Source organism: Pseudomonas campi (assembly GCF_013200955.2).
Taxonomy (GTDB): domain Bacteria; phylum Pseudomonadota; class Gammaproteobacteria; order Pseudomonadales; family Pseudomonadaceae; genus Aquipseudomonas; species Aquipseudomonas campi.
The window spans coordinates 1,532,624-1,645,285 of record NZ_CP053697.2 but is presented as its reverse complement, the minus strand read 5'-3'; the positions used below and the strand labels follow the sequence as shown (position 1 = coordinate 1,645,285).

The following is a 112,662-nucleotide window of genomic DNA, read 5'->3' as shown; positions in this document are numbered from 1 at the left end:
GTCGAACCGCTGTCAGGCAAATCGACAGGTCGCTGAAACTTTTAGTCGGAATTTCTGCAAAGCCAGGAAACCAACTCGGCGGTAAGTTAAGCAGCTGACTTTTCCAGGGGGTAACAGCATGGATTCGCTCACCCAGGCGGTGCTCGGCGCCAGTATTCAGGGCGCGTTGCTCGGCCGCTGGCAGGGCCGCCGCGCGCTGCTGTACGGCGCCATACTCGGCACCCTGCCGGATCTCGATGTGCTGATCGACTACGGCGACGCCGTGGCCGACATGACCTATCACCGCGGCTTCAGTCATTCGCTGCTGGTGCTCAGCGCCCTGGCCCTGCTGATTACCCTGGTCGCCCGGCGCCTGCAGCCCAACCCCGGTTACTCGGCGCGACGGCTGTTCCTGACCATCTGGCTGGCGCTGATCACCCATCCCTTGCTGGATGCCTTTACCAGCTACGGTACCCAGCTGCTCTGGCCTATCGCCCTGCCGCCGGTGGCCTGGTCCTCGGTGTTCATCATCGATCCGCTGTACACCCTGCCCTTGCTGGTGGCGGTGATTGCCGGCCTGCTGCGTGGCCTGCGCGAGCGGCCGCAGTGGCTGGCCATCTGCGCCCTGGGTGTGTCCAGCCTGTACCTGGCCTTTACCGTGGCGGGCAAGTGGATGGCCGAGCAGAAGGTCGAACAGGTCCTGGCCCAGCGCGGCATCCAGGCCGAGCAGCTGTTCAGCACGCCGACGCCCTTCAACAGCCTGCTCTGGCGGGTCATCGTGATCGACGGTGAGCACTACCACGAGGCCCTGGTCGGCTGGCTCGACGATAAACCGCCACAACTGGAACGTATCCCGCGTGGCACGGCGCTGGCCAAGCCTCTGCAGCATTCGCCCCAGCACGCACGCCTGGCCTGGTTCACCCACGATGTGCTGCGCTACGACCAGATCGGCGATCAACTGATCGTCACCGACCTGCGTCTGGGCATGACCGGCTATCACCCGTTCCGCTTCATCTTCGCCGAGCGCCGCGATGGGCGCTGGCAGCCGCTAGCCAACGTCGAGCGCCTGCCCTTTTCGCGTGGCCAGCCCGAACACCTGCTGGTGCTCTGGCAGCGCATCTGGAACGACCGCGAGCCCGTACAACTACTGAGTTGGGCCAACGCCCTGCAAGGAAAACCCTGAGCTCCGGCGCTCTTTATCTCAGCTAGGCTTGACGAAAAGCCGACACTGGAGAGGCCAGCATGAACATCCGCCAGAAAATGATCGCCTGTGGCGCCATCAGCGTGATTGCCGCCGCCCTGCTCGGCGGCATCGGCTTCTGGGGGCAGACTCAGCTGGCGGCAGCGCTGGCCGAGAACGAGTTGAGCGTCAGCGCCCTGCGCAACCACCTGGAAGGCGACATGATGCACGACGCCCTGCGCGCCGACGTGCTCGCCGCCTTCTACATCGAGCCCGGTGACAGCGCGGCAGCCGAGCAGGTGCGCACGGATCTGCGCGAACACAGCCAGTGGTTCCAGCGCACCCTGGCAGACAACGCCAAGCTGCCGCTGAGCGAGAACATCCGCCAGGCCATCGCCGAATCGCAGCCGGCACTCACCGAATACATCACCCAGGCCGAGCGCATCGTCGCCCTGGCCCTGACCGACCCGCAGGCCGCGCGCAGCGAAATGGTCGGCTTCGACCAGAGTTTCGAAGTGCTGGAAGAAAAGAATGAGGCCCTCAGCGGGCTGATCGAAGACCACGCCGCGCAGACCCGCAGCGACAGCGAAGGCGCCGTGCGCCAGGCGGCCTGGCTGTTGATCGGCGGCATATTGGTGGTCTGCTGCCTGCTCTGCCTGCTCACCACCCAGCTGATGAAGGCCGTACTGCGGCCCCTGGAAAAGACCATCGCGGTGGCCAGGGCTATCGCCCAGGGCAATCTGCGCAGCGTGATCCATATCGACAGCAACGACGAAGCCGGCCAGTTGCAACAGGCCCTGGCCGACATGCAGGGCAACCTGCGGCAGATGATCGACAGCATCCGCCACGAGGGCGAAGCCCTGCAGCACACCGCGCAGAACCTCAACGGCGCGTCGCAAAGCATCGTCAAGAGCGCCAGCGAAGAATCGGACAGCGCCACCAGCATGGCCGCGGCCATGGAAGAGATGATCCACAACATCGACCAGATTGCCGGCCACGCCCGCAGTGCCCAAGCCATTTCCTCGCAATCGGAACAGCTGGCCAGTAGCGGCGGCCAGGTGATCATGGGCGTAGTGGAAGGCATGAGTCGGATCGCCGAAGCGGTCAACGAATCCTCCAGCACCATCACCGCCCTGGGCCAGTCATCCGAGGAAATCCACTCGATCATCCAGGTGATCAAGAGCATCGCCGAGCAGACCAACCTGCTCGCCCTCAACGCCGCCATCGAGGCCGCACGGGCTGGCGAGGCCGGTCGAGGCTTTGCCGTGGTCGCCGACGAGGTGCGCAACCTGGCGGCGCGCACCGCCCAATCGACCCAGGAAATCACCGGCATGATCGAACGCATCCGCAGCAGCACCGAGCAGGCGGTGAGCAGCATGCAGACCGGCGTAGACCGGGTGAACGATGGCGTGGCCCTGGCCCGCCAGGCCGGCGAATCGATCAACGAGATCCGTGGCGGCGCCCAGCGGGCTGCGGAGATGGTGGAAGAGATTTCCCACACCATCAGCGAGCAGAGCAAGGCCAGCAGCGAAGTGGCCCAGCGCGTCGAACATATCGCGCAGATGTCACAGAGCAACACCCGCACCGTGCACGAACTGGCCGATGCGGCGCAGAGCCTGGACCGCGTGGCGCGCAGCATGCAGAGCTCGGTGCTGCAGTTCCAGACTTAGCTCCGTTCTGTTGCGTAGGAGCGAGCTCTGCTCGCGAAGCTCTATCGGATACCCAGTTCGCGAGCAGAGCTCGCTCCTACAGTCGTAGCCCGGATGCAATCCGGGAACAGGCAGCCCCGCTCCCGGATTGCATCCGGGCTACAACTGCTAGTTCCTTTGCCCCCCAGAAAAAAGCCCGGCCTGAGCCGGGCTTTTTCATGCCTGCAGGTGTCAGCGGTTGCTGACCTCGGCACTCGGGCTACCCGCCGCCAGCTTGATGCGGTAGCAGACCCAGATTAACAGCACCCACACCGGCATCGCATACACCGACACCTGAATCCCCGGAATCAGCAGCATCACACCCAAGATGAACAGCACGAAAGCCAGGCAGATGAAGTTGCTCAGCGGGAACCAGAAGGCCTTGAAGCTTGGCTCCACGCCCCTGGCCTGCATGGCCCGGCGGAACTTGATATGGGTCAGGCTAATCATCGCCCAGTTGATCACCAGGGACGCCACCACCAGCGACATCAGCAACTCCAGCGCACCCTCCGGCGCCAGGTAGTTGACCAGCACGCAGAGCAGGGTCACCGCCGCCGACAGGGCAATGGCCAGCACCGGCACGCCACGGCTGTTGACCTTCATCAGCGCCTTAGGTGCATCGCCCTGCTCGGCCAGGCCGTAGAGCATGCGGCTGTTGCAGTACACACCGCTGTTGTAGACCGACAGCGCGGCAGTGAGCACGACGAAGTTGAGGATATGCGCGGCAGTGTCGCTGCCGATCAGCGAGAAGATCTGCACGAAGGGGCTGCTGCCGTAGGCATCACCGCCGGCGGTGAGGGTCTGCACCAGGCTGTCCCAGGGGTACAGCGAGAGCAGCACGGTCAGCGCGCCGATGTAGAAGATCAGGATACGGTAGACCACCTGGTTGATCGCCTTGGGGATCACCGTTTTCGGCTGGTCCGCTTCGGCGGCGGTGATGCCGACCAGTTCCAGGCCGCCGAAGCTGAACATGATGATCGCCATCATCATCACCAGGCCCGAGATGCCATTGGGGAAGAAGCCGCCATGGCTCCACAGGTTGCTGATGCTCGCCTGCTCGCCGCCGGCGCCGCTGAACAGCAGGTAGCAACCGAGCAGGATCATGCCGATGATCGCCACCACCTTGATGATGGCAAACCAGAACTCGGTTTCACCGAAGGCTTTGACGTTGACCAGGTTGATCGCGTTGATCAGCACGAAGAACGCCGCCGCCGTGGCCCAGGTAGGAATCCCCGGGTACCAGTACTGCACGTACTTGCCCACCGCGGTGAGCTCGGCCATGCCGACCAGCACGTAGAGCACCCAGTAGTTCCAGCCGGACAGGAAGCCGGCGAACGGCCCCCAGTAGCTGTGGGCGAAGTGGCTGAAGGAACCGGCCACCGGCTCCTCGACGATCATCTCGCCGAGCTGGCGCATGATCAGGAAGGCGATGAAGCCGCCGATCGCATAACCGAGGATCATCGACGGCCCGGCGCTCTGCAGCACCCCGGCCGAGCCGAGGAACAGGCCAGTGCCGATGGCGCCACCGAGGGCAATCAACTGGATATGGCGATTCTTCAGGCCGCGCTTGAGCGGGCCGGCGTGCAGATGTTCGGACATCAGCGAAGGCTCCGCAGCGAACGGAGGGCAAGGCAAGTGCAAGGCATGGGGTCACCTGACTGTCGAAGTGAGCCGTCGGACTCGTGATCCATTACGGCAATCTGGGCCATAGGCCGCGCCCCACATGGCCTGCAGGCACCTGTGGAGCGGGTCGCAGTATACACCCCGAGGTCAGGTCGGCGAGTTGTCCAGGCCCCAACAGAAAGCGCACCCGTCGTAGCCCGGATGCAATCCGGGAACAGGCAGCTCCGCTCCCGGATTGCATCCGGGCTACCACGCCGGCAACGCGGACAATCCCCTCTCCCACTTGTGGGAGAGGGGAGCCAAGCACTTAGGTGAACCGAATTACCAGCGGAGCTGGGTTCACCCAGCACAGGGTATCAGCGCAGCGCCAACTCATGGCGCACGCGCGGCACCAGCAATTCACCAAGCAGGGCCAGGACGCCAATCGCGCCGGCGATCCAGTACCACTGGGCGATCGGGTCGAAACCCAGCCAGCCGAGGGCATGCAGGAACACCATGAGGATCAGCACCGGGCTGACGTAGCGCACCATGAACAGCCACAGGGCATAGCCGGCCGGCGCCAGGCCCAGTTCGTCACGCATGATCTCGCTGCGCAGGCAGTAGCCGGCGAGGATCACCATGCAGATCCCGCCCAGCGGCATCATCCAGCGCGAGGTCAGGTAGTCCAGGCCATCGAACAGGGTAAAGCCGAACAGCTTCCACTCGGCGCCGACGTTGAACGAGAGCATCGCCAGCAGGCTGATCACCAGCAGCAGCGCCCCGGAACCGGCGGCCGCCTTGATCCGGCTGATGCCGTGCTTCTCGTTGAGGTAGGCGACCAGCGCCTCGATCATCGAAATGGCCGAAGTCAGCGCGGCGACCGAGACCATGGCGAAGAACAGCACGCCAAACACCGTGCCGAACGGCATCTGCTGGAAGGCCAGCGGCAGGCTCATGAAGATCAGGCCCGGGCCGGCGCTGGGGTCCATGCCATTGGCGAAGATCACCGGGAAGATCGCCAGACCGGCCAGCAGCGCCACGCAGGTATCGGCGATGGCGACGATAAAGGTGGTGCGGGCGATGGACTGGCCGTCCGGGATATAGGAGCCGTACGTGAGGATGGCGCCGGAAGCCAGGCTGAGAGTGAAGAAGGCATGGCCGAGGGCCGCCAGCAGCGCTTCGCCGGTGATCTTCGAGGCATCGAAGGTGAACAGGAAGGCAAAGCCCTGGGTAAAGCTGCCGCTGGTCCAGGCATAGCCGACCAGTACGATCAGCATCAGCGCCAGCCCCGGCATCATCCAGCGGAAGGCCTTCTCCACCCCGGCCTGCACGCCCTTGCCGACGATCCACAGGGTCAGCAGCGCCACCAGCACGCTCCAGCCGCCCAGTTGCCAGGGGCTGGCATTGTGCGTTTCAAACACCTTGGCCAGGGCGTCCACGCTGGGCGCGGCCAGGGCCCCCGAGGCCATCTTCCACGTGTAGGCGAAGGCCCAGCCGGCCACCACCACGTAGAAACACAGGATCATGAAGCCGGCGAGCATGGCCATCAGGCCGACGCTCTTCCACAGCGGGTTACTGTTGTTCTCGCGCACCACGCGGGCGATGGCGTCGATCGGGCTGCCGCGGCCACGCCGGCCGAGGGCGATCTCGGTCATCATCACCGGAATACCGATGGCCAGGATGCAGGCCAGGTACATCAGGACGAAGGCACCACCGCCGTATTCGCCGGTGATGTAGGGGAATTTCCAGATATTGCCCAGGCCCACAGCGGAGCCGGTTGCAGCGAGGATAAAGCCCCAGCGCGAGAGCCAGAGGTTCTTCGGTTTTTCACGGGTCATGCGTCACCTGTTGTTTTTATCGTGACGGGGATCGAACCCGCCGCGCTTGTGGCACGGCGGAGCTAGGCAAGACATTGGTCTTCCCCTCTCCCGATCGGGGAGAAGGTCAGGCAGAGGGCCAACCCTACTGTGCGTCGGGCTGCACCTCCGGAGCGGCGTTCTTGAACGCATCGAGCGCTTCGCAGCGCGCCGCGATAGCGAGGATGCGCGGATAGCCGCTGAGGTCACACTCGAAGCGCCGCGCGTTGTACAGCTGCGGGATCAGGCAGGCCTCCAGGTAGCCGGGGCGTTCGCCCAGTGACAGGCGCCCATCAAATACGGCCAGGCCCTGCTCCACCGCCGCCAGGCCGTTGTCGACCCAGTGGCGGTACCAGGTGTTCTTCGCCTCGTCGGAGGCGCCCAGCTCAGTGGACAGGTACTGCAGCACGCGCAGGTTGTTCAGCGGATGGATGTCGCAGGCGATATGCAGGGCCAGGGCGCGCACCTGGGCGCGTTGGGCCGGGTCGGCCGGCAGCAGCGCCGGTACCGGGAACACCTCGTCGAGGTATTCAAGGATGGCCAGCGACTGGGCGATGCGCACCCCGCCATTGCCGGCATCCACCAGCAGCGGCAGCAGGCCCTGCGGATTCAGCGCCAGGTAGTCGGCAGAGTGCTGCTGGCCACCGTCCTTGACCAGGTGCACCGGCACCTGCTGGTAGGCCAGGCCCTTGAGACCCAAGGCGATGCGCACCCGGTAGGCGGCGCTGGAGCGCCAGTAGGAATAGAGCGTCAGCATGGTTCCCTCCCCGTAGCCCGGATGCAATCCGGGAATGCCTGCTCGGTCTCCCGGATTGCATCCGGGCTACGCATATTTTTCCACCGCCTGGTCGATGGCGCCGAAGATGCTGTGGCCGGCGGCGTCGAACATCTCGATGCGCACGCGGTCGCCGAACTTGAGGAACGGCGTCTTCGCCTCGCCGCTCTCGACGATCTCCAGCATGCGTTTCTCCGCCAGGCAGGACGAGCCGGCACTGCGATCGTAATTCGAGACAGTTCCGGAGCCGATAATGCTGCCGCTGCCCAGCGGGCGGGTCTTGGCGGCATGGGCGACCAGGGTCGGGAAGTTGAAGGTCATGTCCACGCCGGCATCCGGCTGGCCGAACAGCGCGCCGTTGATGTGCGAGACCAGCGGGCGATGCACCTTGCCGTCTTTCCAGGCGTCGCCCAGTTCGTCAGGGGTCACCGCTACCGGCGAGAAACTCGACGACGGTTTGCTCTGGTAGAAGCCGAAACCCTTGGCCAGCTCGCCGGGGATCAGGTTGCGCAGCGATACGTCGTTGACCAGCATCAGCAACTGGATATGCCCGGCCGCCTCGGCCGCGCTGGCGCCCATCGGCACGTCGTCGGTGATCACTGCCAGCTCGGCTTCCAGGTCGATGCCCCAGGCCTCGTCGGCCATCAGGATCGGGCTGTGCGGCGGGATGAAGCTGTCGGCGCCGCCTTGGTACATCAGCGGGTCATGCCAGAAGGACTCCGGCATCTCGGCGCCGCGGGCCTTGCGTACCAGCTCGACGTGGTTGACGTAGGCACTGCCGTCGGCCCAGTGAAAAGCACGCGGCAGCGGGCTGTGGCAGTCGGCCTGGTCGAAGTAGAAGGCATCCGGTTCCAGACCATCGTTGAGGCGCTGGTAGGTCGCCTCCAGGTGCGGGCGCTTGATCGCCCAGTCGTCCAGGGCGGCCTGCAAGGTGGCGGCAATCTGCGGCACCTTGACCGCGCGGGTCAGGTCGCGGGATACGACGACTAGCGAGCCGTCGCGGCCTTGATTCAGTGATGCGAGTTTCATAAGCAGTTTCCGTCAATATGTAGGAACCAACTTGCTGGCGATCAGCAGGTCAACAGCATCGCCAGCAAGCTGGCTCCTACCGGTTTGTTCAGACTGATTTCCCCGGCGCACGCCAGGAGTTCACGTATTCGGGCACGTCCACGCCGGCGGCGGCTTCGGCCACCTCCAGGGCGCGGCGGGTGTCGATCATCACCGCCACTTCCTCGGCAAAGGTCGCCGGGTCTTCCGTGGCCTTCTTCAGCGCCTTGGGATGCGGGCCGTGGGGGAAGCCGCAGGGGTGGAAGGTGACCATCCCGGCCTCGATGTTGTCGCGGCTGAAGAAGTTGCCGCGGTGGTAGAACAGCACCTCGTCGTAGTCGTCGTTGTTGTGGAAGAACGGCACTTTCAGCGCGCCCGGATCGGACTCGATCGGCCGCGGGGTGAAGGTGCAGACGACGAAGCCATTGGCGACGAAGGTGGTGTGCGCCGAGGGCGGCAGGTGGTAGCGGTGGCTCATCAGCGGGCGGATGTCGCGCCAGTTGAGGCGCACCACTGTGTTGTCGCCGTGCCAGCCGACCACATCCAGCGGGTTGTACGGATAGGTCACCGTGCTGATCTGCTCGCGCCGCTTGATCCTGATCTGCCAGGGGTTTTCGTCCTGCTGGGCCTTGAAGGCGGCGTCGATGCGCGGATGGTCGAGCACCGCCGGGTCGAAGATCGCCTGCGCGCCGAGCAGGCCTTTGTCCGGTAGCTGGTAGGCGCCGTCGGTGTTCTCGATCAGCAGGAAGTGGCTCGGTGCCGTCGGCTCGATACGCCAGGCGGTGCCGCGCGGGATCACCAGGTAGTCGCCGTCGCGGTATTCCAGGTGGCCGAAGTCGCAGTAGAAGTGCCCAGCGCCGTCATGCACGAACAGCAGCTCGTCGCCGTCGCTGTTGCGCACCAGGTGGCGCATGGCGCCGTGAGTCTTCCACACGCGCAGTTTGACGTCGGCGTTGTGCAGGGTCAGCGGCGCCTCCAGCGGGCAGTCGCGCTCGCTGGCGATCTGGTTGAAGTTGAAGGCGTGCGGGCGCAGCGGCCCCTCCCAGTCGACCCAGCCGGTCGGCGGGTGCTTGTGATGCAGGTGGGTCACCGGGCCGAAGAAGCCCTCGCGGCCCATCTCGCGCTCGTAGGTGCCCTGCGGGAAGTCGCAGTGCGCCTGGCGCGAGCACTCGCCTTCACGCAGGGGAAAGCTGATCCAGTTACGACTCATGGCGTAGCTCCAGACATGTAGGGTGGAAAACCGCGAAGCGTTTTCCACCAAATACTCGTGCTCCCTGGTGGATGTGAAAAGCGACATCCACCCTACGGTTCACTCCGCGGAAATCACACCGCGCTTGATCTGGTCTTCTTCGATGGACTCGAACAGCGCCTTGAAGTTGCCTTCGCCGAAGCCCTGGTTGCCCTTGCGCTGGATGATCTCGAAGAAGATCGGCCCGATCACCGTGTGGGTGAAAATCTGCAGCAGGATGCCGTCATCACTGGGCGCGCCGTCGATCAGGATGTTCAGCTCGCGCAGTACCTCGGTCGGCTCGCCATGCCCGGCGACGCGGGTGTCGACCTTGGCGTAGTAGGTGTCCGGGGTGCTGAGGAATTCCACGCCGTTGGCGCGCAGCTGGCGCACGGTGGCGTAGATATCCTCGGTGCTCAGGGCGATGTGCTGGATGCCTTCGCCGTGGTACTCGCGGATGAATTCCTCGATCTGCGACTTGTCGTCGGCCGACTCGTTGATCGGGATGCGGATCTTGCCGCACGGCGCGGTCATGGCCCGCGACAGCAGGCCGGTGAGCTTGCCTTCGATGTCGAAGTAGCGGATCTCGCGGAAGTTGGCGATGCGCTCGTAGAAGCCCGACCAGACGTCCATCTGCCCGCGCTTGACGTTGTGGGTCAGGTGGTCGAGGGCCTGCAGGCCAACCGCGTTGTCGTTCGGCGTGCGGCCTTCGATGTACTCGAAGTCGACGTCGTAGATGGTCTTGTCGCCGTAGCGATCGACCAGGTACAGCAGCGAGCCACCGATGCCTTCGACGCAGGGGATGTTCAGCTCGCCGAAGTTGGCATGACTGCCGACCAGCGTGGCGCCCTGGGCCTCGACATAGGCGGCGGCCTGGGCCGCGTTCTTCACCCGGAAGGCCATGGCGCAGGCGCTGGGGCCGTGTTTCAGGCCGAACTCACGGACATGGCCGGTGGGGCTGCCGTTGAGGACGAAATTGATGTCGTTCTGCTGGAACAGCCAGACTTGCTTGGAGCGGTGCTTGGCGGTTTCGGTGAAGCCCATGGCGGTGAACAGCTGGCGCAGCTGCTCGATGCCTTCCGGCGTCGGGGCGGTGTATTCGACGAATTCGAAACCGTCGGTACCAATGGGGTTGTGCTGCTCGATCATGGCCACGGCGTTCATCCGGCCTCCGCGTTGTTGTTGTAGGCATGGTTGTTGTAGGCATGCGCCCTGCCCTGACGGCAGCGCGCTGTGGATAGCCTCATAACAACCCGCGAACCGCAGACGAACAAGCCGACCTGCGACAGCCTGACCCTCACCCTGTCCGGCTGATCGGCAGGTTTTCCTTACACCCCTGAAATCGCCGGAAAGCGCCACCGCAACGGCTTGCCATGCGTAACGATTTCTTGCCAATGCGGTTCAGGAAGCTGCCAGCAGACGGCGCAGCGCGTTTCAGGTGGACTGATTGGCGGTCGCCAGCCACTCACCTTGCGGCGCCTCTGCCAGGCTGGACAAGGCAAAAGGCTGCGGCCGGGCGATCACGTAGCCCTGGGCGTAGTCGACGCCGATCTCGCGCAAGGCCTGGAGGATCTCCTCGGACTCGACGAACTCGGCGATGGTCAGCTTGCCCATGACATGACCGATATGGTTGATCACCTCGACCATGGCCCGGTCGATGGGGTCTTCCAGCATGTCGCGGACGAAGCTGCCGTCGATCTTCAGGTAATCCACCGGCAGGTGCTTGAGGTACATGAAGGACGACATGCCGGCGCAGAAATCGTCCAGCGAGAAGCGACAGCCCAGGCCTTGCAGCTCGCCGATGAAACGGGTGGCCTCGGCCAGGTTGGTGATCGCCGTGGTTTCGGTGATCTCGAAGCAGATCATCTGCGGCGGCACCGGCTGGCTGGCGAACTGCTCGCGGATGAAATCGAGGAAGGCGCTATCGCCGATGCTCGCCCCTGACAGGTTGACGGCGCAGGTAGCGCTGTCCTGCAGGGCACCGCTGGCCAGCTGCTCGGCCAGGGCCTGCAGGGTGTTGCGCAGCACCCAGCGGTCGATCAGGTGCATCAGGCCGTAACGTTCGGCCGCCGGAATGAAACTGCCGGGGCCGATGATCTGGCCATTCTCGTCCTGCAGGCGCAGGAGGATTTCCACATGCACGCTCTCGACCTCGTCGCGCAGGGCGATGATCTTCTGCGCATAGAGGCAGAAGCGGTCCTCCTGCAGGGCCGTGTGGATGCGCTGCACCCAGCTCATCTCACCGACCCGCAGGGACAACTCGGAGTCGTCCGGCTGATAGGCGTGCACGCGGTTGCGGCCCTTCTCCTTGGCCGAATAGCAGGCCATGTCGGCAGTGCGCAGCAGTGACTCCAGGCTGCTGGGGCCTTCGCTGATCTGCACCAGGCCAATGCTGACGCTGATGGCAAAGGGGCGACCGTTCCAGATAAAGCGCAAATCCTGCACGGCCTTGCGCAAGGCCTCGGCAATCCGCTCGCTGGCCTCCGCCGGGCAGTTTTCCAGGAGGATGCCGAACTCGTCACCGCCCAGACGCGCCAGCGTGTCGCCCTCGCGCAGGTGCTGTTGCAGCTCACTGCAGACCTGGCGCAGCAACTCGTCGCCGGCAGCATGGCCGCTGGTATCGTTGACCAGCTTGAACTGGTCGAGATCGAGAAACATCAGGGCATGCCGCCGGTGCTCGTGCTGCAGGCGTTCCAGCAGCTGGGCCAGGCGGTATTCGAACTCGCGCCGATTGACCAGACCGGTCAGTGCATCGTGGCTGGCCTGCCAGGACAGGCTGGCGACGAACTGGCGCTCGCGGGTCATGTCGTGCAAGACCATCACCGCCCCGCTGACCTGGCCGTCGGTAAGGATCGGCGTACCGACCAGATTGACCGCCACCGAGCTGCCGTCCGGACGCAGGATCAGTTTGGTGTGGTCGCATACGCTCTGGCTGCTGCCCGCCAGGATCGCCTGCACGAAGGGCTCGTCGCCCTCGCCTGGCTGTTCGTCGACAATCGAGAACAGCGCATCGAAGGGCTGGCCCTGAGCCTCCCCGATCCGGCAACCAATCAGCTGCTCCGCCGTCGGGTTCATGTAGGCGATATGACCACGCGGGTCGAGGCTGATCACCGCATCGCCAATCGCCGCCAGGGTCACCTGGGCGCGCTGCTTCTCGCGCTCCAGGGCGTAATCGGCATACTCGCGCTCGATCAGCAGCTTGCGCGTGCGCAACACTGCCAGGCCGATCAGCAGCGCGGCGGTAAGCAGGTTGAGCAGCGTCAGCAGGCGCAGCACCACCCGCGAGGCTTCGCCGAGGATGCTGGAAAATGCCTCGGCGGCCGGCGTGGCACCGTTGTTGATCTGCTCGACACGTGCCTGCCAGTCGGCCCTCTGCCCAGCGCTGACCTGACTGCGAGTGATGCTGGCGTGCATCTCGTCCGCCAACGCAGTCAGCTCGAAGATGTAGCGATCTGCCAGCGTCCATTGCGCGATGGCCCGTTGCAGGTAGCTGAAGTCGCGAAAATTGCGAAACAGCCAGATCATTGCCTCGACATCGTCGGGGTGATTCTTGCCCTGCAGAATGCCCGCGTTCGCCGCCACCAGATCAGGCTCGTCCCGGCTCAACTCGACCCGGAAGACGTGATCGCCCAGAGGCACGGCAATCGCCTGGCGGTATTGCTGGAAATGCTTGGGGTCCTGGCTCTGCGCATAGAGATCGAGATGATGGATGGCATCCTTGAGGCCTTTCGACCACAGGCTCTCGCCGCCCACATAGGCGCGCACGGCCGACATCACATAGAGGCTGCCGCCGGCCAGCAGCGCCTGCAGCAGAATCACCAGGGCAAACGGCCAGACCAGCCGCAACAACTGGGCAGTGGTACGCGCTCGCCTGGCACCGATCTCCGTACTCATCAATTCCTTTCTCCTGACCGTACCGCGCGCAGTCATGGCCCAACTACGCCAGTAAAAGCGCCAATCCCTTGCGCCAAACTCGGGGTGAGAACAACAAGGCAGCCCTGCCCCTGCCTCAAGGGGCATATGGATGAGGTATAGATGGCTTTTTTGCTGAACGACAGGTCAGGAGTAGCGAGCAATCGCGAAAGTTTCCAATTCAGCAGGTTGGATCATGATTGCAGTGGTTCGATGGTGCTTGCGTAGGGTGCGCAGGCTCTCAGCGCCGGCGAAACAACGGTCGCGGCTCGATCACCGAGCGACCGTACTGCACGCTCATGCCGGCCAGGCCCTTGAGCGCATCCTCTGCCGACTTGTCGGCACGCACGGCGAAGCTGTCGAAGCCGCACTGGCGCATATGGCTGAGCTGGTCGCGCAGCACATCGCCGACTGCGCGCAACTCGCCACGCCAGCCCAGGCGCGTACGCAGCAGGTAGGCCTGGCTGTAGCCACGGCCATCACGGAAGGTCGGGAAGTCCACGGCAATCAGCGGTAGCGCCGGCAGGCAGATGACCAGGCTTTCCACCTCGTCGTCCGGCGCCAGCCACAGGCCATCGCGGCTGGATTGGCGCCCAGCCAGCACCGCGTCGCTCTGCCGTTCGCGCCACTGCGCCAGGGGCAGAATCAGTGGCGCCTGCTCGGGCGTTGCTTCACCCTGGCGAACCAACTGCCAGGGATCATCGTCAACCAGCCGCGCCGCGCCCTCCACCAGCCTGATCAGGTTGTTCATGCCGGCACCTCCTGCGGGCGATAGACCCGCTGCTTGAACGGCTCCAGGCCGATGCGCGCCACGCAGTCGACGAAGTGCTCGCCCAGTGCGCGCTGCTGCAGGTAGACCTGGATCAGGCTCTCGATTACCTGCGGCACTTCGTCGGCGCCGAATGCCGGGCCGATCACCTTGCCCAGCGCGGCCCCGTGGCCTTGGGCGCCGCCGAGGGTGATCTGGTACCACTCGCTGCCGTTCTTATCCACGCCGAGAATGCCGATGTTGCCGATATGGTGGTGGCCGCAGGCGTTCATGCAGCCGGAGATATTCAGGCTCAATTCGCCGATATCGTGCAGGTAGTCGAGGTCCGCGAAACGCTGCTGAATGGCCTGAGCGATGGGAATCGACTTGGCATTGGCCAGGGAACAGTAGTCGCCACCCGGGCAGGCGATGATGTCGCTGAGCAGGCCTATATTCGGCGTGGCCAAACCAGCCGCCGTGGCCAGCTGCCAGAGGTGATACAGGTCGCTCTGGCGCACATCCGGCAGCACCAGGTTCTGCTCGTGGGCCACGCGGACTTCGCCGAAGCCGAAGGCCTCGGCCCAGTCGGCCACCGCGTCCATCTGCGCGGCGGTGATATCGCCCGGCGGCAAGGCCGCGCCCGGCTTGCTCGACAACACCACGCTGGCATAGCCCCGCACCTTGTGCGGGTGCACGTTGCGCGCCAGCCAGCGGGCAAACTGTGGGTCATGCAACTGCTCGCCCGGCTGCACGCCGCCATCGGCCAGCACGGCGTAGGCCGGCGGCTGAAAGTGCGTGGCCACACGCCGATACTCCTCATCGGTAAGCTCGGCCGGGCCATCCTTGATCGTCGCCCACTCCGCCTCCACCTCCTGGGCAAAGGCCTCGATACCCAGGGCTTTGACCAGGATCTTGATCCGCGCCTTGTACTTGTTGTCGCGCCGGCCGTGGCGGTTGTACACGCGCAGGATGGCCTCGACGTAGCTCAGGGTATGGCGCCACGCCAGGCCCTCGCGGATCGGCACACCGATATCGCGTACCCCAGGCCACCGCCGACCAGCACGCGCAGCAGCTCGCCGGTAGCATCGCGGTACAGCTGCAGGCCGATATCGTGCACCTGCACCGCCGCGCGATCCTCGGCGGCAGCACACAGGGCGATCTTGAACTTGCGCGGCAGGAACAGAAATTCCGGGTTGACCGTCGACCACTGGCGGAGAATTTCTGCCAGTGGTCGCGGGTCGAGAATCTCGTCAGCCGCCACCCCGGCGAAGGCCTCGGTGGTGACATTGCGCACGCAGTTGCCGGACGTCTGGATGGCGTGCATCTCTACCGCCGCCAGCTGTTTGAGGATGTCCGGCACCTGCTCAAGCTCGATCCAGTTGAACTGGATATTCTGCCGGGTGGTCAGGTGGCCGTAGCCGCGATCATGCTCGCGGGCGATGTGCGCCAGGGTGCGCAACTGGGTCGACGACAGGGTGCCGTAGGGAATCGCCACCCGCAGCATGTAGGCGTGCTTCTGCAGGTACAGGCCATTCTGCAGGCGCAGCGGCAGGAACTCCTCCTCACTCAGCTCGCCACTCAGGTGGCGTTGCACCTGGTCGCGGAACTGCGCCACCCGCTCGCGCACCAGCGCGTGGTCGTAATCGTCGTACTGGTACATCCCGCCCCCTCATCCACCACCCGCACAGCGGGTTCAAGTGAGGGTGACTATGGCGGGGCGGAGCGCGAGCAGAACAGACTCAGATTGGTCGGGAAAGTACGGAGCAGATGTCGAGAGAGCGCGCTACGACCAATAGAGCGGGGCTGCAGATTGGCTAAAACCCACCAAGAGTGCTCGTTTAGGGAGAGGAAAATAAATCTGTCCCTTTTTCCCCTGGCAGCCCAGCCAGACCGCCATCCACTACCACGGCGGCCTGCTCGAACTGCTGGCCACCACCCACCGGCGGAGGACTGTGGTATGACCCCATTACCCCTTGATGTGATCGCACTTAGCAACAAATTCAGCAGTTCCACGGGGCGTAGCATGACCAACTTCTACCCCACCCACCCGCTGCCCAGCCCCAACTTCGGCGGTCTGGTGATCAAGAACTTCGCCTGCAGAGGTACCTGCGCTTCAGTTACCTACCTCACAACAGCTGTTCACTGTCCCAAAGAATTGAGACCTTCACTCCGCCTCCCAACCTCACCTTCGGCATCTCTTGTTAAGAGATATCGATCACCCAGTAATTCCAACCGAATGGGGTTTGAAAAGCTCCTCACTCGCCACATAACCCTCCAGAGAGCTTCTTGCAGCTCTAAGCCCATTAAGCAAGTTGCTCACGTCCTGAGTGTTGCTGATGTCATCCGGATGTATTCGGTCAGAGAAACGTGCAATCGCCACCTTGACGTCTTGAATATGTTTCAGCAGAAGCCGATCACCGGTTGCCAAAAGCAGGGTAGAAAACTGTTGCTGTATATCCTGAAGAAGCGAATAAAGCAGGAGACGAGTTGCACCATACGAATAACCGTTGCGGCCGTTACGAAGCTCTCCTACGAATCTCTCAGCCGTATTGATTACCTTAATCAATTGGATGTACTGCCCAATCTCGACTGCGCGCCTGTCATCTTGCCTGCTGCGCTGCTCTGCAGCCCTCAGGCGCCAAGGCACAACTATGGCCACCGCAATCGCGGCCATCGCACCGATAGCCTGAGCCCAGCCAGCAGAATCGGCGGGCAGCCAGCCATGCTTTACCCAATATGCAACGGAGCCAACGAGCAACCAAACAGCCGCACTGCCAATCATCAGCCACCACAGAGCCCAAAGTGTGGCCTCGACCATCCTTGCCTTGAGATCACTTTTCATTTACCAGTCCAACTTCTATTCATAGTGTTTGCCGTATTCGGCCATAAATTCGTCGGCTGCCTCCTGCCAACCCCGAACCTTCTCTTTTGCATAGTCCTGAAGACGTCTGGTTATGCCCTGTTCCGCTCGCAATATTGCCTGCAATTCACACAGGACATCTTCGGCATTGCTGACGAGCATCAGTGTTCCAATTTCTGGCTCGAGTGCTATCCGGCCCACGCGATCAATCGCAGCCTGAACTCGCGCCTCGAAGTACCTAAAGTCCTTCCAATCATCACGCGGCCTCCCAGTCTCATCCCTAGGAAAATCAGCAAAGATAATCTCGCTGAGAACTCGGTACATTTCTTGGCAAACGACATATCGCACATTGTTTACTCGGTCCTTCAGGTGCCATCGCTGCCACTTACGCTCGGCTTGCGCGATACCTATCGCGACAATCAAGGCAATGATTGCACCTATGGCCTGAACCCAGCCTGGCGCGGTGTCCTTATTCCATACGAAAGCATCCAGCCAAGCACCATCCGCACTAAACAGCCAAAGCAGCAAAATAACTATGACTGGAGAAATCAACAGCCCGGCAAGGATTACCAACGGCCGGATTTCAATTTTGTAGTCGCGCCATCGCTTCAGAATCATCCCTCAATCTCCACCATCCCTAACCGATGCAGAGTGCCCGCGGCCGACTCACTAGTCCACGGGGATCTGCGCTTCGCAGAATCTCCAGTGCCGGCAGCAGCCTGACAAGAGGGAGACCTATGTTTCTCACTGAGGCAGAACTTCAAACCCTCTCCGGCAAGGTGAAGCCCAGCGCCCAAGCGCGCTGACTCAAGGCCGAGAAGATCGCCTACATCATCGGCGGCGACGGCAAGCCCAAGGTGCTCCGCGACCTAGTGGTTGCACGCCTCGGCGGCGCCGCCCAAACTCCCTGAAGCCTTCAAATAGACAAATCACGCTAAGTTATTGAATGACAGACCTTTCTCAACACACACCGATGATGCAGCATCATCGGTGTGTGTTGTGGCTTGCACTGAATTTGCCCAGCGATCTGCCTGCCGCGTCATCAGCACGGCTAAGCCACAGCATCTGATCCGCTTTTTATCGATCAACCTGAATCTGTTATGTAAGTGCTGACGCGCCGACCATTGCCTCATCTTGGAAAAGCTTGATGAGGCAGCTGTCATGAGCGAACGCATCCCCGCGCGGATCGTGGAATCCATCGACGTCACCCAGCCTGTGCGGCTGACGCCATCCCTGGCTGGCGGGCCGATCCATACCCGAAGTTTCAGCGGGCGTTTCCGCAACCTGCGCCTGTATGGCGCCGGTCTGTTGTTCCTGATTTTCTTCGGTACCGCCTGGCTCGACTGGGACGGGCGCCAGGCGGTGCTGTGGAACCTGGCCGAGCACCGCTACTACATCTTCGGCGCGACCTTCTGGCCGCAGGACTTCATTCTGCTCTCGGCGCTGCTGATCATCGCCGCCTTCGGCCTGTTCACCGCCACGGTGGTGGCCGGGCGCATCTGGTGTGGCTACACCTGCCCGCAGAGCGTGTGGACCTGGGTGTTCATGTGGGCGGAAAAAATCACCGAGGGCGAACGCCACCAACGGATCAAGCTGGACGCCGCGTCCTGGTCGCTGAACAAGCTGGCCCGGCGTAGCGCCAAGCACGCCATCTGGCTGGCCGTGAGCCTGCTCACCGCGCTGACCTTTATCGGCTACTTCACCCCGATCCGCGAGCTGAGCGCAGAGCTGTTCAGTCTGCAACTCGATGGCGCCACGCTGTTCTGGGTGCTGTTCTTCAGCGCCGCCACCTACCTCAACGCCGGCTGGCTGCGCGAAAAAGTCTGCGTGCACATGTGCCCCTACTCGCGCTTCCAGAGCGCCCTGTTCGACCAGGACACATTGCTGGTGGCCTATGACGCGAGCCGCGGCGAAGGCCGTGGCCCGCGGCGCAAAGACAGCGACCATAAGGCCGAGGGCCTGGGCGACTGCATCGACTGCCAGATGTGCGTGCAGGTCTGCCCGACCGGTATCGACATCCGCGACGGCCTGCAGATCGACTGCATCGGCTGCGCCGCCTGCATCGACGCCTGCGACTCGATCATGGACAAGATGGGCTATGCCAAGGGTCTGGTCGGCTACCGCTCCGAGCGTGAACTGCAGGGCGGCAAGACCCACTGGCTGCGCCCGCGCCTGCTTGGCTATGGCGTGGCCCTGACACTGATGATCGGCGCCTTCATCTGGGCCCTGGAAGCGCGCTCGCTGGTGTCCATCGACGCCGCCAAGGACCGCAGCATGTACCGAGAAAACGCCGCCGGGCAGATCGAGAACACCTACCGCCTCAAGGTGATCAACAAGACCCAGCAGGCCCAGCGTTATAGCCTGCAACTGCTGGACAGCCCCAGCCTGCGCCTCGACGCGCCCCGGCAATTGCTGCTGGCCCCGGGGGAAATCCTCGACGTGCCGGTGACCCTGGTGCAGCTCGCCGAGCAGGCCAGCGCGACGGCTATGCCGATCCGTTTCGAGGTCAGTAACCTGGCCGACGCCAGTGAGCGCGCGCAGACCCAGAGCATGTTTATCGCCCCGGCCAGGCGCTGACGAGCATGCGCCGGCAACTCGCCGTAGACTGTGGCTCACCATGGGCCGCAGTCACGGACACGATGAAGCGCTACGAGAAATTCGCCGACCAGATAGCCGAGCTGATCCGTTCCGGAATGCTCACGCCCGGCGAGAAAGTACCTTCGGTGCGCCACGCCAGCCGCACCTATGGGGTCAGCCCGTCCACCGTATTTCAGGCCTATTACCTGCTGGAAGACCGCGGGCTGATCCAGGCGCGGGCGCGCTCCGGCTATTTCGTCCGCGAACTGGCGCGGCACTCCCTGGCCGAGCCGGAGACCAGCGCGCAGGCGGCGCAGACCACCGAGGTGGATGTCAGCGAGCTGGTGTTCTCCGTGCTCGGCTCACTGAAAGACCCGCACACGGTGCCCTTCGGCTCGGCCTTCCCCAGCCCGCAGCTGTTTCCCCTGCCGCGCCTGGCGCGTTCCATGGCCCACGCCCTGCGCGACATGCCGGCGCATGCGGTGATCACCGACATGACCAGCGGCAACCCCGACCTGCGCCGGCAGATCGCCCTGCGCTACATGGTCGCCGGCGTGCGCCTGCCGCTCGACGAGCTGGTGATCACCAACGGCGCCCTGGAAGCGCTGAACCTGTGCCTGCAGACGGTGACCAGCCCCGGCGATCTGGTGGCCATCGAGGCGCCGGCCTTCTACGCCACCCTGCAGGTGCTGGAACGACTCAAGCTGAAGGCGGTGGAAATTCCGGTCAACCCGCGTGAAGGCATCGACCTGGAGGTGCTGGCCGAACGCCTGGCCAACCTGCCGATCAAGGCCTGCTGGTTCATGAGCAGCCTGCAGAACCCGCTGGGCGCGAGCATGAGCGACAGCAAGAAGCAGGCGCTCTATGAACTGCTACAGCAGCGTCAGGTGCCGCTGATCGAGGACGACGTCTACGCCGAGCTGTACTACGGCGCGCAGCCGCCCAAACCGGTGAAGAGCTTCGACCGCGACGGCCTGGTGATGCACTGCGGCTCGTTCTCCAAGAGCCTGGCGCCGGGCTACCGGGTCGGCTGGGTGGCCGGCGGCCGTTATGCCGAGCAGATCAGCCGGCTCAAGCTGATGACCACCATCTCGCCCTCGGTGCCGGCCCAGGCGGCCATCGCCGACTACCTGCAGCACGGCGGTTACGATCGCCACTTGCGCAAGCTGCGCCATGCCCTGGAAACCCAGCAGGGCGCGATGCTCGCCTCCGCCGCCCGGCACTTCCCGGCGGGCACACGGGTGACGCGGCCCAGCGGCGGCTACTTCCTCTGGTTCGAGTTCCCCGAGCAGGTCGATTCGCTGCAGCTGTTCCAGCTCGCCCTGGCCCAGGGCATCAGCCTGGCGCCGGGGCCAATCTTTTCCGCCACCCGGCGTTTTCGCAACTGCGCGCGCCTCAACCACGGCCATCCCTGGGATGCGCAGAGCGAGCAGGCCATGGAACTCATCGGGCGGATTCTGGCCTCATTTTGAGCGTGCGCACTGATCAGCGCGGCAACTGTGCCGATACGTGGTAAAGCCGACGTCGAAATAGTGGCACACTGATACTTATCCAGCCGACACCACGACAAGAACCACAATAGAGTGAAGCGCCATGAGCACTGACAGCGATACCAGCACCAACGAAATGCTCAGCGACCTGCAGCGCATCGAGCTGCTGGAGAAAACCGGCAAACTCAACCGCCTGCTGATTTACGGCCTGAGCGGCGGACTGGTACTGGCGCTACTGGCCATCCTGCTGGTCGGTCTGCTCGGCGGCGGTGGTGAAGAGGAAGAAGCGGAAAAGGGCCCGAGCCTGGCCAGCGTCAAGGCGCTGGAAGCGCGGCTGGCCAGCCTGGAACAGCAGGTCGAACCGCTCAAGCAGCAGGTGCAGAACCAGCAAGCGCTGTTCAATCTGCTCAAGGGCGGGCTGCCGGCACCCGCTGCCACGCCAGCGCCAGCTGCGACTGGGGCTGCGACTGCCAGCACTGAGCCCGACAAGTCCGCCAGCGAGACCAAGCTGATGGTGGCCAGGACCCTGATCGGCCAGGAGCAGAGTTACCAGAAGACCATCACCGCCCTGAAAAGCGGCATGCGCGACCTGGCCGGGATGATCGCCGGCTCGCGCAGCTGGCTGGAAGACTATGAGTCAGACCTGAACAAGCCGCTGGCCGAAAGTCAGGCGCGGGCCAAGGCCCTGCAGCAGTGGGCCAACGGCAAGCCGGCCTCCGCAACGCAATAAGAGCCTGTCATGACGCTTACCGCCGCCCTGCTCGCCTATGTACTGGCCGCCAGCCTGCTGACCGTCACCCCGGGCGTAGACACCGCGCTGATCCTGCGTACCGCTGCGCTGGAAGGGCCGAAGCGTGCGGCCATGGCCGCGCTCGGCATCAACGCCGGCTGCCTGCTCTGGGGCGCCGCCGTGGCACTCGGCCTGGGCGCGTTGCTGGCCGCCTCGGAGCTGGCCTTCAACATCCTCAAGTGGAGCGGCGCCGCCTACCTGTTGTGGCTGGGCCTGCAGATGCTGCTCAAACCCCGCAGCGAATTCAGCCTGACCAGCACCGCCGAGGAGGAACGCCATGGTCAGCTCGGCTGGTTCATCAAGGGCCTGCTGGGCAACCTGCTGAACCCCAAGGTCGGGGTGTTCTACGTATCCTTCCTGCCGCAGTTCGTGCCGGCCGGTTACCCGGTGGGCAGTTTCAGCTTTGCGCTGGCCTGCATCCACGTGCTGCTTGGCCTCTTCTGGGCCGCCGCACTGATCCTCGCCACCCGGCCGCTGGCTACCTTTCTGCGCCGTGGCGGACTGGTCCAATGGCTGGACCGCGCCACCGGCTCGGTGCTGCTGGTATTCGCTGCGGGCCTGGCGCTCGCCAAGCGCTAATTCTGCATTGGCGTTGCCTGCGCCTGAATCAGACACTGCCCGGCAGCACCTGCCTCGCCATACACGGCCGGTGCACCCGCCTGCCCCTACGGCCCGGATTGGGAATACCTTGATCCCGGTAGGCCGCGTGACCCGTTGACCGCTGCCGCCATCACCACCCTCGCCCGAGAGCCCGGGCGGCGCGCCCGCACCGCCCTACATTTGCCCAAGTAAGCCTGACAGCCGAACGCTTACGACTCCCAGGGCTTGCCGCGGGTATCCGGGTGGATCGGCAGTTTCTGTTGCAGCGCGGCCTTGGCCAGCATGTGCGCGCTGATCGGTGCGGTGATGAAGAGGAACAGGGTGATCAGCAGTTCATGCAGGCTGAGGCCATCGCCGCGACTGCCGAAAAACAGCAGCGAGGCGATCACCAGGCTGCCGACCCCAAGGGTGGTGGCCTTGGTCGGGCCATGCAGGCGGGTGAAGAAATCCGGCAGGCGGTACAGGCCCACGGCGCCGACCAGGGTGAAGACACTGCCGCTCAACAGGAAAAACGCCACCAGGGCTTCGATCCACAGGTTCATCGCGGTGCTCCTATTCGATGATGTCGCCGCGCAACAGGTATTTGGTGATGGCCACGGTGCCGATGAAGCCCATCACTGCAATCAGCAGCGCCGCTTCGAAATACAGGTCCGAGCCTTCCCAGATACCGAGCAGCACGATCAGGGCGATGGCGTTGATGTACAGGGTGTCGAGGGCGAGGATGCGGTCCGGCAGGCTCGGCCCCTTGACCAGGCGCGCCAGGGTCAGCAGCAGGGCCAGCCCGAGCAACGCCAGACACAGCGGAATCACGTAGCCGAGCATGTGAACACCTCGCGCAGTGGCGCTTCGTAGCGCTGTTTGATTTGCGCCACCAGGGCTTCCTCGTCCGGCACATTCAGACAATGCAGCAACAGTGTGCGGCGGTCGTCGCTGAGATCGGCCGATACCGTGCCCGGGGTCAGCGAAATGATGCTGGCGAGCATGGTCAGCGCCAGTTCATCTTCCAGCAGCATGGGCACCTCGACGAAGGCCGGACGCAGCTGGCTGCGCGGATTGAGGATCAGGCGCGCCACCTGCAGGTTGGCGACCACAATATCGCCGAGCACCAGCAGCAGGAATTTGCACAGCAACCCGGGGTGCTCGACCCGCGGTGGATTGATCCAGAACACCCGGGTGATCAAGGGAATCAGCCAGCCGAGCACACTGCCGAGCAGCAGGTGACCGACACTGAACTGGTTCACCAGCAGCAGCCAGAGCCCCAGCAGGCACAGGCTGAGCAGTGGATGGGGCAACCAGCGCCAGGTTTTCATAGGCCACCTCCGGCTTGCAGGGTCTGCCGGTAGGCAGCCAGGTCATGCAGCTGGCTGACGGTCGCCGCCAGGTACTCCAGCACCGGCGCGGCCAGCAGCACCAGCAGCGGGCTGAGCAGCAGCAGGCCGAGGCAGGCGCACAGGCGACCATAATCCAGCTCGGCGCTGTCCAGCTGATCGCGCCCGACCCGCCAGAACAGCGTACTGCCGGCACGACTGAGCGCCACCAGGGTGCCCAGCCCGCCAATCAGCAGCAGCGGCCACAGCCACAGCGCCTGCTGGCCCTCGACCGCCTGCAACAGCAACAGCTTGCCGAGGAAGCCGGACAGCGGCGGCAGGCCGGCCACGGCAATCGCCGCGAAGAAAAACAGGCCGCCGAGCAGATGCGGATTCTGCAGCGCCGGGCCCTGCACTAGATCACCGCCCTTGACCCCGCGCTGACGCGCCACCAGGTCAGCCAACAGGAACAGCGCCGCCGAAATCCAGGTGCTGTGCAGCCAGTAGTACAGCGCGGCCTGCAGCGCCTCGGCCGTACCCAGCGACAGGCCGGCCAGCAGCGTGCCGACGGAAATCACCACCAGGTAGGCGACCAGGCGCTGCAGGCTGCAGGCCGACAACGCGCCGAGCACGCCGATGGCGATGGTCAGCAGGGCCAGTGGCCACAGCCAGTCCTGGGCCAGGTTGGCCAGGCTGCCGGCCTCGCTGCCGAAGATCAGGGTGTAGACGCGCAGGATCGAATACAGGCCGACCTTGGTCATGATCGCGAACAGTGCCGCGACTGGCGCGGTCGCCGAGGCATAGGCGCGCGGCAGCCAGAAATACAGCGGCAGGAACGCCGCCTTGAGGCCGAACACCACCAACAGCAACAACCCGGCGGCGGCCAGAATCGGCGCCTGGTCGGCATCGGCGGCGGCCACCTTGACCGCCAGATCGGCCATGTTCAGCGTGCCGCTGACGCCATACAGCGCGCCCACGGCGATCAGGAAGAACGCCGAGCCGAGCAGGTTGAGCACCACGTAATGCAGGCCCGCGCGCACCCGCTCGCGTCCGCCGCCATGCAGCAGCAGCGCGTAGGAAGCAATCAGCAGGATCTCGAAGAACACGAACAGGTTGAACAGGTCGCCGGTGAGGAAGGCGCCGTTGATGCCGAGCAACTGGAACTGAAACAGGCCATGGAAACTGCGCCCGCGCTCGTCGTCGCCGCGCAGCGCATACAGCAGGGCGAACAACGCCAGCAGCGCAGTGAGCAGCAGCATCAGCGCGCTGAGGCGATCGAGCAGCAAGACGATGCCAAACGGCGCCGGCCAGTTGCCCAGGGCATAGGTCTGCACGCTGCCCAGGTCGGCCTGGGCCAGCAGCCAAAGGCTGCACGGCAACAGGGCCAGGGTCGCCAGCAGCGACAGCGCACGTTGCACACGCAGGCTGGCGCCGCTGGCGAGCAACAGCAGGCAGCCGACAAACAGCGGAATCAGGATCGGCAGGATCAGGCCATGGTTCATCATGGCGACTCCTCGCCATCGACATGGTCATTGCCCTGCTCGCCCAGGCTGCGCAGGGCCAGCACCACGACAAACGCGGTCATCGCGAAGCCGATGACGATGGCCGTCAGCACCAGCGCCTGCGGCAGCGGGTCGGTGTACTGGCCGCCCTCGCGAATCACCGCCGGCATGCCGCTCTGCAGGCGGCCCATGGCGAACAGGAACAGGTTGACCGCGTAGGAGATCAGGGTCAGGCCCATGACCACCGGGAAGGTGCGCGCGCGCAGCAGCAGGTACACCCCGCTGGCAATCAGCACGCCCAGAACCAGCGCATACAGCGCTTCCATATCAGAGTGCCTCCTGTGTGCTGTCGCTGCGGGTCAGTTTGCCCAGCTTGGCAAGGATCATCAGGGTGGCGCCGACCACGGTGAGGTAGACGCCCAGATCGAAGAGCATGGCGGTAGCCAACTCGAATTCGCCCACCAGCGGCCAATGGAAATGACCAAAGGCGGTGGTCAGGTAGGGGTAGCCAAACGCCCAGCTGCCCAGACCGGTGAGGCTGGCGATCAGCACGCCGAGGCCGGCCAGGTAGTGATAGTTCAGCGGCAGGCGACTCTGCGTCCAGCTCACCCCGCTGGCGACGTATTGCAGAATCAACGCCACGGCGGTGACCAGCCCGGCGATGAAACCGCCGCCCGGCAGGTTGTGGCCGCGCAGGAAGATGAACACCGAAATCAGCAGCGCCATCGGCAGCAGCACCCGCGACAGGGTGGCCAGCAGCAGCGGATGGCGGTCCCGCGCCCACAGGTGGCCGGCGGCATCAGTGCCGGGCTGGGTCAGGCGCAAGCCATCGAGCAAGGCGTAGATGCCCACGCCGGCAATCGCCAGCACGCTGATTTCACCGAGGGTATCGAAACCGCGGAAGTCCACCAGAATCACGTTGACCACGTTGGTGCCGCCACCGCCCGCCACGCTGTTGTCGAGGAAGAACCCGGAAATGCTCTGCAGCGGACGGGTCATCACCGCATAGGTCAGCAAGGCCACTGCCCCGCCACAGCCCAGCGCCACACAGAAGTCACGCAGGCCGCGCAGGCTGCTGCTTTCCGCCGGGGTCTGGGCCGGCAGGAAATACAGCGCCAGCATCAGCAGGATGATGGTCACCACCTCCACCGACAGCTGGGTCAGGGCCAGGTCCGGCGCCGAGTAGCGCACGAACACCAGGGCCACCATCAGGCCGACCACGCTGAGCATCAGCAGGGCCACCAGGCGCTGGCGATGGAAGATCACCGTGAGCAGCGCGCCGCCGCAGAGAATCAGGCTGCCCAGCAAGGCCGCGCCATCGATCGGGCTCAGGCCCAGCGAGCCGGTCAGGCGCTCCAGCGGCGCCAGCCCAGATACCAGTACCACCAGCGCCGCCAACAGCATCAAGGCCAGGTAGCGCTGCAACGAACCACTTTCCAGGCGCCCGGTAATCGCGGCGCTGAGGCTGACCAACAGGCGCACGCCGCCCTCGAACACTTCCTTGGCATCCACGTCCGGCAAGCCGGCGTACCAGCTGAACAGCGGCTTGCGGCAGACATACACGAGCACCCCGCCGAGGGTGGCCACGGCGCTCATCAGCAACGGCAGGTTGAAACCGTGCCAGATCGCCAGGCTGTATTCGGGCAGTTCGCCGCCCAGGCTGGCCGAGGCCGCCACCGCCAGCAGCGGCGCCACGGTGTAGGCCGGCAGCATGCCGACCAGCAGGCAGAGGAACACCAGGATCTCTACCGGCACCTTCATGTAGCGCGGTGGCTCGTGGGGTGGGTACTTCGGCAGGTTGATCGGCTCGCCATTGAAGAACACGTCGTGGATGAAGCGCAGCGAATAGGCCACCGAGAACACCCCGGCCAGGGTCGCCGCCGCCGGAATCACCCAGCTGAAGCTGCCCAGCAGATGCTGGCCGAGGGTCTCGCTGAAGAACATCTCCTTGCTCAGGAAGCCATTGAGCAGCGGCACCCCGGCCATCGCCAGGGACGCCACCATGGCCAGCACGGCAGTGTGCGGCATGTACTTCCACATGCCGTTGATGCGGCGCATGTCGCGGCTGCCGGTCTCGTGATCGATGATTCCTGCGGCCATGAACAGCGAGGCCTTGAAGGTCGCGTGGTTGATGATGTGGAAGATCGCCGCCACCGTCGCCAGCTGGGTACCCAGGCCGAACAGCAGGGTGATCAGGCCCAGGTGGCTGATGGTCGAGTAGGCCAGCAGGCCCTTGAGGTCATGCTGGAACAGGGCCATGCCAGCGCCTACCAGCAGGGTCGCCAGGCCGGTCAGGCTGACCAGGTAGAACCACAGCTCGGAGTCGGCCAGCGCCGGGTACAGACGTGCCAGCAGAAATACCCCGGCCTTGACCATGGTCGCCGAGTGCAGATAGGCGGAAACCGGAGTGGGCGCTGCCATCGCATGGGGCAGCCAGAAGTGGAATGGGAACTGCGCCGACTTGGTGAACACGCCCAGCAGCACCAGCACCAGGGCCACCGGATAGAGGGCGTGGGCACGGATCTGCTCGCCAGCCGCCAGCACCACGCTAAGTTCGAAGCTGCCGACGATATGGCCGATCAGCAGGACTCCGGCGAGCAATGCCAGGCCTCCCCCGCCGGTCACCGTCAGGGCCATGCGGGCGCCTTTGCGGGCATCGCCACGGTGGCCCCAGAAGCCGATCAGCAGGAACGACGACAGGCTGGTCAGCTCCCAGAACACCATCATCAACAGCAGGTTTTCCGACAGCACCACGCCAAGCATGGCGCCCATGAACAGCAGCAGGTAGCTGAAGAAACGGCCGATGGCCTCATTCTCGGCCAGGTAGTAGCGGGCGTAGAGGATCACCAGCAACCCGATCCCGAGGATCAGCAGGGCAAACAGGAAGCCCAGGCCATCCAGGCGCAGCGCCAGGTTCAGCCCCAGCTGCGGCAGCCAGGGCTGGGCTACCAGCAGCAACTCGCCGGAGAACACCTGCGGCGCCTGCAACAGCAACAGGCTCAGCGCCAGCACAGGCGCCAGGGCCGCCGCCAGGACACAGGGCAGTCGGCCAAACCGCTCACACAAGACCGGCAGCAAGGCGCCGAGAAATGGCAAACCGACGATGAGCAAGAGCTCCATGAATCCCCCTGTACTGGTTCGCCGTGAAGGCGCCATATGGATGGCGACAGAAAAGGCGAAGGATCTTCCAAGATGCTTCCGTGCCCAGGCTAAGCCTTTGTCTGCACAGAACTATTCGCCGATTATCGCGATCAATGAAGGCCGCGTCATTGATGAATTATTTCCAAAGCTGTGCGCAGAACACAGAAATACCCCACGCCAATGAAAAGGCCCGGCAATTGCCGGGCCTTGAGCCTGCTGAGAATGACTCAGTGAGCGACGCGGCTGGTGCCGTCGACGGTCATGATGCGGACACGCTCACCCACGCGGAACACCTCGTTTTCCTGCACCTGCTGCACGTAGGCACGCAGGGTGCCGTCGTCTTCGCGCACGGTGATTTCCACACCCTGGGTGCGGGTCAGGCCTTCCTCGGTCATGGAGCCGAGGAAACCACCGGCCAGAGCACCAATCACCGCCGCCACCGCAGCACCGCGACCGTCGCCGATACCGCTTGCAGCCACGCCACCGATGACTGCTCCGGCCCCTGTGCCGATAGGCGTCTTGGTGCCTTCGATCTTCACTGGACGCAGCATTTCGATAGTACCCAGGCGAACCGTCTGCACCTTGCGCGCCTCGTCACGGCTGTAGCTATCGCCGCTGAGGTTGGAAACGCAACCACCCAAGGTCAGCGCCAGGGCAGCAAAAGCTGCAGTCAACAGCATGGATTTACGCATTTGGTTCTCTCCGTGTAAGACAGTAAACATTAGACCGCGCCCATTGCGCTGTGTCACCGCCTCCCTGCTCTGAATATAGAGGATGGTCGCGACAATAGGTCCGATTCCCGGCGCCGTATTCTTTGATTAGGGTAAAGCCAGCAATAGCGACAGGATCAGCCATGGATTACTTCATCGTCGTCATTACCACGGCCGCCGGCTTGTATTTTCACTGGTGGCTGTATGTGCGCATCAAGCGCTGGATGGACCGTGACCTGGCGCTCTCGCTGGCCGACGGCGATCCGGCCAAGCGTGCCTATATGCTCGAGCGCCTGGCCGAAGCCAAGACCGCTGGCATCCGCCGCCGTGATCTACCCGCCTGGCTGCAGCAAGCCGCCGCGGCCTACCGCGCCGCCTGAGCCAGACGCCACAGTCGAGCCAGGTCGACACTGCGCGCTTGCAGCTCGACAGCAGCGCTGGCGCAGGCCTGCTCCAGGCTGACTGGCCCAGGCGTGAGGCTGAATGCCGCGGCAATACCGGCGCCATACAGCGCTTGGTAGTCCACCCCCAGGCTACCGGCCAGGGCGATCACCGGAACGCCGGCAGCCTGGGCGATGCGGGCGACGCCAACCGGGGTTTTGCCGTGCAGGCTCTGTGCGTCCAGGCGCCCCTCTCCGGTAATCAGCAGATCGGCCCCTTGCAGCGCTTGCGCCAGGCCGGACAGCTCGGCCACCAGCTCGATACCGGGACGAAAGCTCGCGTGCAGGAACGCCTTGCAGGCAAACCCCACCCCGCCAGCCGCGCCGACACCGGGAAAGTCGCGATGATCCTCACCCAGGATGGCGGCGACACACTGCGCGTAGTGCGCCAGTGCGCTATCCAGTTGCTCGACCTGCGTCGGGTTGGCGCCCTTTTGCGGGCCGAATACTCGGGAGGCACCGCGCGGCCCGCACAACGGGTTGTCGACATCGGCCGCGACCTCGACCCGCACCTGCTGCAAGCGTGGGTCCAGACCACTGATATCCAGGCGCTCCAGCTCGGCCAGCGCCGCCCCGCCGGGTGCCAGTTCGGCGCCTTGACGATCGAGCAAGCGCACGCCCAACGCCTGCAGCAGACCGGCACCACCATCGTTAGTGGCACTGCCGCCCAGCCCAAGAATGATCCGCGTGGCGCCCGCATCCAGAGCCTCGCGGATCAGTTCACCGGTTCCGTACGTACCGGCGCGGGTGGCATCCCGCTGGGCCGGCGCGACCCAGTGCAGGCCACTGGCGGCGGCCATTTCGATTATCGCCGTGGCGTTGTCCAGCCAGCCCCAGTGCGCCTGCACCGGGGTGCCGAGCGGGCCACGCACCTGGCACTCGCGGCGTTCACCACCGACTGCGGCGAGCAGCGCATCGACTGTGCCCTCGCCGCCATCGGCCATGGGCAGCAGAACGATCTCGGCCAGCGGAAACACCTGCCGCCAACCGCGAGCAATGGCTTCAGCCACCGCGGCGGCGCCGAGACTCTCCTTGAAGGAGTCGGGGGCGATAACGATCTTCATGGCAGCCGCGCCAGGCGCTGGACGCGGTTCAGGGAGCCAGGCGCTCGCGCTGCCAGGCGTCGTTCAGCAGGCGATAGTTGAGGCGGTCGTGCAGGCGACTGGCCCGGCCCTGCCAGAACTCGATGCGCTCGGGCAACAGGCGATAGCCGCCCCAGTGCGGCGGGCAATGCGGGGCGCTGTCGAGGAAGCGCCGTTCGGTTTCCGCGAGCAGGCCTTCCAGCTCGGCGCGATCGGCGATCACCCGGCTCTGCGGCGAAGCCCAGGCCCCCAGGCGACTACCCAGCGGGCGCACCTGGAAGTAGGCATCGGATTCCTCGGCACTGACCTTTTCCACCCGCCCCTCGATGCGCACCTGGCGCTCCAGGCTGGGCCAGAAGAAGGTCATGGCGGCAAACGGACGAGCCGCCAGCTGCTCGCCCTTGGCACTGTCGTAATTGCTGAAGAAGGTGAAACCGTGCTCGTCCAGGCCCTTGAGCAGTAGCACCCGGCAATGCGGGCGGCCATCGCCATCGACCGTGGCCAGGGTCATGGCATTCGGTTCAACCGGCAACTGCTCAGTCTTCACCGCATCGGCGAACCATTGGCGAAACAGGCTGAACGGCTCGACCGGGGCCTGCGTTTCACTGAGGCCATCGCGCGTGTAGTCGCGGCGCATATCGGCAAGGGACTGGGCCATGGGACGCTCCTTGGAATGATGGCCCAGTTTATTCCGCCGCGACCTTGGTAGTTTGATCTGCGACAGTCTTGCTCGGAACTGCCGGCTGGTTGTACTTGGCCAGCAGCGCCACCAGGGTTTTCTGCGGAGTCAGGACGATTTCCACACGACGGTTCAGGGCACGGCCTTCGTTGCTGTCGTTGGCGGCGCGCGGCATGTTCGAGCCCACGCCCTTGAGCAGCAGACGATCACGCTGCAGGCCGCTGAGACGGAAGATCGAGGCGACGGCCTTGGCGCGGTCCTCACTGAGCTTGCGGTTGTCTTCGACCTGGCCCTTGCTGTCGGCGTGACCGAGGATCAGCACTGCCGTGCGCGGATCTTTCTCGAGAATCTTGGCCACCCGGGTGAAGGGACCGAGCACCGCCGGCATCAGCATGCTCGGGCGATCCGGGTTGAACGAACTGTCCACCGGGGCCGTGACCACCAGCACGTTCTGCTGGCGCTCCAGCTGCATCTTGCTGCCTTTCAGCGCCTCACGCAGGCGCGGCTCGTACTCGTCCAACCAGGCATCGGTGAGCTGGTGGTCGATCTTCGGCGCCACCGTTTTGGCCTTGGTCGTGCTCTTTTCTGCCGAACTGAAGGGCCACCAGCTGTTGCCGGTGGAAGCGGAATCGCCCGCCTTGTCGGCAGAGCCGGCACAGGCAGCGAGACTGAAGCAGAACAGCAGGGCCAGAGAATTTTTACGCATTTCGACCTTCCAAAAAACAGGGTTCAAAGACATTGATCCAGCACACGCGCCAGTTTCTGCGCACGCGGGTCCATCAATACATAGGGGCCAAGGCTATTGGTGACAAAACCGAACGCAATCTCACGCTGCGGGTCGGCAAAGCCCACCGAACCACCCGCGCCCGGATGGCCGAATGCCTTGCGCCCCAGGCCATAGGTGGCATTGGCCACGTCTGGCTGATCGAGCATGCAGCCCAGGCCAAAACGGGTGCGGGTGAGCAAGGTCTTGTCCTCGCCACAGGCATGCTCGCGGGTCATTTCATTGAGCTGCTCGGCCTCGAGCAGGCGCCCATCGAGCAGGCCCGCATAGAAGCCGGCCAGCGCCCGCGCATTGCCGTGGCCATTGGCCGCCGGCTGCTGCATGCGCCGCCATTCCGGTTTGTTGGTACTGGTGAGGATAGACGGCGGGTTGGCGAACGCGCGCGTACTCATGGCCGCCGGTTCGCTCATCATGCAACGCAACAGACGCTGCGCCGCGGCATCGCCCATATCGCCCTTCTTGCGGGCGATATGCGCTACGCGCTCGAATTCGCTGTCGGCCAGGCCGACATGAAAGTCCAGGCCCAGCGGCTTGGCAATACGTGCCACGATCGATTCGCCCGGGCCACGCCCGTCGATCCGCCGCAGCAACTCGCCGACCAGCCAGCCGAAGGTGATGGCGGCATAGCCATGGCCCGTGCCGGGCGTCCACCAGGGCTGCTCGCTGGCCAGGGCCGTGGTCATCTGCTGCCAGTCATACAGCGCCTCGGCCGGCAGCATCTCGCGCAGGGCCGGCAAACCAGCGGTGTGCGCCAGCAACTGGCGCGGCGTGATGCGTTCCTTGCCCGCGGCGGCAAACTCGGGCCAGTACTGCGCCACCGGCGCATCCAGATCGAGCTTGCCCTCGCCGACCAGTTGCAGGGCTGCTACGGCGGCGAAGGGTTTGGTGCAGGAAAACAGGTTGAGGATGGTGTCGCTGTGCCAGGCCTGCTCGCCGTCCTTGTCGGCCACACCGGCCCACAGGTCGACCACAGTTTCCCCACCAATCTGCACGCAGAGCGCGGCACCGCGTTCCTGGGCATCACTGAATAGCTCGCCGAACGCCTCTTTCAGCGTTTCGAAACGCAGGTCGAAATAGCCCTGGACTTGCAACCTGATACTCCTCGGTCAGCTTGGCCGGCATTGTTCCAGTACCAGGCGCTCCTGTGAATCCTGGCCACTTGCCCAAGACCGACTGTTAGACCAACGGTGCCCCCAGAACCTGTATGGACTCTAAGGTTGCGTTGCCGCCGGCTGCTGGGTCGACTTCAGCACTTTGCCCGGCACCTGCAGGTTGACCTTGCGCACCGCCTCGACAAAGCCCTGCCAGGGCCGATCGGTGATGCCGAGCAGGCCAAGGTGGCCGTTCTCGCCATCGAGCAGGCGGCCGCTGGCCGGCTGATCGAGGTACTGGAACCAGTGCACACCGACAATGCTCGGCTCTTGCAGAGCCTTGTCGAGGAAGTGGGCGTAAGCCGGGCCACGTTCCTCTTCCTTGTACACCTCGCTCACCCCACCCCAGAACGGCCCGCGATCACGCGAACCGAAATGGAATTCGCTGATCAGCAACGGCTTGTCCAGCGCGCGCAGCACGGCGAAGTCGTAGCCATGCTGCGGTTCACGGGTGTAGAAGTTGAAGCTGACCACATCGCAATACTGCGCACAGGCGGCAATCGCTTCGGGCGTGGTGATGGCAAAACGGCCGCCGAGCAGCAGGTGATTGGGTGCATGCCACTTCAGCGAGTCGGCGATGGTCTTGAAGTAGGTATCGGCCAGCAAGCGCTGGAAGCTCTGCAGGTCGACCTCGATCTGCGGATGCTCGGCACTCGGCAGCGGCGCCTCGAACCCCGGGTCTTCCATCAGCTCCCAGGCACCCAGCTGGATACCCCAGGCCTTGGACAGGCCGTTGTGGTTGCGGTACTTGTCCCGCAGCTGCTTGAGGAACGCGCGCTTGGCCGGCACATCGGTGGTCAGGCGCAGGGTGCTGTAGGCCAGCGCATAGCGCGCCTTGGGCTCAGCGCCCGGGGCGGCCCAGGCCAGTTCGTTGTCGGCGAAGAAGCCGAGCAGCCAGGGGTCATCGCGGCGATCTCGACTGGCAATGGCAATGGCCCGTTCGGCGGCCATGGCGAAGCGCGGATCGAAGGGGTCGGGCATGCCACCCCACCAGTCCAGGCCGGTGCTGATGGTGGCGTAATCACCGGAAATCGACAGCGGCACGGTATAGGGCATGCGCTTGGCGGCGCCAAGGGTGTCGTCGCTCCAGTTGCCCAGGGTGTTGAAGCCCCAGGCCTGCAGGCGATCGAGGCTATGGGCGGTCCAGCGGGCGGCATCCAGGCCGGGTGGCGGGCACGGCGTGACATCCTGCTCGACCGGCGCGGGCGAGGCCGCCAGCGGCGGGACGACTGCCGGGCAAGGCTGCGCATAGCTGCGCTGCAGGTTGGCCCGGTAGAAGTCGAACCAGCGCCCCTGGTCAAACACGCGACCGCGATTCGCCCCGGTGGCGCTACGGCTGTTGCTCTTGCCGTAATAGATGGCCAGCTCTTCGCCCTCTTTGGGCAGAGCACTGAACATGCCTTCGCGCCCCTCGACATAGGTACGGCTCTGCCAGGCGCTGACCGCATTGACCCCGAGGGAGTAGAACGGATGGCCTTCCGGGCTGACCAGATACCAGCGCTCGCCCTGCTTCTCGGTGCGGAAGAAGCCCTTGGCTTCGAAGCGCGGGCCGTTCAGCCAGCCGCCGTAGCTATCCTGTTCGGTTTTCGGCTGCAGCCAGGTCTTCAGCTGTGCCTGCTCGCGCACGGCCGCCTCACGCAATTGCTGGTCACTGCTGACCTTTTCCGGCCACTGGCCGCGGTTGTACTGGCCCCAGGCATCGATGATGCCGCTGTAGGCAGCCTGCTGCACGGCCGCCAGCGGTTGCACACCAAAACGGCCGAGCAGGATGCTCTGCGGCGAATCCGGGTTAGCCAGTGACAGGCTGACCGAACTGACCTGTGCCGCACTCAGTTCACCGGCCACGGTTTCCGCCAGCAAAACCCGCTGGCCGGCGACGGTGATCGGCATCGGCGGGCCGGCACGCATGCCCTGGGCCAGCGGCGAGGTCGCAGCCAGCGGCACCAGCAGGGTTTGCGCCGGGCCGGCGGGCAAGGCAATACGGCTGGTGAGCGACTTGCCGTCGCGGCTGGTGATGCTGACATCGAGGGTGATCGCCCAGTCCATCGCATTCTGAATGCGCAGGCTCATGGCCTCGGTCTGCGACCAGTCCCAATCGCCACTCTGCGGCGTCAGCGTGAGAGTCGGCCGTTCGGCGGCGTTGAACACCACGCGGCGTAACACCTCACCGTCAGCCGTAGGCTCGGCCGTCAGCTGCGGCAGGTTGGCCTGCTCGGTAGCGACCTGCACGGCATCCAGCGGACGAACGAAGTTGAACAGGGTCTGTGGCTGCGCAGGCGCAGCAAACAGCGGGGTAGTCAGCAACAGGGCAAAAGCGACAGGCAACGAGCGGCGAATCATGTGACGGGCACTCCGGGACGACGTGCCAGTAGACAACAGGTCGGGCCGCTGATGCCAGCCCGAGTTTATTCCGACTAGCGCTCTACCCGGCCCGTTTCACCGCTGCTGGGTAGCGTCAGCAGGCAATCGGCCCAGGCATCCAGGCGCTGCTGGGCATGCCCCCGACCCGCACCTGGCGCTTCGCCGGCACTGGCCGCCGCCAGACGCCGGCTGGCCGCGGCCAGTTGCTCGGCGAAATGCGCTACATCCCCGCGCCAGACCAGTACCTCATGACGCAGCCCGAGTTCGGCGGCACGCCGGGCATTGCTCAGTTGCTCCGGCTGATCGCTGACCAGCAGCAGGATCGGCCGCCGATAGACCTGCGCCACCGACAGCGCGGCCATGCCCGGCGCCGAGATGATCAGCGCACTGTGCGCCGCCGCATCGATCCAGCGCGGATCGTGGGCCAGCCAGCCGGCACGCCCGGCATAGCCCTCACCCACCCGCAGACTGGCCAGGCCCGCCTGCGCCAGCCCCTGCTCCAGGCCAGCGGCCAGGGCTGGATCGCGAAAGTGCGGGTTGAGGTAGAGCGCCACGCAGGACTCCGGCAAGCCTGCCGGGCATTCGGCCAGGGCGACCGGCGTCGGCAGATTGAAGCTGCCAGGCGCAGTTTCACTGGCGTCGAGATAGGCGAAGTCATGCTGCAGACGGGCCCGCGCACGCCCCAGCTCGAAGGCGATGGCCGCGGCAAAGGCGCGCGCCAGCCAGGCCGGCAGGCGCCCGTGGAAGTTGCTCTGCAGCGCCTGGCGCAGGCTGGCGCCATATACATGGACGATCTTGCGCCGCCAGCCTGGCAGGCAACCCATCACCAGCAGCGCCGGATGGAAGGAGTCGTTGACCAGCAGGTCGACCCTGGCCAGGTAGCGGCGCAGCTTGCCGATATCGCGCAGCATGTGGCGCGGGTCGAACAGGTAGCGGGCCACGGTACGGTCGGTCGCCCCACGCTGCATGTTCTGCTGTTCGTCGAACTGCACGGCGTAGTGCCGCGACAGCACCTCGGCCGCGATACCGAACTCGGCAAGGAACGCCACACCCTCGTCGGACGTGGTCAGCACCGTCACGTCGGCACCCTTCGCGCGCAAGGCATGGGTGAGCAGTTGCGCACGCATCAGGTGGCCACGGGCATCGGCGGTGGCCAGGTAGAGAATCCGCGCAGCCATCAGTTGCTCCGTCGCCACCCGCCAGCCCGCAAGCGCAGGGCGACTCCAGCCAGGTACATGCCCACCGCACCGCTGACGCCCCAGGCGCGGTCCACCGCACGGGCCTCGGCCAGCAGCTGTTGCAGGCGCGGCTGTTCATGCTCGGCCACGCTCAGGCCGAGGGTACGCATGCACAGGCGCACATGCTTGCGCTCATCGCTGAGCACCCGGCCGAGCAGGCCCTGCAGCGGATGCTCGGCGGGCAGTACGGCGCAATGGCGACTCAGCACCCGCTCGGCCATCTGTTCGGCACACAGGCCGATGGCATAGGCCGGCACCAGCAGGCCCTGCTGGAAATGCGGTGCATGGCGACGGGCAATGCGCTGCCAGCGGCGGATCTTGGCCTGACTCAGGCGATCGGGGCGCAACTCGCTGGGCGGCTGCATGCCGCGCTCACGCATGGCCGCGGCGAACAGCGCACTGTGTTCCTGTTCTTCGCGCAGGTGCTGCTGCACCTGGCGTTCCAGCCAGGCGGGCGGATTCGCCAGCATTTCCTGCTGCAGGGTCTGCTCGGTCGCCTCTTCACCGATCAGGTAGATACGCAGCAACAGCAGCTCGCCGGCACGACTGGCATGCAGTTGGCGCAAGGCGGCGCGCTTGATGCGATCGACCAGAAAGGCCTGCAGGCGTGGCCAGCCGCGCAGCGGCGGCGCGGCAAACAGCGCCAGTTGCACAGCACTCATGGGGCGGTAACCGGCGCCGCAGTATGCTGCTGACCACTGAGCACCAGGCCGATGAAGCTGTCCTGGAGGAACGCCTGGGCGGCCACACCGGCCTGCGGGTAATCGATCTGCTGGCCGCGATAGCTCAGGTAACCTTTGCCATCCCTCGCTCCGAGCAAGAGTTTTTCGTGCTTGGCGAAGCCCTCGGTCTGCAGTGGCTGCAGCAGTTCGACCTGCTCCATACCGAAGAGGAACAGGTCGCGCTGGATCACCGACAGCGGCAGGCGGCTGCGCAGGGCCTGCAGTTCCAGACTCCAGCTACCGCTGTGCAGGGTCTTGGCCAGGTCAGCATGCCCGCCCGGCACATGCAGGCTGGCACGCAACGCTGGCAGTGAGGCCTTGCCCAGGCCCAGGGCAATGGTGATGTCGGCATACTCGGCCTTGGCCGCCTCGACCCGGTTGTCACGCACCTGGACGAACTGTTTGGCCAGCCGCGCCGCTGTCGACGGCGAGGTGAGCACCTGCAGGGCATGATCCGGCTGCAGCAGGGATTGACGCTTGCCCGCCACGTCAGCCTGCACCTGATAGAGATCGACCTGCACCTCGCTCAGATCCCCGGTTACCGGTGCATGGGCGTGCAGGCTGGTGCTCCACTCCTGGCCATCCTTACTGATCAGCAGATGCAGGCTGACCGGCACCTGCTGGCCATTCTCCGCCCGCGCCCGGCCATGCAACAGGACATCGCCGATGACCGTCTCATCGGCGTACTCCTGGTTGTTGTGCAACACCAGGGTCTTGCTGGCGGTGTCCAGCTGCACACGGCTATGGGCATCGTCGAGGGCGATACGGTTGCACTCGCTCAGCGGGGTATCCGCCGTGGCCAGGGGACAACGACTGGCGCTGGCGAACTGGAACACGCCACGACCCTTGAATTCCTCGGCCAGCGTGATGCCACTGCCCAGACTCAGGGCCAGCAGCATGGCCAGGCGAGGGAAAGCCAGACGATGGTTAAACGATCTATTCACGGTAATCCCTTCCGTTAGCCAGGGGCGCTCAGGCCCGGTGATAAGACAGCGCTTGGGCATCGACTGCCGTGCGCCCCAAGGTGTTGATGCCGACGCCGCGGGCCAATGCGCCCGCCATGTCGACCAGCGAGAACACCAGGATCAGGCTCCGCGCGGCCAACCCACGCACGCCACGCAACGGCGGCAGGTCCTGGTGATTGAGCGCACGCTGGCTGAAGTACAGACGCGCCAGAAGGATGCCCAGCGGCGCCAGCGGGCCGCTGCGGGCCAGCCACTGCAGGCGTTGCGGCAGATAGGCACGCAACAGATAGGGGGTCAGGCCGACCGAATCCTGGCCACGCATCCAGCGCAGTTTGAGCGCTTCGCCCCGGGTATCCGGCAGGCGGTGTTCGGTATGCGCCGCCGCGGCATAGTGCAGAGCAACACCGGCGGCCTGCAGGTTGAGACCCAGCACCTGGCAATGGGCGCGATACACGCCATCCAAGGCCTGGTAGGCATGCTCGGCAAATACCTCGCGGCGAAACACCACGTTGTTGGCGTAGAAGTTACGCGTGGCACCGGCGGCCAACGGGCTGGGGAAATACATGAAGTCGATGGTGGTCAGCGCCGTGCCGGCCAGGCTGCTGCTGTAGCTGGTGCGCCCGGCCACCACGGCTGGCGGCTGCTCGGCGCACAAGGGCTGGAGCAGTTGCGCCAGCCAATCAGCTGCCGGAATGCAGTCGGCGTCGGCGAACACCACGTGATCGCAGCGCTCGGCCTGCACGGCGGCAAAACCGAGGTTCTTCGCCGCGTAGTAGCCGGTCTGCGCGTCGATCAGGACAAACTGCAGCGCCAACCCGGCCGCCTGAGCCAGGTCCTTGCACACAGCCTCGGGCAAACCGTCATGGGTCACTATCACTTGGGCCAGTTGCGTCAGCGGCAGGCTCTGCCCTTTCAGGTGTTCGAACAGGCGAGCGAGACTGCCGGCCACCCGCTGCAGGTCGGCGCCGCCGCGCAGATTGTTGGTTTCCAGTACCAGGGCCGTGCGTGCGGCCAGATCGTGCAGGTTCATCCGTGCTCCCGGGCTGCCAGCGCAGCCAATAGATCAGTTTCGTCGCGGCCAGCGTAGCAGCACCCGGCAAGCGCCGGCTTGCAGCAGATCACGCCCGGCTCATGTCGCGTATTAGACAGTCGAGCGCTTCATGCGATCGAGCCAGCGATCTGGCAACAGGCGGTTGAGCACGCGGAACAGCTTGGCCGGCACCGTAACCGGGTAGCGGGTACGCGGCACACGGCGGTGCAAGGCGTGCAGTACCACCTCGGCCACCGCTTCGGCCGGCAGGGTGTATTTGACCGCCGCGCCCTCCTTGGCCAGCCGTTCCTCCATCTGCGCATAGACCGCCGCATGGGCGCCGCGGCTGGTGTCGACATGCTTGCGCAGGGCCAGCAGGCTGTTGGCACGGAAGCGCGCAATGATCGGGCCCGGCTCGATCAGCACCGCCTCGATGCCGCTACCGCTCAGTTCCAGGCGCAGGGTATCGACCAGACCCTCGATGGCAAACTTGGAAGCGTTGTAGGCGCCACGCAGCGGCAGCGCGGCATAGCCGAGCACCGAGCTGTTGAACAGAATCCGCCCGTGGCCCTGGCGGCGCATCAGCGGCAACACGGCTGCGGTCAGCTCGGCGGGGCCGAACACATTGGTCTCGAACTGTTCGCGCCAGGCCGCGCGCGGCAGATCTTCGATGGCGCCCGGCTGGCCATAGCCGCCGTTGTTGAACAGCGCATCGAGGGTACCGCCGGTTTGTTCCAGCACCTGGGCCAGGGCACGCTGAATACTGGCCGGCTCGTTGAGGTCGAGCTGCAGGGCGTGGAAACCTTCACGCTGCAACTGCGCCACGTCCTCGGCCTGGCGCGCGGAGGCAAACACCTGCCAGCCCGCCGCCCGGCAGGCCACGGCCGTGGCGTAGCCAATGCCGGTCGAACAACCGGTGATCAGGATGGAACGGGAAGTCTGGGGCATACGGCCATCTCCTTGGCGGTGGGTGAGTTGCCTTAGAGCCTGCTCACGATCTTTTGGACTAGAGCCAGGCAAGGCGAAATAGGGCGAGGACGCGGAGTTTACGAAATGTAAATGAGCAGTCCGAGCCCAATTTCAACGCAGCATGGCCGACGGACAAGAGATCATGGACAGGCTCTCAGCTGATTTCGCGACGAAACGGCGGCAGTGCATTGAGAATCGCCTTGCCGTAACGCTGGGTCACCACGCGCCGATCGAGCAAAGTGATGGTGCCGCGATCCTCTTCGGTGCGCAGCAGACGGCCGCAGGCCTGTACCAGCTTCAGCGAGGCATCCGGCACGGCGATTTCCATAAACGGGTTGCCGCCGCGCGCCTCGATCCATTCGGCCAGCGCCGCTTCCACCGGATCGTCCGGCACGGCAAAGGGAATCTTGGCGATCACCACATGCTCGCAGTAGGCACCGGGCAGGTCGACGCCCTCGGCGAAGCTGGCCAGGCCGAACAGCACGCTCTCCTCGCCACTGTCGACCCGTGCCTTGTGCTTGTTCAGGGTCTCCTGCTTGGACAAGTTGCCCTGGATGAACACGCGCTTGCGCCATTCACGATCGACCCCGTCGAACACGTCCTGCATCTGTTTGCGCGAGGAAAACAGCACCAGGGTGCCGCGCGAACCTTCCACCAGGCTGGCCAGATCGCGAATGATCGCCGCGGTGTGCGCCGCCGCATCGCGCGGGTCGGCCTTGAGGTCAGGCACCTTGAGTACGCCGGCATCGGCATGCAGGAAGGGGCTGGGCACCACGGCGGTGACCGCCGCCTTGGGCAGGCCGGCACGCATGCGGAAGCGGTCGAAACTATTCAGTGCGGTCAGCGTAGCCGAGGTCACCAGGGCGCCATAGGCGACGTTCCACAGATTGCGGCGCAGAGTCTCGGCGGCGAGGATCGGGCTGGCATTGACCTCGATATCGAACAGCGCGCCGCTCTCGGCCAGGGTCAACCAGCGCGCCATCGGCGGGCTGTCTTGCGGGTCTTCAGTGGTGAAGGCGGTCCACAGCTCCCAGTTGCCCTGGGCGCGAGCCAGCAGGCTGCCAAACAGCGGGTACCACTCCTCGGCCTGGTGGCTGGCGATGCCAACGGCGCCCTCGCCGTCCATGGCTTCCTTGAGCAGTTCGGTGAGGCGGGTAAACACGTCGGTCAGCTGCGAGAAGCCTTTCTTCAGCTCGATGCCCAGCTCGCGCAAATGTTCGGGCACCAGGCCGCCAACAAAGCGGTGACGCGGGCGTTCGCGGCCCTCCATGTCCTCGCCGGCCTTGAAGTCGGCCAGCTGCTCGCAGGCGCTGAACATGAATTGCTGCTGGGTGCGCAGCTCGCGGGCCAGCTCCGGTACTTTCTCGATCAGCCGACCGAGATCACCGGGCAGCGGATTCTGCGCCAGCAGCTTGGTCAGGTTCTTCTCCACCTGGCCGAGCCAGTCGGCGGTGCTGCGCAGGCGGGTGAAGTGGGCGAAGTGGCCGATGGCCTTGTCCGGCAGGTGGTGACCTTCGTCGAACACGTAGAGGGTTTCCCGCGGGTCGGGCAGCACCGCACCGCCGCCCAGGGCCAGGTCGGCCAGGACCATGTCGTGGTTGGTGACGATCACGTCGACCTTGGTCATGCCCTCGCGCGCCTTGTAGAAGGCGCACTGGCCGAAGTTTGGGCAATGGCGGTTGGTGCACTGGCTGTGGTCGGTGGTCAGGCGGCTCCACACCGCATCGTCGAGCTCCTCACTCCAGCTGTCGCGGTCGCCGTCCCAGCGATTGCCGGCGAGTTTCTCGATCATCCCGGTAAACAGCTTCTGGCTGCTCTCGTCGACATCCAGGCGGAAACCTTCTTCGGCGAACATCTGCGCGGTGGCGCCCTGGGCCTCGCCGTCCTGCAGCAGCATGTCGAGCTTGGACAGGCACAGGTAGCGACCACGGCCCTTGGCCAGGGCAAAGCTGAAGTTGAGGCCGCTGTTGCGCAGCAGGTCCGGCAGGTCCTTATGGACGATCTGCTCCTGCAGCGCCACGGTCGCGGTGGCGATCACCAGGCGCTTGCCGGCGGCCTTGGCGATGGGAATCGAGGCCAGGGCATAGGCCACGGTCTTGCCGGTACCGGTGCCCGCTTCCACTGCCACCACGGCGGCCTCGCCATCACGCTGACCTTCGTCGTTGTGCTGGATAGCGCCCAGCACCTTGGCGATCTCGGCGATCATCAGGCGCTGGCCATAGCGCGGCTTGAGGCTCTTGGCTTCGAGGAAACGGCTGTAGGCGCCCTGGATCTGGGACTTGAGTTCGGGACTGAGCATGGGCGCGCAATAGAGACTGGATAAATTCTCAGTAGTTTACCGGCAGGTTATGATGCCGCGCCATGCTTAACCGCCGCCTTTACGGAGAACCCGATGACTGCCTTTGCCGCCGTTTACGCCCTGCACCTGCTGGCCGCCCTGATCTGGGTCGGCGGCATGTTCTTCGCCTGGATGATCCTCCGCCCTGCCGCCGTCAGCGTGCTGGAGGCGCCGGTACGGCTGACCCTGTGGGCCGAGGTGTTCCGCCGTTTCTTCCAGTGGGTGTGGCTCGCCGTGCTGGTGTTGCCGGTATCCGGCGTGGGCATGCTGCACCTGCGCTTCGCCGGCTTCGAGACCGCGCCGCGTTACGTGCACATCATGATCGGCCTGTATATCGTCATGCTCGCGCTGTTCCTGCGCATCCAGTTCCTCCAGTTGCCGGAACTGCGCCGTGCCATCGCGGCACAGAACTGGCCAGCCGGTGGTGAGGCTCTGGGACGCATCCGCAAGCTGGTGGGCATCAATCTGCTGATTGGCATGACGCTGATGGCGATTGCCGCAGCCCGACCGCTGTTCTGATGAGCTGTCCGACTGGAGAGAGGTTTTGCGCGGGGAAGCCCCTGCGCTACCGGCATGCCGATAGCGCAGGAACAGACTGCAGCACAAACCGTTAGAACCTTTCTACGATCGGCTACACGCTGCCATACGAGTCAAACCGACCCTGCGTGTGCGGTCGTAGCCAGGCTCTTAGGGCTGTGCCTCGACCGCCGCTTCTACCCGACGGTTGACGGCCCGACCTTCGTCGGTTTCGTTGTCGGCGACAGGTTGCGCTTCGCCATGGCCAACCGACGATACCCGGCCTGCTTCCACACCGTACTGGTTGACCAGCACGTCGCGTACGGCATTGGCACGGCGTTCGGACAAGCCCTGGTTGTAGGCATCGGAGCCGACGGAGTCGGTATGCCCCTCAACCACGGTGGAGGTCTGCGGATACTGCTTCATGAAGTCGGCAAGGCTCTGGATATCGGCCATGCTGTCCTCCTTGACCACAGACTTGTCGAAGTCGAACTTCACATCCAACTCGACGCGCACCGCCTCGCTCACCTCGACAACCGGCGCAGCGGGTTCCTCGCCGCTCGGATAGACCGGCAGCGGGCAGCCATTGTGATGAACTGGAGTATCGGGCGGGGTATCCGGGCAACGGTCACGACGGTCGAATACACCATCGCCGTCTTGGTCACCATCTTGGGCATAGCAAATCAAGGTTCCAATGACCGCACCGGCCACCGCACCTCCTGCTGCCCAGGCAGAACTTTCGATTGCGCCAAGACCGCCTCCGGCCAAGCCACCAATCGCTGTACAAATCGGCCAGTTCCCTTGGTTTAGCGGCGCATCTCCCGTACTGGAAGTAGTGACGCAACCAGAAAGAACACTGCTGACCAAGAGAAGGGGTACTGCAGCCCTTGAGAGTCTTGTTCTCATGGCGGTGATCTCCTGTGTCACCGGTTGATTACCGGTAACACAGGAGTAAAGACCCGTCCCCCTAAGTGTACAAGCCTGCAGTCGCCGAGAAATCAGCTGCTGCAGGCAGGGGACGCCGCATTACGGGCGGGCTTCGACCTCAGCCTCAACACGACGGTTGATGGCGCGACCGTCGCTGGTAGCGTTGTCGGCAACCGGGCGGCTCTCGCCATAACCGGCAGCGTTGACGCGATCCGGCGACAGGCCGTACTGGTTGACCAGTACGTCACGCACGGCATTGGCACGACGCTCGGACAGACCCTGGTTGTAGGCATCGGTGCCCACGGAGTCGGTGTGCCCTTCAACCACGGTAGTGGTTTGCGGGTACTGACTCATGAAGTCAGCCAGTGCTTTGATGTCGCCTTGGCTTTCGTCCTTGACCGCGGTCTTGTCGAAGTCGAACTTGACGTCCAGCTCAACACGAACCGGCTCGGCAGGTTCTGCAACCACTTCCTCGACAACCTCCTCGACAACGGCGACTTGCTCTTCAGCACCGTGGACCCAGCAGTAAGCTGCGGCCATACCAGCACCTACAACAGCACCACCACCCGCCCAGCTCGAGCTTTCGATCGCGCCCAGAGCAGCGCCACCTACACCACCGACTGCAGCACAGGTGGGCCAATCGGTTTTCTGCAGGCCGGAGCAGCCAGTCAGCAGGCCGCTTACCAGCAACAGGGGTACAGCTTTCCTTGTAATGCTCATCGTTTTTGCTCTCCTGTAAAAATCGGCACCAAACCGACACTCAAGTAGTAAAGACAGGTGTTTTATAATCCGCCAGCTATTAGGAACTTCACTGACCCATGTCATTACTAGGCCAAATCCTTCCAGCGAGTTAGTCTTTACCTACAAGTTTGGAATTTAGCAATGACTGGCAAACATTCTTCGCGCACCCCGCAACAGGCTCTTGCAGCCCTGCTCGACCACCATGCGCCACGACGCCTGCTGCTGGTAGGCGCCAGTGACTTACCGGCCGTGCAGGCTTTCCAGGCTGCACACCCCGAGATAGAGGTGCATAAAGCCGCGGCAGGAGAACTCCCGGCGGAACTGGCGATACAGCGTTTCGATCTCGCCCTGGTGGTCGACTGCCTGGAGCACCTGCCTAAACGCACAGCCCTGCAGCTACTCGGCGGCATCCGCAACCTGAATGCCAGCCGTATTGCCGTACTGGTCGATATGCAGGCCTGTGACTGGCAGGAAACCGACTTCTTTGCCCTGGCCTTGCAAGCCAGCGAGAGTTTTCAGCGCGATCAGCAAATCCTCAACCTGTTCACGTACGACCTGCGCGACTACAAGCAGGTTCCGGACTGGCTCAATGCCAAGTTCTGGGCCAACCCGGAAAACTACGGCAAGTACTGGTGGTAATGCCATGAGTCACGCCTGCCCCTGCGGTAGTGGCAACCTGCTGGAACAATGCTGCGGTCACTATCATGCCGGCACCCCGGCGCCGAGTGCCGAACTGCTCATGCGCTCGCGCTACAGCGCCTATGTTCTGGGCCTGGTCGACTACCTGCTGACGACCACCCTACCCGCCCAGCAGGCAGACCTCGATCATGCCGCCATCAGTGCCTGGAGCCTTGGCAGCACCTGGCTCGGCCTGGAGGTGGAAAGCGCCGAGCTGCTCGGTGGCCAGCCGGAGCATGCCTTCGTCACCTTTACCGCACGCTGGCACGATCACGACGGCGAGCACAGCCATCGTGAACGCTCGGCCTTCGTCCAGCGCCTTGAGCACTGGTACTTCATCGACCCGACCGTGCCACTCAAAGCCGGGCGCAATGACCCCTGCCCTTGCGGTGGTGGGCAAAAATTCAAGAAGTGCTGCGCACCCTATCTGCCCTGAACAGAAAAACTCGCCGCACAGGAAAACTCTGCTTCATTTGTTAGCGCAGAGCCCCACAGCAAAGGGCTCCCGCCAACAAGGAGAAGTACATGCACAAGCACAGTGGTTTAACCCTCGCCCTGGCGACGCTGCTATTCGCGAGTGCGGCCCAGGCCGCCGATGTCCAGGTCAGCCTGGGCAGTGTGGAACGCGTCACCCGCCTGTTCGCCTACCCCAACAACTGCAGTGTGATCTGCTATCGCGACTGGACGCTGGAGCAGACCGTCGCGCACTACCTCGGCCAGAGCCTGCAGCGCGACGGCTACGGCAGCGCCCAGGTCAACGTCAGCAGCGACAGCAATGGCCTCTATGCCAACTTCAGTGGTGTACCTGCCGATTACGGCCAGCCACTGACCGAGCTGCTGGCCGCTGGAGACCTGGCCTACAGCGGCGCCAGCAAGCTGAATCAGGACGGCAAGTGGCAATTCAGCTGGTACCTGTTCCTGCCCCTGGGCATGGCCCTGGATAACCGGCAAAGCGTCGAACTGCTGCACTTCCCACCGGATTACTCGCTGACCCAGGCGCAGGACTATCTGCAATCCAAGACCACCGACCGCTGGGCCATGCTGCTCACAGAAAACGGCGTGGCTGCAGAGCAGACCCCGGCCTTCCAGACCATCATCGACATTGCCCCCATCGCCGCACCGGCCAGCGCAGGCAGCGACCTGGAGGGGGTTTACGACTATTTCACCGACTACCAGAAGCAGATGGTCGCCCAACTCACCCGCGGCAAAACGGATAGCGCATTGCCCATGGTCGCCTTTGGCGGGCCGGTGCGCGCCTGGGTGAAGGCACAGTACGGGGTCACTCTCGGTGTGCTGGACCTGGGCCAGATCAGCCCAGCGCCAGGGCAGACAGTCCCGGTATTGGGCTCCAACCATCCCAGCTATATCTGGTACGCCGCCGACCCGGAAAACTACAACGGCGACGAGCAGAAAGCCGATGCGGAGGGCCTTGAGGTGATGGGCCAGGACATCAGCGCAGCCTGCTGGCAGGCCGACATGGGTCTCAAGCCGGACAGCGACCCAAGCCAGACCCTCAGCGCCTGCACGCAGAAGTGGCAGGTCACGCAGAAGGTGCAAACCTGCGAACTGTTCTACACCTCGATACGCAACCTCACGCCCGAGCAGGCGCAAGCCAAGTGCACGACCAGCGACAGCTGAATGAAAGGCCACTGCCCCTCTCTGAAGGGGCTCGGGTCTGTTGCCGTTTCGTTTAGGGCCGCGACGGCAACAGACCCTAGCGGCTATTACTCCTGCAGTTTCAGATGGGACGTGTCCGGTGCTGGCGTAGCCGGAGAAGTCTTGGCCTGCCCCATATCACTACCCACCGGTGCCAGGCTGAACTGCGACAGATCAACGGCCGGCGCCTGCGCATCCGGCTTGTGCTCCTGCAGATCGCTACCCACCGGGGCGATGCCGAAATCTGGTGCCTCGACATCCGCGAAAGCCGCCATGTATTCGTCACGCGGAATCACCCGGGCACCTGGGCGACTGCTGGTCGCCGCAGGTGCAGCGGGTGCAGCGGGTGCAACGACAGCCTGCTGTACAGGCGGTGGAGCCAGCTCAACTTCCTCGATCTGCGCATCGAGGGCCTGGACGATGGCGACAGCCCCCGCCCGCTCGAGGGTCGCACGATATTTTTCGGCGCCGGCTGCATCCAGATTGCTCTTGATCACGATGCGTCGACCGGAAAACAGCAAAGCTATGCGCTGGGCATCGGCCTGAAACAGCCGCGCCAGATTCTCCTTGACCTGCTCCGCCTGGGCGCCCGGCATAATCTGCCCGGCAAAGGCGATCTCATAGAGGCTCATGGTCACACTCCTGTCTATTTATAGGGTCAGTATGACGCAGGTTTTTTTAGCGTAACAACCGGTTGCCGCCAAGCAGTCGCTTGGTAAACTTCGATGACGGCAATATTCGCGATTAAATATCCGGAGCTAATGATAATAATTAGTAAAGCTTTCCTCCTCGCCCTGCTAATAAGTCTCTCAGGGTGCACCTCCTGGTTCAGCGGGGATCTGCAGAAGCCCGTCGTGCGCCTGGTCAAAGTCGAGGTGGTCAAGGCCAAGCTGCTGGAGCAACGCTTCCTCCTGCGTTTTCGCATAGATAACCCGAATGACTCGAGCCTGTCGGTACGCAGCCTCGATTATCGCGTAACCCTCAATGACGTGGAGTTGGCCGATGGCGAGACCAGCACCCGCTTCAGTGTGCCGGCGCACAGCAGCCACGAGTTCGAGATTCCCGTCCGCACCAATCTCTGGCGCCACCTGAAAGGCATCGTCCGAGCGCTGGAGAAACTCGACCAGCCGATTCGCTACAGTTTCCAGGGCTCGGTCAAAACCGGCCTGCTGTTCGGTAGCCGCGTGCACCTTTCGCGCAATGGCGAGATAATCCCCGGCGATTACCTCCCGGAGTGATTCACCGATGAACCAGCAACCCCATGTCCATGGCCCCGATTGCAACCACGACCATGACCACAGCCACGATCACGATGATCACGGCCATGTACACGGCCCGCATTGCGGCCATGCGCACCAGGAGCCCGTGCGCAACCCGCTGAAGGAAGTCGGGCGCAACGACCCCTGCCCGTGCGGCAGCCAGAAGAAGTTCAAGAAGTGCCACGGCGCCTGAACTGAATAACGGCAGGGCAATGGCGCAACGCCTACCCTGCCTGCCCTACACAGCCCTACCGCCGGCCCCGCCAGCCCTCTACAATCCGCACCAGTATTCCCACCCCCTCTCGCGCCAGGAGCCAGTCCATGGGTTCGCGCCGTGTTTCTCATTCGCTGAAGCTGATCGCCGCCGCCACCCTGGCCAGTAGCCTGTTTCTCAGCGGCTGCCAGTCGTTTCTCAACAGCCGCTACAGCAGCAGCGTGCATCCGGATCAGGGCATCGTTCGCGTCCAGGGCCTGGCGCAGAGCGTGGTGGTGCGGCGCAACCCGCTGGGCATGCCGCTGATCGAGACCACCACCTTCCACGATGCGCTGTTCGCGATGGGCTACGTGCATGCCAGTGATCGTCTCAGCCAGATGGTCGGCATGCGCCTGCTGGCCGAGGGCCGTCTGGCCGAAATGAGCGGCCCCGGCGTACTGGAAATCGACCGTTTCATGCGCGCGGTCAACCTCAAGCGCAGCGCCGAAGTGCTGTACAAGAACGCCTCGCCGCGGATGAAGAAGTTCTTCGAAGTCTATGCCCGCGGCGTCAACGCCTACCTGTTCCGCTACCAGGACAAGCTGCCGATGGACCTGGCCGCATCGGGCTACCGTCCGGCCTACTGGAAACCGGAAGACTCGGTACTGGTTTTCACCCTGCTCAACTTCGGCCTGGCCGTTAACCTCAAGGAGGAAATCGCCGCCCTGACCCTGAATGGCAAGGTCGGCGCCGACAAGCTGGCCTGGCTGCTGCCGACCTATCCGGACGAACCGCTGCCCTTCGAGGAAGCCGAGAAGCTGCGTGGCCTCAACCTTGACGGGCAGATCCCCGGCCTGGCCGCCATCGACCAGGCAGCGGGCCAGGTAACCGCGCTGAACATGCTCGGCGTCGCCGCCTCGAACAACTGGGCCATCGCGCCGCAACGCAGCACCAGCGGCAAAAGCCTGCTGGCCAACGACACTCACCTGCCGCTGTCCATGCCCTCGGTGTGGAACTACGTGCAGATCCGTTCGCCGAAATTCCAGGCCGCCGGGGTCTCGATCGCCGGCGTACCGGCGGTGGTCGCCGGCTTCAACGGCAAGCTGGCCTGGGGCATGACCATGGTCATGGGCGACAACCAGGACCTGTTCCTGGAGAAGGTCAAACGCCAAGGCAGCCGCCTCTACTACCTGGCCGACGGCAAGTGGCAGCCCGCCATCGAGCGCCAGGAAACCTTCTTCATCAAGGGCCAGCGACCGATCCGTGAAACCGTCTTCGAAACCCGCCACGGCCCGTTGCTCAACTCGGTACTGGGTGAGCGCAAACACCCCCTGCAACCGCTGCAGCTGAAGAGCGGCTACGGCCTGGCCCTGCGCACCGCGCAGTTCGAGGAAGACCACTCGCTGGATGCCTTCTTCGACCTGTCCCGCGCGCAATCGGTGGACCAGGCCTTCGAGGCCACCCGCGAAGTACGCGCCATGGCCCTCAACCTGGTCTTCGCCGACGCCCAGCACATCGGCTGGCAGGTCACCGGCCGTTTCCCCAACCGCAAGCAGGGCCTGGGCCTGATGCCCTCGCCCGGCTGGGACGGCGCCTATGACTGGGACGGCTACGCCGACCCCATGCTCCACCCCTACGACCAGGACCCCATGCAGGGCTGGCTGGGCACCGCCAACCACCGCACCGTGCCGCGCGGCTACGGCATGCAGCTGTCCAACTCCTGGTTCTATCCGGAGCGCGCCGAGCGCATCGCCCAGCTGGCCGGCGCCGGCAAGCACGACCAGCGCAGCATGATCGCCATGCAGTACGATCAGACCACGCCGTTCGCCGGCAAACTGCAGGCGATGTTCGATGCACCGGGCATGGCCCAGCCGCTGCGCCAGGCCATCGCCGCCCTGCCCGCCGCAGAACGCAGCAAGGCCGAGGAAACCTACAAGCGCCTGATGGCCTTCGACGGCCGCATGAGTGCGACCTCGGCGGATGCGGCCCTGTACGGCGCCTTCCTGCACGAGAGCGCGCGGCAGACTTTCCTCGACGAGCTCGGCCCGGACGGCAACCCGGCCTGGCAGGCGCTGGTGGAAGCCGCCAACGACTCCTACTCGGCCCAGGCCGACCACCTGCTCGGCCGTGACGACAGCCCCTTCTGGGACGACGTGCACACCGCGCCCAAGGAAGACAAACCGGCGATCCTGGCGCGCACCCTGGCCGCTGCAGTGACCTTCGTCGAGAGCAAACTGGGCGCCGACCGCCAGGCCTGGCAGTGGGGCAAGCTGCACCAGTACACCTGGACCAGCAACGCGACCAAAATGGCGCCCCATCTCGACGCCAGCGAGCGCAGCAGCATCAATGCCGTCCAGGGCTACCTGGATCGCGGCCCCTACCCGGCCGGTGGCGATCACGGCACGCTTAACGTGGCGGCCTACCACTGGGGCCAGGACTTCGACACCTGGCTGATCCCGGCCATGCGCATGGTCGTCGATTTCGGCCGCGAGGAGCCGATGATCGGCCTCAACAGCTCCGGGCAGTCCGGCAACCCGGCCAGCCCGCACTACGCCGATGGCATCGACGCCTGGCTCAAGGGCGGCTACATGAGCTTCCCGTTCCAGAGCCGCAATATCGACAAGGTCTATGGCAACAAGCGCCTGCTGTTGATGCCAGGGAAGTAGCGCCCGCCGATAGCTTACAGGGCGCCTCAGGGCGCCCTTTTTCATGCAACCCCACAGCAACGCGAGCCATGCCGGCCGTCATTGCTCTATGCGGCGCGGTGCCTTCATTAATTGCCAGCAGATATATAGGCTTTCACGCAGATCCTTAAACAGTTTAAAAACAGCCCTTTACAGCCAACTTATCGCACTACACTTCACATTGAGCGGCTAACCCCGCTCCCGGCGGGGTCTTTATTAAAATCAAAAACAGCTGCCAAGCACCCGACCCCGCCGGCACCCTCCGCGAGGGCATCATGGGAATTGCCGCTAACGAACTGTGCCAACACGTCATCCGCCCTACCCTGCTCTATCTGGGGCGCCACTCAGCCACCGCCGAAGCCCTGCTCCTGGGGGCCGCCGCCAGCCAATCGGCACTCGGCGCCGCACTCGACGACCCGCATGGCCATGGCCTGTACCGCATCAGCGAGCTGCGCCATCAGCTGCTCTGGGACCAGCACCTGGCCCATGATCCGGATCTCGCCAGCCTGGTCCGCGGCCTCGCCAGCCAGCATGCCTTTCTCGGCGCGCCGCACCTGGAGCTGATCGTCAACCTGCGCTACGCCACCGCTATCGCCTGGCTGATGATCGAAGTCGAGCACCCGCAGCTGCCTGCCGCCGACGACCTGCATGGCCTGGCCCGTATCTGGCGGCGGGTGTTCCAGCCGCGCGGCCACCTGCGCGACTTCCTCCGCGCCTGGCAACACTGCGTGCCGGAACAACCGAAGGTTGCCTGAAATCAGGCGATGACGCGCCGGTCACGCGGAGGAGTACAGACGACTCTCGATAACAGATCATTGCCTCTGTTTTATTTTCTGACCCATCAGACAGCTCCACCCATCTGATTTCATTAACGAATCTTCACCAAAAAGACAGGCTAGAGCGGTTGGCAAGCGTTCTCAAAACGCGTAGCTTGCCGCCCTCATTTTTGCTGTTCGTGAGCTTGCTAATGAAACAACTCTGGTGCAAAACCACCCTCGCTCTGGCCATCGGCGCCATTTCCACTCACAGCCTGGGCAACGGAATTGCCATCAACGAACAAAGCGTCAGCAGCATGGGTACCGCCTTTGCCGGACGCGCGTCGTCTGCGCAGGATGCCACCACCCTGTTCGGTAATCCCGCCGGCCTGAGCAAACTCAAGCGTGCCGAAGTGATCGGTGGTGTCGGCCTGGTCAAGGCCAATATCGACATCGACGACGCCAGCGCGCAAACCAGCGAAGGCGACATGGTGCCGCTGACACCCGTGCCCTTCGCCTATTACGCCAGCCCGCTGAACCAGGACTGGCACTACGGTATCGGCCTGTACGTGCCGTACGGCCTGGTCAGCGACTATGAGAAAGGCTTCGGCGGCCGCTTCAAGGGCCAGTACAGCAAGGTGGAAGTGGTCACCCTGCAACCGACCCTGAGCTACCGGATCAACGAGCGCGTCTCCGTCGGCTTCGGCCCGACCATCAACAAGATCAAGGGCAAACTGGTCAACCAGCTGGACAACAGCGCCGCACTCGGCAGCGGCGAGACCAAGGTTGGCATCAAGGGTGATGACACCGCACTGGGCTTCAATACCGGCGTACTGGTAGACATCACCGAGCAGCTGGCCTGGGGCCTGACCTACCACTCCAAGGTCGATTACACCCTGCAAGGCCGCACCCGCATCACCGGTGGCGACGGCCCGATCTTTGGCCAGTTCAACGGCGAGTACGACGCCCAGCTGGATTTCACCACCCCGGAAATGGTCGACAGTTCGCTGACCTACAAGCTGGATGACCAGTGGACCCTCTACGGTGGCGCCACCTGGACCCGCTGGAGCCGGATCCAGGAAATCGTCGTGGAAAACCAGGGCACGCCGAGCATCCTGGGTATGACGCCGATTGCCGAGGTCAGCGAGCAACTCCAGTGGCAGGACACCTGGTCCTACGCCATCGGCGCCGCCTACCAGTTGAATCCGCAATGGGTGCTGCGCACAGGCTTTGCCCTGGATGCCTCACCGGCCGCCAATGACAACCGCAGCGTGCGCATCCCCGTGGGCAACCGCAAGGTGTTCTCCCTCGGTGCCGGCTGGTCGCCCACGGCCGACATGACCATCGACGTGGCCTACACCTACCTGCGCGAGAGCGAGGCTTCGGTCAACCAGCACTCCACCGAGCTGGCCGGTGCAGAAATCGCTCCCGGCTTCAGCGCCAACTACAACAACAGCGCCCATGGCCTGGGCGCACAGGTAACCTACCGTTTCTGACGGCGGGAGCCGCACATGAAAAAGCCGGGCAATTGCCCGGCTTTTTTATTCGCACGGCTGTCAGGGTTGACTAGCAATCGCTTGTTCAACTGCCTTGATCAGATCTGCCTCATCCGGCTTGGTCAGGCTGGAGAAACTGGCAATCACCTTGCCGTCGCGCCCGACCACATACTTGTAGAAGTTCCAGCGCGGCGCACTGGTCTGCGCGGCCAGCTCGCGGAACAGCGGAATGGCATCATCGCCGCTGATCACCTGCGGTTCGCTCATGGCGAAGGTCACGCCGTAGTTGACGAAGCACACCTTGGCGGTGTCCTCGCTGTTGTCCGCTTCCTGTTTGAAGTCATCGGACGGCACGCCGAGCACTTCCAGGCCCTGATCCTTGTAGCGCTGGTACAGCGCCTCAAGCCCCTTGAACTGAGGGGTAAAGCCACAATTACTGGCGGTATTGACCACCACCAGTGGCTTGCCGGCAAAACGCTGACACAGATCGATGTGCTCCTTCGAACGCAATTGCTGCAGCTCGCCCTGCAACAGCGGCGGGCACTCGGCCGCCAGCAGCGACCCGCTGAACAGCCCGACCAGCAATGCCAGGGCACGACGCGACATGAGCATGATGACAACCTCTGCACTGAATCCAGAGGCAACGCTACTCGCCTTGCCGGCGCGCGGCAACGCTTAGCACAGGCTCATGCCCAGCTGCAGCGCCGCCAGGCCGACCTGCTGCCAGCCCCACCAGGCCAGCAGCAATAACCCGGCAATGCCCAGCACGCTGAGCAGCCCAGTAGCGCGCGTACTCATGCAAGACCTCCCGCCGCCTGCAGCCGGGCCACCGGTTGCTCGCGTACCGGCCAGTTGAGCGCCGCAGCGAGCAGGCCGAGGCCAATAGAAATCTGCCAGACCAGGTCGTAGCTGCCGGTATGGTCGTACAGGTAACCACCCAGCCAGCCACCGAGGAAGGCACCGAGCTGGTGAAAGAGGAACACGATGCCGCCCAGCATCGACAGGTTGCGCACACCGAACAGGGTGGCCACCGTGCCATTGGTCAGCGGCACGGTGGACAGCCATAGCAGGCCCATGGCAATGCCAAAGGCATAGGCGCTCCACGCGCTCAGCGGGGTGTAGAAGAAGGCCACGATCACCACCGTGCGCGCCAGGTACAACGCGGTCAGCAGGCGCGGCTTGGACAGGCGGCCACCGAGCCAGCCGGCGATATAGGTGCCGAACACATTGAACAGCCCGACCAGCGCCAGCACCGTGGTGCCGACCGTGGCCGGCAGGTGCTGGTCGACCAGATAAGCCGGCAGGTGCACGCCGATGAACACCACCTGGAAGCCGCAGACGAAGAAGCCCAGCGCCAGCAGCCAGAAGCCGGAGTGCGCGCAAGCCTCGCGCAGCGCCTCGCCCAGGCTCAGCTCGGCGCCCAGCGAGGACAGCGGCTGGTCGCGCACCAGCAGTGCCAGCGGCACGATCAGTGCCACCAGCAGGCCCAGCGCCAGCAGGGCAGCGGACCAGCCCAGCCAGCCGATCAGGCCGAGCGAGCCCGGCAGCATGGCAAACTGGCCGAAGGAACCAGCCGCCGCCGCGATGCCCATGGCCATGCTGCGTTTTTCCACCGGCACGGCGCGGCCGACCACGCCCAGCAGCACCGAGAAAGACGTACCCGACAGGCCGATGCCGATCAGCAGGCCGGCACTCAACGACAACGACGCGGCCGAGTCGGCATAACCCATCAACAGCAAGCCGGCGGCATACAACAGGCCACCGACGGCGATCACCCGGCGCGCGCCGAAACGGTCGGCGATGGCCCCGGTCACCGGCTGCGCCAGGCCCCAGATCAGGTTCTGCAGGGCGATGGCAAAGGCGAACACCTCACGGCCCCAGCCAAACTCGCTGCTCATGGGCGTGAGGAACAGGCCGAAGCCGTGACGGATACCCAGCGACAGCGCCAGGATCAGCGATGCCCCGAGCAACACCCAGCCACTGGTACGCCATACCGAAGTCATGCTTGATCCTTGTGTGCGGGCAATCCCGCCGGTTCGCGAAATAGAGCGTTTGCGCTCTGCCACCGGTACGACCACAGGGGACGCAGACAGGACGGCAAGATACAGGCTGTATATACCGGCAGGCACAGCGTGCCAAACACAGCTAATCACTAAACCGGCAGCACAGTTGCTCCTCTCGGCTAAAAGACCAACGGGCCAACGCAAAGTGAATGCTCGACCGTAAAAATCAATGGCACCGACCAGACATGAAGAGCTGCTTGGGTATGCCAAAGCAGACCCGCTCCAACTCAACTGTATGGCCAATTTGAAAGTCAGCTGCGCATTGCGCGAGGCGTTGGCTGGCGTAACCTGTGCGGCTCTGCCCAAGCGTGCCGCCCGATGAAACCTGCCGACCTGTTCCGCCTCATGCTGCTCGCCGCCATCTGGGGCGCCAGCTTTCTGTTCATGCGCGTGGCCGTGCCGGTACTCGGCAGCATGCCCACTGCATTCTTCCGCGCCTCCCTTGGTGCCATTGGCCTGCTGGTATTCCTCCTGCTGGCGCGTCCGGCCTGGGCGTTTGGCGGCAAGTTCAAGACCTGCCTGGTGCTTGGGGTGATCAACGCCGGCCTGCCCTCGGCCATGTACTGCCTGGCCGCGCAAATCCTGCCGGCTGGCTACTCGGCGATATTCAATGCCACCACCCCGCTGATGGGCGTGCTGATCGGCGCGCTGTTCTTCAGCGAAGCCATGACCCCGAGCAAGGCGGCTGGCGTGGCCCTCGGCCTGTTCGGCGTGGCGGTGCTGACCCGCACCGGCCCGGTGGCCTTCGACCTGGAACTGCTGCTCGGCGCCGGCGCCTGCCTGGTGGCGACCACCTGCTATGGCTTCGCCGGCTTTCTCACGCGCAAATGGATCGGCCAGCAGGGCGGCCTGGACAATCGCCTGACCGCCTTCGCCAGCCTGTGCGGTGCCAGCCTGTTCCTCCTGCCGCTGTTCGCCGGCAGCCTGGCGCTGCAGCCACCGGCCAGCTGGGGCGGCATCGAGGTGTGGCTGTCGCTGGCGGCGCTGGGCCTGGTCTGCACCGCTTTCGCCTATGTCCTGTACTTCCGCCTGCTCAGCGATATCGGCCCGATCAAGGCCAGCACCACCACCTTCCTGATCCCGCCTTTCGGCGTGCTGTGGGGCGCCCTGCTGCTGGACGAGCCGCTGACCTGGGCCTACCTGCCGGGCAGCGTGCTGATCGCCATCGCCCTGTGGCTGGTGGTGCGGCCGAGCAGCCCGGTCAAAACACTGGCCAAGGCGTAGCCCGGATGCAATCCGGGAGCGGAGCTGCCTGTTTCCCGGATTGCATCCGGGCTACATGAAACGACAAAGCCGCCCTAGGGCGGCTTTGTCATCAAAGTCCGAGGCCCGATCTCGCGAGCTAGAGCGAGACAAGGCGCAACGACCAACGGGAGTAACAGCCAAAGGCTGGCCCGAAGGGTGAGCGCCAGCGAATCAGATGGCCGAGGGCGCGGAGTTTACGTTTTGTAAATGAGCAGTACTCGCTTCACTCGCCCTTCGGGCCGCGCTGAAGCGCATTAGCCGCAAGCGGCTTTCCGAGGCCATCTTCAACGCAGTATCGCCGACGCGCAGCAGATCGGAACGGTACTTACTGTTGCAACTCTTGTTCAGTAAACAAATCACTGAACAGCATGCTCGACAGGTAGCGCTCGCCGGAGTCCGGCAGGATCACCACTATGGTCTTGCCCTGCATCTCCGCGCGCTCGGCCAGGCGCACCGCCGCGGCCATCGCCGCGCCGCAGGAAATGCCACAGAGGATGCCTTCTTCCTGCATCAGGCGCAGGGCCATGGCCTTGGACTCCTCGTCGCTGACCCGCTCGACGCGGTCGACAATCGACAGGTCGAGATTCTTCGGCACGAAACCAGCACCGATGCCCTGGATCTTGTGCGGGCTCGGCTTGATTTCCTCGCCGGCCATGGCCTGGGTGATCACCGGCGAGCCAATCGGCTCAACCGCCACCGAAAGAATCGGCTTGTGCCGGCTGTGCTTGATGTAGCGCGACACGCCGGTAATGGTGCCGCCGGTGCCGACGCCCGCCACCAGCACGTCGATGGCGCCGTCGGTGTCGTTCCAGATTTCCGGACCGGTGGTCTTCTCGTGGATCGCTGGGTTGGCCGGGTTGTCGAACTGCCCAGGCTGGAAGTACTTGCTCGGGTCGGCGCTGGCGATCTCGTTGGCCTTCTCGATGGCGCCTTTCATGCCCTTGGCCGGCTCGGTCAGTACCAGCTCGGCGCCCAGGGCCTTGAGCACCTTGCGCCGCTCCAGGCTCATGGAAGCCGGCATGGTCAGCAGCAGCTTGTAGCCACGGGCGGCAGCGACGAAGGCCAGGCCGATGCCGGTGTTGCCGGAAGTCGGCTCGACGATGGTCATGCCCGGGTTGAGCAGGCCGCGCGACTCGGCGTCCCAGATCATGCTGGCGCCAATCCGGCATTTGACCGAATAGCCCGGGTTGCGCCCCTCGATTTTCGCCAGAATAGTTACACCCTTGGGGCCGAGGCGATTGATCTGTACCAGCGGCGTATTGCCGATGGACTGGGCGTTGTCAGCGTAGATGCGGCTCATGGTCCTTTGTCCTTATCGATACCCGGGCCAGACAGCCTAAGCTCGCTCGAAAGGATCGTCCAGCGCACGCCGGTCGAACTCTGCGGCACGCTTGGCAGTCCACCCATAACACCCGCTGCGCCGGACGCCCCGATGAAACGCCGCTACAGCCTACCTCTCACTATCGTTTTCGGCCTGGTCGCCCTGGTGCTGGCACTGCACCTGGCCCTGCCCTACCTGATCCGCGACTACCTCAACGACAAGCTGGCGGCCATGGGCGATTACCGTGGCCAGATCGCCGACGTCGACCTGGCCTGGTGGCGCGGTGCCTACCGCATCAACGGCCTGGAGATCGTCAAGGTCGCCGGCGACGTGCCGGTGCCGCTGCTGGACGCCCCCTCGATCGACCTGGCGGTGAGCTGGCATGCGCTGTGGTACGACCAGGGTGTGGTGGCGCGGGCGCTGTTCGAGAGCCCCGAGCTGAACTTCGTCGATGGTGGCGAGCGGCCCGAGGACACCCAGACCGGTGCCGGGGTGAACTGGCGCGCCCAACTGGAGAAACTGCTACCGATCACCCTCGACGAGATACGCGTGGTCAACGGCCGCATCACCTTCCGCAATTTCACTTCGCAGCCGCCAGTGCACCTGCAGGCCAGCGACGTCAATGCCAGCCTGTACAACCTGACCAATGTCGCCGACAAGCACGGCGAACGGGTCGCCCGCTTCGAGGGCCGCGCCCTGCTGCTGGACCATGCGCCGCTGGAGGCCACGGTGGTGTTCGACCCCTTCGAGAACTTCGACGACTTCGAACTCCGCCTGCGCGCCACCAACATCGAACTGCGCAAGCTCAACGACTTCTCCAGCGCCTACGGCAAATTCGATTTCAACGCCGGCCACGGCGACCTGGTGATCGAGGCCACGGCCGACCAGGGCCGGCTCAGCGGCTATGTGAAGCCGCTGCTGCGCGATGTCGAAGTGTTCAACTGGCAGCAGGACGTGGAGGAGGAATCCAAGGGCTTCTTCCGCTCCATCTGGGAGGCGCTGGTGGGCAGTGGCGAGACAGCGCTGCGCAACCAGCCCACCGGCCAGTTCGCCACCCGCGTGGAGCTCAGCGGCAACGTCCACCAGCAGGACGTCAGCGGCCTGCAAGTATTCCTCGAGATACTGCGCAACGCCTTCATCGAGGCCTTCAACAACCGCTTCGAAAACTCGCCCCCGGCCGAGTGAACAGGGCGATCCCGCCATATTTGCAGCCAAACTCGGCATGACCCGCCATTCAGTGACTGAATGCCACGTCTGCGTTCACAGTCCCCCGCCGTGCGCGTTATAGTCGGCCCTTCAGTCACCACCGAACCACCCGGCAGCGCCCCGCGGCGCGGTCGTTCGAGGATTTTCCAGATGAAGTTCGAAGGCACCCAGTCCTACGTCGCCACCGACGACCTCAAGCTCGCGGTCAACGCCGCCATCACCCTGCAGCGTCCACTGCTGGTCAAGGGTGAGCCAGGCACCGGCAAGACCATGCTCGCCGAGCAGCTGGCCGAGTCCTTCGGCGCCAAGCTGATCACCTGGCACATCAAGTCCACCACCAAGGCCCACCAGGGTCTGTATGAGTACGACGCGGTCAGCCGCCTGCGCGACTCGCAGCTGGACTCGGACAAGGTTCACGACGTACGCAACTACATCAAGAAGGGCAAGCTGTGGGAGGCCTTCGAGGCCGAAGAGCGGGTGATCCTGCTGATCGACGAGATCGACAAGGCCGACATCGAGTTCCCCAACGACCTGCTGCAAGAACTCGACAAGATGGAGTTCTACGTTTACGAAACCAACGAGACGATCAAGGCCAAGCAGCGCCCGATCATCATCATCACCTCGAACAACGAGAAGGAACTGCCGGACGCCTTCCTGCGCCGCTGCTTCTTCCACTACATCGCCTTCCCGGATCGCAACACCCTGCAGAAGATCGTCGACGTGCACTACCCGAACATCAGCAACGAGCTGGTGGCCGAGGCGCTCGACGTGTTCTTCGACGTGCGCAAGGTACCGGGCCTGAAGAAGAAGCCGTCCACCAGCGAGCTGGTCGACTGGCTCAAGCTGCTGATGGCCGACAACATCGGCGAAGCGGTGCTGCGCGAGCGCGATCCGACCAAGGCCATCCCGCCGCTGGCCGGCGCCCTGGTGAAGAACGAGCAGGATGTGCAGTTGCTAGAGCGCCTGGCGTTCATGAGCCGCCGCGCTTCGCGCTGAAAATCGGGCTGCTGCGCGTCGGCCATGCTGCGTTGGAATCAGGTTCGGACAGTGGCTTGCCACTGAACGCCCATAGGGCGGCCCCGAAGGGGTGAGCGAAGCGAATAATGCTTACAGACGTAAATTCCGCTTTCTCACCTGATTCCGCCTTGCCTGACTCTAGCTCGCGAGCCCTTGCATCGAGAAGGACGTAGGGTGGAAAACCGCGAAGCGTTTTCCACCTGATCCAGCACCTACGCCGTACAGGCCCGGTGGATGAGAAGAGCGTCATCCACCCTACGGGTAATCGGGAGAAATCCACCATGCTGCTCAACCTGTTCAATGAAATGCGCGCAGCCAAGGTGCCGGTGTCGGTACGCGAGCTGCTCGACCTGATCAATGCGCTGAAACAGCACGTGATCTTCGCCGATATGGACGAGTTCTACTTTCTCGCCCGCACGGTGATGGTCAAGGACGAGCGCCACTTCGACAAATTCGACCGCGCCTTCGCCGCCTACTTCAAGGGCCTGGAGAAGCTCGACGACTTCCTTGAGGCGATGATCCCGGAAGACTGGCTGCGCAAGGAATTCGAGAAGCACCTGACTGACGAGGAGAAGGCACAGATCCAGACCCTCGGCGGCCTGGACAAGCTGATCGAGGAGTTCAAGAAGCGCCTCGAGGAGCAGAAGGAGCGCCACGCCGGCGGCAACAGGTGGATCGGCACCGGTGGCACCAGCCCGTTCGGCTCCGGCGGCTACAACCCGGAAGGCGTGCGCGTCGGCGATGCCGGCAAGCGCCAGGGCAAAGCGGTCAAGGTCTGGGACCAGCGCGAGTACAAGAACCTCGACGACCAGGTCGAGCTGGGCACGCGCAACATCAAGGTGGCCCTGCGCCGTCTGCGCAAGTTTGCCCGCGAAGGCGCTGCGGAAGAGTTCGACCTCGGCGGCACCATCGACCACACGGCGAAAGACGGCGGCCTGCTCAACATCCAGATGCGTCCGGAGCGGCGCAACACGGTGAAGCTGCTGTTGCTGTTCGACATCGGCGGTTCGATGGATGCCCACGTCAAGGTCTGCGAAGAGCTGTTCTCGGCATGCAAGACCGAGTTCAAGCACCTGGAGTACTTCTACTTCCACAACTGCGTGTACGAGTCGGTGTGGAAGAACAACCTGCGCCGCACCTCCGAGCGCTTCTCCACCCTCGATCTGCTGCACAAGTACGGCGCAGACTACAAGGTGATCTTCGTTGGCGATGCGGCCATGGCGCCCTACGAAATTACCCAGCCCGGCGGCAGCGTCGAGCACTGGAACGAGGAAGCCGGCTACGTGTGGATCAAGCGCTTCATGGACAAGTACAAGAAGCTTATCTGGATCAACCCGTACCCCAAGGACGCGTGGAGCTACACCGCCTCGACCAACATCGTCCGCGAGCTGCTCAACGACCAGATGCACCCGCTGACGTTGCGTGGCCTGGAAGAAGGCATGCGCTTTCTGACCAAGTAAAAACCGGCTGACCTAGGCAAATTACCCCCGCCCGGATCAACCGGTAGGAGCGAGCTCTGCTCGCGAACCTGACGACACCAGCGCTTCGCGAGCAGAGCTCGCTCCTACAACAGCAGAACGCCGCTGCCCCGCAAGGGACAGCGGCGTTTTCGCTACAGGCAGCCTGTTCTGTTTTACTGCACCGGCAGCCTCTCTCAAGGCGTCGCCAGCACTTGCTCCTCAGCCTCTGCCGCCACCTCGCTCCAGCTGCTGTCCGGGTCGAAACGGCTCATGGCCGTCGCCAACTGGGCACCGTCCGGCCCCAGATCCTTCTCGAACACCTGGCCATCGTGACTGATCATGAAGCTCATCACGCCGCTGTCGGCATAGCGGGCCGGCCAGGCGATCAGGGCAAAGCCGCGGCTCATGTTGTCGCCAAGCTGGTAGCCGTAGGCACCACCCGGTGCCGAAGGCCCCTGGGCGCCGAGGATACGGTAGTGGTAGCCCTGCCACTCACCATCGGGCAGTTCGTCACCGAACAGCGGGCCGAGCGGGCTTTGCTCGATACCCGGCTCCTCAGCCCAGTACAGGCCGTCATACAGGCCATCGCTGCTGATGAACTTTTGCGCGTACTCGAGAACCCCGTCGCCGTCGCGATCGACCTCGGCGTAATCCATCTGCGCATCGTGGTAGGCCAGCGCTGCCTGCACGGTGGCCAGTTCGTTACGACCGATACGGCGCACCCGGATCTCTTCGCCGCCGGTCTTGGTATCGAAGGTCCAGCCGGCCTTGTCCTGGACCAGTGGCAAGGGGAAGGTCCAGGGCGTATTGCCGACCACCAGGGCGGCCCGCCCTTCCGCAGCAGGCTCGATTACATGTTTCTCGCGATAGAGGGCGAGAAAGGCATCGACGTCTTCGCGCTCGACGTCACCCGTCGGGATATAGCTTTTCCAGTCGTCACCGAGCAAGGCCGCCAGGCGCTCGGCATCGCCCTTTTCGCTACCCAGTGCGGCCACCAGCGCCTCGGCGGCGGCATCCGCACTGGGATAGGCCTGTTGCGCCTGTGCGGCCTGGGTCAGAACGGCCAGCAAGAGGATCGAGAACAAACGGAATCCAGCAATCATGGTGATTCTCCTGTCAGCGCCGACGGCCGCCGCTGCTGCTGCTGCGGGACGGTGCCCGGGCGGCACGTTGCACGGTCTGGCCGCTGCTGCGTGCCGTTTGCGGCCGACTGGCGGCGGCCCGACTGGTTTGCCCGCGACTGGCTTGGGCGCGCGACTGCGAGGGGCTGCGGGCACCGCTGAAAGCGTTGTCGCGCGTGCGCGGGCTGCTGGCTTGCTGCTGACGCACCTGCTGGCGCGCCTGCGGATTGCTCGCCGCACGCTGCTGGCGCGCCTGGGCATCACGGGTCGATGCCTGGGCGCGCTGGCGCACCTGAGCATCCCGGTTCACCGCCTGAGCGCGCTCGCGGGCCTGATCACGACTGACATCACGGGTCGAACCCTGGAGCCGCTCACGGGCCTGCGGATCGCGGTCAATCTCGCGGGTTGCCGCCTGGGCGCGGTCGCGGGCCTCGCGGTTGCTGGTAGCCGGCGTTTCAATGCCACGCTCTTGCAGGGACTGGCGCGCCCGCTCACGGTCAGCGGCTTGCGCCGTATCGCGCCCACGGAACGCATCGCGCTGTTCGCTGCCGGGCACCCGCTGGTTGAATTTCTCGCGGCTGGCCTGGTCGCGGTAGGGCACGCCGTCACGGTTGATCGCGTTGTGCTGCCAGTTGTTCTGGTTGGCATTGATCTGCCGGTTGGAATTGATGTTGTTGTAGCGATCGACGTCGATGTCGATATCGTCGTTGTCCCAATCGCAATCGCCCCACAGCGAATCGATGATTGCCACGCCGGCCGCAAAGCCCAGGCCGGTAGCCAGCGCGCCACCGAAGTAGTAGCCCGGCGGTGGCGGGTAATAGGCCGGCTGGGACGGATAGGGCCAGGTGCCGTAGACCACGCTGGGGTTGTAGCTGGGCACATAGACGACCTGCGGCTGGGCCGGCTCGATGATGATGGTGGATGGGGCTGCAGGCTGCTGTACCACCTCGCCCGAGCTGCTCGGCGCGGGTGCCGGGGCAGGTGCGGCGGGCTGCTCAGTGACGCGCTGCTGCTCGTTGGACTCCAGGTTGCCGGCCGCTTGTGCCTGGCGCCGCAAGCGCTGCACCGAATCCATCACGGCATTGGGGTCGGCGAGGAAGGCATCGCCCAGCCGCTGCACCCAGGCCGGATCCTGGCCGAGGGTGGCCAGCGCCGCGGGGAAGGCCACCAGCGACTGCACGCTCGGGTCCCAGGGCTGCTCCGCGACCGCACGCACAGCAACATCGCCGCTGCTGTCCGGGTTAGCTTTGGACCAGGCCACCGCGTCGGCGACATCGCCCGGATAGGTCGCGGCCATCAATACCTGGGCCAGCAGCGCGTCCGGATACAGGGCCAGCGGCGCCAGCATCTGATCGAGTTGCTCCGCGCTGTAGATGGCACTGACCGCAGCAGCCGGCACTGGCGCAGGGGCCGGGGCCGGGCTGGGAGCCGCCGCCGGGGCGGCGACTGCAGGAGCGGCAGCCGGGGCCTGCGCCTGGGGTGGCGTTTCCTCGTCCGAACAGGCGGACAAGGCCACCAGAGCAAGCAGAAGGGTGTAGCGATGACAGACACGCATGACGCCTCTCCACAGGAAGAAAGCGAATCTAGACACCGAGCCAGGGTGATCGCTGTCAGCATGGCCAGGTCCGCGAGTCGCGTGCCGGACAGCATGAGGGCACAGCGATCTCACTCAGCCTAGTCAATCAACTCCACTTTGCTGCTTCTGCCTGTGGTTTGTGCCGATAGACCTGCCACAGACTGGAAGAAGGCATGCGCGTTCTGACCCAGTAAAAACAACGGGCCCGCAGGGGGCCCGTTCTGTTTCATTGACTGCGCTTTACTCGAAGTAAAAGGTTCTTTTCGGCACTTCCGGCTTCTTGCAACCCTCGGGACCGGGGCTGGTCTGCTTGCCATTCTCATCGAAGGATCGACGACAGCTGCGCTGTCCGTTCTCGGTGAGCATTTCCCACTGCAATTGACCGCTCGGGTAATAACAGCGCGAATCACCCACCTCATCGCTGGTGATGTTGTAGTAAGCAAGGCGCTTGTTATCCACATCCTCAAACCCGGCAGGCGCAAGCTGCTTGCTACAGTTCAACTGGCCATTGGGGTGATACGTCTGCACCTCTAGAGCGCCGTCAACTTCCTTGCGCTGCTCCTTGAGCGTGCCGTCTTCGTAGTAATAGACGCCCACTTGAGCATCGCCATTTACATAGAGGACCCTGGAGCGCACCTCCCCCTCTGCCCGGTACTCCGTCCACTCGCCGCAGTGATATCGCGTGGCATAAGTACCCTGCAGGCGCTGGCAGTAATTACTGTCTGAATACATGTAGCCTTCAGCGACATATTGCTGCAGTCGTCCGAATAGCTCGTTGTGACGATAATTACCGATGTTCTCTGGCAAATTAGCCGAGTAATTGCTGCGGAAAGGGCCATGCTTGCGGCCTTCTCGATAGGAAATATCCTTCCTGATGAAGCTGCCATCATCCGCATACGTCAGCTGGCGACCATGCAAAAGATTAGCCTTGTACTCTTCTTGCAAAACCAGCTTGCCGGCATCGTTGTAACGCTTGAGCAGACCTTCCTTCACCCCTGCTACATAGTGCTCCTCAAGCTGTAACTGCCCCTCGCGATTGAAAACACGCGCTGGGCCCTCCAACCGATTGAGCTTGTAACTGCCCTCCCAACGAGCACCGTCCGGCATGGGTTTGCGCCAGACACCCTCCCTGAGTCCATTCTGGTATTGCCCTTCGGCGCCCTGGACGGTCCAGAGGCCCTCCGGCCGCCCCTCCACATACTCACCACGCGACCTGAAACGACCATCTTCCTCAGCGTGCATCCAAATCCCTACTCGCTTGCCCAAACGGTACTCGCCGCGCTCGTGGATCAGGCCCCGGCTGCCTGAAATCACGAACTTCACCGAATCCCCATCGAGCAGTCCTTCAAGCGTCTTGGGCTCTCGCTCCCAGGCGATCTGCTGCAGCACGAAGCGATAGTCCTGTTCGTCTGCTCGGACATAGCGCGCGGTCAACCAGCGACCGTCTCGCTGCAGAAAAGTCTTCTTGATCAGATGCCGACCCGATGCATTGGTCTCAAGCGCCTGCCCCTCCTTGTCGAACACGGCCACGACCTCGCCAGCGCTGTGATTCAGCTGGTCGAATGCGGCAATATCGGTAGAGGCGTAGGTCCGCGAATAGTCGAAAGGCAGCAGCTCGTAAATTGCATTCTTGATCTCCAGCGCCGTGCGCATACCCCGCCCCAACGTCAGGGAGTCCAGCAGCCGTTGCGCCGCCGGCATATAGCGCAAGCTGTCGCTAGTGGGGTCCCACAGGTAGGCGCGCACGCGGGTCTGCCCCTGCTCACTGAACATCACCAGGGTGCTGTCGCCCTTGCCCGTCAGGTCGGCATAGAACACCGCATCGATGTGGGCATTGTCGAAACCATCCAGGTCTTTTACCAGGTGCTCGCCGGCGTCGTACTTGACTTCGTAGCGGCCAATCACCTCACCACTCTCACGGAGGAACGCCAGTTTGCCCTCTACTTGTGGACTGGCATTAACCAGTGGATGGAGCAGCGTCTTGCCGCTGTAGAAGGGGCCATCGGCCTGCGCCTGAGTCGCCGCCAAAATCATGAGGGCACAGCAGATCACCAATCGTTTCACGCAACGTCATCCTTGAAGTCATAAGCAAAAACACCAAGAGCCGTTTCCGGCCCTTGTCTACAACCTGGGTGATTAAAAATCTTGGGGGCACCAACCGTGTTGCGCAGATCCAGCACGCTACTCGCGGGCGCCTGCACGGCCTAGGCAGCAACCGGCTCGGCTACATGCACTAACCGCTGGCTCAGCGCCAGTGGCGCTTCTCGTGGGCGATGACCTTGTGCTTGCGCCCGACGCCAAGGGTCCAGCCGGCGCCCAGCACGATCAGTTCCACCAGCCAGGCCAGCAGCAAACCGCTCGCCAGGGCCCAGGCAATCGCCTGCGGCGCCAGCAGGACCTGATAGCTGTAGGCCTCGATGGTTTCCTCCAGCATTTTCTGATCCGCCGCACTGGCCAGGTGCCAGGCCTGGGCATACCAGGGGCCCTGCATGGCCAGCCATTCGCTTTCCAGCAGTTCGGAACGGCGCACCAGATGCTCGACACTTTGCGCGTCGCTGCGCATCACCTCATCGGTACTGGCTCGATAGTGGCTGACCAGGGCGTTGAGGTCGCCATTGAAAAAACGCGCGGCAGTCTCGCGGAAACCAGTCAGGCTTTCCTCGGATTCGGCTCGCTGCGCAGCCACACGCTTGCCGTAATCGTCGATAAACCCCGGCACCTGCACCCCGACCAGCAGGCCCAGGCCGAACAGCACCAGCCGCAGATAACCTCGAAACATTGCCCTACTCCCCCATCTGCCCATGGGCCAAGCGCTCACCGCGCCGCCACAGGCTCCATTCGCCTGGCTGGAACAGGTTCCAGCGCTCGTTATCGGTCAGCGGCTCGGTGGCAATCACCGTCACCACATCGTTGGGCGTGGTTTCCGCCTGGAAATCCACCAGCACTTCGGCATCCTTCAACCGCGCCGGACCAAACGGCGCGCGCCGGGTGATCTGTGCCAGCTTGGTCGAGCAGAAGGCGAACAGCCAGTCGCCATTGCTCAGCAGGCAGTTGAACACACCGTGGCGGCGGTAATGCTGGGCCGCCTGGATCAGCACAGGCAGCAGGGCCTCAACCGGCACCGGCTCAGGAAAGGCACTGCGCACGCGGTTGAGCAGGTCGCAGAAGGCCGCTTCGCTGTCGGTGTCACCCACCGGCCGGTAGAAGCTGGTCGAGGGGGCAAAATCGGCCAGTTGGCCGTTGTGCGCGAAGCACCAGTTGCGCCCCCACAGCTCGCGCACGAAGGGATGGGTGTTGGCCAGCGAGACCTGGCCGACGTTGGCCTGGCGGATATGGCCGATCACCGTTTCGCTCTTGATCGGGTAGCGCTGCACCAGCCGTGCGACTTCCGACTCGACGCTGGCTGCCGGGTCCTGGAACAGGCGCAGGCCACGGCCCTCGTAGAAGGCAATGCCCCAGCCGTCGCGGTGCGGGCCGGTGCCACCGCCGCGCTGCATCAGCCCGGTGAAGCTGAACACGATATCGGTGGGTACGTTGGCACTCATGCCGAGCAGTTCACACATGCTTGCTAGCTCTCATTGCAGGGCGCTGCGCAGCAGCTGTGCCTCGCGCTGCAGGCGCGCCTCGATGCGCTTGCGGCCCAGCGGCAGGAAGCGGGTAAGGGTGCGCCAGCATAACGCCGCCAGGTCGCCTGTGCGGCGCGGAATCAGATGCAGATGCAGGTGCGGGACGTGCTGATTGGCGACCGGGCCGTCGTTGAGCAGGAAGTTGATCCCCAACACGCTCGGATCGCTGCGATAGAGCGCCTGCCCCACTCGGTCGGCCAAGGCCAGCAGGGCCTCGCGGGCAACCATCGGCAGGTCGGCGAGGAGCGGTGCATGGCCCTTGGCGACGATCAGCAGATGGGCCGGGCGCAACGGGAAGATATCCAGCAGCACCAGGAAGTGTTCGTCCTCATGGACGATATGGGCCGGCAGCTGGCCGTCGGCGATGGCGCAGAACACGCAGTTCATGGGCACTCCTTGTCTCTGCCTGGCGCAGTCCGCGCAACAAGCCGCGCTGTAAGCCGCGTTACAGGCGCGGCTCGATGCGCAGGCGGCGGTCGCCGTTGGCATCCATGCGGGTATCGGCCGAGAAGCTGTCGTCGCGGGCCATCATTTCACGCAGGGTCGGCTCGTCTTCTGCGGCCTGGGTAGGAGCCGGCGCACGCCGCGCTTTCCACCAGCGTTCGACAGGCCAGCGCAGACCGGCGAAGGCCAGCCACACGGCAAAGGTGATCAGGCCATAGATGGCCAGGTCCGCCACCGCACGCCAGGCGTTGTTGCCAACCTTGAGCAGCAGGTCCATGGCGGTGATGGCGATGGCCGGAGCGAACAGCTCCTTGGCCGGATCGACGATGGTCGGGGTCAGCAGCAGCACGGCCACCAGCAGGCGCAGTGGCTCGCGCAGCCAACGCCAGACCCAGCCGGTCAGCTGGATCCAGACCAGCAGGCAGCCAAGTGCAGAAACGGCGTAAATGGCCCAGGCAAGCAGATAGTCTTGTTCAGTCATGCGGGTTGATGGCTTGGCCGGCAAAGGGGCGCTTATCATAACGGCTTTTAAGCGCCCCGGCGCCCCTGCCGTCAGAGTCTGCTCACGATCCGCTGCGCGTCGGCCATGCTGCGTTGAAATCGGGCTCAGAATGCTCATTTACAACGCGTAAACTGCGCTTCTTCGCCCGATTTCGCCTTGCCTGTCTCTAGCTCGCCAGATCGTGAACAGACTCTCCGCCCTCTTGAATGAGAAGCCCCATGCCCAACGCCCCGATTGCCCGTCGCGAAGCCGCTACCGATCCTTACCATTGGTTGGAGCAGCGTGACACCGACGAGGTGCTCGACTACCTCAAGGCGGAAAACGCCTATTTGGAAGCCGAGCTGGCCGAACAGGCGCCGCTGCGCGAAGCGCTGTTCGAAGAGATCAAGGGCCGCATCCGCGAGACCGACCTGTCGCTGCCGACCCCCTGGGGCCCCTGGCTGTACTACCAGCGCACCACCGCCGGCGACGAATACCCGCGCCACTACCGCTGCCCGCTACCCGCCGACGGCAGCCTGACGGTGGACGAAAGCGCCGAACAGCTGCTGCTCGACCCCAACGCACTGGCCGGCGACGGCTACCTGTCGCTGGGCGCCTTTACCACCAGCCCGGACCACAATCTGCTCGGCTACAGCCTGGATACCGCGGGCGACGAGATTTACCAGCTGTTCGTCAAGGATCTGCGCAGCGGCACCATCAGCGCCCTGCCCTTCGACGACTGCGATGGCAGTCTGACCTGGGCCAACGACAGCCAGACGCTGTTCTTCACCACCCTCGACGACACCCATCGGCCGCACCAGCTGCATCGCCACCGTCTGGGTGAAAGCACTGCCGAGCTGGTGTTCGAGGAAAGTGACGGACGCTTCTTCCTCAGTTGCTACCGCACCAGCTCCGAACGCCAGCTGGTGCTATTGCTCGGCAGCAAGACCACCAGCGAAAGCTGGGTGCTGGATGCCGATACGCCGCAGGGGGAATTCACCTGCCTGGCGCCGCGCGAGGAAGGCCACGAGTACTATGTTGATCACGGCCAGCTGGACGGTGCCTGGGCCTGGCTGATCCGCAGCAACCAGAGCGGCATCAACTTCGCCCTGTTCCAAGCGAGCGAGCAACAGCCGACCCGCACGCACTGGCAGCAGCTGATTGGCCACGACCCGCAGCGCATGCTCGAAGGCGTCAGCCTGAATGCCGGCGCCTTTATCCTCAGCCTGCGCGAGGGCGGCCTGCCGATCATCGAAGTTCACCCGCGAGGCGCCGCGCCCTACCCGGTGCAATTGCCGGACGCCGCCTACAGCCTGCACGTACAGGACAGCCTGGAGTTCACCAGCCCGGTGATCCGCCTGCGCTATGAGGCGCTTAACCGCCCAGCGCAGGTACGCCAGCTGGACCTGTGCAGCGCCGCACAGAAAGTCCTCAAGCAGACCCCGGTGGAAGGCCCCTTCGATGCCGACGCCTACGAGAGCCGCCGCCTGTGGGCCAGCGCCGCGGATGGCACGCAGGTACCGATCAGCCTGGTGGCGCGCCGCGAGGTGCTCGCCGCCGACCAGCCCGCGCCACTCTACCTCTATGGTTACGGCGCCTACGGCGAATGCCTCGATCCCTGGTTCTCCCACGCGCGCCTGAGCCTGCTGGAGCGCGGCTTCGTCTTCGCCATCGCCCATGTGCGCGGCGGCGGCGAGCTGGGCGAGGCCTGGTACCGCGCCGGCAAGCTGGAGCACAAAGAAAATACCTTCGGCGACTTCATCGCCTGCGCCGAGCACCTGATCGCTGCCGGCCTGACCTCGCCCGCGCAACTGGCCATCAGCGGCGGCAGCGCCGGCGGCCTGCTGATCGGTGCTGTACTCAACCAGCGCCCCGAGCTGTTCGCCGCGGCCATCGCCGAAGTGCCCTTCGTCGACGTGCTCAACACCATGCAGAACCCCGACCTGCCGTTGACCGTCACCGAGTACGACGAATGGGGCGACCCCAACCAGCCTGAAGTCTACGAGCGCATCAAGGGCTACGCGCCCTACGAGAACGTGCTCGCCCAGGCCTACCCGGCCCTGCTCGCCGTGGCCGGCTACAACGACAGCCGCGTGCAGTACTGGGAAGCCGCCAAATGGGTGGCCAAGCTGCGTGCCACCCGCACCGACAACCACCTGCTGCTACTGAAAACCGACCTCGGCGCCGGCCACGGCGGCATGAGCGGGCGCTACCAGGGGCTGAAGGACGTGGCGCTGGAATATGCCTTTCTGTTGAAAGTCCTGGGACTGGTCTGAGAACCCGTACAAACCGATCGCGAGGGATCGCCCCATGCAAAATCTGCTCTATCGCTGGCTGCTAGCCGTTGGCCTCGGCCATGTGCTGCTCGGTGTCGTCCTGGCTTTCACCGCGCAGCTGCCGATCGCCGCGCCGTACTTCCAGTATCTGTATGCCAGCGTGGCTGCCAGCCCGGCGCCGACGGCGGAATACCACAGCCTGCTGACCACCATGGTGCGCCTGTTCGGCCCCACGGTGGCCAGTTGGGGCCTGCTGTTCAGCCTGCTGGTGTACCTCTACCGCCAACACGGCCACGCGCTGATCAAACCCGCGCTGTTCGCCGCACTGCTGCTCTGGTGCGTGCTGGACAGCGCGATTTCCGCCTATTACGGCATCCTTGCCCACACTTATCTGAACACCCTGGCCGCGCTGTCGATTGCCTTGCCGCTGTACTTTCTCGCACCGCGCGACACGCCAAGCAGCCAGCCATACGCCCTGCGCTATGCCAGTGGAAAATCGCTGAGGATTCTCATGACCGGCGGCACCGGCTTTATTGGCCGCCCCCTGGCCAACGCGCTGAGCCTGGCGGGCCATGACGTGCTGATCCTGACGCGCAGCCTTTCTGCCAATTCCGGCGGGTTCAGTGGCCGCATAACTTTCCTCACCAGCCTCGAGCAAATACCCTCGCACGAGCGCATCGACTGCATCATCAATCTTGCTGGCGAGCCGCTGGCCAAAGGCCGCTGGACGCCAGCACGCAAGGAACGTTTTCTGCAAAGCCGCCTGCAGGTCACTGATGACCTGCTGCAACTGGTGCAGCGCCTGCAAGACAAACCGGAAGTGTTATTGAATGCCTCCGCCGTGGGCTATTACGGGCACCAACAGGATGCTCGGCTGGATGAAACTGCCAAACCTGTCGACTGCTTTTCACACCAGTTCTGCAGAAACTGGGAAGAACATGCACGCGCATTCGAAGCGCAAGGCTTGCGCGTGTGCCTGCTTCGCATCGGGGTCGTGCTCGGCCAGGGCGGTGGCCCTCTGCAGGAGCTGCGTCGCTCCTTCGACTGGGGCGTGGCCACGCAACTCGGCAATGGCCAGCAGTGGCTACCGTGGATTCACTTGCAGGACGTGCTGGATATCTGCGCCTTCCTGCTGAGCAGAGCCGACCTGCACGGCGCCGTGAATGTCACCGCCCCCGCACCGGTCACCCAGCGCGAGTTCGGCCGTGCCCTGGCGCAACAGATGCGCCACGTGATGCTGCGGGCGAAGATCCCGGCCTGGCTGCTGCGCCTGCTGGTCGGTGAAATGGCCGACGAAATACTGCTGAGCGGTCAGCGGGTCATCCCACAGAAGCTGCTGGCGCACGGCTATAGCTTTACTCAGCCAGAACTGCCCGGGGCACTGAGCGATCTAATCGCTGCCTCCAAATAGACTGACGGTCGCCGCGCCTGACTAATCCAGCTGCTCCGCCGGATGCTGCGGATTGGCCTGGCGCTGCGGTTCCAACTGCGGCAACGGTCGATCCTTGGGTAAGGGTTGTGGCGGCGCCATTTGGCGGTTTTGCGACGGACTGTTGAGCAGCGGTGGATTGCGGTTGCTGTTACCCAGCGGGCGAACCTGCGGCTGGCTGTACGGCTGCGGTGTTGCCGTACCGGGTGAACCAGCAGCCGGACGGCCTAACAGATCTGCGGCCGACAGCGGAGCGATCTGCAGCAGGCCGACGCACAAGGCGAACATAAGAAAAAGACGCATGCAGGGGCTCCAGCTTCGTGGACTTTGGCTTTATTCTGGCAGCATCGGAACGCTCGCGTTCGCCACCCGACCACAGGTCCTGTCATGAGCAGCAATCCCAGCTACACCCTATCGGCCAAGGCCGAAGCAGATTACCGGCAGAAAGCCCTGAAGATGTACCCGCACGTCTGCGGCCGCTGTGCCCGCGAGTTCAGCGGCAAGCGCCTGAGCGAGCTGACCGTGCACCACCGCGACCACAACCATGACAACAACCCGCAGGATGGCTCCAACTGGGAGCTGCTGTGCCTGTTCTGTCATGACAACGAGCACTCGCGCTACACCGACCAGCAGTACTTCGCCGAAGGCTCAACCGCCTCGCCGCAGGCAGCCAAGACCACCTACAAGGCCTTCGGTGACCTGGCCAGCCTGCTGAAAAAGGACTAGCGGGCAGCACAACACTAGGCGCAGCCGTATAATCGCGTCTTTTTTGCGCGAGCCTCACCGTGGCCAACAAACGATACAGCTGCATCGGCCTGTTCAACCCCAAGTCACCGGAGAACGTCGGTTCGATCATGCGCGCCGCCGGCTGCTACGGCGTCAGCTCGGTGTTCTACACCGGCACCCGCTATGACCGCGCCAAGGACTTCGTCACCGACACCAAGAAGGTCCACCAGGACATTCCGCTGATCAATATCGACGACCTGCGCCGCATCGTGCCGCTCGGCTGCACGCCAGTGGCAGTGGAACTGGTGGAAGGCGCCCGCGCCCTGCCCGACTACACCCACCCGGACCGCGCGCTGTACATCTTCGGCCCGGAAGACGGCTCGCTGGACAAGGAAATCCGCGACTGGTGTGGCGACGAAGTGGTCTACATCCCCACCAATGGCTGCATGAACCTGGCGGCCACGGTCAACGTGGTGCTCTACGACCGCCTGGCAAAAGGCAACAACACCCGCTCGGGGCCGTTGTTCTAAAATGAGCGACTGACGCCGCTCACAGGAGTAGTCCTGGCTTAGCGCAACAACGGGCTATCCAGCACATCCGACGCGTGCCCCATGACGTTCTCGCTCATCTCGATCAGGTCCTTGGTGCTGGCCTTGTCCAGGCGCATCAGGCCGCGGGTAACGTCGTCCAGAGAGCGCTGGTTGTTGGTGCTCTTGCGGATTTCCCGATCCAGCTCCTGCAGCAGCAACACTGCACGGGCGGTGATCGGCCCGCTGGACTCCTCGGTGCGCAGGGTCTTGACCGACTTGCTCCAGCCAATCAGCTTCTTGCGGATGGCCTGGTAACGGTCTTCGCTCATGCCGCCGGCACGGCGCATCAGTTCGATGGCGTAGTACTCGGCGATGCCTTCGCTGATCCAGTCGCTCTTGTCGGTATCACGGATGCGGCTGAACACATGGACCAGCTCGTGCACCAGGGAACTGGTGCCGTTCTCGCTGACCAGTGGGCGGTCACTGTGCATGAACAGCGAATTGGGCGCCGACAGGCCGCCACGCCACATCGGGTCGCCAGCGCCGACGATCAGCAGCTTGGCCGGATCACGCGGGAATACCGCCTGGGCTTCCGGCCAGACGAAGGTCAGCAGGGTAATGATGTCCATCCGCCGCAGCCCTTCGCCCACCGGGGCGGCCACGGTCACGTCGGTATCGCCGAGCTGGGCGCGGCGGCTGCCGATCTTGCCGGCGAGGATCCAGCCGGTCGGGCGATCCAGCTTGCGCGTCGGGTTGTCGATGCGGAAACGGTTCTCGCCGATACGCGGCCAGCCGGTCTCGACGCCCTTCCAGCCTTTTGGCAGTTCGAACTGCAGGCGCGCAACCAGCTCGATGCTGTCGTCCTTGATCAGGTGTGCACTGGGCACCAGGTTATCGCCGCGCAGCAGCGCCCAATCCTTGGTCATCCGCGCATCGAAGCTGCCGGATTTGCGCGGATGGCTGATGCGCACCTTGTAACTGAGCTTGCTCTGGCCCTTGCCCGGCTGCCAGATACCTTTCTCGGCGCCATCCAGCTGCCAGCTGCCATCGGCCTGGAAGTCGCTGTAGTAGTCCTTGTCGCCCAGATCGAAAGTCAGGCTACGCACCAGATCGGCCTGCTCCAGGGTCAGGCTGACTTCGGCCTGGTCGCTTTCTGGGAGAAAGCGCACGTGGTAATCGAGGTCGATTTTCTTCGCCGCCCAGAGCGGTGCGCTCAGGCTCAGCAGGAGGGTGGCGGACAGCAGTTTGAGACGGGCGGGCATTGTGCAAGCTCCATGCGTGAGCAGGTATAGACCTATCGCCAGCGCGAAAGGCTCAACCGGCGCGGAAAATCAGGTAATCCTCCCAGTCATCCTCGGCCACGCTGTTTTCGCTGAGCATGCGTCCGGACTGGGAAATACGTTCGTGATGCACCGCATCGCGGTCGCCACAGACCAGATGGTGCCAGAGCGGCAGGTCCTTGCCCTCGCTGACCAGGCGGTAGCCACAGGTCGGCGGCAGCCACTGGAACTGGTCGGCCTGCGCGGGGGTGAGCTGGATGCAGTCCGGCACCTGGGCGCGGCGATTACTGTAGTCGGTGCAGCGGCAGGTCTGCATATCCAGCAATTTGCAGGCGATACGCGTGTAGTAGACGCTGCCGTCATCCTCGTCTTCGAGCTTCTGCAGGCAGCACAGGCCGCAGCCGTCGCACAGCGACTCCCACTCGTCCTGGTCGAGCTGGGCGAGAGTCTTGCGTTTCCAGAAGGGTTCGACTTTGGCGGCCATGACAAGCTACGAGGGTTAAAAGGCCGGCAGTCTAGCCCTTGTGCGAGAAGGGGCCAAGCGCGGGCGACTGATGGTTGGCGTAGCGGCCAGGCAATTCAGACGCGGTTTTTCATTCGGTAATTTTACTGACCAGAATTACAGCTTTTTACTGAAATCAGGCAGATCTGGTCTAGGCTGAACGCAGCGCTGGCCTATAGCCACGTCTTTGCGAAGACTGCCTTTCGTCAAGGAAGATAACCATGAAAAGCTGGAAGATCAGAACCCATCTGTTACTGCTGGTCGTTGCCCTGTTAGCGGGTCTGCTGCTGGTCGGCCTGCTCGGCATGCAGGGTCTCAAAACCACCGTACGCGGCCTGGAAACCGTCTATCTCGATCGCGTGGTGCCACTGCGCGACCTCAAGCTGATCGCCGACCTGTATGCGGTGAACATCGTCGACGCCACCCACAAGGCGCGCAGCGGTGCCCTCACCCCGGCAGCGGCACAAGAGTTGATCGAGCAGGCCGAACAACGCATCGACGAAACCTGGCAGGCCTATCTGGCGACCCAGCTGATCGCCGAAGAGACGCGCCTGATCGACGAGATCAAACCGCTGATGACCAACGCCGACCAGCCGCTAGGCGAACTGCAGCGCATGCTGCGGCAAAACGATCTCGTGGCTGTAGGGCAATTCGCCGACAGCCGCCTCTACCCGCTGATCGACCCGCTCTCGGCGAAATTCTCCGAACTGATCGAGGTGCAATTGCTGGAAGCCAAACACCAGTTCGAGCTGGGCCAGCGTACCTATAGCAACGACCTGCAGCTGAGCAGTGGCGTACTGCTGCTCGCCCTGCTTTTCGGTGCGGGCCAGGCGCTGTACTTCGCCCGCCTGCTGAAACGCCAGCTGGGTGCCGAACCGGGCGAACTGGAAGCCATCAGTGCGCGCATCGCCCAGGGCCAGCTGGCCACCCAGGCAGGCCTGGAACAGGCCAGCACCGGGGTGATGAAATCGGTGCAGAGCATGCACCACGGCCTGCGCGACATGATCGGCAATATCGGCGAGGCTTCCGAGCAGATCGAATGCGCCTCGCTGCAACTGGCCGCCTCCTCCGAGCAGGTGCTCAACAGCGCCAATATCCAGAGCGACACCGCCTCGGCCATCGCCGCCACCATGGAAGAGATGGCGGTGAGCATCAGCCAGATTGCCGAGAACGCCCAGCAGACCCGCGACATGGCGCAGAAAGCTGGAAGCCTGAGTGATGAAGGCCTGCTGGTAACCGCCGCGGCCATCGCGGAAATGCGCGGCATCGCCGAACTGGTGACGCAGAGCGCGGCGGATATCGAACACCTGGCCGACCAGTCGGCCAACATCAGCGCCATCGTCGACGTGATCAAGGGCATCGCCGAGCAGACCAACCTGCTGGCCCTGAATGCCGCCATCGAGGCCGCGCGGGCCGGCGAGCAGGGTCGTGGTTTCGCCGTGGTGGCCGATGAAGTGCGTGGCCTGGCCAGCCGTACGGCGCAGTCGACCACGGAGATCGTCGGCCTGGTCGACTCGATCCAGAGCGGCATGCACAAGGCCAAGAGCAGCATGAGCGCCGGCCGCGAGCGCCTCTGCAGCGGTACCCAGCTGGTGGAACAGGCTGGCACGGCGATGCAGAATATTCGCACGGCGTTAAGCGAGTCGCTGCAGGCGGTCAACGTCATCTCCATGTCCCTGCAGGAGCAGCGCGCAGCCAGTGAACAGGTGGCGATGAACGTGGAGCGGGTGGCGCAGATCGTCGAGGAGAACTCGGCGGCCCAGGGCGGCATAGTCCAGGCCATCCAGGGCCTGCAGGCCATGTCCGGGCGCCTGCAGGGCATGTTGCAGCGTTTCAGTTTCTGAAAGGTGCTCGCATTCTCGGTGGGCGCCCAGGCTACGACGCGTACCGCGCAGGCCCTCAGGCTTCCTGAGGGCGCTTGACCGGAAAGGACACGAAAGGCTTGATTTCCTTGAGCACGAACATGCTCTGCATCTCCTTGATGCCGGGCAACTGCCGGACCACCGACATGGCAAAGTCAGCAAACGAATCGAGGTCGCGCGCCACCACCTGCAACAGGAAGTCGGCGTCGCCACCGATGCTGTAGCACGCCACCACATCCTCCAGCTGCATCACTTCCTGTTCGAACTTCTTCGCTTCGGCTTCACTGTGGCGGTCAATGTTGATGCGGATGAACACCATGACCCCCAGCCCGATCTTGCGCCGGTCCAGCACCGCCCTGTAACCCTGGATATAGCGATGCTCCTCCAGCTGGCGCACCCGCCTCCAGCAGGGCGAGGCAGACATGCCGATGTGGTCGGCCAAGGTCTGATTGGTGATCCTGCCGTCCTGTTGCAGGGCAGTAAGGATTTTCACATCTGTCAGATTTAGCGCCTGCTCGGTCATAAATTCCACCATCCCTTGCGAATGAGGTGGATTTTACCTATTTCAGTTTTACTGGCAATTGAAATAGAAATTTTTTTCCCGGCCAAAGGGCGTAGCATTTTTCCAACTTCAGAACCCCTGAAGTTCATTATTTTATATATACATAACTTCTCTCACTGGGGTTACCGCGCCTTACCCTCCAAGGAAACTCTGAAAGACTGAGTTTCGTGAAATCGTTCGCCTGAACGCCACATGGTTACTGTGACGGACACTTCTCTGCGCGGATTTTTCAGACTATTACGCGGAAAATCGATGCAGAACGCATCGCTGAGCAAATAAACCAAACTTGGTCGCAACCTTTCTCGCGACCCTAGGGTGATCAATGATTCTTCATCTGGTTTTTTTCAAGTTCAATGAACCCTATCAATGGTGCGACGACGAAGTAATCGACGCCGAGGCAGCGACACGCGAGCACCCATTGCATATTAACGAGATAGCCGGTTGGACGTGCGGAAGAAACATCAGTACGCGTAAACAGGCCATGGACTTCGTGGTGATGGGGCTGTTCGAAAACCCGCAGGCACTGTCTGCCTTCCTTATTCACCCCAACCATCAGCAGGGGGTGCAGAAGTGGCAGAAGATTGCCAGCTGGCAGGTGGTTGATATTGATATCGGCAGTAACACTACAAAATTTTTCGGGCTATTCAATAGTTGGGCTGACTTCAGCTTGACGCCATTCGAAGAATTGAAAGCTTCTTGATAGTCGTGGAGGACTCAATGAATTTCGATGCTGCTGTTCACAAGTGCGTAATCGTAGTCGACAGCGCCCTTGGGCTAGGACATGCCGCCAATGCGGTCAGCGTCATAGGGGTCAGCCTGGGACGCTCGGTAGAAGGCCTGGTCGGGCCCGATATGCAGAGCCGTGACAATATTAATTACCCCGGTGTTATCTACGCTCCGCTGCCCATTTTACTTTCCAGCAATGAACAGCTGCGGGCACTGCAAGAGAAAGCACTGGCGGACGAGGAAATTCATAGCATGCCATTCAGTGCTCTGGCGCAATCCTGCAAGACCTATCAGGAATATGAAACGCGCATCTCCGAGGCCGACAGCTCAGCCATCGAATTGGTGGCGATTGGTTTGATTGGGCCACAGAAAAAAATCAGCAAGTTGACCGGTAATCTTCCACTGTTCAAATAGCAAGGAGGTTGTAGTGTACGCTTTATTCAAGCCGGAACTTCTGGAGTTGGCCCGTACGACTTACCAGCAACATGCACTGTTTGAGCGCGGCGGCATTTCCGCCGGAGAGTTGATCCATATTCAACTTGAGCGCCTTAAACAGATACTGCGCTACGTAAGAGCAGAGTCGCCGTTCTACCGTGACACACTGTCTTTTCTGTCAAAAAACGCCATCGACACATTGGACTGGCAGATGTTTCGCAAGCTGCCCTTTACTACCAAGAACGATTTGCGCGAAGCGGGCCACAACATGGCGGCCGCCTCGTTGAAGAAAGCCTGGATTTACTACGAAACCACCGGCACTACGGGTGCAGCGACTCCGTGTCCGCGCAACGAACAGGATTCGATATTCAATAACACGCCACTGATACTGCGTTACCGTGAGTTGTTTCGCGCCCACGCTCAGCAACATATTGTCGGCGTGATGGGCCCTACGGAGTTGCACTCGACCGGCGATACCTTTGAAGACGTCTGTCGCAGCCTGGGCCACACCGTGGTGAAAATGTGGCCACGCTCACCCGTGGTGGGGCTGGATCGTGCGGTCACCTTGATCCGGGAGCTGAAGATCACAGCCCTGGTCTGTACACCGGCAGTCGCCATCAATCTGGCCAAGCATCTGCTCAAAAAGGGCCAGAAACCCTCCACGCTGGGGGTAAAACTGATTTTCACCCTGGGTGAACTGACTACACCGGCGTTGCTGCGCAATATCGGCGATGTCTGGGGCAGTGCCGTGTACAACTGCATGTATGCCTCACAAGAGTCGTCGATCCTGGCCGCCAGCGACAAGGACGGTAACCTCTGCACGGTTCCCTTGAACGTGATCTATGAGGTGATCAACCCGCTGACCGGCCAAGTGCTGGAGCCTGTGAACGCCAGAATGACCGGCGAACTGGTGATCACCCACCTTTACCCAGGGCAAAAACCGCTGATCCGCTATCGCACCGGGGATATGGTCAGGGCGCAGGTAATGGACAAGGGCAAATGGCAGATCATCCCCATCGGACGGGTCAGGGACACCTTGGTCATCAACGGCCACAACCACTGCGCCTACGACATCGAAGCCGCCCTGTTCGAACACCTTAAAGGCTGCCTGGATTACCACATTCAGGTGGAAAGCGTGGCGGGTGTCGATCAGTTGAGCGTCACCTTGGAGCTGGAGCAGCACAGCGCAGCCCACAACGACCTGGAGGCCGTTGCCCGCTCCATGCAAGCCAGGCTCGGTGCCCGCACCCAGATCACCCTAGGCTCCACCGATGCTGTAACCGGCACTGCAGCGATGGTCAGCTGGAAGGCTGCCAGGCTGCATGACAAGCGCAGCGGTAGCGACAACCGCGAGCGCGAAACCGCCTTGCAGATTGCGGCGCGGAGGGCCTGAGCATGGCAGACGAGCTCGGCACTACCACGCCGCCCCCGCGCAGCCCTCATCCCTGGGTGTACTTCGAAGGTCAGGTGGTAGCGGCTGCAGAAGCCCTGGTACCGGTCACGACCCAAGCATTCAATTACGGCACCGCTGTTTTCGAGGGCATTCGCGCCTATGTCGCGGGTTGTGGAGGGTTGAATGTCTTCCGCCTGGATGACCACCTGAAACGACTGGAGAATTCGGCCCGGCTGCTGCAACTGGAAAACCTGCCGCGACGCGCCGAGATGAAGGCAATCATCCTCGACTTGCTGCGGCGCAACGAGGCAACCACCGATAGCTATGTCAGGCCCCTGGCCTACAAGAAGGCGTTGCTGCCAGGCGTTGGTTTTGGCGTGAAGCTCACCGGCGTCAGCAACGGCCTGGTGATCAATACCCTGCCCATGGGCGCCTACATGCCTGCAGGCGGTATTCGCTGCGCCATTTCGAGCTGGCGGCGCATACCCGATGTTTCGCTTCCCGCGCGGGCCAAGATCACCGGTAGTTATGCCAATTCAGCGCTGGCCATGGAGTCGGCGCAACGCAATGGGTTCGATGATGCCTTGATGCTGAATGTGCACGGCAATCTGGCCGAGTCGACAACCTCCAATGTCTTCGTTGTAAAAGACGGCTGTCTTATCACCCCGCCTCTGAGCGCCCACATTCTTGAGGGTATTACCCGCGACGCGGTGATGACCCTGGCCCGAGAAGAACTGGGCTTGCAAGTCATCGAGCGAGACATCTCGTTTTCCGAGCTGTTTTCAGTCGATGAATGCTTCCTGGCCGGTACTGGCGTCGAGATCGTGCCCGTGACGCAAATCGACCACTACGTGCTGCAAGAGAGCGGAGTCGGCGAAATTAGCGCTGCGATCAAGAGCCTCTACCTGCAGACGGTAAAAGGCCTGAACAGTAAATACGCCCACTGGTTGAGCCCGGTATCCGACTGATTGCTCTGGAGATTCATGACTATGGACAGCAAATTTTTGGACTTGGGTGTTGCTGATTGGCGCGAGGTGTTGATCCACACCCTGGGCCCCAACGGGACCAGCAGTGAAGCCGCCGCAGGCTGCTTCAGTGAATGGTTCGGCCATCGATATCCAGGTTCACGCATACAGCTCAATCTCAGCGACTCTTACGAGCATGCCCGCGCCAGCATGGACGAACACGCCCCAGGGGTGTTGATCGTGGCCAATGCCTATCCGCAGATTCATAACTTCTATATGGACCCGCGGCTAAGCCTGGTGGCGACATTCGTGTTCGACACGCCCTTGTACGGGTTGGCGAGCAAGGGACCGTTGACCACCAACAAGCTGACAGTGGCCACCCACCCTGCGCCGCTGCTCCTGATTGAGGAGCTATTGCCTGAGGGCCTGGAGATCAACTCCGTGATCCTCGCCCTGTCCACCAGTGCCGCAGCGGCGGCAGCGGCCAGGGGCGAGGTCGATGTGGCGCTGACCACGGAAGTAGCGGCGAGCATCCATGGTTTGCATTTCATCTCGAGCACCCGTCCGATCCGCATGCTCTGGTCGGTCTTCGCGCTTACCCGCTGGAGCGCGCAGCCGACCGAGGCCAGCTTGCGCTGCAGCTGAGCGCTGCGCCCTGCCTGATCCCGAGCGGGGTTGGGCGACCACCTGATTACCCTTGATTGAGGTCATGATGCCTGTCTTGAAGCTGCACACACTCGACTCGACCCCGGAAAAAAGTAAAGCGCTCCTGCAGAGCTCCATCGACAACTTTGGCTGGATCCCCAATCAGAGTGCCTACATGTCGGAATCCCCTTCGCTACTGGGCGCCTACCAGCGCGCACATGATCTGTTTATCGACAGCTCGTTGACCGAAGAAGAAAAAGCGGTGGTGTGGATAACCACCGGCGTGGCCAACCACTGCGCGTACACGATCCAGGCCCACGCCTTCATTGCTCTGGCCAAAGGCGTGGATGAGCGCGTGGTCGACGCCCTTGCCCATGAGCCTTCCCGCCTGGATGCGCGCCTGTTGGCGTTGCACGGTTTTACCCTGGAAGTGATTGATTGCCGCGGCAGCCTGAGCAAGCCGGCCATTGATGCGCTCCTGCGAGCCGGCTTCAGCAAACAGAACATGCTGGATGTGATTCTCGGCGTGTCGCAGAAGAACATGTCGACCATCTTGAACAGCATTGCCGGCACCGAAATCGACGAGCGCTTCAAATGGCATGCCTTTCAAGGACTCAAGCAAACGGCCGAGGCTTGAACGATGCTGCATCTGGACAGCGACTCGGTCAAAAAACTGCTGAATTTCAAGCTCGGCCTGCGGCTCAGCGAGGAAGCTTTCAGGCTGCACTCCTCAGGCCAGGTAGAGCAGCCATTGCGCACCATCGTCCGCGGGCGCGCGAACGAGTTGATGGGGGTAATGCCTGCATACATCAAGTCGGGCCCCTATCAGGGGTTCGGCTTGAAGTCGGTGGTGGTCAGGTTCGACGCCGACGTCCGTGGCCCGTCCCATATGGGCAGCGTATTGATTTACGACGAGGCCGGAGTAGCCCCGGTCGTCGCGGTAGACGCTGGGGCGATCACCGAGATCCGCACGGCCGCTGCCTCGGCACACGCGACCCGTATTCTTGCGGCCCCCGATGCTCAGCGCGTGGCGATTCTGGGCACCGGTTTGCAAGCGCGGGCCCACCTGTTGGCAATGCGGGCCGTGAGGCCCATCCGGCAAGTCTCCGTATGGGGGCGTAGCGAAGCCGCATGCGAGGAGTTTGCAGCCTGGAGCAAACGCACCGGTGATTTGCCGGTCTCGATTTGCGCCACGGTGGCCGAGGCCGTGCACGCCAGCGACATCATCTGTACCACCACGGCCGCTCGCGCGCCCATTCTGGCCCGTGCTGATCTGCCGGAGCGCTGCCATGTCAACGCAATCGGCTCTTCGGCTCTCGGTTTCCAGGAGCTGCATGAAGACATTTACCAGGGCAGCGCCTTGTTCACTGACAGCAACCCAGCGGTGCTTGCCGCAGCCGAATGCGTGATCAAGGCCGTGCACAAAGGCCTGTTGTCTGGCGAAGAGGTCGGGATGGAGATCGGCACACTCTCGGCCGATGACGTCCGCGCACAGGGACCGGGTGTGACGATCTTCAAGTCGGTCGGATTGGCGGTGCAGGACCTGGTCTTCTCCCGCGAAGTCATCAGGCAGTGGGTCGCCACGTCCCGTTGAAACCTTTGACGGTATTGCGTGCGCAGGCGTGAGCCTTCGTACAAAACAATAATAAATAACCTGAGGTGTGCCACATGCTCGACCTGACCCAAGTACTGACCTACTCGATAGCGCTGGGCATTGCTGCCGCCATTCCCGGCCCCGGCATGGCGGCGCTGGTCGCACGAAGCGTCAGCGGTGGTGCGTTATCGGGCTTTTGCCTGCTGTCTGGGTTGATCCTCGGTGATCTGACCTACCTGTCATTTGCCGTTTTTGGCCTGGCGATGATCGCCGAGCACTTCAATGCGCTGTTCCAACTGGTGCGCTGGGGAGCGGCGCTGTACCTGTGCTACCTGGCCTGGCAATTCTGGTTCGCCAATCATCAGGCGATCGAAGTGGGCAAGCCGGCAAAGAAGAAGGAACTGCTGTCGGCGGCGATATCCGGATTGACCATTACCCTGGGCAATCCAAAGACCATTGCCTTCTATCTGGCGCTTTTACCGCTGGTGATCAACCTGGAAATGGTTTCGCTACAGACCTGGGGACTGATGCTGGTGCCACTGACCATCGTGGTGCTGCTGAGCGTCGGTGCGCTATTTATTATCGCCGCCGTGCGCATCCGCCACCTGCTGTCGAGCCAGCGCGCGCAACAGCAGCTGTTCCGCGGCGCGGCGGCCATCATGGTGGCTGCTGCCGCGTCGATGCTGATTCGCTGAGCCCCTAGTAACCGCGGGAAAAACCCACCAGGCCGCGCAGCCCCTGCCCGGCCTGGAAGCGCTGCAGGTTGTCGAGGAACAGGCCAATCATCGCCGCCGGTTCGGTCGGCGCCGAGCTGTGCCCGCTGAGCAGCAGACGCGGCGCGTTCCAGAACGGATGACCCGGCGGCAAAGGCTCCTGACGGCAGACATCGAGTACCGCGCCTGCCAGCAGGCCAGCATGCAGGGCGGCCAGCAGATCCTCATCGACCACCGCTACGCCGCGCCCGGCATTGATGAACAGAGCCTGCGGCGCCATCCGCGCAAACAGGGCGGCGTCATAGATATCGCGGGTAGCCGGGGTGTCCGGCAGCAGGTTGATCAGCACCTCGGCCCAACCGGCCAGCTCGGCCAGGCCATCCATGCCGCGTATCTCGGTGAACGGCTCGATGGCTCGTGGAGTACGTGCAATGCCGCGCAGCTCGACGCCGAACGGCGCTAAGAAGCGTGCCACCTCGCAGCCAATATCGCCGGCACCGACGATCAGCACGCGCATGCCGCGCAGACTGGGCGGCGGCAGATTATCCCAGCGCTGCTCCACCTGGCTGGCCAGGCGTGGCAGCAGACGGCGGCGATGGGTCAGCAGGTAGGTCAGCACGTATTCGGCCATGACCTGGCCAAAGATGCCGACTGCCCTGCTCAGCTGGTAATCGTGCGGCAAGTCGGCCGCCAGCAGCGGGGTGATACCGGCCCAGGTCGACTGCAGCCACTGCGGCCGGTGGCCCTGGCGCAACAGGGGCACCAGCAGATCCGGCTGGCCGAGCCAGACCGGGCAACTGGCGGCCTGGCGGGCCAGCTCCTGCTCATCACTACAGACCAGTTGCAACTGCGGCGCGGCGGCGTGCAGCAGCTCGGCGTAGTCGGCCTGGGCCTGTTCGGCGAGCAGAACGCGCATCAGACCGGGTCGTTGCGGCGCAGCAGCTCTTCCGGCAGGTGTTCGATGTAGTCGTCTTCCGGTGGCGGCATCTGCAGGTGATAGCCCTGGGTTTCGAGGTTCTCCAGGACCTTGTGGATGTCCTCACGGGCCAGCGGTTTCTCCGGCGTAAGGATCAGGCTGAAGGCCAGCTGTGGCGTACCGAAAGCGGCCAGGAGACCCTCCGGTACACGCTTCAGCGCATCGGCCTTGAGCACGTAGAGGTACATCTCGTTTTTGCGTGGGCTGCGGTAGATCGAACAGATTTTCTTCATTTCAGTTTTCCAGGGCGGCCAATAACGCGGCGCCCATCAGTTCACGGCGCCAGCCACGCAGGTTGTCCGGCAGCTGGTAAGGGCCATTCGGGTAACCGCTTTTCAGCAGGGCCTCGAGGGATTTCTTGCGCAGCATCAGTTCCGGAGCGATCTGCAGGCGCTCGGCCTCACGCTGGCCGACCACGCGCAGCTGCTTCAGCAGCGCAGTGGACTCCAGCGGCAGCGGCTGCGGCAGGGCTTCGGGCCACTGCTCGGGCGGCAACGCAGCGGCTTCCTGGATCAGCTGTAGCAGGGTTTCGCCATCCCGGCGCACGGTTTTCGGGTGCATCTCTTCGATGCGCGCCAGGGCTACCAGGTTGTCCGGCTGGGTCTTGGCCAGCGGCCACAGCGAGTGCTCGCGGATGATGTGATTGCGCGGCTGGTTGCGCACCCGCGCCTGGCGTTCGCGCCAGGCACACAGAGCGCGCATCACCGCCAGCTGCTGGCGTGACAGTTTCCAGGCCAGCTTGGCTTCGCGGTAGAGCAGATCCGGGTCGACTTCGCGGCGCAGGTTGCTGACCAGCTCGGCGCCGTCTTCCAGCACCCAGGCGTGTTTGTCGGCGGACAGTTTGGGCTGCAGCACCAGATACAACTCGGCCAGGTGCTGGGCATCCTCGGCGGCGTAGCTAATCTGGGTCGGCGACAACGGGCGCTGCAACCAGTCGGAACGGGTCTCGCCCTTGGGCAGTTCGATGCCTAGCACCTCCTGCACCAGGCGCGAATAGCCCATGGAGAAGCCCAGGTTGAGGTAGCCGGCGGCCAACTGGGTATCGAACAACGGGTTCGGCAGGCTGCCGGTCAGGCGCAGGAACACTTCCAGGTCTTCGCTGCAGGCATGCAGCACCTTGACCACGGCCTGATCTTCCAGCAACTCGGCAAACGGCGACCAGTCGCTGATAGTCAGCGGGTCGACGAGGAAGGCGTGCTGGCCATCACCCACCTGCAGCAGGCCGGCGATCGGGTAGAAGGTGTCGACCCGCATGAACTCGGTGTCGAGGGCAACGAACGGCAAACGCCGCCAGTCGGCGCAGTGACGGGCCAGGCTGGCGTCGTCGAGGATCCACTGAATATCGATAGCCACGCGGCACTCCTTGGGCAATGCCGCGCAGTATATATGCCCGGCACGCAGGCCGGGCATTTGCCACCGTAGAACGTCTGGCTTATACCCAAATATTCCAGTACCCCGCAGCGGCCCGCTACTCGGGTTACACTGCCGCCCCACCTCAGTACAGGGAAGAATAACGATGAAAAAACTCCTCGGCCTGCTGGCCCTACTGATCGCTGGCGCGGCGGGCTACCTGGCGCTCACGCCGAACACCATAGACCCGCTGGCCTGGCAACCGCCGGTGGCTCCGCTGATGACCGGTGCACTGGAGCCCAACGACACCCTGATGAAGGCCGAGCTGCTGGCCAAGGGCGAGATTCACGGCCCGGAAGACACCGCCGTGGACGCCCTGGGCCGCGTCTATGCCGGCCTGCATGACGGGCGCATCGTGCGCATTGCCGAAGACGGCAGCCTCGACGTGCTCACCGCCACCGGCGGCCGCCCGCTGGGCATGGACTTCGATGCCAAAGGCAACCTGATCGTCGCTGACGCCTACAAGGGCCTGTTGCGCATCAGCCCGGCCGGGCAGATCGAAGTGCTCAGCACCGAGGCCGACGGCGTGCCGTTCGCCTTCACCGACGATGTCGATATCGCCAGCGACGGGCGCATCTATTTCAGCGATGCCTCGAGCAAGTTCCAGCAACCGGATTACCTGCTCGACCTGCTCGAAGGCCGCCCCTACGGTCGCCTGCTGCGCTACGATCCAGCCACCGGCAAGAGCGAGACCCTGCTCAAGGACCTGTATTTCGCCAACGGCGTAGCGCTATCGCAGAACGAAGACTTCGTGCTGGTCAACGAAACCTACCGCTACCGCATCACCCGCTATTGGCTGAAGGGCGACAAGGCCGGCAGCCATGATGTGTTCATCGACAACCTGCCGGGCATGCCGGACAACCTGCAGGGCGACCGCGCCGGTACCTTCTGGGTGGCCTTGCCCACGCCGCGCAAGGCCGACGCCGACTTCCTGCAGAACCAGCCCTGGCTGAAGACCCAGCTGGCCAAGCTGCCGCGCTCGATGTGGCCCAAGCCGGCCAATTATGGCCTGGCCATTTCGCTCAATGAGAAAGGTGAGATCGTGCAGAGCCTGCATGACACCAGCGGCACGCACCTGCGCATGGTCACTTCGGTCAAGCCGGTGGGTAACTTCCTCTACTTCGGCAGCCTGGACAACGATCGCATCGGCAAACTGCAATATCGCTGATTCCAGTGCCGCACGGGGCGACAGCAGGTCGCCCCATGGTTAATAGCCTCAAGCCCGCCAACGGAGTCCCCATGCCGCTCGCGCAACTGCTTAGCCCCGCCCAACTACAGGTCCGCCTGAACCAGCCGAGACTGGTGATCCTCGATTGCCGCTTCGCCCTCGACGACCCCGGTTATGGCGCACGCAGTTACAGCGAGGGGCATATCCCCGGCGCGCAGTTCGCCGACCTGGAACGCGATCTGTCCGGCCCGATACTCAAGGGCGTGACCGGGCGCCACCCGTTGCCGAATACCCAGCAACTGCAAGACCAGCTGCGCGCCTGGGGCATCAGCCAGGACAGCGACGTGGTGCTGTACGACGACGGCCCCGCTGCTTTCGCCGCACGCGCCTGGTGGCTACTGGCCTGGCTGGGCAAGCGCGACGGTGTGTACCTGCTGGATGGCGGGCTGAAAGCCTGGAAAGACGCCGGCCTACCCCTCGACAGCAACCTGCCAAGCCTGCCGCGCGGCGACTTCAGCGGCCAGCCGGACCAGCGCCTGCTGCTGGATGCCCAACAACTGCAGCAGCGTCTCGGCAACAGCGAGCTGACTCTGCTCGACGCCCGCGCCCTGCCGCGCTTTAGGGGCGAAGTAGAGCCGCTGGACCCGGTCGCCGGACATATCCCCGGCGCGCAGTGCGCAGTATTCACCGACAACCTCGGCAGCGACGGGCGCTTCCTGCCGACCGCACAGCTGCAGCAGCGCTTCGCCACCCTGCTCGGCGACAAGCCGGTGGAAGCCCTGGTGGCCTACTGCGGTTCGGGGGTGACGGCCTGTCACAACCTGTTCGCCCTGAGCCTGGCCGGTTACCCGCTGGCGCCGCTGTATGCCGGCTCCTGGAGCGAGTGGATCACTGACCCGACGCGTCCGGTGGCCAGCGGCGATTAAGAGTCGGATATGTAGGAGCGAGCTCTGCTCGCGAATGGCAGCGCCGTGTCAGAACCAACCAGACGGTAGTGCCAATGTTCGCGAGCAGAGCTCGCTCCTACTGGTTGCGCAGGCGCTTGGGCGTAAGGCCCAGATAGCGGCGCATGGCCGTGGTCAGCGCGCTCTGGCTGGAGAAACCGCACTCCTCGGCGATCCGTACCAGCGGCAGCGGGCTCTCGCGTAGCAGGCGGGCGGCGCGATCGAGGCGGGTTTTCAGCAGGTACTGGTGCGGCGTCAGGCCGAGGCTGTCCTTGAACTGCGCATGGAAATGGCTAGGGCTGAGGCAGGCCACCTGGGCCAGTTCGATCACCGTAATGCGCCGCGCCAGGTGTTCGGCAATATAGCGGTCGAGCCGCTCGACATCCAAGGCGCCTGCCGGCGCAGCGGCCTGCTTGCCGAACAGACGCAAGTGCAGGGCACGCAGCAGTACGCCGCCGAGGGCGCGGGCCAGATGCGGGTCGCTGCCATAACGGGCCAGTTCGGCACCGGCATAGCTCAGCAGGTTCTGGAAATCGGCATCCAGCGCCGGGTAGCGCGGGCTTTCAAACAGCTGGGCCAGCAGCTGCAGATCTTCCGCCGGGGTGTCCTGTTCATCGAGGTCGAGGATCAGCATGCGGTTCTCGCCCATGCCGGCGAACTGGTGCTCGGCATCGCCCGGCACCAGGCAGGCGCGCATGCGGCAAACCTCGCCACCACGGCCATTGACCTCGAATTCCGCGCGCCCGGAGAGCGACATCACCAGTTGGTGATAGTCGTGGGCATGTTCATGGGCCTGGTTGTCCAGACACAGCAGACGGGCGTTGAGCATTCTCTTCACCGACCAAGAGCAAAGGCGCACTTTATCGGGTTGCACCTAGTTGCAACAAGACATCGGCAGAGGTTGCGACGAATGGATGCTGGCCAGCATCTTGCTTCGCCCTGGGCATTATTCTGCCCAGCTGGACAACTCTCATGCTCGAACTCGGTATCTATTGCCTGCAACGCTGCGGCCCCATGCGTGCCTTGCTGTTACTGGGGCTGGCACTGGCCAGCACCCTGCTGGCGCTGCTCGACCAGAGCACAGCAGCCGTCTGCCTGCTGCTCATCCTGTTTTACCTGGGCAGCGCGCAAAGCCTCAGCTGGCGACGCCAACAACAGGAGCAACAACATCTGCTGCAACAGCTGGCGCAGCTGTTCGGCGGACAGGCCGAGCGCAGCCACCTGCTGGTCAAATGCGACGATGAACAGCGCGGCGCAGAACGCCTGCGCAGCGAAGTGCAGTTCGCCGCCCAGTCGCTGGAACACATGGCCGAACAGACCGAACAACAGGGCGAGGCACAGAGCCTACGGGTCAACATGATTGCCACCGCCAGCGAGGAAATCAGCCAGACCCTGCTGCATATCGGCGACCTGGCCGAACAGGCGCTACAGGCCTTCGAGCGCATGCACCAAATGAGTGATAGCGGCCGCCAGGACGCCCAATCAGTGGGCAACGAGATGCAAAGCATCCAGCTCAGCCTGGGTCGCACCGCCGCGGCGGTGCGCCAGTTGCTGCAACACAGCGCCGCCGTCGAGCAGTCCGTGCAGCTGATTCAGGCCCTGGCCAAGCAGACTCAACTGCTCGCCCTCAACGCGTCCATCGAGGCCGCTCGGGCCGGCGAGCAGGGCCGTGGTTTCGCCGTGGTTGCCGAAGAAGTGCGCAACCTGGCGCAATCCACCTCGGCTGCAGCCGTGGAAATCACCGGCGCAGTCGGCGCCATCGGCCAGGCCGTGCAGCATGTGCAGCTGGAGGTCGACGAGCACCAGCAGCTGCTCGCCAACGGCTGCCAGCAGAGCCTGGCACTGGCCAACCGGCTGCAGCAGCAAGCCGACTTCAGCACGCAGAACCTGCAAAGTTTCGGGGTGATGCGCCAGGCCCTCAGCGAACACACCCAGGCCAATCAGTCACTCAACCAGCAGTTGCACGAGATCGGTGCAGCGCTCAGTCAACAGAGCACGCAGAACCGCGAACTGCATGACCTAACCCACTACCTGACGCGCCTGACCCAGGGAGCCAAACCATGAGCCTGACCACCCTGGCCCTGGCCGGCACCCTCGGCTCCCTGCTGGTACTGATACTGCTCCAGCAGTCCATCGCCCGCCGCCAGACCCGGCAACGCCAGCAAGCCCTGCAGCAAGCGCTGGTACACAGCCTGGAACTGCTGCAGCGCCTGCAAAAACATCGCGGCCTCGGTGGCCAGAACAGCAGCGATGCGCGCAACCAGTGCCGCAACCTGGCCCTGGAACTGGATGGCCTGTGGCGCAGCCTGCCCGGCGCCGCCGGCGAACTGGCCGAGCTACAGCCGGCCTGGCGAGCACTGCAACAGCAAGCGGGCGACTTCGACGGCCACTGCCGCCTGATCGAGCGCTTGCTGACCTTGATCCAGCTGTTCGAGCTGCGCCTGAGCGGCCCGCCGCACAGCGATCTGGGCATCGCCCGCAGCTGCCGGGAGCTGGAAGAGCTGGCGCGTCTGCGCGGCCTGGCCGTGCGTGGCGCCAGCGCCGAGCGCTGCCCATTGCCCCTGCAGGTGCAACTGCGCTACCTGAGCCTGCGCCTGCAATCACGCGCCAGCCGCAACACGGCCCTGGCCCGGGCGCTGGAGAGCCTGCGGCGGCAATTGATCGATCCGCCACGGGTCGCCATAGCGCCGGCGGAATGCTTCAGCCTGCTGACCCCACTGATCGACGAGCAACTCGGTCAGCTGCGCCAGCGCCTGGCCTGAAAGTACAGTGGCGCCCAGCCACTACCCGTTCATCTGACCAGCCGTGGCGCTGCCACAGCATGCTGCCAGCCCCAATAGCCCCATCGATAAGGCTATGCTGTGCGGGCTTTCGATCGACAGGAGTCCGCCATGAGCACCGCCTACCGCCTGCTGCTGCCCGCCACCGCCATTCTGCTCGCAGCCTGTACCCATCAGCCGCAAACGAGTCTCAGCGTGCAGGAAAAACAGCTGGGCAAATGCCCCATGGAGCTGAGCACGGGCCAGACCCTGGTGATTTCCCTGCCCAGCAACCCGACTACCGGCTTCCGCTGGGTAGTGGCCGATGCCGCGCCAGGCGTGCTGCGCAGCCTCGGCCCGGAGGTCTACACCACCCCGGAAGACGCCGGCCTGGTCGGCAGTGCCGGCCAGTCGACCTGGCGCTACCAGGCGCAACAGAGCGGCAACGGGCGCCTGCTGATGCACTACCAGCGGCCCTGGGAAGTCGACGTGGCGCCGGCCAAGACCATCGACTGCCAGATCGCGGTGGACTGACGTCATTGACCAGGCGCTCTGGCGTGTAGCGCCCTGCTCTCGCGAACCCCAGACGCAATAATGGGGAAAACCAGAGAGCCTTACCCATGCGCCCACTGCTTTGTCTGCTTGCCCTCGGCGGCGTCCTGCTGTTTGTCCTCGGCCTGCACCTCGAACTCAAGTGGTTGTGCCTGCTGAGCAAACCCTTGCCGGTGATCGCCCTGCTGCTGTGGCTGTGCACGACAGCCGCCTCGACGTACCGACGCTGGATCACCATCGGCCTGCTGTTTTCCCTGCTCGGCGATGTGCTGCTGGAGTGGCCGGCCAACCTGTTCGTCTTCGGTCTGGGGGCATTCCTGATGGCTCACCTGGCCTATCTGCTTGCCTACCTCAGCGAGAGCAAGCACCTGGCACCGCGGGCCCTGCTGTTGGCGTTTGCGGTAGCCGGCAGCATGTTCGCCGTGCTTGCCAATTCCGGCCTGGGAGACCTGCTGATTCCGGTGGCGTTCTACAGCCTGGCCATCGGCTGCATGCTCTGGCGCGCCCTCGCCCGTCTGGGCACACGCGGTATCGCCACGCGCTCGGCCTGGCTGGCAGCAGGGGGCGCGCTGTTGTTCGTGCTATCGGACAGCCTGATCGGCATCAACCGCTTCGTTACCCCGTACGATGGCGCACGTTACGCCATCATCCTCAGCTACTGGCTGGGCCAGTTGGGCATTGCCGCATCGGTGATCGCCCTGCAATCCGGGGCTTCTCAGCCGGCCGATTCATCCTCACGGGCAGCCAGCTCGCGCTCGTAGACGCACACGCTCAGCCTGCTTACCGCAAGAACACCCCCAGCCGTCACAGATACCTACCATTGGTCCGGTTACTGAAACGGCAGGGACTCGCCAAATCGTCTATAGAGAGAAGGCAGGACTTATCAGGAGAGGCAAATGCGCGGCACTACATGGGTCATCGTACTGTTCCCATTGGTATGGCTGTCGGGTTGCAGCAGTCTGCTGCCCAGCGAGCGAGCGGAGGTGCTTTCCCCCTTCAATGACTACCTGGATGCGGAGATCCGCTACGCCCAGGCGCAACCGGGCACAACCACCCGCTCGGAGCTGTTCTCACTGGGCTTCGACCCGCTGGCCCAGGGCAACGGCAAGATGCTCTCGTTCATCGACCTGCGCCTGATGTTCGTCCAACCCAACGTGCCCATCAGCTATCTACCCGATGGCCTGATCCAGTGCCTGGAAGCCAAGGACCGCTGCATCGGCTACGCCTTCGACTTCAACAAGACCGATACCCAGCGCGTCGGCAACTTCTGGGCCGACGTTCTCAACTTCCGCAAGAAACGCGAACTGCAGGGCTGGGCCTTCCGGGCCGTGTTCGTGCTGGTCGACGACACCCTGGTACACAAGGTCAGCAACGGCGAGCCGAACATTCGCCGCTACGAGGTCAAGCGCAACCCGCTGGGCCCGCTGCAAGGCGCGGGTGAGTTCTTTTCCGACCAGTTGAAGTAATGGTGGTTGGGCCTGGACCGGCACTTGGCTAAAATGCCGGCCTTTTCGCCAGAACCACCGGAATCGCCGTGACCACCCAGCCCGACCGCCTCTTCGCCCAACCGCACTCCGAGCTGCAGGACTTCGCCTTCAACGAGGACGTGGTGCGGGTGTTCCCGGACATGATCAAGCGTTCGGTGCCCGGCTACCCGACCATTGTCGAGAACATCGGCGTGCTGGCCGCGCAGTTCGCCCAGCCCAACTCGGTGCTGTACGACCTCGGCAGTTCGCTCGGCGCGGTGACCCAAGCCCTGCGCCGACATGTGCGCACGGAAGGCTGCCGGGTGATCGCGGTGGACAACTCGCACGCCATGGTCGAGCGCTGCCGCGAATACCTGCACGCCCAGGACTCGATGTTCCAGGAACTGTTGCCGGTGGACGTGCAGGAAGGCGACATCCTCGCCCTGGACTTTGCCCCAGCGTCGCTGGTGGCGCTGAACTTCACTCTGCAGTTCATCGAACCCGAGCAACGCCTACCCCTGCTCACGCGCATCCGCCAGGCCCTGCTGCCCGGTGGGGCACTGATCCTCTCGGAAAAACTGCGTTTCGCTGACGAACAACAGCACGCCCTGCTCACCGACCTGCACATCGCCTTCAAACGCGCCAACGGCTACAGCGAGCTGGAAATCGCCCAGAAACGCAGCGCACTGGAAAACGTGATGAAACCGGACAGCCTGGAGCAGCACCGCGAGCGTCTGCTCGCCGCCGGCTTCAGCCAGGTGGTGCCCTGGTTCCAGTGCCTCAACTTCGCTTCGCTGGTGGCCCTGCCATGATTGCCGCCCTCGACCTCGATGCCCTGCAACAGACCCTGGTCGGCAGCCCGTTGCAGGACTGGGCGGCCGACCTGCCAGCGCAGATCGACGCCAAGCTGGCGGTCGGCCACGGCGACTTGCAGCGCTGGTACGCCGCCGTGCAGAACCTGCCGGCCTTGCCGGTCGAGCGCCAGGAGCTGCGCGATCAGCTGCTGCTCGACGGGCCCTGCGATGCAGCCAGCCGCGCCCAGCTGCTCGGCGCCCTGCAGGGCCTGATTCCCTGGCGCAAGGGGCCGTTCGACCTGTTCGGCGTGCACATCGACACCGAATGGCGTTCGGACTGGAAATGGTCGCGAGTCGCCCCGCATCTGGATTTGAAGAACAAGCGCGTGCTGGATGTCGGCTGCGGCAACGGTTACTACCTGTGGCGCATGCTCGGTGCCGGCGCTGGTAGCGTGGTCGGCGTCGACCCCAACTGGCTATTTCTCAACCAGTTCCTCGCCGTCAAACGCTACCTGCCAGACCTGCCGGCCTGGCACCTGCCGCTGGCCCTGGAAGAGCTGCCGGGCAAACTCGAAGGCTTCGACACGGTGTTTTCCATGGGCGTGCTGTACCACCGCCGCTCGCCCATCGACCATCTGCTTGAGCTCAAAGACTGCCTGCGCAAGGGCGGCGAACTGGTGCTGGAAACCCTGGTGGTGGAAGGCGATGTCCAGCAGGTGCTGGTGCCGGAAGACCGCTACGCGATGATGCGCAACGTCTGGTTCCTACCCTCCGTGCCGGCCCTGGAGCTGTGGCTGCGGCGGGCTGGATTCGTCGATGTGCAGTGCGTGGACGTGTCAGTGACCAGCACCGAGGAACAGCGCGCCACCGACTGGATGCGCTTCCAGTCACTGCCGGACTTCCTCGACCCGGCCGACCACAGCCGTACCCTCGAAGGCCTGCCTGCCCCGACCCGCGCCGTGCTGGTAGCGCGCAAGCCGTAATCGCCGCACTTAGAACAGCTAGGGTGGAAAACCGCGAAGCGTTTCCACCACCCTCCTGATGCCTGACCTCAGACCAGCTCGATGCGGTCGTCGTGAATGACGATCAGCCCCTGCTTGAACAGCCCACCGATGGCTTTCTTGAAGTTGCCCTTGCTCACCCCGAACGCCTGGGTGATGGCCTCCGGCGGACTCTTGTCACTCAGCGCCAGGCTGCCGCCCTGCTCGCGCAGGCGGGCGAGAATCTGCTCACCGAGACTGCCGGTCGCCTCCTGGCCGACTGGCTGCAGGCTCAGGCTGATCTTGCCGTCGGCACGCAGTTCCTTGATGTAGCCCTTCTCCTGCATGCCGTTGCGCAGGAACTTGAACACTTCGTTCTTGTGGATCAGGCCCCAGTGCTGGTTGTTGATGATGGCCTTGAAGCCCATGTCGGTCTTCTCCACCACCAGTAAATCCACCGCATCACCCACCTTGTAGCGCGGCGGCGTGTTGTCCAGGTAGCGATCCAGGCGTGCGGTGGCGGTGATGCGCTTGCTGCGCTTGTCGAGGTAGACATGCACCACGCAATAGTCGCCGACCTGCAGCGGGCGCTTCTCCTCCGAGTGCGGCAGCAGCAGGTCCTTGGGCAGGCCCCAGTCGAGGAACAGGCCGACGCTGTTGATCTCCGCCACTTTCAGGCTGGCGAAGCCGCCGACCTGAGCCTTGGGCTTTTCGGTGGTGGCGATCAGGCGGTCCTCACTGTCCAGATAGACGAAGACATTGAGCCAATCGCCGATATCGCTCGATTCGCCTTTGGGCACGTAGCGGTTGGGCAGCAGGATCTCGCCGTCGGCACCGCCGTCCAGATAAAGGCCGAAGTCGGTCTGTTTGACCACCTGAAGAGAGTTGTAGCGCCCGATCAGAGCCATGTTCACCACCTTGTCTGCAAGGCCGGCATTCTACCCGTTGCCACCTGCGCGCGCTGCCCCGGGAGGCAAAAGGCTCACAGAAGCACTAACCGATCATCGCCACGCATGACCATTCCTCGCCGAAGCCCCTTCGTTGCGCATTCGCCACTGGCGGTTAGCACAGGCATGTTTCAGAATCATGGCAGGCCGCAACTTCGGCTCGCCGAACTTGTCCTAGCTGTACGGATTCTCGCTGTCTGATCTCAGGAGTTCCTTTGCGTCCTTTTGGCCACTGGCTGCCCTACCCTGCCGCGTCGCTCACTGCCCTCGGTCTGCTGTTCATCCTGCTACCCATTGCCAGTCGTTACTGGCTGGGCTGGTCGGATCTGGCCGGCTATATCTCGGACGTGGGCATCGGCAGCCTGCTCCTGCTGCTCAGTTATCGCCGCCCGCTGCTGGCCGTGCCCTTGATGCTGGTCTGGGGCCTGATGCTGCTCGGCAGTGCCGAACTGGTGACCGCCGTAGGTCGCATGCCGGAGCCTGGCGATCTCAAGTACCTTTCCGATCCGCAATTCGTCAGCCGCTCGACCCAGGGCAGCGGCATCAGCTATCCGCTGCTGGCCATCGCCCTGATCGCGGCTGCACTGGCCTGCCTGCTGACCGGGCGTAAACGCTGGCCAGCCCTGCCACGCTACAGCGCCGTGCTGCCGGCATTATTGTTGTTGGGCCATGCGGCCGACCAATACCTCAATCCGAGCGAAGTAGACCAGTGGAAGCAGTTCAACCTGCCCCACAAGCTGCTGGCGGAAAGCATCAACAAAGCCCAGCTGGGTATCGAGGACTGGCTCGCCGGCAATGAAGCCAACAGTCCGCCGGATATCGCCGGCCTGGCCCGCCTCGACCTCAGCGGCACACCGCTGCTGGATGGCGCCGGCAAGGCACGCAACGTGCTGATCATCACCCTGGAAGGTATTCCCGGCGCTTATATCGCGGCCAACCGTGCGGCGATCAACAGCAGCTACACGGAAGACCTGATGCCGCGCCTGAGCCAGTGGGCCGAGCGCAGCATGAACACGCCGGATTATGTGCTGCACAGCCACCAGACCATTCGCGGCCTGTACGCCATGCTCTGCGGCGACTACAGCAAACTCGACTCGGGCACGCCCAAGGGCGTCGAACTGCTGAACAACCCGGCGCGCAGCGAACAGTGCCTGCCGGCGCAGATGCGCTCCCAGGGCTTCAGCACCCACTTCCTGCAGGGCGCCGGGCTGCGCTTCATGGCCAAGGACCAGATCATGCCGCAGATGGGTTTCCAGCAGACCCATGGCCGCGAATGGTTCCGCAACAAGCCCTACCTGGAATTCCCCTGGGGCATGGACGACAAGGCTTATTTCGAAGGGGCGCTGAAGTACGTCGGCCAGCTGCGCCAGAAGAAGCAGCCCTGGATGCTTACCCTGCTCACCGTTGGCACCCACCAACCCTACTCCGCCCCGCAGGAGTACCTGAGCCGCTACCCGACCGCCAAGCAGGCCGCCATCGGCTACCTGGACGACGCCGTCGCCGACTTCCTCGAAGGCCTGGAAAAACAGGGCGTACTCAAGAACACCCTGGTCATCGTCACCTCCGACGAATCCCACGGACTGGAGAAGGTGCGCCTGGCCTCGGCCTGGGGCTTCAACCTGGTGCTGGCACCCGACCAGGTCGCCCTGCCCAAAACCAAACCGGGCGTCTATGGCCATGTCGACCTGACCGCCTCGGTGCTCGACTACTTCGCCCTGCCGGTGCCGGATAACATCGCCGGGCGCTCGCTGTTCCGCAGCTACAGCACGCCACGCGAGATCATGTCCTACACCAACGGCATGCTGCGCCAGCATGACGGCAAGGTCTTCACCGAGTGCAACTTCCAGCAGGTCTGCCGGCGCTATGCCAGCAGCGGCTTCATTGCCGACAGCGCCGAATACCTGGGCCGGGTCAGCGGCAAGCAGGCGCGCCTGGTCAGCCAGCGCGCCGCCCTGCTCGACCAGTCGATCAGCGGTGGGCAGATCGGCCAGCGCTATCAGTTCGCCAACCGCGAGCGCATCGACCTCAAGGCGGAGTCACGCGACGACTGGGCCGACAACCTGATCGGCGCGCAGTATCTGGAAATGCCCGAAGGCACGCGTACCCGCGTGACCCTGAAGATCGAGGCCGTGCGCCTCGACCGCAACGGCGCCAACCTGCGCCTGAAAACCAAGGAATTCGACCGCGACGTACAACTGGCCATCCCCGAGCTGCCCGCCCTGCAACCCGGCAAGTCGGTCGTGCTGAGCTTCGACTTCGACAACCCGAAAACGCGCAAGGCGTTCTCCTTCCACCTGCTCGGCGAAGGTCGCGGCGCCATCCGTATCAGCGACTTCAGCGTGGTCACCGAACCATTGCCGCCAGAGCTGATCGCCGTACAGGCCCCGGAAGCTACTGTGGAAAACCTGGCGCACTAATCCCGCAGGATGTGCTCGTCAAGTGAGTCCAAGCCACTAGGGCTGCAATTCCAGACGCAGCAGTTTGCCGTCCGGCTCATCGGTCAGCACATAGAGATAGCCGTCCGGCCCCTGGCGCACGTCGCGGATGCGCCAGCCGCGCTCCGTGAGCAAGCGCTCCTCGTGCACCACCTGGTCGCCATCGAGCTGCAGACGGATCAGCGCCTGCCCGGCCAGGGCACCAATGAACAGACTGCGCTGCCAGGCTGGGAAGCGCTCGGCCGAATAGAACGCCATGCCCGAGAGCGCCGGCGACTTCTCCCAGACATGCTGCGGCGGCTCCGTACCGACTACTCGCTCACCCTCGGCTTCCGGTATCGGCAGAAAGCTGTAGTTGACGCCGTGAGTCGCCACAGGCCATCCGTAGTTCTTGCCGGCCTGGGGAATATTGATCTCATCACCGCCGCGCGGGCCGTGCTCATGCAGCCAGAGCTGGCCCGTCCAGGGATTGAGCGCCGCACCTTGAGGGTTACGGTGGCCGTAGGACCAGATTTCCGGCCGCGCCCCCGCCCGTTCGACAAAGGGGTTGTCGGCCGGCACCCGGCCATCCGCCTGGATGCGCACCAGCTTGCCCTGCAACTTGTCGAGCTCCTGGGCGGTGGCGCGCTGATTGTTCTCACCCAGGGTGATGAACAGCAGCCCCTGGCGATCGAACACCAGCCGCGAGCCGAAGTGAATGCCACTGGATAGCTTGGGCGCCTGGCGAAAAATTACCTGGAACTGCTCCAGACTGCGCCCATCTTCCGCCAGGCGCGCGCGACCCACAGCCGTGCCGGCCAAGTCACCATCGGCAGCGGCCTCGGCATAGCTGAGGTAGACCAGCCGATCACGGGAAAAGTCTGGCGACAAGACGACATCCAGCAAGCCGCCCTGGCCAACCGCGAATACCGGTGGCACACCCGCCAGCGGCGCCGACAGCCGCCCCTGCGCATCCAGCCAGCGCAGGCGTCCCGGCCGCTCGGTGATCAGACTGCCCTGACCATCCGGCAGAAAAGCCACGCTCCAGGGGTGCTCCAGGCCACGCACCATTTCGTGTAGCTGCAGCGTACCCAGTTCGCTCTCCTCCACCTCTGCCAGCGTCAGCAGTGGCAAGCCCAGGAGCAGGCTGAGCAGGAAATTTCTGACCATGTTGATATCTCCATCCAGACAGCATTCTTGTAGCCCAATCCCGGTAGAGGCTCCCAGCCGGTTACAATCACCTTTCATTTCCTTTTGTGACTGCTACCACCATGAGCGAACCCGAGCGCCTGTCCAAACGCCTGACCCAACAGCTGCCCTGCTCGCGCCGCGAGGCGGAGCTGTATATCGAGAACGGCTGGGTCACCGTCGACGGCCGCGTGGTGGAAGAGCCGCAGTTCAAGGTACGCGACGAGACCATCGCCCTGCTCCCAGGCGCCGTGGCGGAAACCCTGCCGCCGGTGACCATCATCCTGCACAAGCCCGCGGGCCTGGGCTGCGGCATGGGGGCCAACTCCGTACAGCAACTGCTGACCCAGGCCAACCAGATGGAAAACGACGCCAGCGGCATCCGTCCGTTGCAGCGCCATTTCACCCGCCTGGACATGCTCACCCCACTGGAAACCGATGCCAGCGGCCTGCTGGTGTTCAGCCAGAACCGCTCGGTGATCCGCCTGCTCAAGGACGATGCTGACCAACTGGAGCACGAATACGTGGTCGAAGTCAGCGGCGAAATGGTCGGCAACGGCCTCAAGCGCCTGGCCTTCGGCCTCAGCTACAAGGGCGTGACGCTGGCGCCGTGCAAGGTCAGCTGGCAGAGCGAAAACCGCCTGCGCTTCGCCATCAAGTCGACCCAGCCGGGGCAGATCCGCTTCATGTGCGAAAGCGTCGGCTTGCAGGTCGTGGGCATCCGCCGTCTGCGGATCGGCCGCACCGGCATGGCCAAACTGCCGGTCGGGCAGTGGCGCTATCTGGGGCCGAACGAGAAGTTCTGAAGCACGCGCTGGCGACACTCAGTAGTCGGCGTAGCGTTGCTCTATCCGCAGGTACTCGCCATTGGCCCGTATCGTCGCCAGGCCGAGTTCGAAGCGCTCGCGCTGCTCATCCAGGCGAAAACCAACGCTATAGGGTGTCGCCGGCAGCAGCATGTACCAGGTCAGCGGCTGGCTAGTATCGACCTGCTCGGCCACCTCGTGATTGAAATAGCGCAGGATGCGCGGATCCCCCACCACCACATCGACCCGGCCACTGTAGAGCAGGCGATTGCGGTTGATCTGCTGGGCTTCCTCGCGATAACGCGGATTGGCCTCCGCCATGGCCTGAAACTCCGGCCCCAACAGAAAACGGGCGCGCTGGAAGGTGCTGATCGAGTAATTCGCCAGCTCGGCGATACTGCTGATGCGATAGCCCCGCGCGGACAAAGCCACCGCGGCGTTGTGATAGTGGATATAGGGCGTCGAGTAGAACGCCTGAATACCGCTTTGCGGATTGGTCGTGGCGATGCCGTCCAGTTCACCACGGCGCAGCGCCAGGTGCAGGCGCTCCATCGGCGCGTAGTATGCCTCCAGGGTAAAACCCGCCGCGCTCACTGCCGCCGCGACGATGTCGTACTCCAGGCCGCGCCCTTCATTTTCGAAAATGTAAGGCGGTTTGTGCGTGCCGAAACCGATCCGTAGCGGCTCGGCCATTACGCCGGATGCCAGCAGCATCAACCCCCAGAGCCAACTGCGACACGGCATGCCTGCACCCCCGAAGAATCTTTCTAGGATAGGCCCAGCGGCACCTGCAGCGCCATCACCATGGCGTATGTCCGAGGATTCATCCCGTGCCGGTGACTAGGGGCTAGACTGCGTGGGTCTGTTCCATGGTTCGTTTGGAGAAACCCCATGCTCAAAGCCGAATACCAGCACCGCGGCAAGGTGCCTCAGGATGTCATCGAAGCGGTCGAACTGACCCTGCCCGCGCTGCCAGCCGGCCAGGTTCTGGTCAAGGTCCTGGCTGCCCCGATCAACCCGTCCGACGTGCTCACCCTTACCGGCGAATACGGCATGCTGCCGCCGCTACCGGCGATTGGCGGTAACGAAGGTGTCGGCCGCGTCGAGCAACTGGGGGAAGGCGTGAGCAACCTCAAGGTTGGCCAGACCGTGCTGCTGCCCGTCGGTAGCGGCACCTGGGTGACCCACCTGCATGCCCCGGCCAACAAGCTGATCCCGCTGCCGGACGCCGACCCACAACAGCTGGCGATGATGACCATCAACCCACCGACCGCCTCGCTGCTGCTCAGCGAGTTCGTCGACCTCAAGCCGGGCGACTGGGTGATCCAGAACGCGGCCAACTCGGGCGTCGGCGGTTACCTGATCCAGCTGGCCAAGCTGCGCGGTTTCAAGACCATCAACGTGGTGCGCCGCGAGTCGGCCATCGCCGAGGTCAAGGCCGAAGGCGGTGATGTGGTACTGGTCGATGGCCCTGATCTGCCCAAGCGCGTACGCGAAGCCACTGGCGGCGCGCCAGTGATGCTGGGTATCGATGCCATCGGCGGCGCAGCCACCGACCACCTGGCCGCATCCCTTGGCGAAGGCGGCACCCTGGTCAACTACGGCCTGATGAGCGGCCAGCCGTGCCAGGTCTCGGCGGCCTCGTTCGTCTTCCGCGACGTGACCCTGCGTGGCTTCTGGCTGGCCAAGTGGTTCCAGAAGGCGACCCCGGCCGATCAGTTCAAGGTATTCGGCGAGCTGACCCAGCTGATTGCCGCTGGCAAGCTCAAGGCACGCGTCGCTGCCACCTTCGATATCAGCCAGATCAAGCAGGCCATCGCTGCAGCGGCCAGTGGCGAGCGCGGTGGCAAGATTCTGATCGTGCCCTGACCAGGGCCCAGGCAGGCCGCTTTCTATGGTGGGCGTACTGACCCGCACCACTGATGACTGCAGTGCGGTGGGTGTTTGTGGGGGCGAATTCATTGGCGATCTGGGCGGGCTCGGCGTTGCTTGCCTATCGCCAATGAATTCGCGCCCATGAAACGCACACGCGGCAGTCAATTACCTGCCGCGCCACATCCGCAAAAGGCGCGTTTTTACTGCCTATAGCGACGCCAGCAGATTTGCCTACGCTCGCGTGACAGGCTCAGCTGACCGCCTCGTCGTTGGCTGCCTCGTCGTCATCCTCATTACTGGCATTGACGCCACTGAGAATGATCAGCTCATGGCTCGCCTCGGCACCTGCAAGTTGCCAGCAGTCAACCGCCGCGCCCTGGCTGGCGGCAGCAATGGCTGCGGCGCTGAAATTCCACACGCGCCGCTCGCGGCCATCCATGCACTCCACACGCAGCTGCACCTGCTCGTCGCTGGCCGCTTCGATCAGTTCGAACTGCCAGGCATGCAGGCCATCGATCAGCAGCATGTCGGCGTGTTGCAGTTGGGTCAACAGGTTGGGCGTGGTCATGGGGCAATCACCGAAAGGGAAAGCGCCATGATAAGCCATGCAGCCCTACCCTGGCCTAGGCCGGCGGGTGACGGGGCAGCTCCAGACTGGCTTGCAAACCGCCCTGGAGCAGATTGCTCAGGTGGATACGCCCGCCCAGCCGCGAGGCAATCATCTCGACGATGGCCAGGCCGAGGCCGGCGCCCTGGCTGTTATCGCGGCTGTAGAAGCGTTCGAAGACCCGTTCCAGCTCTTGCGCAGCAATGCCTGGGCCCTGGTCTTCGACGCTCAGGCAGAGTTTCTCGGCATCAGCGCTGAGCCGCACCCTCAGCTGGCCATGGGCCGGCGAGAAATTCGCCGCATTGGTCAGCAGGTTCTGCAGGGCAATGCCGATGGAGCCGGCGTCAGCTGCGAGGTGATAGTCACCTTCGGCCACTTCCAGCGACAGCTCCAGGCCCTGTTTGAGCACCCAGGGCGTCAGCTCGGCCAGGGTTTCACGGGTCAGCGCCTGCAGGTCGATGATCGGCCAGTTGCCCTTGGCCAGCGTCGGTTCGACCCGAGCCATGGTCAGCAGCTGGTTGACCACCCGGGTGGCGCGGTCGATACCGCCGATTAGGAAGCCCAGCGACTCGTTGCGCTGCTCCTCATCGCCGGCCTGAATGGCGTTCTGCACATGCACGCGCAGCACCGCCAGCGGCGTGCGCATCTCGTGGGCAGCATCGGCGATAAAGCGCCGCTCGCGCTCCAGCACTTGGTCGATCTGCGCCAGCAGGCGATTGAGCGCCGCCTGCATCGGCTCCAGTTCAGCGGGCAAGGGCTGCAGTTGCAGCGGCTCCAGCGAGTCGGCATGTCGCGCGCGAATCACCGCGGCCATGTTGCGCAGAGGTTGCAGCCCCCAGCCAATCGCCCACCAGATCAGCGCCGCCAGCACGATGCTGCCGATCAGGTTGGGCAGCAGGGTGTGGCGCACGATGCTGGCCACCAGTTCCTGGCGCACATCGTCGCGCTCTCCGATCCAGATGCGCACGCCCTGCTGCTCGTCGATCAGCAGGAAGCCCCGCCACTGGTGCGGTCCCAGGTCGATATCGGCAAACCCGGCCTGGCGCGGCGGCTCGTCCAGCTGCGGGGCACTGGCGGTACGCACCAGTACCTCGCCCGCCGGCCCCCAGATCTGGAAGGCCAGCTTGCTCTCGTAGGGATGCCCCGCTTTGTGCTGTCCGGCCTGGCCGAGCGCCGAGTTGAAGGCGGCATACAGCTCACTGCGCTCAGCACTGGGCAAGGGCATGTGCATCACCCCTTGCAACAGGCGCGCGGTGTTGGCCAGCTGGGCGTCGTAGACCTCCTCCACCTCGTGGGAGCTGTCCAGGTAGTTGAACAGCGAGATCAGCGCCGTGCCCAGCAACAGCAGGCTGAGGACCAGAGCGAGGATGCGCCGGCGAATCGAGGTCATGGCTGTTCTTCCACCAGGTAGCCGACGCCACGCACGGTGCGGATCAGGTTATTGAACAGTTTCTTGCGCAGGTGATGGATATGCACTTCCAGGGTGTTGCTCTCGGCTTCCTCGTCCCAGCCGTAGAGCGACTGGGCCAGGCGCTCGCGGGTCAGCACCTTGCCCGGCTGCGACAGCAGCTCGTGCAGCAACAGGTATTCCTTGGGCGTCATCGGCACGGCCTTGCCCAAATAGGTGACCTGCTGCGAAGACGGATCGAGACTGACCCCGGCATGCTCGATGCGCACTTCCGCGCGCCCGGCACTACGCCGCAGCAAGGCGCGCAGGCGGGCCTTGAGCTCATCGAGGTCGAAGGGTTTGATCAGGTAGTCGTCGGCACCGGCATCCAGCCCGGCAATCCGATCCTCGGTGGCATCACGCGCCGTGAGAATCAGCACCGGCAGGGCTGAGCCGCTCTTGCGCAGCTGCTGCAGCACCTGGATGCCACTCAGGCGCGGCAGGCCGAGGTCGAGCACCAGCAGGTCGAAGCTCTCGCTGAGCAGGGCGTGCACCGCACTGGCGCCGTCCTGCAGCCAATCCACCGTGTAGCCTTCCTGGCGCAACCCCAGGCGCAGGCCCTCGCCCAGCGCCTTGTCATCCTCGACCAACAGTAAACGCATGCTGTGCCCTTCGTTCAGTTCTTCTTTGTAACGCAGCGCCTGTAGGAGCCAGCTTGCTGGCGATGCCTTTCGCGGTGCACTGGATCGCCAGCAAGCTGGCTCCTACCTAGAGCTATGTCGCCGACTGGGGCCTAGCTTTCTTTATTGCAGCTCTTCTTCCACGGCCTTGAGCAGGGTATCGATTTCGCCCTGACGGCCCAGGTCGGCCAACTCGCGGCCTGGCCGTGCCGGCGCCTGCTTGGCCTTGAGCAAGGCCTGCCGAGCTTCGGCGAATTTGTCCTGGCGGTAAAGGTAGTCGCCCCAGAAATACAGGCTGTCGATACCCGTGGGGTTGAGTTTGAGCGCCTGTTGCAGCAGTTGTGCAGCCTTGTCATCGTCGCCGAAGCCGACCGGCCAGCCCGGCACCTGCGCATACAGGGTGCCCAGGCTGGTATAGGCCGACCCTTGCAGCGCGGCCGGATCGAGCTGGATGGATTTTTCCAGGGAGTCGCGCGCGCTCTTGGCCTTGCCCAATGCACCAAGGCCACCCTGGGCGCCGGCCCAGCTGCTGGTGACGATGCCGTGCCAGATCCAGGCCTCGGCCGCCTGCGGCTGCTCGCGGGTAAACGCGGCGCTGTCGGCGGCCAGTTGCTCGAAGGCCTTCTCTTTCTGTGCCGCATCGGTCTGGTACTGGATCTGCGCCCAGCGCGCCTGCACGTGCTTGAGGCGTTGCGTGCCGGCCTCGTCCAGGGCCCAGGCGGGCAGGCTGAAACTCAGGACCACGAGCAGGGAAAGCAGCTTATTCATAGATGGGACTCCTTGTTGCTGAATTGACGAATCAGCGGCAGCTGCTTGCGCAGGGCCTTGTCGACCACCCCGGGCAATAGGCCGTTGAGGCGCACGAAGAATTTTTCCGGCCAGCCGAGATACAGCTCACTGCGGTCGGCGACTATGGCTTTCAGCACCTCGGCCGCCACCTGTTCCGGCGCGTCCATGCTCACCTTGAGCGCCGAATTGAGCGCCACGGCGGCGGCACTGTTCATGCTGGTGCGGGTGGCGCGCGGAGCGACGTAGAGCACGCCTACACCGGTATCCGCCACTTCCCGGCGCAGCGCCTCGGAGAAGCCGCGCAGGGCGAACTTGCTGGCGCAGTAGGTGGCATAGCCGGCATAGCCGATCGAGCCGTAGGTCGAGCCGACGTTGACCAGCAGAGCCTGGCGCTGCTGACGCAGCAGCGGCAACAGGGCACGGGTCAGCTGCACGGTGGCGACCAGGTTGAGGCCGAGCATGTCGGCAATTTCCTGGTCGTCCAGCTGCTCCAGCATGGCGAAGCGATTGACCCCGGCGGCATTGATCACCAGGTTGAGGCCACCCAGGCTGCGCGCCGCCTCGACCACCGTCTGGCGCCCGGCCAGGCTGGTCAGGTCGGCCTCGATACGCCGCAGCTGTTTGGGATAGCGCCGCGCCAGCTCATCCAGCGCCAGCCCCTGGCGGGACACGGCGAGCACCTGGGCGCCGCCGGCACACAGCTGTTCAGCCAGCGCCAGGCCAATACCGCCACTGGCGCCGGTGAGCAGCGCGCGACATTCAGGCAGCCGCATGCTGCACCTCGTTGCTGCGCGGCAGGCCGCGGAACATATCGGTATACAGGCGGTAAACCATCTGGCTGGCATGGATCACCGCGGCCTTGTCTTCCGCACAGTCCAGACGGTCCATCAAGCCGCGATAGGTTTCCATATGGCCGATGTCCAGGGCGCCATGGGAGAACAGGTAGCTGAAGGCTTCCTTGGGCAGCCCCAGGCGACTCTGGATGGTGCCGGCGGCCTGGCTGGCCAAGGCGATGCTGGTGCCTTCCAGCACGTTGACCATGCCGAACAGCGCGACCGGGTTGCCGCGGGCGATGGTGTCGTAGAGGTAGCTGACCATCAGCTCGATTGCCGGGCTCGGCTGGCCGTTGCGCACCGCTTCGGCGTCGCCACCGCAGGCAGCGATATCGTTGAGGATCCACTGCTCATGGCCGTACTCCTCCTCGATGTATTCGCACACGGCCTGGCGCAGCCACTCCAGGCGGGCCGGCAGGCGCGCGCCGCAGGCCATCATCAGCGGCACGGTGTGACGCACGTGGTAATAGGCCTGGGTGAGGAAGGCGATGTAGCTGTCCAGGCTGACCTGGCCGGCCAGGGCATCCTGGATCACCGGCAGGCTGAACAGGGTCTGGCGCTCGTGGGCGGTGGCGGCTTGCAGTTCGTCGAAGAATTTCATGGTTGACCTCATGCGGTTAAGGATTCGGAAAGGAGTTCGCCGTAGTGCGCCAGAATGGCGTCGCGACGGGGCCGGCCATTGGCCGTGAGCAGGCCATTGGCGGGGCTAAAGGGTTGTTCCAGGCGCAGCCAGCGGCCGACTCGGGCGTAGTCCGGCAAGCCGGCATTGGCCGCCTGCACGGCCGCTTCCAGCACGCTGTCCGGGCAACTCGGATCGAAGGGCCAGAGCAACGCGACGTTGCGCGGCAGGCTCTCGCCCTGCACGAAGGCCTGGGCGATGGCGCCGCGCTGGGTCAGCTCGGCTTCCACCCACTCCGGGTTGACGTTGCGGCCGAAGCTGGTGGTGAACTGGTGCTTCTTGCGCCCGCGCAGGTAGAGGTAGCCGTCAGCATCGAATTCGCCGATATCGCCAGTGGGCCACCACTCTCCACTGAAGGCCGGTTCGCCCAGGTAGCCGAGCAGAGTCGAACCGCTGACCAGCACTTCGCCGTCTTCGGCCAGGCGTACCTGCACATGGCTCAGCGGCTTGCCGACGCTGCCGATGCGCTTGTCCTCGGGGCGATTGAGGCAGACCACCGAGGCGCATTCGGACAGGCCGTAGCCTTCATACACCGGCAGACCGACGCGGGCAGCGCGCTGCAGCAGATCCGGCGAGACCTTGGCGCCACCCACGGCGATAAAGCGGAAGCCACTGGCCGGCACGGCGCCGCGCTCGATGGCGGTGACCAGACCGAGTAGCAGTTGCGGCACCAGAATCAGGCTCTGCGCGCCGCGTACCATCAACAGGCCGAGCAGACGCGACCAGTCGACGCCGCTGGCGCCCTGAATACCCAGCTGGCGTTGCGACGGCACGCTGAGCGTGGCGCCGGCCAGCAAGGCGGCGTAGATGCCGAGGTTTTCCAGCAGTACGGCCAGCGGCAGCACGGCCAGGTAATGCTGCGGCGCACTGCTGCGGCTGACGTCCTCCAGCTCGCGGGCCACGCGCAGCATGGCCTCGGCACTCAGGCACACGCCCTTGGGCGTGCCGGTGGTGCCGGAGGTGTAGGTGATCTTGGCTGTGCCGGCGGGCAAGTGGCTGCTGTCTGCGTCTGCCGACAGGCGCCAGAACAGGCCGTCGTGCTGATAACCGCAGCTCTGCAACTCCTCGTTCATGCTGTCTTCGGCAATCACCAGGGTCGCCCGACTCTGTTGCAGGCAGTGGGCACGCTGGGCCGGACTGAAGAACGGCGGCAGGATCACGCAGGCGATCCCGGCAAACAGCCCCGCCAGGTCCCAGAGCACCGCCTCGGTGCCGTTTTCCAGGGCCAGGGCGAACACCTTGCCCCCCTGCATGCGCAGCAAGGCTTCACGGCGCTGAACTTCCTGCAGCAGACTCTGGTAATCCACACGATCACTGTCGCCCCACAAAGCCAGACGTTGGGGTTGCGCCTCGGCATGGGTCTGCAGAGCGTTGCGCAGGTGCTGCAGTTCAGGCTGCATGGGAGGCATCCTCACAAAGGAGAAAACCCAGGCGCTGCAGCACGCCCTGCTCGCACAGCTGGCGATAGCCAAGCTGGATATTGCCGGCAAACACCTGGGGCCGCTGCGCGTAGTACTGGCCCCAGTCATGCTGCTGCTCGCCTAGGCGCTGCGGGTCGGCCTCGCACAGGCGCAGGGGTTCCAGGCCAAGGCGGCGGAAGCTGTTGATCAAGGTCGCGGCACCGGTAAACACCACCCATTGCAGGCCGCGGCGGGCCAGCAGGCAGGTCATGGCGATGATGATCAGGCGTGCATTGCCGGGGCTGATCGCGGCCAGGTTGCCGACTTCGACGATCTCAGTGCGACTGACCGGACGCTCGGCCAGGCGGGCGATCACATTCTCTACCGGCGCCTGCAGGTACTGTTCGAGAAACAGCTCGTCGCTGCGCGCCAGGCGTGCGCCACAGACGGCGGTCAGCTCGGCCTGGGGCGTGCGCAGACCGAGCAGCTCGGGCATGAAGTGGCTGACCCGGGCGCCATGGGCTTCGTTGAAGCGCTGGTGAATGAAGTGCTGGTAAGCCGCACGCTGTTGATCCTGCTCGCCCACCAGGCAAAGGCTGGATTGGCACTGCGGATCGGCACCGAAGTGCAGCGGGAAGACAGTATTCCACTCGGGATGATGCATCGGGCTCCCTCCACGGGACAGTTCGTGGAGGTGAGTATCTGCAGCGAGTCTTAATGAATCCTGAAGCTAGCGCGAAGCGCTTGCTATCTTTCCTGACAGCTCAGCCGGTAACTTCATCCAGGGTGCGCAAAGCGCACCCTGGAACCTGGATCAACCTTCCAGACGCGCCAGGCGCTCTTCCAGCGCCGCCACCCGGGCTTCCAGTTCAGCGATGCGGCTGTCGTCCACGCCACTGCTGCGCGGCGCGCTGTCGGCCTGGCTACGGGCGACAAGCAGGGCGTCGAGGTCAGCCGGTTCACCGAGCAGGTGCATGTAGCGATCCTCGCGCTGGCCGGACTGACGCGGCAACAGAAATGCCAGGCCGCGGGCCGCCAGGCGCTCCAGCTGATGCTGCACTTCGGCGACATCATCGAACTGGAACAGGCGGTTGCTGCGCGTGAGCAGTTCGTTGAGGGTCTGCGGGCCACGCAACAGCAGCAGGCCGATCAACGCCACCTGCGGCTTGACCAGTTCCAGGGTCTTGTCCGCCCGCTGCTCCCAGCGATCGGCACGGCCGCCCATCACCAGGCGACTCAGGCCGCGCCCTTCGAGGCTGCGCAGACCCTGGCCGACCTGGCCTTCGGTCAGACTCATCAACGGCTCGCGGCTGGTCTTCTGGTTGCAGGCCAGAACCACGGCATTCACGGTGAGCGGGTAGGTTTCCGGCGTGGTGGCCTGTTTCTCGATCAGGCAACCGAGGATGCGCGCTTCGATGGCGCTGAGCGGGTCAATGCCCGGGGTGGTATCGGCTTCGCTGGACATGCGGTTATCCGTGCTGTGACAAAGGCCCTAGCCTGACACGTGCACACCCCGCTGGGAATCTTCGCGGATTCGCTGCCGGACACATCGTCAAGCTGGCAACCCTTGAGATCGACACAGGCTCTGGGTAACGTGGCCGCACTTTGCCCGGAGAGCCCGTCATGTCCCCTGCCCGTTCCCTGTTGTTCGCCCTCGTGCCGCTGTTCGCCGGTTGCCAGGTATTCCAGCAGCCTGAGCCACCGTTGCCCATGCAACGCCTGCAGGGTGAGCTGAGTTCCGGCAGCAGTGGCCTGCAGTTCCGCCCCTGCGGCGAGCAACGCCAGTTCAGCATCAGCAACGACGGCAGTACCGATATCGTGCGCGAAGCGGCAGAACTGCTCGCCGACGGCCCCGGCCCGCTGTTCGCCGATGTCAGTGGCCAGCTCGGCGCCAGCTCGCTAGAGGGTGCCGATGGTCAGCTGCAGCTCAGCGAGGTGTACCGCATCCAGCGCGAAGGCCCGGCCTGCAACGAGGCCGGCTTCCAGCGCCTGCTCCTGCGCGCCAATGGCCACGAGCCGGACTGGAGCATCAACGTCACCGGCAAGGGCCTGGCCCTGCTGCGCCCCGGCCAGCCGGCGCTCGCCCTGCCCTACCTGGAAGAAGCGCTGCCGGACGGCCGCTTCAGCCTCAGCAGCGAAGCCAACGGCCAGCGTTTGGACCTGTGGGTCGCCCCGCAGCGCTGCACCGACAGCATGAGCGGTACGGTGCAGCACCTGAGCGCCGAGCTGCGCCTGGACGGGCAGATCTACCGCGGCTGCGGCTCGCTCGGTGGCGCGCGTAACCGTTAAGTAGCCATTTAGCTTCTAGCTGCCACAAGGCAGCCTCCCGACCAGCCGCCTATGCTCTAGGCAAACCAGCCTGTCGGAGACTGCCATGCTGCGTATTGCCCTCAATGGATATGGGCGCATTGGCCGCGCCCTGGTTCGTGCGCTGTTCGAACGCGGACTGGAAAACCAGTTGCATGTCGAAGCGATCAACGAAATCGGCGAGTTCAACACCCTTGCCCACCTGACCCGCTTCGATTCCACCTTCGGTCGCTTCAACGGCCATGTCGGCCTGCACGATGACATCCTCCAGGTGCACGGCCAATCGATCCGCCTGTTCGGCGAGAAGGACATCGCCAAGCTGCCCTGGAAGCAGCTGGCCGTGGATGTGGTGATCGACTGCACCGGACGCCTGAAAAAGCGCGTGCTGGCCGAACAGCATCTGGCCGCCGGCGCCCCTCGGGTGCTGCTCTCGCACCCGCTGGATACGGCCGACCTGACCGTGGTCTACGGCGTCAATCATCACCTGCTGGGCAACCAGCAGATCGTCTCCAACGCCTCCTGCACCACCAACTGCCTGGCGCCGCTGGCCCAGGCGCTGCACACCGCGGTGGGCATCCGCCAGGGCCTGATGACCACGGTGCACGCCTACACCAACGACCAGAACCTGCTGGACAAGACCCACAACGATCTCTACCGCGCCCGCGCCGCGGCCCTGTCGATGATTCCCACCAGCACCGGCGCGGCCAAGGCGATCGGCCTGGTGATTCCGGAGCTGGCCGGCCGCCTGGATGGCCTGGCGATTCGCGTGCCGACCGCCAACGTGTCGCTGCTCGACCTGACCTTCAACAGCGAGCACCCGACCAGCCGCGAGGCGATCAACGACACC

Annotated in this window: 108 protein-coding genes and 3 pseudogenes (1 of these 111 running past the window's edge); 48 read left to right on the top strand and 63 right to left on the bottom strand. The window is 63.9% G+C overall.

Going from position 1 to position 112,662, the window contains the following annotated elements; all coding sequences use genetic code 11:
• Positions 1-118: 118 nt before the first annotated feature.
• Together HNE05_RS07585 and HNE05_RS07580 are read left to right on the top strand one after the other, a co-directional pair.
• On the top strand, positions 119-1,162 hold the full coding sequence (locus HNE05_RS07585) for a metal-dependent hydrolase (protein WP_173205123.1): 1,044 nt from the start codon (positions 119-121) through the stop codon (positions 1,160-1,162).
• Between the two features lie 59 nt (positions 1,163-1,221).
• Positions 1,222-2,829, top strand: coding sequence for a methyl-accepting chemotaxis protein (locus HNE05_RS07580; RefSeq protein WP_173205119.1), 1,608 nt, complete (start codon positions 1,222-1,224; stop codon positions 2,827-2,829).
• A gap of 210 nt (positions 2,830-3,039) precedes the next feature.
• On the opposite strand, the gene HNE05_RS07575 is transcribed toward HNE05_RS07580, so the two are convergent.
• The 11 genes and pseudogenes from HNE05_RS07575 to HNE05_RS07525 all read right to left on the bottom strand — a co-directional run bounded on the left by HNE05_RS07575 (position 3,040) and on the right by HNE05_RS07525 (position 17,493).
• Positions 3,040-4,449 (bottom strand): amino acid permease, encoded by a 1,410-nt coding sequence (locus HNE05_RS07575; RefSeq protein WP_173211629.1) that lies wholly within the window; start codon positions 4,447-4,449, stop codon positions 3,040-3,042.
• A 377-nt stretch (positions 4,450-4,826) separates the two neighbouring features.
• On the bottom strand, positions 4,827-6,287 hold the full coding sequence (locus HNE05_RS07570) for a sodium-dependent transporter (RefSeq protein WP_173205116.1): 1,461 nt from the start codon (positions 6,285-6,287) through the stop codon (positions 4,827-4,829).
• 124 nt (positions 6,288-6,411) lie between these two features.
• Complete coding sequence (gene maiA / locus HNE05_RS07565) at positions 6,412-7,062, bottom strand: maleylacetoacetate isomerase (RefSeq protein ID WP_173205113.1); 651 nt, start codon at positions 7,060-7,062, stop codon at positions 6,412-6,414.
• A 66-nt stretch (positions 7,063-7,128) separates the two neighbouring features.
• Positions 7,129-8,109 (bottom strand): fumarylacetoacetate hydrolase family protein, encoded by a 981-nt coding sequence (locus HNE05_RS07560; RefSeq protein WP_173205110.1) that lies wholly within the window; start codon positions 8,107-8,109, stop codon positions 7,129-7,131.
• A gap of 88 nt (positions 8,110-8,197) precedes the next feature.
• Positions 8,198-9,337: a homogentisate 1,2-dioxygenase gene (locus tag HNE05_RS07555; protein WP_173205107.1), complete on the bottom strand. Its 1,140-nt coding sequence runs from the start codon at positions 9,335-9,337 to the stop codon at positions 8,198-8,200.
• Positions 9,338-9,436: 99 nt separating this feature from the next.
• On the bottom strand, positions 9,437-10,519 hold the full coding sequence (gene hppD, locus HNE05_RS07550) for a 4-hydroxyphenylpyruvate dioxygenase (RefSeq protein ID WP_173205104.1): 1,083 nt from the start codon (positions 10,517-10,519) through the stop codon (positions 9,437-9,439).
• Positions 10,520-10,789: 270 nt separating this feature from the next.
• On the bottom strand, positions 10,790-13,249 hold the full coding sequence (locus HNE05_RS07545) for an EAL domain-containing protein (protein ID WP_173205101.1): 2,460 nt from the start codon (positions 13,247-13,249) through the stop codon (positions 10,790-10,792).
• 259 nt (positions 13,250-13,508) lie between these two features.
• Positions 13,509-14,018: a DUF934 domain-containing protein gene (locus HNE05_RS07540; RefSeq protein WP_173205098.1), complete on the bottom strand. Its 510-nt coding sequence runs from the start codon at positions 14,016-14,018 to the stop codon at positions 13,509-13,511.
• A pseudogene (locus HNE05_RS07535) lies at positions 14,015-15,675 on the bottom strand (nitrite/sulfite reductase). The gene HNE05_RS07540 and the pseudogene HNE05_RS07535 overlap by 4 nt, the downstream one beginning before the upstream one ends.
• Positions 15,676-16,230: 555 nt before the next feature.
• Entirely contained in the window at positions 16,231-16,857 is a 627-nt protein-coding gene (locus HNE05_RS07530) for a hypothetical protein (protein ID WP_173205091.1), read from the bottom strand.
• A 15-nt stretch (positions 16,858-16,872) separates the two neighbouring features.
• Complete coding sequence (locus HNE05_RS07525; protein ID WP_173205088.1) at positions 16,873-17,493, bottom strand: hypothetical protein; 621 nt, start codon at positions 17,491-17,493, stop codon at positions 16,873-16,875.
• A gap of 543 nt (positions 17,494-18,036) precedes the next feature.
• Here HNE05_RS07525 and ccoG point away from each other — a divergent pair.
• The 4 genes from ccoG to HNE05_RS07505 all read left to right on the top strand — a co-directional run bounded on the left by ccoG (position 18,037) and on the right by HNE05_RS07505 (position 22,311).
• Complete coding sequence (gene ccoG, locus HNE05_RS07520) at positions 18,037-19,452, top strand: cytochrome c oxidase accessory protein CcoG (RefSeq protein ID WP_173205085.1); 1,416 nt, start codon at positions 18,037-18,039, stop codon at positions 19,450-19,452.
• Positions 19,453-19,514: 62 nt separating this feature from the next.
• Entirely contained in the window at positions 19,515-20,924 is a 1,410-nt protein-coding gene (gene mapR, locus HNE05_RS07515) for a GntR family transcriptional regulator MpaR (protein WP_173205082.1), read from the top strand.
• A 121-nt stretch (positions 20,925-21,045) separates the two neighbouring features.
• The gene (locus tag HNE05_RS07510; protein WP_173205079.1) at positions 21,046-21,672 is read left to right on the top strand and encodes a hypothetical protein; all 627 of its coding nucleotides are present in this window, start codon (positions 21,046-21,048) and stop codon (positions 21,670-21,672) included.
• A gap of 9 nt (positions 21,673-21,681) precedes the next feature.
• Entirely contained in the window at positions 21,682-22,311 is a 630-nt protein-coding gene (locus HNE05_RS07505; protein ID WP_173205076.1) for a LysE family translocator, read from the top strand.
• Positions 22,312-22,541: 230 nt separating this feature from the next.
• Here the strand turns inward: HNE05_RS07505 and HNE05_RS07500 are convergent, their stop codons facing one another.
• The 6 genes from HNE05_RS07500 to HNE05_RS07475 are packed head-to-tail and all read right to left on the bottom strand — an operon-like array spanning position 22,542 to position 28,261.
• Complete coding sequence (locus HNE05_RS07500; RefSeq protein WP_173205073.1) at positions 22,542-22,874, bottom strand: Na+/H+ antiporter subunit G; 333 nt, start codon at positions 22,872-22,874, stop codon at positions 22,542-22,544.
• A 10-nt stretch (positions 22,875-22,884) separates the two neighbouring features.
• On the bottom strand, positions 22,885-23,154 hold the full coding sequence (locus HNE05_RS07495; protein WP_160081594.1) for a K+/H+ antiporter subunit F: 270 nt from the start codon (positions 23,152-23,154) through the stop codon (positions 22,885-22,887).
• Positions 23,139-23,642, bottom strand: coding sequence for a Na+/H+ antiporter subunit E (locus tag HNE05_RS07490; protein WP_173205069.1), 504 nt, complete (start codon positions 23,640-23,642; stop codon positions 23,139-23,141). Before HNE05_RS07490 ends, HNE05_RS07495 begins: the two co-directional genes overlap by 16 nt.
• Positions 23,639-25,141: a monovalent cation/H+ antiporter subunit D gene (locus HNE05_RS07485; RefSeq protein WP_173211628.1), complete on the bottom strand. Its 1,503-nt coding sequence runs from the start codon at positions 25,139-25,141 to the stop codon at positions 23,639-23,641. The genes HNE05_RS07490 and HNE05_RS07485 overlap by 4 nt, the downstream gene beginning before the upstream one ends.
• Positions 25,141-25,467, bottom strand: coding sequence for a Na+/H+ antiporter subunit C (locus HNE05_RS07480; protein ID WP_173205066.1), 327 nt, complete (start codon positions 25,465-25,467; stop codon positions 25,141-25,143). The genes HNE05_RS07485 and HNE05_RS07480 overlap by 1 nt, the downstream gene beginning before the upstream one ends.
• Position 25,468: 1 nt before the next feature.
• Positions 25,469-28,261: a monovalent cation/H+ antiporter subunit A gene (locus HNE05_RS07475; RefSeq protein ID WP_173205063.1), complete on the bottom strand. Its 2,793-nt coding sequence runs from the start codon at positions 28,259-28,261 to the stop codon at positions 25,469-25,471.
• Here HNE05_RS07475 and HNE05_RS07470 point away from each other — a divergent pair.
• Entirely contained in the window at positions 28,260-28,466 is a 207-nt protein-coding gene (locus tag HNE05_RS07470; protein ID WP_173205060.1) for a hypothetical protein, read from the top strand. The two genes, HNE05_RS07475 and HNE05_RS07470, sit on opposite strands and share 2 nt — an antisense overlap.
• Positions 28,467-28,509: 43 nt before the next feature.
• Here HNE05_RS07470 and HNE05_RS07465 read toward each other — a convergent pair whose 3' ends face one another.
• Entirely contained in the window at positions 28,510-28,974 is a 465-nt protein-coding gene (locus HNE05_RS07465) for an outer membrane lipoprotein (RefSeq protein ID WP_173205057.1), read from the bottom strand.
• A 161-nt stretch (positions 28,975-29,135) separates the two neighbouring features.
• Between HNE05_RS07465 and HNE05_RS07460 the strand changes: the two genes are divergently transcribed.
• Positions 29,136-29,372 (top strand): hypothetical protein, encoded by a 237-nt coding sequence (locus tag HNE05_RS07460; protein WP_173205054.1) that lies wholly within the window; start codon positions 29,136-29,138, stop codon positions 29,370-29,372.
• Here HNE05_RS07460 and HNE05_RS07455 read toward each other — a convergent pair.
• The 11 genes and pseudogenes from HNE05_RS07455 to dinG form a co-directional block, all read right to left on the bottom strand.
• Complete coding sequence (locus tag HNE05_RS07455) at positions 29,357-30,496, bottom strand: glycerate kinase (protein WP_173205051.1); 1,140 nt, start codon at positions 30,494-30,496, stop codon at positions 29,357-29,359. The genes HNE05_RS07460 and HNE05_RS07455 overlap by 16 nt on opposite strands.
• Before the next feature lie 28 nt (positions 30,497-30,524).
• Positions 30,525-31,172: a pyridoxamine 5'-phosphate oxidase gene (pdxH, locus tag HNE05_RS07450; protein WP_173205048.1), complete on the bottom strand. Its 648-nt coding sequence runs from the start codon at positions 31,170-31,172 to the stop codon at positions 30,525-30,527.
• A 31-nt stretch (positions 31,173-31,203) separates the two neighbouring features.
• Positions 31,204-31,899: pseudogene (locus HNE05_RS07445) on the bottom strand (OmpA family protein); the annotation flags it as partial.
• Between the two features lie 23 nt (positions 31,900-31,922).
• Entirely contained in the window at positions 31,923-33,068 is a 1,146-nt protein-coding gene (locus HNE05_RS07440; RefSeq protein WP_173205042.1) for a serine hydrolase domain-containing protein, read from the bottom strand.
• Positions 33,069-33,188: 120 nt separating this feature from the next.
• Positions 33,189-35,468 carry a beta-agarase gene (locus HNE05_RS07435; RefSeq protein WP_173205039.1) on the bottom strand — a complete coding sequence of 760 codons (2,280 nt, stop codon included), beginning with the start codon at positions 35,466-35,468 and terminating at the stop codon, positions 33,189-33,191.
• 74 nt (positions 35,469-35,542) lie between these two features.
• Positions 35,543-36,667 (bottom strand): glycosyltransferase family protein, encoded by a 1,125-nt coding sequence (locus HNE05_RS07430; RefSeq protein WP_173205036.1) that lies wholly within the window; start codon positions 36,665-36,667, stop codon positions 35,543-35,545.
• Positions 36,667-37,389, bottom strand: coding sequence for a hypothetical protein (locus HNE05_RS07425; RefSeq protein ID WP_173205033.1), 723 nt, complete (start codon positions 37,387-37,389; stop codon positions 36,667-36,669). Before HNE05_RS07425 ends, HNE05_RS07430 begins: the two co-directional genes overlap by 1 nt.
• Positions 37,386-38,393, bottom strand: coding sequence for a hypothetical protein (locus HNE05_RS07420; RefSeq protein ID WP_219637218.1), 1,008 nt, complete (start codon positions 38,391-38,393; stop codon positions 37,386-37,388). The genes HNE05_RS07425 and HNE05_RS07420 overlap by 4 nt, the downstream gene beginning before the upstream one ends.
• Before the next feature lie 28 nt (positions 38,394-38,421).
• Positions 38,422-39,444: a glycosyltransferase family 2 protein gene (locus HNE05_RS07415; protein WP_173205030.1), complete on the bottom strand. Its 1,023-nt coding sequence runs from the start codon at positions 39,442-39,444 to the stop codon at positions 38,422-38,424.
• Between the two features lie 111 nt (positions 39,445-39,555).
• Positions 39,556-40,392 carry an SDR family NAD(P)-dependent oxidoreductase gene (locus HNE05_RS07410; protein ID WP_173205027.1) on the bottom strand — a complete coding sequence of 279 codons (837 nt, stop codon included), beginning with the start codon at positions 40,390-40,392 and terminating at the stop codon, positions 39,556-39,558.
• A gap of 175 nt (positions 40,393-40,567) precedes the next feature.
• Positions 40,568-42,712, bottom strand: coding sequence for an ATP-dependent DNA helicase DinG (gene dinG / locus HNE05_RS07405; protein WP_173205024.1), 2,145 nt, complete (start codon positions 42,710-42,712; stop codon positions 40,568-40,570).
• A 93-nt stretch (positions 42,713-42,805) separates the two neighbouring features.
• Between dinG and HNE05_RS07400 the strand changes: the two genes are divergently transcribed.
• On the top strand, positions 42,806-43,270 hold the full coding sequence (locus HNE05_RS07400) for a CopD family protein (protein WP_173205021.1): 465 nt from the start codon (positions 42,806-42,808) through the stop codon (positions 43,268-43,270).
• A gap of 168 nt (positions 43,271-43,438) precedes the next feature.
• Here HNE05_RS07400 and HNE05_RS07395 read toward each other — a convergent pair whose 3' ends face one another.
• Both HNE05_RS07395 and HNE05_RS20660 read right to left on the bottom strand, forming a co-directional pair.
• Positions 43,439-44,173, bottom strand: coding sequence for a PA1041 family peptidoglycan-binding anchor lipoprotein (locus HNE05_RS07395; RefSeq protein WP_173205018.1), 735 nt, complete (start codon positions 44,171-44,173; stop codon positions 43,439-43,441).
• A 120-nt stretch (positions 44,174-44,293) separates the two neighbouring features.
• On the bottom strand, positions 44,294-44,914 hold the full coding sequence (locus HNE05_RS20660; RefSeq protein WP_173205015.1) for an OmpA family protein: 621 nt from the start codon (positions 44,912-44,914) through the stop codon (positions 44,294-44,296).
• A gap of 162 nt (positions 44,915-45,076) precedes the next feature.
• Here HNE05_RS20660 and HNE05_RS07385 point away from each other — a divergent pair, with 162 nt between their 5' ends.
• From HNE05_RS07385 to HNE05_RS07375, 3 genes are all read left to right on the top strand, one after another.
• Entirely contained in the window at positions 45,077-45,574 is a 498-nt protein-coding gene (locus HNE05_RS07385; protein WP_173205012.1) for a DUF6231 family protein, read from the top strand.
• A gap of 4 nt (positions 45,575-45,578) precedes the next feature.
• Complete coding sequence (locus HNE05_RS07380) at positions 45,579-46,049, top strand: YchJ family protein (protein WP_173205009.1); 471 nt, start codon at positions 45,579-45,581, stop codon at positions 46,047-46,049.
• Between the two features lie 89 nt (positions 46,050-46,138).
• Entirely contained in the window at positions 46,139-47,251 is a 1,113-nt protein-coding gene (locus HNE05_RS07375; protein ID WP_173205006.1) for a hypothetical protein, read from the top strand.
• Between the two features lie 86 nt (positions 47,252-47,337).
• Here the strand turns inward: HNE05_RS07375 and HNE05_RS07370 are convergent, their stop codons facing one another.
• Complete coding sequence (locus HNE05_RS07370; protein ID WP_173205003.1) at positions 47,338-47,901, bottom strand: hypothetical protein; 564 nt, start codon at positions 47,899-47,901, stop codon at positions 47,338-47,340.
• Positions 47,902-48,030: 129 nt separating this feature from the next.
• On the opposite strand from HNE05_RS07370, the gene HNE05_RS07365 reads away from it, so the two are divergent.
• From HNE05_RS07365 to HNE05_RS07345, 5 genes are all read left to right on the top strand, one after another.
• On the top strand, positions 48,031-48,507 hold the full coding sequence (locus tag HNE05_RS07365; RefSeq protein ID WP_173205000.1) for an LEA/WHy family protein: 477 nt from the start codon (positions 48,031-48,033) through the stop codon (positions 48,505-48,507).
• Between the two features lie 7 nt (positions 48,508-48,514).
• The gene (locus HNE05_RS07360; RefSeq protein ID WP_173204997.1) at positions 48,515-48,721 is read left to right on the top strand and encodes an SEC-C metal-binding domain-containing protein; all 207 of its coding nucleotides are present in this window, start codon (positions 48,515-48,517) and stop codon (positions 48,719-48,721) included.
• Positions 48,722-48,849: 128 nt separating this feature from the next.
• Complete coding sequence (locus tag HNE05_RS07355; protein ID WP_173204994.1) at positions 48,850-51,387, top strand: penicillin acylase family protein; 2,538 nt, start codon at positions 48,850-48,852, stop codon at positions 51,385-51,387.
• Between the two features lie 293 nt (positions 51,388-51,680).
• Positions 51,681-52,160, top strand: a complete 480-nt coding sequence (locus HNE05_RS07350) for a hypothetical protein (RefSeq protein WP_173204991.1) — start codon at positions 51,681-51,683, stop codon at positions 52,158-52,160.
• Between the two features lie 212 nt (positions 52,161-52,372).
• Complete coding sequence (locus HNE05_RS07345; RefSeq protein WP_173204988.1) at positions 52,373-53,656, top strand: OmpP1/FadL family transporter; 1,284 nt, start codon at positions 52,373-52,375, stop codon at positions 53,654-53,656.
• Between the two features lie 60 nt (positions 53,657-53,716).
• Here the strand turns inward: HNE05_RS07345 and HNE05_RS07340 are convergent, their stop codons facing one another.
• The 3 genes from HNE05_RS07340 to HNE05_RS07335 all read right to left on the bottom strand — a co-directional run bounded on the left by HNE05_RS07340 (position 53,717) and on the right by HNE05_RS07335 (position 55,659).
• Positions 53,717-54,262, bottom strand: a complete 546-nt coding sequence (locus HNE05_RS07340) for a glutathione peroxidase (RefSeq protein ID WP_173211626.1) — start codon at positions 54,260-54,262, stop codon at positions 53,717-53,719.
• 69 nt (positions 54,263-54,331) lie between these two features.
• Positions 54,332-54,454, bottom strand: a complete 123-nt coding sequence (locus HNE05_RS20555; RefSeq protein ID WP_275679065.1) for a hypothetical protein — start codon at positions 54,452-54,454, stop codon at positions 54,332-54,334.
• Positions 54,451-55,659 (bottom strand): MFS transporter, encoded by a 1,209-nt coding sequence (locus HNE05_RS07335; RefSeq protein ID WP_173204984.1) that lies wholly within the window; start codon positions 55,657-55,659, stop codon positions 54,451-54,453. Before HNE05_RS07335 ends, HNE05_RS20555 begins: the two co-directional genes overlap by 4 nt.
• Positions 55,660-56,037: 378 nt before the next feature.
• Between HNE05_RS07335 and HNE05_RS07330 the strand changes: the two genes are divergently transcribed.
• Entirely contained in the window at positions 56,038-56,943 is a 906-nt protein-coding gene (locus HNE05_RS07330) for a DMT family transporter (RefSeq protein ID WP_173204980.1), read from the top strand.
• A gap of 346 nt (positions 56,944-57,289) precedes the next feature.
• Here the strand turns inward: HNE05_RS07330 and cysK are convergent, their stop codons facing one another.
• Positions 57,290-58,264 carry a cysteine synthase A gene (gene cysK / locus HNE05_RS07325; protein WP_173204978.1) on the bottom strand — a complete coding sequence of 325 codons (975 nt, stop codon included), beginning with the start codon at positions 58,262-58,264 and terminating at the stop codon, positions 57,290-57,292.
• Between the two features lie 132 nt (positions 58,265-58,396).
• Between cysK and HNE05_RS07320 the strand changes: the two genes are divergently transcribed.
• The 3 genes from HNE05_RS07320 (at position 58,397) to HNE05_RS07310 (ending at position 61,968) form a co-directional block, all read left to right on the top strand.
• Positions 58,397-59,470 carry a DUF748 domain-containing protein gene (locus tag HNE05_RS07320; RefSeq protein ID WP_173204976.1) on the top strand — a complete coding sequence of 358 codons (1,074 nt, stop codon included), beginning with the start codon at positions 58,397-58,399 and terminating at the stop codon, positions 59,468-59,470.
• 171 nt (positions 59,471-59,641) lie between these two features.
• Entirely contained in the window at positions 59,642-60,487 is an 846-nt protein-coding gene (locus HNE05_RS07315) for an AAA family ATPase (protein ID WP_173204974.1), read from the top strand.
• A 302-nt stretch (positions 60,488-60,789) separates the two neighbouring features.
• The gene (locus tag HNE05_RS07310; protein WP_173204972.1) at positions 60,790-61,968 is read left to right on the top strand and encodes a vWA domain-containing protein; all 1,179 of its coding nucleotides are present in this window, start codon (positions 60,790-60,792) and stop codon (positions 61,966-61,968) included.
• Positions 61,969-62,162: 194 nt separating this feature from the next.
• On the opposite strand, the gene HNE05_RS07305 is transcribed toward HNE05_RS07310, so the two are convergent.
• The 7 genes from HNE05_RS07305 to HNE05_RS07275 all read right to left on the bottom strand — a co-directional run bounded on the left by HNE05_RS07305 (position 62,163) and on the right by HNE05_RS07275 (position 69,216).
• On the bottom strand, positions 62,163-63,071 hold the full coding sequence (locus HNE05_RS07305) for a DUF2950 domain-containing protein (RefSeq protein WP_173204970.1): 909 nt from the start codon (positions 63,069-63,071) through the stop codon (positions 62,163-62,165).
• A 13-nt stretch (positions 63,072-63,084) separates the two neighbouring features.
• Positions 63,085-64,644 (bottom strand): DUF3300 domain-containing protein, encoded by a 1,560-nt coding sequence (locus HNE05_RS07300; protein ID WP_173204968.1) that lies wholly within the window; start codon positions 64,642-64,644, stop codon positions 63,085-63,087.
• Between the two features lie 261 nt (positions 64,645-64,905).
• Positions 64,906-66,729, bottom strand: coding sequence for a toxin-antitoxin system YwqK family antitoxin (locus HNE05_RS07295; protein ID WP_173204966.1), 1,824 nt, complete (start codon positions 66,727-66,729; stop codon positions 64,906-64,908).
• A gap of 181 nt (positions 66,730-66,910) precedes the next feature.
• Complete coding sequence (locus tag HNE05_RS07290; protein WP_173204963.1) at positions 66,911-67,444, bottom strand: DUF2937 family protein; 534 nt, start codon at positions 67,442-67,444, stop codon at positions 66,911-66,913.
• A gap of 4 nt (positions 67,445-67,448) precedes the next feature.
• Entirely contained in the window at positions 67,449-68,228 is a 780-nt protein-coding gene (locus HNE05_RS07285) for a class II glutamine amidotransferase (protein ID WP_173204962.1), read from the bottom strand.
• A gap of 12 nt (positions 68,229-68,240) precedes the next feature.
• Complete coding sequence (locus HNE05_RS07280; RefSeq protein WP_173204959.1) at positions 68,241-68,678, bottom strand: HIT family protein; 438 nt, start codon at positions 68,676-68,678, stop codon at positions 68,241-68,243.
• A 58-nt stretch (positions 68,679-68,736) separates the two neighbouring features.
• Positions 68,737-69,216: an MFS transporter gene (locus HNE05_RS07275; protein ID WP_173204955.1), complete on the bottom strand. Its 480-nt coding sequence runs from the start codon at positions 69,214-69,216 to the stop codon at positions 68,737-68,739.
• Positions 69,217-69,443: 227 nt separating this feature from the next.
• Here HNE05_RS07275 and HNE05_RS07270 point away from each other — a divergent pair, with 227 nt between their 5' ends.
• A complete protein-coding gene (locus tag HNE05_RS07270) occupies positions 69,444-71,492 on the top strand; it encodes a S9 family peptidase (RefSeq protein WP_420826992.1) in 2,049 nt (682 codons plus the stop codon).
• Between the two features lie 34 nt (positions 71,493-71,526).
• Positions 71,527-72,903, top strand: coding sequence for a TIGR01777 family oxidoreductase (locus HNE05_RS07265; RefSeq protein WP_173204949.1), 1,377 nt, complete (start codon positions 71,527-71,529; stop codon positions 72,901-72,903).
• A 21-nt stretch (positions 72,904-72,924) separates the two neighbouring features.
• Here HNE05_RS07265 and HNE05_RS07260 read toward each other — a convergent pair whose 3' ends face one another.
• On the bottom strand, positions 72,925-73,224 hold the full coding sequence (locus tag HNE05_RS07260; RefSeq protein WP_173204946.1) for a hypothetical protein: 300 nt from the start codon (positions 73,222-73,224) through the stop codon (positions 72,925-72,927).
• A gap of 123 nt (positions 73,225-73,347) precedes the next feature.
• Here HNE05_RS07260 and HNE05_RS07255 point away from each other — a divergent pair.
• Positions 73,348-73,647, top strand: a pseudogene (locus tag HNE05_RS07255) (YajD family HNH nuclease); the annotation flags it as partial.
• 59 nt (positions 73,648-73,706) lie between these two features.
• Positions 73,707-74,177 (top strand): RNA methyltransferase, encoded by a 471-nt coding sequence (locus HNE05_RS07250; RefSeq protein ID WP_173204940.1) that lies wholly within the window; start codon positions 73,707-73,709, stop codon positions 74,175-74,177.
• Between the two features lie 38 nt (positions 74,178-74,215).
• Here HNE05_RS07250 and HNE05_RS07245 read toward each other — a convergent pair whose 3' ends face one another.
• Positions 74,216-75,439, bottom strand: coding sequence for a hypothetical protein (locus tag HNE05_RS07245; RefSeq protein ID WP_173204937.1), 1,224 nt, complete (start codon positions 75,437-75,439; stop codon positions 74,216-74,218).
• A gap of 52 nt (positions 75,440-75,491) precedes the next feature.
• A complete protein-coding gene (locus tag HNE05_RS07240) occupies positions 75,492-75,941 on the bottom strand; it encodes a YcgN family cysteine cluster protein (RefSeq protein WP_173204934.1) in 450 nt (149 codons plus the stop codon).
• Between the two features lie 239 nt (positions 75,942-76,180).
• Between HNE05_RS07240 and HNE05_RS07235 the strand changes: the two genes are divergently transcribed.
• Positions 76,181-77,803 (top strand): methyl-accepting chemotaxis protein, encoded by a 1,623-nt coding sequence (locus HNE05_RS07235; RefSeq protein ID WP_173204930.1) that lies wholly within the window; start codon positions 76,181-76,183, stop codon positions 77,801-77,803.
• Between the two features lie 55 nt (positions 77,804-77,858).
• On the opposite strand, the gene HNE05_RS07230 is transcribed toward HNE05_RS07235, so the two are convergent.
• Positions 77,859-78,344, bottom strand: coding sequence for an Lrp/AsnC family transcriptional regulator (locus tag HNE05_RS07230; protein ID WP_173204927.1), 486 nt, complete (start codon positions 78,342-78,344; stop codon positions 77,859-77,861).
• A gap of 361 nt (positions 78,345-78,705) precedes the next feature.
• On the opposite strand from HNE05_RS07230, the gene HNE05_RS07225 reads away from it, so the two are divergent.
• From HNE05_RS07225 to HNE05_RS07190, 8 genes are all read left to right on the top strand, one after another.
• Positions 78,706-79,083: a Dabb family protein gene (locus tag HNE05_RS07225; protein WP_173204924.1), complete on the top strand. Its 378-nt coding sequence runs from the start codon at positions 78,706-78,708 to the stop codon at positions 79,081-79,083.
• Positions 79,084-79,100: 17 nt separating this feature from the next.
• Positions 79,101-79,523 carry a DUF2000 domain-containing protein gene (locus tag HNE05_RS07220; protein ID WP_173204921.1) on the top strand — a complete coding sequence of 141 codons (423 nt, stop codon included), beginning with the start codon at positions 79,101-79,103 and terminating at the stop codon, positions 79,521-79,523.
• Between the two features lie 13 nt (positions 79,524-79,536).
• Positions 79,537-80,937, top strand: a complete 1,401-nt coding sequence (locus HNE05_RS07215) for a phenylacetate--CoA ligase family protein (protein ID WP_173204918.1) — start codon at positions 79,537-79,539, stop codon at positions 80,935-80,937.
• Between the two features lie 2 nt (positions 80,938-80,939).
• Positions 80,940-81,905, top strand: coding sequence for a branched-chain amino acid transaminase (locus tag HNE05_RS07210; protein ID WP_173204915.1), 966 nt, complete (start codon positions 80,940-80,942; stop codon positions 81,903-81,905).
• Positions 81,906-81,926: 21 nt separating this feature from the next.
• Entirely contained in the window at positions 81,927-82,547 is a 621-nt protein-coding gene (locus HNE05_RS07205; RefSeq protein WP_173204913.1) for a bacilysin biosynthesis protein BacA, read from the top strand.
• Positions 82,548-82,611: 64 nt separating this feature from the next.
• Positions 82,612-83,184 (top strand): carboxymuconolactone decarboxylase family protein, encoded by a 573-nt coding sequence (locus HNE05_RS07200; protein WP_240008831.1) that lies wholly within the window; start codon positions 82,612-82,614, stop codon positions 83,182-83,184.
• 3 nt (positions 83,185-83,187) lie between these two features.
• On the top strand, positions 83,188-84,141 hold the full coding sequence (locus tag HNE05_RS07195) for an ornithine cyclodeaminase family protein (RefSeq protein WP_173204911.1): 954 nt from the start codon (positions 83,188-83,190) through the stop codon (positions 84,139-84,141).
• A gap of 74 nt (positions 84,142-84,215) precedes the next feature.
• The gene (locus tag HNE05_RS07190) at positions 84,216-84,836 is read left to right on the top strand and encodes a LysE family translocator (protein WP_173204909.1); all 621 of its coding nucleotides are present in this window, start codon (positions 84,216-84,218) and stop codon (positions 84,834-84,836) included.
• Positions 84,837-84,840: 4 nt separating this feature from the next.
• Here the strand turns inward: HNE05_RS07190 and HNE05_RS07185 are convergent, their stop codons facing one another.
• From HNE05_RS07185 to rnd, 3 genes are read right to left on the bottom strand one after another with little or no spacing between them, the layout of a single operon-like run.
• Positions 84,841-85,770 carry a D-2-hydroxyacid dehydrogenase gene (locus HNE05_RS07185; protein ID WP_173204908.1) on the bottom strand — a complete coding sequence of 310 codons (930 nt, stop codon included), beginning with the start codon at positions 85,768-85,770 and terminating at the stop codon, positions 84,841-84,843.
• Positions 85,770-86,063, bottom strand: coding sequence for a YcgL domain-containing protein (locus HNE05_RS07180; protein WP_173204907.1), 294 nt, complete (start codon positions 86,061-86,063; stop codon positions 85,770-85,772). Before HNE05_RS07180 ends, HNE05_RS07185 begins: the two co-directional genes overlap by 1 nt.
• A 1-nt stretch (position 86,064) precedes the next feature.
• A complete protein-coding gene (rnd, locus tag HNE05_RS07175; RefSeq protein ID WP_173204906.1) occupies positions 86,065-87,183 on the bottom strand; it encodes a ribonuclease D in 1,119 nt (372 codons plus the stop codon).
• A gap of 163 nt (positions 87,184-87,346) precedes the next feature.
• On the opposite strand from rnd, the gene HNE05_RS07170 reads away from it, so the two are divergent.
• Positions 87,347-88,408, top strand: coding sequence for an SMP-30/gluconolactonase/LRE family protein (locus HNE05_RS07170; protein ID WP_173204905.1), 1,062 nt, complete (start codon positions 87,347-87,349; stop codon positions 88,406-88,408).
• A gap of 71 nt (positions 88,409-88,479) precedes the next feature.
• A complete protein-coding gene (locus HNE05_RS07165; RefSeq protein ID WP_173204903.1) occupies positions 88,480-89,334 on the top strand; it encodes a sulfurtransferase in 855 nt (284 codons plus the stop codon).
• A 97-nt stretch (positions 89,335-89,431) separates the two neighbouring features.
• On the opposite strand, the gene HNE05_RS07160 is transcribed toward HNE05_RS07165, so the two are convergent.
• Positions 89,432-90,181 (bottom strand): AraC family transcriptional regulator, encoded by a 750-nt coding sequence (locus HNE05_RS07160; RefSeq protein WP_173204901.1) that lies wholly within the window; start codon positions 90,179-90,181, stop codon positions 89,432-89,434.
• 143 nt (positions 90,182-90,324) lie between these two features.
• Here HNE05_RS07160 and HNE05_RS07155 point away from each other — a divergent pair, with 143 nt between their 5' ends.
• The 7 genes from HNE05_RS07155 to cmoB all read left to right on the top strand — a co-directional run bounded on the left by HNE05_RS07155 (position 90,325) and on the right by cmoB (position 95,906).
• Complete coding sequence (locus tag HNE05_RS07155) at positions 90,325-91,416, top strand: methyl-accepting chemotaxis protein (RefSeq protein ID WP_173204899.1); 1,092 nt, start codon at positions 90,325-90,327, stop codon at positions 91,414-91,416.
• Positions 91,413-92,114: a hypothetical protein gene (locus tag HNE05_RS07150; protein WP_173204896.1), complete on the top strand. Its 702-nt coding sequence runs from the start codon at positions 91,413-91,415 to the stop codon at positions 92,112-92,114. The genes HNE05_RS07155 and HNE05_RS07150 overlap by 4 nt, the downstream gene beginning before the upstream one ends.
• A gap of 129 nt (positions 92,115-92,243) precedes the next feature.
• Positions 92,244-92,645, top strand: coding sequence for a protease inhibitor I42 family protein (locus HNE05_RS07145; protein ID WP_173204893.1), 402 nt, complete (start codon positions 92,244-92,246; stop codon positions 92,643-92,645).
• 86 nt (positions 92,646-92,731) lie between these two features.
• Positions 92,732-93,424 carry a lysoplasmalogenase gene (locus tag HNE05_RS07140; protein ID WP_173204889.1) on the top strand — a complete coding sequence of 231 codons (693 nt, stop codon included), beginning with the start codon at positions 92,732-92,734 and terminating at the stop codon, positions 93,422-93,424.
• Between the two features lie 135 nt (positions 93,425-93,559).
• Entirely contained in the window at positions 93,560-94,129 is a 570-nt protein-coding gene (locus HNE05_RS07135; protein WP_173204886.1) for a hypothetical protein, read from the top strand.
• A 68-nt stretch (positions 94,130-94,197) separates the two neighbouring features.
• Positions 94,198-94,941, top strand: coding sequence for a carboxy-S-adenosyl-L-methionine synthase CmoA (cmoA, locus tag HNE05_RS07130; protein ID WP_173204882.1), 744 nt, complete (start codon positions 94,198-94,200; stop codon positions 94,939-94,941).
• Positions 94,938-95,906, top strand: coding sequence for a tRNA 5-methoxyuridine(34)/uridine 5-oxyacetic acid(34) synthase CmoB (cmoB, locus tag HNE05_RS07125; RefSeq protein ID WP_173204879.1), 969 nt, complete (start codon positions 94,938-94,940; stop codon positions 95,904-95,906). Before cmoA ends, cmoB begins: the two co-directional genes overlap by 4 nt.
• A gap of 68 nt (positions 95,907-95,974) precedes the next feature.
• On the opposite strand, the gene HNE05_RS07120 is transcribed toward cmoB, so the two are convergent.
• Positions 95,975-96,811 carry a CvfB family protein gene (locus HNE05_RS07120; RefSeq protein WP_173204876.1) on the bottom strand — a complete coding sequence of 279 codons (837 nt, stop codon included), beginning with the start codon at positions 96,809-96,811 and terminating at the stop codon, positions 95,975-95,977.
• Between the two features lie 254 nt (positions 96,812-97,065).
• Between HNE05_RS07120 and HNE05_RS07115 the strand changes: the two genes are divergently transcribed.
• Positions 97,066-99,267 carry an LTA synthase family protein gene (locus tag HNE05_RS07115; protein WP_173204873.1) on the top strand — a complete coding sequence of 734 codons (2,202 nt, stop codon included), beginning with the start codon at positions 97,066-97,068 and terminating at the stop codon, positions 99,265-99,267.
• Between the two features lie 36 nt (positions 99,268-99,303).
• Here HNE05_RS07115 and HNE05_RS07110 read toward each other — a convergent pair whose 3' ends face one another.
• Positions 99,304-100,434, bottom strand: coding sequence for a PQQ-dependent sugar dehydrogenase (locus HNE05_RS07110; RefSeq protein ID WP_173204870.1), 1,131 nt, complete (start codon positions 100,432-100,434; stop codon positions 99,304-99,306).
• 101 nt (positions 100,435-100,535) lie between these two features.
• Between HNE05_RS07110 and HNE05_RS07105 the strand changes: the two genes are divergently transcribed.
• On the top strand, positions 100,536-101,258 hold the full coding sequence (locus HNE05_RS07105) for an rRNA pseudouridine synthase (protein WP_173204867.1): 723 nt from the start codon (positions 100,536-100,538) through the stop codon (positions 101,256-101,258).
• Between the two features lie 18 nt (positions 101,259-101,276).
• On the opposite strand, the gene HNE05_RS07100 is transcribed toward HNE05_RS07105, so the two are convergent.
• Positions 101,277-102,002: a substrate-binding periplasmic protein gene (locus HNE05_RS07100; protein WP_240008830.1), complete on the bottom strand. Its 726-nt coding sequence runs from the start codon at positions 102,000-102,002 to the stop codon at positions 101,277-101,279.
• 147 nt (positions 102,003-102,149) lie between these two features.
• On the opposite strand from HNE05_RS07100, the gene HNE05_RS07095 reads away from it, so the two are divergent.
• Positions 102,150-103,127, top strand: a complete 978-nt coding sequence (locus tag HNE05_RS07095; RefSeq protein WP_173204864.1) for a zinc-dependent alcohol dehydrogenase family protein — start codon at positions 102,150-102,152, stop codon at positions 103,125-103,127.
• 256 nt (positions 103,128-103,383) lie between these two features.
• On the opposite strand, the gene HNE05_RS07090 is transcribed toward HNE05_RS07095, so the two are convergent.
• The 9 genes from HNE05_RS07090 to HNE05_RS07050 all read right to left on the bottom strand — a co-directional run bounded on the left by HNE05_RS07090 (position 103,384) and on the right by HNE05_RS07050 (position 110,973).
• Complete coding sequence (locus HNE05_RS07090; RefSeq protein ID WP_173204861.1) at positions 103,384-103,701, bottom strand: DUF5629 family protein; 318 nt, start codon at positions 103,699-103,701, stop codon at positions 103,384-103,386.
• 55 nt (positions 103,702-103,756) lie between these two features.
• The gene (locus tag HNE05_RS07085; protein ID WP_173204858.1) at positions 103,757-105,130 is read right to left on the bottom strand and encodes an ATP-binding protein; all 1,374 of its coding nucleotides are present in this window, start codon (positions 105,128-105,130) and stop codon (positions 103,757-103,759) included.
• Entirely contained in the window at positions 105,127-105,789 is a 663-nt protein-coding gene (locus HNE05_RS07080; protein WP_173204855.1) for a response regulator, read from the bottom strand. Before HNE05_RS07080 ends, HNE05_RS07085 begins: the two co-directional genes overlap by 4 nt.
• A gap of 141 nt (positions 105,790-105,930) precedes the next feature.
• Positions 105,931-106,575 (bottom strand): tetratricopeptide repeat protein, encoded by a 645-nt coding sequence (locus HNE05_RS07075; protein ID WP_173204852.1) that lies wholly within the window; start codon positions 106,573-106,575, stop codon positions 105,931-105,933.
• Positions 106,572-107,369, bottom strand: coding sequence for an SDR family oxidoreductase (locus tag HNE05_RS07070; RefSeq protein ID WP_173204849.1), 798 nt, complete (start codon positions 107,367-107,369; stop codon positions 106,572-106,574). The genes HNE05_RS07075 and HNE05_RS07070 overlap by 4 nt, the downstream gene beginning before the upstream one ends.
• Positions 107,356-108,030 (bottom strand): iron-containing redox enzyme family protein, encoded by a 675-nt coding sequence (locus HNE05_RS07065; protein WP_173204846.1) that lies wholly within the window; start codon positions 108,028-108,030, stop codon positions 107,356-107,358. The genes HNE05_RS07070 and HNE05_RS07065 overlap by 14 nt, the downstream gene beginning before the upstream one ends.
• Positions 108,031-108,038: 8 nt before the next feature.
• Positions 108,039-109,508 (bottom strand): AMP-binding protein, encoded by a 1,470-nt coding sequence (locus HNE05_RS07060; RefSeq protein WP_173204843.1) that lies wholly within the window; start codon positions 109,506-109,508, stop codon positions 108,039-108,041.
• Positions 109,498-110,172 carry a thermostable hemolysin gene (locus tag HNE05_RS07055; RefSeq protein ID WP_173204840.1) on the bottom strand — a complete coding sequence of 225 codons (675 nt, stop codon included), beginning with the start codon at positions 110,170-110,172 and terminating at the stop codon, positions 109,498-109,500. Before HNE05_RS07055 ends, HNE05_RS07060 begins: the two co-directional genes overlap by 11 nt.
• A 150-nt stretch (positions 110,173-110,322) precedes the next feature.
• Positions 110,323-110,973, bottom strand: a complete 651-nt coding sequence (locus HNE05_RS07050) for a YceH family protein (RefSeq protein ID WP_173204837.1) — start codon at positions 110,971-110,973, stop codon at positions 110,323-110,325.
• Between the two features lie 158 nt (positions 110,974-111,131).
• On the opposite strand from HNE05_RS07050, the gene HNE05_RS07045 reads away from it, so the two are divergent.
• Positions 111,132-111,797: a COG3650 family protein gene (locus HNE05_RS07045; RefSeq protein ID WP_173204834.1), complete on the top strand. Its 666-nt coding sequence runs from the start codon at positions 111,132-111,134 to the stop codon at positions 111,795-111,797.
• An 85-nt stretch (positions 111,798-111,882) separates the two neighbouring features.
• Positions 111,883-112,662 carry the 5' portion of a type I glyceraldehyde-3-phosphate dehydrogenase gene (gap, locus tag HNE05_RS07040; protein ID WP_173204832.1) on the top strand. The gene runs 237 nt beyond the window's last position, so the window shows 780 of its 1,017 coding nt (coding positions 1-780); its start codon is at positions 111,883-111,885; its stop codon lies beyond the right edge, outside the window.

Coding starts and splice junctions, on each gene's coding strand:
- HNE05_RS07585 (WP_173205123.1), top strand. CDS start 119: ATGGATTCGCTCACCCAGGCGGTGCTCGGCGCCAGTATTCAGGGCGCG.
- HNE05_RS07580 (WP_173205119.1), top strand. CDS start 1,222: ATGAACATCCGCCAGAAAATGATCGCCTGTGGCGCCATCAGCGTGATT.
- HNE05_RS07570 (WP_173205116.1), bottom strand. CDS start 6,287: ATGACCCGTGAAAAACCGAAGAACCTCTGGCTCTCGCGCTGGGGCTTT.
- maiA (WP_173205113.1), bottom strand. CDS start 7,062: ATGCTGACGCTCTATTCCTACTGGCGCTCCAGCGCCGCCTACCGGGTG.
- HNE05_RS07560 (WP_173205110.1), bottom strand. CDS start 8,109: ATGAAACTCGCATCACTGAATCAAGGCCGCGACGGCTCGCTAGTCGTC.
- HNE05_RS07555 (WP_173205107.1), bottom strand. CDS start 9,337: ATGAGTCGTAACTGGATCAGCTTTCCCCTGCGTGAAGGCGAGTGCTCG.
- hppD (WP_173205104.1), bottom strand. CDS start 10,519: ATGAACGCCGTGGCCATGATCGAGCAGCACAACCCCATTGGTACCGAC.
- HNE05_RS07545 (WP_173205101.1), bottom strand. CDS start 13,249: ATGAGTACGGAGATCGGTGCCAGGCGAGCGCGTACCACTGCCCAGTTG.
- HNE05_RS07540 (WP_173205098.1), bottom strand. CDS start 14,018: ATGAACAACCTGATCAGGCTGGTGGAGGGCGCGGCGCGGCTGGTTGAC.
- HNE05_RS07530 (WP_173205091.1), bottom strand. CDS start 16,857: ATGAAAAGTGATCTCAAGGCAAGGATGGTCGAGGCCACACTTTGGGCT.
- HNE05_RS07525 (WP_173205088.1), bottom strand. CDS start 17,493: ATGATTCTGAAGCGATGGCGCGACTACAAAATTGAAATCCGGCCGTTG.
- ccoG (WP_173205085.1), top strand. CDS start 18,037: ATGAGCGAACGCATCCCCGCGCGGATCGTGGAATCCATCGACGTCACC.
- mapR (WP_173205082.1), top strand. CDS start 19,515: ATGAAGCGCTACGAGAAATTCGCCGACCAGATAGCCGAGCTGATCCGT.
- HNE05_RS07510 (WP_173205079.1), top strand. CDS start 21,046: ATGAGCACTGACAGCGATACCAGCACCAACGAAATGCTCAGCGACCTG.
- HNE05_RS07505 (WP_173205076.1), top strand. CDS start 21,682: ATGACGCTTACCGCCGCCCTGCTCGCCTATGTACTGGCCGCCAGCCTG.
- HNE05_RS07500 (WP_173205073.1), bottom strand. CDS start 22,874: ATGAACCTGTGGATCGAAGCCCTGGTGGCGTTTTTCCTGTTGAGCGGC.
- HNE05_RS07495 (WP_160081594.1), bottom strand. CDS start 23,154: ATGCTCGGCTACGTGATTCCGCTGTGTCTGGCGTTGCTCGGGCTGGCC.
- HNE05_RS07490 (WP_173205069.1), bottom strand. CDS start 23,642: ATGAAAACCTGGCGCTGGTTGCCCCATCCACTGCTCAGCCTGTGCCTG.
- HNE05_RS07485 (WP_173211628.1), bottom strand. CDS start 25,141: ATGAACCATGGCCTGATCCTGCCGATCCTGATTCCGCTGTTTGTCGGC.
- HNE05_RS07480 (WP_173205066.1), bottom strand. CDS start 25,467: ATGGAAGCGCTGTATGCGCTGGTTCTGGGCGTGCTGATTGCCAGCGGG.
- HNE05_RS07470 (WP_173205060.1), top strand. CDS start 28,260: ATGAATCCCCCTGTACTGGTTCGCCGTGAAGGCGCCATATGGATGGCG.
- HNE05_RS07475 (WP_173205063.1), bottom strand. CDS start 28,261: ATGGAGCTCTTGCTCATCGTCGGTTTGCCATTTCTCGGCGCCTTGCTG.
- HNE05_RS07465 (WP_173205057.1), bottom strand. CDS start 28,974: ATGCGTAAATCCATGCTGTTGACTGCAGCTTTTGCTGCCCTGGCGCTG.
- HNE05_RS07460 (WP_173205054.1), top strand. CDS start 29,136: ATGGATTACTTCATCGTCGTCATTACCACGGCCGCCGGCTTGTATTTT.
- HNE05_RS07455 (WP_173205051.1), bottom strand. CDS start 30,496: ATGAAGATCGTTATCGCCCCCGACTCCTTCAAGGAGAGTCTCGGCGCC.
- pdxH (WP_173205048.1), bottom strand. CDS start 31,172: ATGGCCCAGTCCCTTGCCGATATGCGCCGCGACTACACGCGCGATGGC.
- HNE05_RS07435 (WP_173205039.1), bottom strand. CDS start 35,468: ATGATTCGCCGCTCGTTGCCTGTCGCTTTTGCCCTGTTGCTGACTACC.
- HNE05_RS07430 (WP_173205036.1), bottom strand. CDS start 36,667: ATGGCTGCGCGGATTCTCTACCTGGCCACCGCCGATGCCCGTGGCCAC.
- HNE05_RS07425 (WP_173205033.1), bottom strand. CDS start 37,389: ATGAGTGCTGTGCAACTGGCGCTGTTTGCCGCGCCGCCGCTGCGCGGC.
- HNE05_RS07415 (WP_173205030.1), bottom strand. CDS start 39,444: ATGAACCTGCACGATCTGGCCGCACGCACGGCCCTGGTACTGGAAACC.
- HNE05_RS07410 (WP_173205027.1), bottom strand. CDS start 40,392: ATGCCCCAGACTTCCCGTTCCATCCTGATCACCGGTTGTTCGACCGGC.
- dinG (WP_173205024.1), bottom strand. CDS start 42,712: ATGCTCAGTCCCGAACTCAAGTCCCAGATCCAGGGCGCCTACAGCCGT.
- HNE05_RS07400 (WP_173205021.1), top strand. CDS start 42,806: ATGACTGCCTTTGCCGCCGTTTACGCCCTGCACCTGCTGGCCGCCCTG.
- HNE05_RS07395 (WP_173205018.1), bottom strand. CDS start 44,173: ATGAGAACAAGACTCTCAAGGGCTGCAGTACCCCTTCTCTTGGTCAGC.
- HNE05_RS20660 (WP_173205015.1), bottom strand. CDS start 44,914: ATGAGCATTACAAGGAAAGCTGTACCCCTGTTGCTGGTAAGCGGCCTG.
- HNE05_RS07385 (WP_173205012.1), top strand. CDS start 45,077: ATGACTGGCAAACATTCTTCGCGCACCCCGCAACAGGCTCTTGCAGCC.
- HNE05_RS07380 (WP_173205009.1), top strand. CDS start 45,579: ATGAGTCACGCCTGCCCCTGCGGTAGTGGCAACCTGCTGGAACAATGC.
- HNE05_RS07375 (WP_173205006.1), top strand. CDS start 46,139: ATGCACAAGCACAGTGGTTTAACCCTCGCCCTGGCGACGCTGCTATTC.
- HNE05_RS07370 (WP_173205003.1), bottom strand. CDS start 47,901: ATGAGCCTCTATGAGATCGCCTTTGCCGGGCAGATTATGCCGGGCGCC.
- HNE05_RS07365 (WP_173205000.1), top strand. CDS start 48,031: ATGATAATAATTAGTAAAGCTTTCCTCCTCGCCCTGCTAATAAGTCTC.
- HNE05_RS07360 (WP_173204997.1), top strand. CDS start 48,515: ATGAACCAGCAACCCCATGTCCATGGCCCCGATTGCAACCACGACCAT.
- HNE05_RS07355 (WP_173204994.1), top strand. CDS start 48,850: ATGGGTTCGCGCCGTGTTTCTCATTCGCTGAAGCTGATCGCCGCCGCC.
- HNE05_RS07350 (WP_173204991.1), top strand. CDS start 51,681: ATGGGAATTGCCGCTAACGAACTGTGCCAACACGTCATCCGCCCTACC.
- HNE05_RS07345 (WP_173204988.1), top strand. CDS start 52,373: ATGAAACAACTCTGGTGCAAAACCACCCTCGCTCTGGCCATCGGCGCC.
- HNE05_RS07340 (WP_173211626.1), bottom strand. CDS start 54,262: ATGTCGCGTCGTGCCCTGGCATTGCTGGTCGGGCTGTTCAGCGGGTCG.
- HNE05_RS20555 (WP_275679065.1), bottom strand. CDS start 54,454: ATGAGTACGCGCGCTACTGGGCTGCTCAGCGTGCTGGGCATTGCCGGG.
- HNE05_RS07335 (WP_173204984.1), bottom strand. CDS start 55,659: ATGACTTCGGTATGGCGTACCAGTGGCTGGGTGTTGCTCGGGGCATCG.
- HNE05_RS07330 (WP_173204980.1), top strand. CDS start 56,038: ATGAAACCTGCCGACCTGTTCCGCCTCATGCTGCTCGCCGCCATCTGG.
- cysK (WP_173204978.1), bottom strand. CDS start 58,264: ATGAGCCGCATCTACGCTGACAACGCCCAGTCCATCGGCAATACGCCG.
- HNE05_RS07320 (WP_173204976.1), top strand. CDS start 58,397: ATGAAACGCCGCTACAGCCTACCTCTCACTATCGTTTTCGGCCTGGTC.
- HNE05_RS07315 (WP_173204974.1), top strand. CDS start 59,642: ATGAAGTTCGAAGGCACCCAGTCCTACGTCGCCACCGACGACCTCAAG.
- HNE05_RS07310 (WP_173204972.1), top strand. CDS start 60,790: ATGCTGCTCAACCTGTTCAATGAAATGCGCGCAGCCAAGGTGCCGGTG.
- HNE05_RS07305 (WP_173204970.1), bottom strand. CDS start 63,071: ATGATTGCTGGATTCCGTTTGTTCTCGATCCTCTTGCTGGCCGTTCTG.
- HNE05_RS07300 (WP_173204968.1), bottom strand. CDS start 64,644: ATGCGTGTCTGTCATCGCTACACCCTTCTGCTTGCTCTGGTGGCCTTG.
- HNE05_RS07290 (WP_173204963.1), bottom strand. CDS start 67,444: ATGTTTCGAGGTTATCTGCGGCTGGTGCTGTTCGGCCTGGGCCTGCTG.
- HNE05_RS07285 (WP_173204962.1), bottom strand. CDS start 68,228: ATGTGTGAACTGCTCGGCATGAGTGCCAACGTACCCACCGATATCGTG.
- HNE05_RS07280 (WP_173204959.1), bottom strand. CDS start 68,678: ATGAACTGCGTGTTCTGCGCCATCGCCGACGGCCAGCTGCCGGCCCAT.
- HNE05_RS07275 (WP_173204955.1), bottom strand. CDS start 69,216: ATGACTGAACAAGACTATCTGCTTGCCTGGGCCATTTACGCCGTTTCT.
- HNE05_RS07270 (WP_420826992.1), top strand. CDS start 69,444: ATGAGAAGCCCCATGCCCAACGCCCCGATTGCCCGTCGCGAAGCCGCT.
- HNE05_RS07265 (WP_173204949.1), top strand. CDS start 71,527: ATGCAAAATCTGCTCTATCGCTGGCTGCTAGCCGTTGGCCTCGGCCAT.
- HNE05_RS07260 (WP_173204946.1), bottom strand. CDS start 73,224: ATGCGTCTTTTTCTTATGTTCGCCTTGTGCGTCGGCCTGCTGCAGATC.
- HNE05_RS07245 (WP_173204937.1), bottom strand. CDS start 75,439: ATGCCCGCCCGTCTCAAACTGCTGTCCGCCACCCTCCTGCTGAGCCTG.
- HNE05_RS07240 (WP_173204934.1), bottom strand. CDS start 75,941: ATGGCCGCCAAAGTCGAACCCTTCTGGAAACGCAAGACTCTCGCCCAG.
- HNE05_RS07235 (WP_173204930.1), top strand. CDS start 76,181: ATGAAAAGCTGGAAGATCAGAACCCATCTGTTACTGCTGGTCGTTGCC.
- HNE05_RS07230 (WP_173204927.1), bottom strand. CDS start 78,344: ATGACCGAGCAGGCGCTAAATCTGACAGATGTGAAAATCCTTACTGCC.
- HNE05_RS07225 (WP_173204924.1), top strand. CDS start 78,706: ATGATTCTTCATCTGGTTTTTTTCAAGTTCAATGAACCCTATCAATGG.
- HNE05_RS07220 (WP_173204921.1), top strand. CDS start 79,101: ATGAATTTCGATGCTGCTGTTCACAAGTGCGTAATCGTAGTCGACAGC.
- HNE05_RS07210 (WP_173204915.1), top strand. CDS start 80,940: ATGGCAGACGAGCTCGGCACTACCACGCCGCCCCCGCGCAGCCCTCAT.
- HNE05_RS07205 (WP_173204913.1), top strand. CDS start 81,927: ATGGACAGCAAATTTTTGGACTTGGGTGTTGCTGATTGGCGCGAGGTG.
- HNE05_RS07200 (WP_240008831.1), top strand. CDS start 82,612: ATGATGCCTGTCTTGAAGCTGCACACACTCGACTCGACCCCGGAAAAA.
- HNE05_RS07195 (WP_173204911.1), top strand. CDS start 83,188: ATGCTGCATCTGGACAGCGACTCGGTCAAAAAACTGCTGAATTTCAAG.
- HNE05_RS07190 (WP_173204909.1), top strand. CDS start 84,216: ATGCTCGACCTGACCCAAGTACTGACCTACTCGATAGCGCTGGGCATT.
- HNE05_RS07185 (WP_173204908.1), bottom strand. CDS start 85,770: ATGCGCGTTCTGCTCGCCGAACAGGCCCAGGCCGACTACGCCGAGCTG.
- HNE05_RS07180 (WP_173204907.1), bottom strand. CDS start 86,063: ATGAAGAAAATCTGTTCGATCTACCGCAGCCCACGCAAAAACGAGATG.
- HNE05_RS07170 (WP_173204905.1), top strand. CDS start 87,347: ATGAAAAAACTCCTCGGCCTGCTGGCCCTACTGATCGCTGGCGCGGCG.
- HNE05_RS07165 (WP_173204903.1), top strand. CDS start 88,480: ATGCCGCTCGCGCAACTGCTTAGCCCCGCCCAACTACAGGTCCGCCTG.
- HNE05_RS07160 (WP_173204901.1), bottom strand. CDS start 90,181: ATGCTCAACGCCCGTCTGCTGTGTCTGGACAACCAGGCCCATGAACAT.
- HNE05_RS07155 (WP_173204899.1), top strand. CDS start 90,325: ATGCTCGAACTCGGTATCTATTGCCTGCAACGCTGCGGCCCCATGCGT.
- HNE05_RS07150 (WP_173204896.1), top strand. CDS start 91,413: ATGAGCCTGACCACCCTGGCCCTGGCCGGCACCCTCGGCTCCCTGCTG.
- HNE05_RS07145 (WP_173204893.1), top strand. CDS start 92,244: ATGAGCACCGCCTACCGCCTGCTGCTGCCCGCCACCGCCATTCTGCTC.
- HNE05_RS07140 (WP_173204889.1), top strand. CDS start 92,732: ATGCGCCCACTGCTTTGTCTGCTTGCCCTCGGCGGCGTCCTGCTGTTT.
- HNE05_RS07135 (WP_173204886.1), top strand. CDS start 93,560: ATGCGCGGCACTACATGGGTCATCGTACTGTTCCCATTGGTATGGCTG.
- cmoB (WP_173204879.1), top strand. CDS start 94,938: ATGATTGCCGCCCTCGACCTCGATGCCCTGCAACAGACCCTGGTCGGC.
- HNE05_RS07120 (WP_173204876.1), bottom strand. CDS start 96,811: ATGGCTCTGATCGGGCGCTACAACTCTCTTCAGGTGGTCAAACAGACC.
- HNE05_RS07110 (WP_173204870.1), bottom strand. CDS start 100,434: ATGGTCAGAAATTTCCTGCTCAGCCTGCTCCTGGGCTTGCCACTGCTG.
- HNE05_RS07105 (WP_173204867.1), top strand. CDS start 100,536: ATGAGCGAACCCGAGCGCCTGTCCAAACGCCTGACCCAACAGCTGCCC.
- HNE05_RS07100 (WP_240008830.1), bottom strand. CDS start 102,002: ATGCCGTGTCGCAGTTGGCTCTGGGGGTTGATGCTGCTGGCATCCGGC.
- HNE05_RS07095 (WP_173204864.1), top strand. CDS start 102,150: ATGCTCAAAGCCGAATACCAGCACCGCGGCAAGGTGCCTCAGGATGTC.
- HNE05_RS07090 (WP_173204861.1), bottom strand. CDS start 103,701: ATGACCACGCCCAACCTGTTGACCCAACTGCAACACGCCGACATGCTG.
- HNE05_RS07085 (WP_173204858.1), bottom strand. CDS start 105,130: ATGACCTCGATTCGCCGGCGCATCCTCGCTCTGGTCCTCAGCCTGCTG.
- HNE05_RS07080 (WP_173204855.1), bottom strand. CDS start 105,789: ATGCGTTTACTGTTGGTCGAGGATGACAAGGCGCTGGGCGAGGGCCTG.
- HNE05_RS07075 (WP_173204852.1), bottom strand. CDS start 106,575: ATGAATAAGCTGCTTTCCCTGCTCGTGGTCCTGAGTTTCAGCCTGCCC.
- HNE05_RS07070 (WP_173204849.1), bottom strand. CDS start 107,369: ATGCGGCTGCCTGAATGTCGCGCGCTGCTCACCGGCGCCAGTGGCGGT.
- HNE05_RS07065 (WP_173204846.1), bottom strand. CDS start 108,030: ATGAAATTCTTCGACGAACTGCAAGCCGCCACCGCCCACGAGCGCCAG.
- HNE05_RS07060 (WP_173204843.1), bottom strand. CDS start 109,508: ATGCAGCCTGAACTGCAGCACCTGCGCAACGCTCTGCAGACCCATGCC.
- HNE05_RS07055 (WP_173204840.1), bottom strand. CDS start 110,172: ATGCATCATCCCGAGTGGAATACTGTCTTCCCGCTGCACTTCGGTGCC.
- HNE05_RS07050 (WP_173204837.1), bottom strand. CDS start 110,973: ATGTCCAGCGAAGCCGATACCACCCCGGGCATTGACCCGCTCAGCGCC.
- HNE05_RS07045 (WP_173204834.1), top strand. CDS start 111,132: ATGTCCCCTGCCCGTTCCCTGTTGTTCGCCCTCGTGCCGCTGTTCGCC.